Annotated in this window: 117 protein-coding genes and 2 pseudogenes (2 of these 119 cut by a window edge); 90 read left to right on the plus strand and 29 right to left on the minus strand. The window is 38.2% G+C overall.

What is annotated here, in order from left to right:
• Positions 1–423 carry the 5' portion of a cupin domain-containing protein gene (locus ACHUFV_RS21435; protein WP_394237699.1) on the minus strand. It extends 3 nt beyond the left edge of the window, so the window shows 423 of its 426 coding nt (coding positions 1–423); its start codon is at positions 421–423; its stop codon lies beyond the left edge, outside the window.
• 269 nt (positions 424–692) lie between these two features.
• Here ACHUFV_RS21435 and tkt point away from each other — a divergent pair, with 269 nt between their 5' ends.
• On the plus strand, positions 693–2705 hold the full coding sequence (tkt, locus tag ACHUFV_RS21440; RefSeq protein ID WP_394237701.1) for a transketolase: 2013 nt from the start codon (positions 693–695) through the stop codon (positions 2703–2705).
• A 34-nt stretch (positions 2706–2739) separates the two neighbouring features.
• Positions 2740–3009 (plus strand): phosphocarrier protein HPr, encoded by a 270-nt coding sequence (locus ACHUFV_RS21445; protein WP_394237702.1) that lies wholly within the window; start codon positions 2740–2742, stop codon positions 3007–3009.
• Between the two features lie 72 nt (positions 3010–3081).
• On the opposite strand, the gene ACHUFV_RS21450 is transcribed toward ACHUFV_RS21445, so the two are convergent.
• Positions 3082–4023 carry a sugar-binding transcriptional regulator gene (locus ACHUFV_RS21450; protein ID WP_394237704.1) on the minus strand — a complete coding sequence of 314 codons (942 nt, stop codon included), beginning with the start codon at positions 4021–4023 and terminating at the stop codon, positions 3082–3084.
• Positions 4024–4217: 194 nt separating this feature from the next.
• Here ACHUFV_RS21450 and ACHUFV_RS21455 point away from each other — a divergent pair, with 194 nt between their 5' ends.
• From ACHUFV_RS21455 to ACHUFV_RS21480, 6 genes and pseudogenes are all read left to right on the plus strand, one after another.
• Positions 4218–5495 carry an NAD(P)H-dependent oxidoreductase gene (locus ACHUFV_RS21455; RefSeq protein ID WP_394237706.1) on the plus strand — a complete coding sequence of 426 codons (1278 nt, stop codon included), beginning with the start codon at positions 4218–4220 and terminating at the stop codon, positions 5493–5495.
• A 283-nt stretch (positions 5496–5778) separates the two neighbouring features.
• Positions 5779–6138, plus strand: coding sequence for a PTS glucitol/sorbitol transporter subunit IIA (locus tag ACHUFV_RS21460; protein WP_394237708.1), 360 nt, complete (start codon positions 5779–5781; stop codon positions 6136–6138).
• Between the two features lie 53 nt (positions 6139–6191).
• A complete protein-coding gene (gene srlA / locus ACHUFV_RS21465; RefSeq protein ID WP_394237710.1) occupies positions 6192–6734 on the plus strand; it encodes a PTS glucitol/sorbitol transporter subunit IIC in 543 nt (180 codons plus the stop codon).
• Positions 6735–6753: 19 nt separating this feature from the next.
• Positions 6754–7167 (plus strand): annotated as a pseudogene (locus ACHUFV_RS21470) (PTS glucitol/sorbitol transporter subunit IIB); the annotation flags it as partial.
• Between the two features lie 15 nt (positions 7168–7182).
• A pseudogene (gene srlE, locus ACHUFV_RS21475) lies at positions 7183–8199 on the plus strand (PTS glucitol/sorbitol transporter subunit IIB); the annotation flags it as partial.
• Positions 8200–8371: 172 nt separating this feature from the next.
• Entirely contained in the window at positions 8372–8797 is a 426-nt protein-coding gene (locus tag ACHUFV_RS21480; RefSeq protein WP_394237712.1) for a transcriptional regulator GutM, read from the plus strand.
• Positions 8798–8917: 120 nt separating this feature from the next.
• Here ACHUFV_RS21480 and ACHUFV_RS21485 read toward each other — a convergent pair whose 3' ends face one another.
• Entirely contained in the window at positions 8918–9871 is a 954-nt protein-coding gene (locus ACHUFV_RS21485; protein ID WP_394237714.1) for a sugar-binding transcriptional regulator, read from the minus strand.
• A gap of 432 nt (positions 9872–10303) precedes the next feature.
• Here ACHUFV_RS21485 and srlA (ACHUFV_RS21490) point away from each other — a divergent pair, with 432 nt between their 5' ends.
• The 11 genes from srlA (ACHUFV_RS21490) to ACHUFV_RS21540 all read left to right on the plus strand — a co-directional run bounded on the left by srlA (ACHUFV_RS21490) (position 10304) and on the right by ACHUFV_RS21540 (position 21315).
• Positions 10304–10840, plus strand: a complete 537-nt coding sequence (gene srlA, locus ACHUFV_RS21490) for a PTS glucitol/sorbitol transporter subunit IIC (protein ID WP_394237716.1) — start codon at positions 10304–10306, stop codon at positions 10838–10840.
• 18 nt (positions 10841–10858) lie between these two features.
• Complete coding sequence (srlE, locus tag ACHUFV_RS21495) at positions 10859–11884, plus strand: PTS glucitol/sorbitol transporter subunit IIB (RefSeq protein ID WP_394237718.1); 1026 nt, start codon at positions 10859–10861, stop codon at positions 11882–11884.
• Between the two features lie 125 nt (positions 11885–12009).
• Positions 12010–13068, plus strand: coding sequence for a zinc-dependent alcohol dehydrogenase (locus ACHUFV_RS21500; RefSeq protein ID WP_394237720.1), 1059 nt, complete (start codon positions 12010–12012; stop codon positions 13066–13068).
• Positions 13069–13117: 49 nt separating this feature from the next.
• Complete coding sequence (locus ACHUFV_RS21505) at positions 13118–14113, plus strand: 2-hydroxyacid dehydrogenase (protein ID WP_394237721.1); 996 nt, start codon at positions 13118–13120, stop codon at positions 14111–14113.
• 243 nt (positions 14114–14356) lie between these two features.
• Entirely contained in the window at positions 14357–14719 is a 363-nt protein-coding gene (locus ACHUFV_RS21510) for a PTS glucitol/sorbitol transporter subunit IIA (RefSeq protein ID WP_394237723.1), read from the plus strand.
• A gap of 9 nt (positions 14720–14728) precedes the next feature.
• Entirely contained in the window at positions 14729–15271 is a 543-nt protein-coding gene (srlA, locus tag ACHUFV_RS21515) for a PTS glucitol/sorbitol transporter subunit IIC (protein WP_394237724.1), read from the plus strand.
• Between the two features lie 219 nt (positions 15272–15490).
• Complete coding sequence (locus ACHUFV_RS21520) at positions 15491–16477, plus strand: thiamine pyrophosphate-dependent dehydrogenase E1 component subunit alpha (protein WP_394237726.1); 987 nt, start codon at positions 15491–15493, stop codon at positions 16475–16477.
• 13 nt (positions 16478–16490) lie between these two features.
• Positions 16491–17471, plus strand: coding sequence for an alpha-ketoacid dehydrogenase subunit beta (locus tag ACHUFV_RS21525; protein WP_394237728.1), 981 nt, complete (start codon positions 16491–16493; stop codon positions 17469–17471).
• Between the two features lie 16 nt (positions 17472–17487).
• Positions 17488–18834 carry a dihydrolipoamide acetyltransferase family protein gene (locus ACHUFV_RS21530; protein WP_394237730.1) on the plus strand — a complete coding sequence of 449 codons (1347 nt, stop codon included), beginning with the start codon at positions 17488–17490 and terminating at the stop codon, positions 18832–18834.
• Positions 18835–18846: 12 nt separating this feature from the next.
• A complete protein-coding gene (gene lpdA / locus ACHUFV_RS21535; RefSeq protein ID WP_394237732.1) occupies positions 18847–20247 on the plus strand; it encodes a dihydrolipoyl dehydrogenase in 1401 nt (466 codons plus the stop codon).
• A gap of 114 nt (positions 20248–20361) precedes the next feature.
• Positions 20362–21315, plus strand: a complete 954-nt coding sequence (locus tag ACHUFV_RS21540; protein WP_394237734.1) for a sugar-binding transcriptional regulator — start codon at positions 20362–20364, stop codon at positions 21313–21315.
• A gap of 48 nt (positions 21316–21363) precedes the next feature.
• On the opposite strand, the gene ACHUFV_RS21545 is transcribed toward ACHUFV_RS21540, so the two are convergent.
• Positions 21364–21696 (minus strand): bh protein, encoded by a 333-nt coding sequence (locus ACHUFV_RS21545; protein ID WP_394237736.1) that lies wholly within the window; start codon positions 21694–21696, stop codon positions 21364–21366.
• Between the two features lie 407 nt (positions 21697–22103).
• Between ACHUFV_RS21545 and gnd the strand changes: the two genes are divergently transcribed.
• The 15 genes from gnd (at position 22104) to ACHUFV_RS21620 (ending at position 32940) form a co-directional block, all read left to right on the plus strand.
• Entirely contained in the window at positions 22104–23000 is an 897-nt protein-coding gene (gene gnd, locus ACHUFV_RS21550; protein ID WP_394237738.1) for a phosphogluconate dehydrogenase (NAD(+)-dependent, decarboxylating), read from the plus strand.
• A gap of 108 nt (positions 23001–23108) precedes the next feature.
• Positions 23109–23876 (plus strand): PTS mannose/fructose/sorbose/N-acetylgalactosamine transporter subunit IIC, encoded by a 768-nt coding sequence (locus ACHUFV_RS21555; protein WP_394237740.1) that lies wholly within the window; start codon positions 23109–23111, stop codon positions 23874–23876.
• Between the two features lie 24 nt (positions 23877–23900).
• Positions 23901–24779: a PTS system mannose/fructose/sorbose family transporter subunit IID gene (locus tag ACHUFV_RS21560; RefSeq protein WP_394237742.1), complete on the plus strand. Its 879-nt coding sequence runs from the start codon at positions 23901–23903 to the stop codon at positions 24777–24779.
• Positions 24780–24906: 127 nt separating this feature from the next.
• Positions 24907–25323, plus strand: a complete 417-nt coding sequence (locus ACHUFV_RS21565) for a PTS sugar transporter subunit IIA (RefSeq protein WP_394237744.1) — start codon at positions 24907–24909, stop codon at positions 25321–25323.
• Between the two features lie 37 nt (positions 25324–25360).
• Positions 25361–25855, plus strand: a complete 495-nt coding sequence (locus tag ACHUFV_RS21570; RefSeq protein ID WP_394237746.1) for a PTS sugar transporter subunit IIB — start codon at positions 25361–25363, stop codon at positions 25853–25855.
• Positions 25856–26211: 356 nt separating this feature from the next.
• Positions 26212–27204, plus strand: a complete 993-nt coding sequence (locus ACHUFV_RS21575) for a D-isomer specific 2-hydroxyacid dehydrogenase family protein (RefSeq protein WP_394237748.1) — start codon at positions 26212–26214, stop codon at positions 27202–27204.
• A gap of 32 nt (positions 27205–27236) precedes the next feature.
• A complete protein-coding gene (locus ACHUFV_RS21580; RefSeq protein WP_394237750.1) occupies positions 27237–27908 on the plus strand; it encodes an HAD family hydrolase in 672 nt (223 codons plus the stop codon).
• Positions 27909–27946: 38 nt separating this feature from the next.
• The gene (locus ACHUFV_RS21585) at positions 27947–28870 is read left to right on the plus strand and encodes a phosphoglycerate dehydrogenase (RefSeq protein ID WP_394237751.1); all 924 of its coding nucleotides are present in this window, start codon (positions 27947–27949) and stop codon (positions 28868–28870) included.
• Positions 28871–28912: 42 nt separating this feature from the next.
• Positions 28913–29560, plus strand: a complete 648-nt coding sequence (locus ACHUFV_RS21590) for a bifunctional 2-keto-4-hydroxyglutarate aldolase/2-keto-3-deoxy-6-phosphogluconate aldolase (RefSeq protein WP_394237753.1) — start codon at positions 28913–28915, stop codon at positions 29558–29560.
• A gap of 39 nt (positions 29561–29599) precedes the next feature.
• Positions 29600–29878, plus strand: coding sequence for a ribose-5-phosphate isomerase A (locus ACHUFV_RS21595; RefSeq protein ID WP_394237755.1), 279 nt, complete (start codon positions 29600–29602; stop codon positions 29876–29878).
• A gap of 35 nt (positions 29879–29913) precedes the next feature.
• Entirely contained in the window at positions 29914–30270 is a 357-nt protein-coding gene (locus tag ACHUFV_RS21600; RefSeq protein WP_394237757.1) for a ribose-5-phosphate isomerase A, read from the plus strand.
• Between the two features lie 17 nt (positions 30271–30287).
• Positions 30288–30875, plus strand: a complete 588-nt coding sequence (locus ACHUFV_RS21605) for an STM3941 family protein (protein WP_394237759.1) — start codon at positions 30288–30290, stop codon at positions 30873–30875.
• Between the two features lie 256 nt (positions 30876–31131).
• A complete protein-coding gene (locus ACHUFV_RS21610; protein ID WP_394237760.1) occupies positions 31132–31398 on the plus strand; it encodes a phosphocarrier protein HPr in 267 nt (88 codons plus the stop codon).
• A gap of 165 nt (positions 31399–31563) precedes the next feature.
• Positions 31564–32724, plus strand: coding sequence for a DEAD/DEAH box helicase (locus ACHUFV_RS21615; RefSeq protein WP_394237762.1), 1161 nt, complete (start codon positions 31564–31566; stop codon positions 32722–32724).
• An 81-nt stretch (positions 32725–32805) separates the two neighbouring features.
• The gene (locus ACHUFV_RS21620) at positions 32806–32940 is read left to right on the plus strand and encodes a hypothetical protein (protein WP_394237764.1); all 135 of its coding nucleotides are present in this window, start codon (positions 32806–32808) and stop codon (positions 32938–32940) included.
• 87 nt (positions 32941–33027) lie between these two features.
• On the opposite strand, the gene ACHUFV_RS21625 is transcribed toward ACHUFV_RS21620, so the two are convergent.
• On the minus strand, positions 33028–34557 hold the full coding sequence (locus tag ACHUFV_RS21625) for an FAD-dependent oxidoreductase (protein ID WP_394237766.1): 1530 nt from the start codon (positions 34555–34557) through the stop codon (positions 33028–33030).
• Positions 34558–34745: 188 nt separating this feature from the next.
• On the opposite strand from ACHUFV_RS21625, the gene ACHUFV_RS21630 reads away from it, so the two are divergent.
• The 20 genes from ACHUFV_RS21630 (at position 34746) to ACHUFV_RS21725 (ending at position 54782) form a co-directional block, all read left to right on the plus strand.
• Entirely contained in the window at positions 34746–34982 is a 237-nt protein-coding gene (locus ACHUFV_RS21630) for a hypothetical protein (protein ID WP_394237768.1), read from the plus strand.
• Positions 34983–35016: 34 nt separating this feature from the next.
• Entirely contained in the window at positions 35017–36135 is a 1119-nt protein-coding gene (locus ACHUFV_RS21635; protein ID WP_394237769.1) for a GerAB/ArcD/ProY family transporter, read from the plus strand.
• A gap of 29 nt (positions 36136–36164) precedes the next feature.
• Entirely contained in the window at positions 36165–37769 is a 1605-nt protein-coding gene (locus ACHUFV_RS21640) for a spore germination protein (RefSeq protein ID WP_394237771.1), read from the plus strand.
• Complete coding sequence (locus ACHUFV_RS21645) at positions 37766–38962, plus strand: Ger(x)C family spore germination protein (protein WP_394237773.1); 1197 nt, start codon at positions 37766–37768, stop codon at positions 38960–38962. Before ACHUFV_RS21640 ends, ACHUFV_RS21645 begins: the two co-directional genes overlap by 4 nt.
• Before the next feature lie 237 nt (positions 38963–39199).
• Positions 39200–39547 carry a lmo0954 family membrane protein gene (locus ACHUFV_RS21650; RefSeq protein ID WP_394237774.1) on the plus strand — a complete coding sequence of 116 codons (348 nt, stop codon included), beginning with the start codon at positions 39200–39202 and terminating at the stop codon, positions 39545–39547.
• Between the two features lie 147 nt (positions 39548–39694).
• The gene (locus ACHUFV_RS21655) at positions 39695–40357 is read left to right on the plus strand and encodes a PspA/IM30 family protein (RefSeq protein WP_394237776.1); all 663 of its coding nucleotides are present in this window, start codon (positions 39695–39697) and stop codon (positions 40355–40357) included.
• Positions 40358–40488: 131 nt separating this feature from the next.
• Positions 40489–41229, plus strand: coding sequence for a cell wall-active antibiotics response protein LiaF (gene liaF / locus ACHUFV_RS21660; protein ID WP_394237778.1), 741 nt, complete (start codon positions 40489–40491; stop codon positions 41227–41229).
• Positions 41226–42266, plus strand: a complete 1041-nt coding sequence (locus tag ACHUFV_RS21665) for a sensor histidine kinase (protein ID WP_394237780.1) — start codon at positions 41226–41228, stop codon at positions 42264–42266. The genes liaF and ACHUFV_RS21665 overlap by 4 nt, the downstream gene beginning before the upstream one ends.
• The gene (locus ACHUFV_RS21670) at positions 42259–42891 is read left to right on the plus strand and encodes a response regulator transcription factor (RefSeq protein ID WP_394237782.1); all 633 of its coding nucleotides are present in this window, start codon (positions 42259–42261) and stop codon (positions 42889–42891) included. The genes ACHUFV_RS21665 and ACHUFV_RS21670 overlap by 8 nt, the downstream gene beginning before the upstream one ends.
• Positions 42892–43112: 221 nt before the next feature.
• Positions 43113–45539 carry a nitrite reductase large subunit NirB gene (gene nirB, locus ACHUFV_RS21675; RefSeq protein ID WP_394237784.1) on the plus strand — a complete coding sequence of 809 codons (2427 nt, stop codon included), beginning with the start codon at positions 43113–43115 and terminating at the stop codon, positions 45537–45539.
• A 239-nt stretch (positions 45540–45778) separates the two neighbouring features.
• Positions 45779–46090 (plus strand): nitrite reductase small subunit NirD, encoded by a 312-nt coding sequence (nirD, locus tag ACHUFV_RS21680; RefSeq protein WP_394237785.1) that lies wholly within the window; start codon positions 45779–45781, stop codon positions 46088–46090.
• A gap of 83 nt (positions 46091–46173) precedes the next feature.
• Positions 46174–47625 (plus strand): uroporphyrinogen-III C-methyltransferase, encoded by a 1452-nt coding sequence (cobA, locus tag ACHUFV_RS21685; RefSeq protein WP_394237787.1) that lies wholly within the window; start codon positions 46174–46176, stop codon positions 47623–47625.
• Between the two features lie 18 nt (positions 47626–47643).
• A complete protein-coding gene (locus ACHUFV_RS21690) occupies positions 47644–48264 on the plus strand; it encodes an NAD(P)-binding protein (RefSeq protein ID WP_394237789.1) in 621 nt (206 codons plus the stop codon).
• Between the two features lie 220 nt (positions 48265–48484).
• Positions 48485–49765 (plus strand): right-handed parallel beta-helix repeat-containing protein, encoded by a 1281-nt coding sequence (locus tag ACHUFV_RS21695; RefSeq protein ID WP_394237790.1) that lies wholly within the window; start codon positions 48485–48487, stop codon positions 49763–49765.
• The gene (locus tag ACHUFV_RS21700; RefSeq protein WP_394237792.1) at positions 49744–50313 is read left to right on the plus strand and encodes a nitrous oxide reductase accessory protein NosL; all 570 of its coding nucleotides are present in this window, start codon (positions 49744–49746) and stop codon (positions 50311–50313) included. Before ACHUFV_RS21695 ends, ACHUFV_RS21700 begins: the two co-directional genes overlap by 22 nt.
• Positions 50314–50363: 50 nt before the next feature.
• The gene (locus ACHUFV_RS21705) at positions 50364–51176 is read left to right on the plus strand and encodes an ABC transporter permease (RefSeq protein WP_394237794.1); all 813 of its coding nucleotides are present in this window, start codon (positions 50364–50366) and stop codon (positions 51174–51176) included.
• Positions 51173–51868: an ABC transporter ATP-binding protein gene (locus ACHUFV_RS21710; RefSeq protein WP_394237796.1), complete on the plus strand. Its 696-nt coding sequence runs from the start codon at positions 51173–51175 to the stop codon at positions 51866–51868. The genes ACHUFV_RS21705 and ACHUFV_RS21710 overlap by 4 nt, the downstream gene beginning before the upstream one ends.
• A 216-nt stretch (positions 51869–52084) precedes the next feature.
• Entirely contained in the window at positions 52085–53422 is a 1338-nt protein-coding gene (locus ACHUFV_RS21715) for an oligosaccharide flippase family protein (protein WP_394237798.1), read from the plus strand.
• Between the two features lie 174 nt (positions 53423–53596).
• On the plus strand, positions 53597–54136 hold the full coding sequence (locus ACHUFV_RS21720) for an RNA polymerase sigma factor (RefSeq protein WP_394237800.1): 540 nt from the start codon (positions 53597–53599) through the stop codon (positions 54134–54136).
• Between the two features lie 118 nt (positions 54137–54254).
• Entirely contained in the window at positions 54255–54782 is a 528-nt protein-coding gene (locus tag ACHUFV_RS21725; protein WP_394237802.1) for an acyl-CoA thioesterase, read from the plus strand.
• A 57-nt stretch (positions 54783–54839) separates the two neighbouring features.
• Here ACHUFV_RS21725 and mscL read toward each other — a convergent pair whose 3' ends face one another.
• The 5 genes from mscL to ACHUFV_RS21750 all read right to left on the minus strand — a co-directional run bounded on the left by mscL (position 54840) and on the right by ACHUFV_RS21750 (position 59834).
• Positions 54840–55250 (minus strand): large conductance mechanosensitive channel protein MscL, encoded by a 411-nt coding sequence (gene mscL / locus ACHUFV_RS21730; protein ID WP_394237804.1) that lies wholly within the window; start codon positions 55248–55250, stop codon positions 54840–54842.
• Between the two features lie 143 nt (positions 55251–55393).
• Positions 55394–55666, minus strand: coding sequence for an acylphosphatase (locus ACHUFV_RS21735; RefSeq protein WP_394237806.1), 273 nt, complete (start codon positions 55664–55666; stop codon positions 55394–55396).
• A gap of 115 nt (positions 55667–55781) precedes the next feature.
• Positions 55782–57014, minus strand: a complete 1233-nt coding sequence (locus ACHUFV_RS21740) for an aminopeptidase (protein WP_394237808.1) — start codon at positions 57012–57014, stop codon at positions 55782–55784.
• Between the two features lie 132 nt (positions 57015–57146).
• Positions 57147–58343: a M20 family metallopeptidase gene (locus tag ACHUFV_RS21745; RefSeq protein ID WP_394237810.1), complete on the minus strand. Its 1197-nt coding sequence runs from the start codon at positions 58341–58343 to the stop codon at positions 57147–57149.
• A gap of 42 nt (positions 58344–58385) precedes the next feature.
• Positions 58386–59834: an MFS transporter gene (locus ACHUFV_RS21750; RefSeq protein WP_394237812.1), complete on the minus strand. Its 1449-nt coding sequence runs from the start codon at positions 59832–59834 to the stop codon at positions 58386–58388.
• 200 nt (positions 59835–60034) lie between these two features.
• Between ACHUFV_RS21750 and ACHUFV_RS21755 the strand changes: the two genes are divergently transcribed.
• Positions 60035–62224 carry a DNA topoisomerase III gene (locus ACHUFV_RS21755; protein ID WP_394237814.1) on the plus strand — a complete coding sequence of 730 codons (2190 nt, stop codon included), beginning with the start codon at positions 60035–60037 and terminating at the stop codon, positions 62222–62224.
• 85 nt (positions 62225–62309) lie between these two features.
• Here the strand turns inward: ACHUFV_RS21755 and ACHUFV_RS21760 are convergent, their stop codons facing one another.
• Positions 62310–62471 (minus strand): hypothetical protein, encoded by a 162-nt coding sequence (locus ACHUFV_RS21760; RefSeq protein ID WP_394237816.1) that lies wholly within the window; start codon positions 62469–62471, stop codon positions 62310–62312.
• 550 nt (positions 62472–63021) lie between these two features.
• Between ACHUFV_RS21760 and motA the strand changes: the two genes are divergently transcribed.
• On the plus strand, positions 63022–63819 hold the full coding sequence (gene motA / locus ACHUFV_RS21765) for a flagellar motor stator protein MotA (protein ID WP_394237817.1): 798 nt from the start codon (positions 63022–63024) through the stop codon (positions 63817–63819).
• Positions 63806–64612 carry a flagellar motor protein MotB gene (gene motB, locus ACHUFV_RS21770; RefSeq protein WP_394237819.1) on the plus strand — a complete coding sequence of 269 codons (807 nt, stop codon included), beginning with the start codon at positions 63806–63808 and terminating at the stop codon, positions 64610–64612. Before motA ends, motB begins: the two co-directional genes overlap by 14 nt.
• 33 nt (positions 64613–64645) lie before the next feature.
• Here motB and ACHUFV_RS21775 read toward each other — a convergent pair whose 3' ends face one another.
• Positions 64646–64975, minus strand: coding sequence for a helix-turn-helix domain-containing protein (locus tag ACHUFV_RS21775; RefSeq protein ID WP_394237821.1), 330 nt, complete (start codon positions 64973–64975; stop codon positions 64646–64648).
• Positions 64976–65331: 356 nt separating this feature from the next.
• Between ACHUFV_RS21775 and sinI the strand changes: the two genes are divergently transcribed.
• Positions 65332–65469: a DNA-binding anti-repressor SinI gene (gene sinI / locus ACHUFV_RS21780; RefSeq protein ID WP_394237823.1), complete on the plus strand. Its 138-nt coding sequence runs from the start codon at positions 65332–65334 to the stop codon at positions 65467–65469.
• Between the two features lie 211 nt (positions 65470–65680).
• Here sinI and ACHUFV_RS21785 read toward each other — a convergent pair whose 3' ends face one another.
• Positions 65681–66004 carry a helix-turn-helix domain-containing protein gene (locus ACHUFV_RS21785; RefSeq protein ID WP_394237825.1) on the minus strand — a complete coding sequence of 108 codons (324 nt, stop codon included), beginning with the start codon at positions 66002–66004 and terminating at the stop codon, positions 65681–65683.
• A 382-nt stretch (positions 66005–66386) separates the two neighbouring features.
• On the opposite strand from ACHUFV_RS21785, the gene map reads away from it, so the two are divergent.
• Complete coding sequence (gene map / locus ACHUFV_RS21790) at positions 66387–67142, plus strand: type I methionyl aminopeptidase (RefSeq protein WP_394237923.1); 756 nt, start codon at positions 66387–66389, stop codon at positions 67140–67142.
• A gap of 52 nt (positions 67143–67194) precedes the next feature.
• On the opposite strand, the gene ACHUFV_RS21795 is transcribed toward map, so the two are convergent.
• Positions 67195–67419: a DUF1128 domain-containing protein gene (locus tag ACHUFV_RS21795; RefSeq protein ID WP_394237827.1), complete on the minus strand. Its 225-nt coding sequence runs from the start codon at positions 67417–67419 to the stop codon at positions 67195–67197.
• A 245-nt stretch (positions 67420–67664) separates the two neighbouring features.
• On the opposite strand from ACHUFV_RS21795, the gene ACHUFV_RS21800 reads away from it, so the two are divergent.
• The 3 genes from ACHUFV_RS21800 (at position 67665) to ACHUFV_RS21810 (ending at position 69416) form a co-directional block, all read left to right on the plus strand.
• A complete protein-coding gene (locus ACHUFV_RS21800) occupies positions 67665–68147 on the plus strand; it encodes a low molecular weight protein-tyrosine-phosphatase (protein WP_394237829.1) in 483 nt (160 codons plus the stop codon).
• Positions 68144–68494 (plus strand): YtxH domain-containing protein, encoded by a 351-nt coding sequence (locus tag ACHUFV_RS21805; protein ID WP_394237831.1) that lies wholly within the window; start codon positions 68144–68146, stop codon positions 68492–68494. Before ACHUFV_RS21800 ends, ACHUFV_RS21805 begins: the two co-directional genes overlap by 4 nt.
• A 115-nt stretch (positions 68495–68609) precedes the next feature.
• Entirely contained in the window at positions 68610–69416 is an 807-nt protein-coding gene (locus tag ACHUFV_RS21810; protein WP_394237832.1) for a YihY/virulence factor BrkB family protein, read from the plus strand.
• Between the two features lie 247 nt (positions 69417–69663).
• Here the strand turns inward: ACHUFV_RS21810 and ACHUFV_RS21815 are convergent, their stop codons facing one another.
• Entirely contained in the window at positions 69664–71580 is a 1917-nt protein-coding gene (locus tag ACHUFV_RS21815) for a heavy metal translocating P-type ATPase (RefSeq protein WP_394237834.1), read from the minus strand.
• A 314-nt stretch (positions 71581–71894) separates the two neighbouring features.
• On the opposite strand from ACHUFV_RS21815, the gene cax reads away from it, so the two are divergent.
• Entirely contained in the window at positions 71895–72956 is a 1062-nt protein-coding gene (gene cax, locus ACHUFV_RS21820; RefSeq protein WP_394237836.1) for a calcium/proton exchanger, read from the plus strand.
• A gap of 147 nt (positions 72957–73103) precedes the next feature.
• The gene (locus tag ACHUFV_RS21825; protein WP_394237925.1) at positions 73104–73883 is read left to right on the plus strand and encodes a YfkD famly protein; all 780 of its coding nucleotides are present in this window, start codon (positions 73104–73106) and stop codon (positions 73881–73883) included.
• 80 nt (positions 73884–73963) lie between these two features.
• On the opposite strand, the gene yfkAB is transcribed toward ACHUFV_RS21825, so the two are convergent.
• Positions 73964–75079, minus strand: a complete 1116-nt coding sequence (yfkAB, locus tag ACHUFV_RS21830; protein WP_394237838.1) for a radical SAM/CxCxxxxC motif protein YfkAB — start codon at positions 75077–75079, stop codon at positions 73964–73966.
• A 262-nt stretch (positions 75080–75341) separates the two neighbouring features.
• Between yfkAB and ACHUFV_RS21835 the strand changes: the two genes are divergently transcribed.
• From ACHUFV_RS21835 to pdaA, 3 genes are all read left to right on the plus strand, one after another.
• Positions 75342–75527, plus strand: a complete 186-nt coding sequence (locus tag ACHUFV_RS21835; protein WP_394237840.1) for an SE1561 family protein — start codon at positions 75342–75344, stop codon at positions 75525–75527.
• A gap of 116 nt (positions 75528–75643) precedes the next feature.
• Positions 75644–77194, plus strand: a complete 1551-nt coding sequence (locus tag ACHUFV_RS21840; protein WP_394237841.1) for a fumarate hydratase — start codon at positions 75644–75646, stop codon at positions 77192–77194.
• 132 nt (positions 77195–77326) lie between these two features.
• The gene (pdaA, locus tag ACHUFV_RS21845; protein WP_394237843.1) at positions 77327–78151 is read left to right on the plus strand and encodes a delta-lactam-biosynthetic de-N-acetylase; all 825 of its coding nucleotides are present in this window, start codon (positions 77327–77329) and stop codon (positions 78149–78151) included.
• Between the two features lie 58 nt (positions 78152–78209).
• Here the strand turns inward: pdaA and ACHUFV_RS21850 are convergent, their stop codons facing one another.
• Entirely contained in the window at positions 78210–78404 is a 195-nt protein-coding gene (locus tag ACHUFV_RS21850; RefSeq protein WP_394237845.1) for a DUF2187 family protein, read from the minus strand.
• A gap of 92 nt (positions 78405–78496) precedes the next feature.
• On the opposite strand from ACHUFV_RS21850, the gene ACHUFV_RS21855 reads away from it, so the two are divergent.
• From ACHUFV_RS21855 to ACHUFV_RS21875, 5 genes are all read left to right on the plus strand, one after another.
• Positions 78497–79240, plus strand: a complete 744-nt coding sequence (locus tag ACHUFV_RS21855; RefSeq protein WP_394237847.1) for a TetR/AcrR family transcriptional regulator — start codon at positions 78497–78499, stop codon at positions 79238–79240.
• A gap of 46 nt (positions 79241–79286) precedes the next feature.
• Complete coding sequence (gene rlmD, locus ACHUFV_RS21860; protein ID WP_394237849.1) at positions 79287–80666, plus strand: 23S rRNA (uracil(1939)-C(5))-methyltransferase RlmD; 1380 nt, start codon at positions 79287–79289, stop codon at positions 80664–80666.
• A gap of 190 nt (positions 80667–80856) precedes the next feature.
• Positions 80857–81048, plus strand: a complete 192-nt coding sequence (locus tag ACHUFV_RS21865; RefSeq protein ID WP_394237851.1) for a hypothetical protein — start codon at positions 80857–80859, stop codon at positions 81046–81048.
• Between the two features lie 334 nt (positions 81049–81382).
• The gene (locus ACHUFV_RS21870) at positions 81383–81742 is read left to right on the plus strand and encodes a DUF3147 family protein (RefSeq protein ID WP_394237853.1); all 360 of its coding nucleotides are present in this window, start codon (positions 81383–81385) and stop codon (positions 81740–81742) included.
• A gap of 62 nt (positions 81743–81804) precedes the next feature.
• Entirely contained in the window at positions 81805–82224 is a 420-nt protein-coding gene (locus ACHUFV_RS21875) for a DUF3147 family protein (RefSeq protein WP_394237855.1), read from the plus strand.
• A gap of 42 nt (positions 82225–82266) precedes the next feature.
• On the opposite strand, the gene ACHUFV_RS21880 is transcribed toward ACHUFV_RS21875, so the two are convergent.
• A complete protein-coding gene (locus ACHUFV_RS21880) occupies positions 82267–83169 on the minus strand; it encodes a LysR family transcriptional regulator (protein ID WP_394237857.1) in 903 nt (300 codons plus the stop codon).
• Positions 83170–83984: 815 nt separating this feature from the next.
• On the opposite strand from ACHUFV_RS21880, the gene ACHUFV_RS21885 reads away from it, so the two are divergent.
• From ACHUFV_RS21885 to ACHUFV_RS21895, 3 genes are all read left to right on the plus strand, one after another.
• Entirely contained in the window at positions 83985–86585 is a 2601-nt protein-coding gene (locus tag ACHUFV_RS21885) for a cation-translocating P-type ATPase (RefSeq protein WP_394237859.1), read from the plus strand.
• A gap of 209 nt (positions 86586–86794) precedes the next feature.
• Complete coding sequence (locus tag ACHUFV_RS21890; protein ID WP_394237861.1) at positions 86795–88129, plus strand: hemolysin family protein; 1335 nt, start codon at positions 86795–86797, stop codon at positions 88127–88129.
• On the plus strand, positions 88129–89325 hold the full coding sequence (locus tag ACHUFV_RS21895) for a class I SAM-dependent rRNA methyltransferase (protein WP_394237927.1): 1197 nt from the start codon (positions 88129–88131) through the stop codon (positions 89323–89325). Before ACHUFV_RS21890 ends, ACHUFV_RS21895 begins: the two co-directional genes overlap by 1 nt.
• 65 nt (positions 89326–89390) lie before the next feature.
• On the opposite strand, the gene ACHUFV_RS21900 is transcribed toward ACHUFV_RS21895, so the two are convergent.
• The gene (locus tag ACHUFV_RS21900) at positions 89391–90263 is read right to left on the minus strand and encodes a LysR family transcriptional regulator (protein WP_394237862.1); all 873 of its coding nucleotides are present in this window, start codon (positions 90261–90263) and stop codon (positions 89391–89393) included.
• 325 nt (positions 90264–90588) lie between these two features.
• On the opposite strand from ACHUFV_RS21900, the gene aroD reads away from it, so the two are divergent.
• From aroD to ACHUFV_RS21915, 3 genes are all read left to right on the plus strand, one after another.
• Positions 90589–91350: a type I 3-dehydroquinate dehydratase gene (gene aroD / locus ACHUFV_RS21905; RefSeq protein WP_394237864.1), complete on the plus strand. Its 762-nt coding sequence runs from the start codon at positions 90589–90591 to the stop codon at positions 91348–91350.
• Between the two features lie 116 nt (positions 91351–91466).
• Positions 91467–92345 (plus strand): shikimate dehydrogenase, encoded by an 879-nt coding sequence (locus ACHUFV_RS21910; RefSeq protein ID WP_394237865.1) that lies wholly within the window; start codon positions 91467–91469, stop codon positions 92343–92345.
• Positions 92346–92747: 402 nt separating this feature from the next.
• Complete coding sequence (locus ACHUFV_RS21915) at positions 92748–94781, plus strand: oxidoreductase (protein ID WP_394237867.1); 2034 nt, start codon at positions 92748–92750, stop codon at positions 94779–94781.
• Between the two features lie 59 nt (positions 94782–94840).
• Here ACHUFV_RS21915 and ACHUFV_RS21920 read toward each other — a convergent pair whose 3' ends face one another.
• The 4 genes from ACHUFV_RS21920 to ACHUFV_RS21935 form a co-directional block, all read right to left on the minus strand.
• Complete coding sequence (locus ACHUFV_RS21920; protein WP_394237869.1) at positions 94841–96133, minus strand: protoglobin domain-containing protein; 1293 nt, start codon at positions 96131–96133, stop codon at positions 94841–94843.
• A 280-nt stretch (positions 96134–96413) separates the two neighbouring features.
• Positions 96414–97664, minus strand: coding sequence for a Ger(x)C family spore germination protein (locus ACHUFV_RS21925; protein WP_394237871.1), 1251 nt, complete (start codon positions 97662–97664; stop codon positions 96414–96416).
• Positions 97639–98745 (minus strand): GerAB/ArcD/ProY family transporter, encoded by a 1107-nt coding sequence (locus tag ACHUFV_RS21930; protein ID WP_394237873.1) that lies wholly within the window; start codon positions 98743–98745, stop codon positions 97639–97641. The genes ACHUFV_RS21925 and ACHUFV_RS21930 overlap by 26 nt, the downstream gene beginning before the upstream one ends.
• A 5-nt stretch (positions 98746–98750) precedes the next feature.
• Entirely contained in the window at positions 98751–100292 is a 1542-nt protein-coding gene (locus ACHUFV_RS21935; protein ID WP_394237875.1) for a spore germination protein, read from the minus strand.
• Positions 100293–100552: 260 nt separating this feature from the next.
• Here ACHUFV_RS21935 and ACHUFV_RS21940 point away from each other — a divergent pair, with 260 nt between their 5' ends.
• The 4 genes from ACHUFV_RS21940 to ACHUFV_RS21955 all read left to right on the plus strand — a co-directional run bounded on the left by ACHUFV_RS21940 (position 100553) and on the right by ACHUFV_RS21955 (position 105546).
• The gene (locus ACHUFV_RS21940; protein ID WP_394237876.1) at positions 100553–101065 is read left to right on the plus strand and encodes a M15 family metallopeptidase; all 513 of its coding nucleotides are present in this window, start codon (positions 100553–100555) and stop codon (positions 101063–101065) included.
• Between the two features lie 110 nt (positions 101066–101175).
• Positions 101176–101442 carry a YhdT family protein gene (locus ACHUFV_RS21945; protein WP_394237878.1) on the plus strand — a complete coding sequence of 89 codons (267 nt, stop codon included), beginning with the start codon at positions 101176–101178 and terminating at the stop codon, positions 101440–101442.
• Entirely contained in the window at positions 101439–102887 is a 1449-nt protein-coding gene (panF, locus tag ACHUFV_RS21950) for a sodium/pantothenate symporter (protein ID WP_394237880.1), read from the plus strand. The genes ACHUFV_RS21945 and panF overlap by 4 nt, the downstream gene beginning before the upstream one ends.
• 139 nt (positions 102888–103026) lie before the next feature.
• On the plus strand, positions 103027–105546 hold the full coding sequence (locus ACHUFV_RS21955; RefSeq protein ID WP_394237882.1) for a bifunctional diguanylate cyclase/phosphodiesterase: 2520 nt from the start codon (positions 103027–103029) through the stop codon (positions 105544–105546).
• A gap of 272 nt (positions 105547–105818) precedes the next feature.
• On the opposite strand, the gene ACHUFV_RS21960 is transcribed toward ACHUFV_RS21955, so the two are convergent.
• The 3 genes from ACHUFV_RS21960 to ACHUFV_RS21970 all read right to left on the minus strand — a co-directional run bounded on the left by ACHUFV_RS21960 (position 105819) and on the right by ACHUFV_RS21970 (position 106460).
• Positions 105819–105965: a YfhD family protein gene (locus ACHUFV_RS21960; protein ID WP_394237884.1), complete on the minus strand. Its 147-nt coding sequence runs from the start codon at positions 105963–105965 to the stop codon at positions 105819–105821.
• Positions 105966–106024: 59 nt separating this feature from the next.
• A complete protein-coding gene (locus tag ACHUFV_RS21965) occupies positions 106025–106210 on the minus strand; it encodes a YfhD family protein (RefSeq protein ID WP_150438213.1) in 186 nt (61 codons plus the stop codon).
• A 127-nt stretch (positions 106211–106337) separates the two neighbouring features.
• The gene (locus tag ACHUFV_RS21970; protein ID WP_394237885.1) at positions 106338–106460 is read right to left on the minus strand and encodes a YfhE family protein; all 123 of its coding nucleotides are present in this window, start codon (positions 106458–106460) and stop codon (positions 106338–106340) included.
• Between the two features lie 176 nt (positions 106461–106636).
• Here ACHUFV_RS21970 and recX point away from each other — a divergent pair, with 176 nt between their 5' ends.
• Both recX and ACHUFV_RS21980 read left to right on the plus strand, forming a co-directional pair.
• Positions 106637–107446, plus strand: coding sequence for a recombination regulator RecX (gene recX, locus ACHUFV_RS21975; RefSeq protein WP_394237887.1), 810 nt, complete (start codon positions 106637–106639; stop codon positions 107444–107446).
• An 87-nt stretch (positions 107447–107533) separates the two neighbouring features.
• Positions 107534–107860 (plus strand): YfhH family protein, encoded by a 327-nt coding sequence (locus ACHUFV_RS21980; protein ID WP_394237889.1) that lies wholly within the window; start codon positions 107534–107536, stop codon positions 107858–107860.
• Positions 107861–107970: 110 nt separating this feature from the next.
• Here ACHUFV_RS21980 and ACHUFV_RS21985 read toward each other — a convergent pair whose 3' ends face one another.
• Both ACHUFV_RS21985 and ACHUFV_RS21990 read right to left on the minus strand, forming a co-directional pair.
• Positions 107971–108144: a small, acid-soluble spore protein K gene (locus tag ACHUFV_RS21985; RefSeq protein WP_394237891.1), complete on the minus strand. Its 174-nt coding sequence runs from the start codon at positions 108142–108144 to the stop codon at positions 107971–107973.
• A 177-nt stretch (positions 108145–108321) separates the two neighbouring features.
• On the minus strand, positions 108322–109302 hold the full coding sequence (locus ACHUFV_RS21990) for a metal-dependent hydrolase (protein ID WP_394237893.1): 981 nt from the start codon (positions 109300–109302) through the stop codon (positions 108322–108324).
• Positions 109303–109579: 277 nt separating this feature from the next.
• Here ACHUFV_RS21990 and mutY point away from each other — a divergent pair, with 277 nt between their 5' ends.
• Positions 109580–110671, plus strand: coding sequence for an A/G-specific adenine glycosylase (gene mutY, locus ACHUFV_RS21995; RefSeq protein WP_394237894.1), 1092 nt, complete (start codon positions 109580–109582; stop codon positions 110669–110671).
• Between the two features lie 69 nt (positions 110672–110740).
• On the opposite strand, the gene ACHUFV_RS22000 is transcribed toward mutY, so the two are convergent.
• Positions 110741–110965 (minus strand): hypothetical protein, encoded by a 225-nt coding sequence (locus tag ACHUFV_RS22000; protein ID WP_394237929.1) that lies wholly within the window; start codon positions 110963–110965, stop codon positions 110741–110743.
• Between the two features lie 208 nt (positions 110966–111173).
• Between ACHUFV_RS22000 and fabL the strand changes: the two genes are divergently transcribed.
• From fabL to ACHUFV_RS22025, 5 genes are all read left to right on the plus strand, one after another.
• Positions 111174–111917 (plus strand): enoyl-[acyl-carrier-protein] reductase FabL, encoded by a 744-nt coding sequence (gene fabL, locus ACHUFV_RS22005; protein WP_394237896.1) that lies wholly within the window; start codon positions 111174–111176, stop codon positions 111915–111917.
• A gap of 89 nt (positions 111918–112006) precedes the next feature.
• Positions 112007–112210, plus strand: a complete 204-nt coding sequence (locus ACHUFV_RS22010) for a gamma-type small acid-soluble spore protein (RefSeq protein WP_394237897.1) — start codon at positions 112007–112009, stop codon at positions 112208–112210.
• A gap of 303 nt (positions 112211–112513) precedes the next feature.
• A complete protein-coding gene (locus ACHUFV_RS22015; RefSeq protein ID WP_394237898.1) occupies positions 112514–112768 on the plus strand; it encodes a YgaB family protein in 255 nt (84 codons plus the stop codon).
• A gap of 248 nt (positions 112769–113016) precedes the next feature.
• Positions 113017–113547 carry a nucleoside tri-diphosphate phosphatase gene (ntdP, locus tag ACHUFV_RS22020; RefSeq protein ID WP_394237900.1) on the plus strand — a complete coding sequence of 177 codons (531 nt, stop codon included), beginning with the start codon at positions 113017–113019 and terminating at the stop codon, positions 113545–113547.
• A 158-nt stretch (positions 113548–113705) separates the two neighbouring features.
• Positions 113706–115343: the 5' portion of an ABC transporter ATP-binding protein gene (locus tag ACHUFV_RS22025; RefSeq protein ID WP_394237902.1), read on the plus strand. It continues 117 nt past the right edge of the window; the window shows 1638 of its 1755 coding nt (coding positions 1–1638); the start codon lies at positions 113706–113708; the stop codon falls past the right edge of the window.

A 115343-nucleotide genomic window follows, 5' to 3' on the forward strand; every position in this document is an offset into this window, starting at 1 on the left:
TTTTGAGTTTTGTTCGAGCCAGGTCATTACCTCATCAGTAGCGTCTATATTAACTTTGTCATTACCAGGCGGTGTTTTAAAAAAGAAAATAGCAGTACCGGGCTGCGAACGTTGTGCATATTTAATACCGGGTGGTGTTACGTAGAAATCTCCCTTTGTAAAGGAATAGGTTTGACCTGTCTCTATATCCAGATATTCAGTCTCCCCGCTAATAATATATTGATATTCATATGCTTGCGTATGATAATGTGGAAATTCGCTATTGAATTCATCATAAGATGTTATTCCTACCTCTATTTTATCATCCGCAATGTGTTCTAATTCTTGAGGTCGAGACAAATTACCAACTAAATACTGCCTTGTTGTTGTTTGCAAAGCTCTTTCAATTTGCTCACTTCGAATAATTTTTATTGTTTTATCCATTTAGTTTCTCCTTCTGTAATTAAAGAATAAATTACATACGTATCTAATGAATTATATTATCTCTTATTCCTTAGCAGATTACTATTAATGGAAAACCTTACTTTATACTTTTTATATTGACACCCCTGTCATCTTACAATAAACTTGAAGTGTTGCACATTTGTCTTATCTTATATCATTTGTGCAGCAGAGGCTTTATAGTTAGAGAAGTTAAAATTAGGGTAAATCTCGTTGTTACTAAAATTAGTTAAATAAAGGAGTGAAACATTTTGACATCAATACAAACAAAACAAGACTTAGAGCAACTAGCGATTAACACAATCAGAACCTTATCGATAGATTCCATTGAACAAGCAAATTCCGGGCATCCTGGTATTACAATGGGTGCAGCCCCAATGGCTTATACATTATGGGCAAAAGAAATGAACATGAATCCGATCAATCCTAATTGGTTGAATAGAGACCGTTTTGTTTTATCCGCCGGTCATGGATCCGCATTACTATACAGCTTGCTGCATTTATTTGGCTATGAAGTATCAATCGATGACTTAAAGAACTTTCGTCAGTGGGGAAGCAAAACACCGGGACATCCTGAGTTTGGGCACACAGCTGGTGTTGATGCAACCACAGGACCACTAGGCCAAGGAATTGCCATGGCAGTTGGAATGGCAATGGCTGAACGTCACCTTGCTGAAACGTATAACAAAGATCAATTTAAGGTAATTGACCACTATACATATAGCTTATGTGGTGATGGAGATTTAATGGAAGGTGTAGCTGCAGAAGCAGCTTCATTAGCTGGTCACTTAAAGCTAGGTCGTCTTGTTGTATTATATGATTCAAATGATATTTCTTTAGATGGGGACTTAAATCTATCATTCTCTGAAAGTGTAGCTGATAGATTTGAATCTTACGGATGGCAGGTTCTTCGCGTAGAAGATGGGAATGATACAGCAGCCGTTCAAAAAGCCATTCAAGAAGCAAAGGCCGATAGTGTACGTCCAACATTAATTGAAGTAAAGACAACGATTGGTTTTGGATCCCCTAATAAAGCTGGTTCGGCAGCGGTTCATGGTGCGCCGCTAGGAGCTGAGGAAAGTAAGTTAACAAAGGAAGCGTACGGATGGGAATCAGAAGAACCATTTTATGTTCCGGAGGAAGTAAAAACTCATTTTAATCAATTTGTAGAAGCAGGGAAAGAAAAAGAGGAAGTTTGGAATGAGCTTTTTACTGCTTATAAAGCAGTTTATCCAGAATTAGCTTCACAGTTAGAAGGAGCTGTAAATGGTACTCTTCCGGAAAACTGGGAAGCAGCGCTTCCTGTATTTGAATCAAATTCAAAAATGGCAACAAGAGCATCATCTGGTAAAGTGTTAAATGCAGCAGCAGGTGTTATTCCTCAATTAATCGGGGGATCTGCAGACCTTGCTGGTTCTAATAAAACATTGATTGCTTCCGAAAAAAATTATGCAATTGATGGCTATGCAGCACGAAATATTTGGTTTGGCGTTCGTGAATTCGCTATGGGTGCAGCTATAAACGGTATGGCACTACACGGTGGAGTAAAAGTATTTGGAGCAACATTCTTTGTCTTCTCAGATTACTTACGTCCAGCAATCCGTCTTGCTGCCTTAATGAACCTGCCCGTAACATATGTATTTACACATGACAGTATTGCTGTTGGAGAAGATGGACCAACTCACCAACCTATTGAGCAGCTAGCAGCTCTACGTGCAATGCCAAATGTGGACGTAATCCGACCCGCGGATGCAAAAGAAACAGAAGCTGCCTGGAGATTAGCGCTTGAAAGCCAAGATCATCCAACAGCACTTGTTTTAACTCGCCAAGATCTACCAACGCTTGAAAATGATCAAGAACAGGTATATGAAGGTGTGAAGAAAGGTGCCTATGTCGTTTCTCCTGCAAAAGGCGAGGTGTCAGGACTTTTAATCGCAACAGGATCTGAAGTTGCATTAGCGCTTGAATCCCAAAAAAGTCTAGAAAAAGATGGTATTCATGTATCGGTTGTCAGCATGCCAAGTTGGAATCGCTTTGAACAACAATCTAAAGAATACAAGGAAAGTGTACTTCCGTCGAATATACAGGCTCGCGTAGCAATTGAATTGGGCTCTTCATTTGGGTGGAGAGAATATGTTGGTGCTTTTGGAGAAACGATTACAATCAATCATTTTGGGGCATCTGCGCCGGCAAATAAATTATTGCAAGAATATGGTTTTACCGTTGAAAATGTTGTATCGACATTTAAGGATTTATTAAAATAATTACTTACTTTTATATAGAAAAGGGGAATGTAAAATGGCAGAAAAGGTTTACAAAATTATTGATGAAGCTGGAATCCACGCTCGTCCAGCAACACTTTTAGTTAATACAGCGAATAAATTTGGTTCAGATGTAAGTTTAGAGTATAACGGAAAAGCAGTTAATTTAAAATCTATTATGGGTGTAATGTCCCTAGGTGTATCGAAGGGATCTGAGGTAAAAGTAACGGCTGCGGGTTCTGATGAGGATGCTGTAATTGAAGCGTTAACAGCAGTTATGAATGAAAATAAATTAATTAACGAATAATTGAACAAAAGTAAAGCAGAGAGTCTTTGTGTTCGAATGACTCTCTGCTTTTTACTATTATAACGAGGATATTTAATTTTTTAACATATACTCTCCAATATTGCTATCGATGATTAATGTATTTACGTATCCAGCTTTAACAGCTGCTAATACAGCCTCTCTTCTATCTAATCCACTTGCTATAACCACTTTATTTGGAATCAGCTTTATTTCATCTAAACTTATTCCGATAACATGGTTATTAATTCTACAATCAACCTCGACTCCGTCTTTATTGAAAAAACGAGAATTCATTTCACCTACAACATTCAAGTCTTCAAACTCCGCTAAATCTTTATTAGTTGCATAACCTATTTCTCTCATAAGGTTATTACCAAAAGGTGCTGCTACTGCAAAAATAGCCATATCAACGTTTTTACCTGCTTCTAGTGCATTGGAAATATATTGACTATCATAAAAGCTCTTTTTAATTGTTGTATCCTGTGCTAATGCAGGGGCGTATAAGTAGTTACATTCGCATTGTAATTTCTTCATCATATCATAGCAAATTTGATTTGAATGCTTTTCAATTTCTAAATGCCCCATTCCGCCAATTAATGGGACAAGTGTTAGATTTTTATGGACTTCAAAAGGGAATTCTCTTGCCAGACTTGCTAAGGTACGTCCCCAGGTAATGCCAACCTTATTCACACTTTTAAACTCTTCTTGTAAATAGCGGACAGCCTGCTTGATTACTAAATGGTGTATTTCTACTTCAGATAAATTATAGGTTGGTGCGACAACCACCTCTTTTAAACGAAATTTTTCTTCTAATTCGCTTTGCATATTAATAATAGGAAAACTATCATCCTTAATATAAAAATTAACGATATTTAAATCTTTTGCTTTTTGTAGACTTCTTGAAATAACAGAACGGGACACATTGAATTTACTAGCAATTTGTTCCTGTGTCATATTCTTGTAGTAATAATAAACCGCTATATTAACAATTTCCTTTTTTTCTTCCCAATCCATTAGAAACACCCCTGAACAATCGGTCGATATAAAGACAAATTTTTATATACTTAATTATACCACGGTAAATTTTATAAATATATACATAAATGGCTTGACCTGAAACGCTTACAGTGGTAAATTTATACCTGTAAGAGAAAATGTTCAGTTAAAGCTCAAATGTTCAACCACATATTAATTGGGAGGAAAAAATCATGACTTTATATGCGAAATTATTAGAGAGAGAAAAACAAGGCAATCCAATTCGTGTTGGTGTAATTGGAGCAGGGCAAATGGGATTCGGTATGATTTCACAAATCTCACAAATTCCTGGAATGGCTGTAAAAGGTATTAGTGATATTAGAATAGAAGCTGCACAACGTGCTGCAGATGCATATAACGCAACAGCGACGGTAAAGGAAAATATTTTAGTGTCTAATGATTTTAAAGAAGTGATCCACTCCGATGAGGTAGAAGTAATCGTAGATGCTACTGGTGTTCCGGAAGTAGGGGCTAAAATCTCTTTAGAAACGTTAATTGCAAAAAAACAAATTGTTTTATTAAATGTTGAAATCGATATCACAATCGGACCATTAATGAAAAAATTATATGATGCTGCAGGTTTAGTTTACACAGGTTCTGATGGTGATGAACCAGCTGCAACATTTGAATTATATGAATTTGCTAAAGCAATGGGTATGGAAGTGTTGGTTGCCGGTAAAGGGAAAAATAACAAATTAAATATTACAGCTAATCCAGATACAGCAAAAGATGAAGCAGCAAGAAACAAAATGGCTGCACATATGTTAGCGGCATTCCAAGATGGAACAAAAACAATGGCAGAAATGAACCTTTTATCAAATGCAATCGGATTTGTGCCTGACGTAACAGGAATGCACGGTATTGCAGGAAATGTTGATTCTGTAATTAAAGACCTAGATACAAAAGAACGCGGCGGAATTTTAAATAAATATGGTGTTGTTGAATACGTAGATGGACTGGCACCAGGTGTATTTGTTATCGTAAAAGGACAAAATGAAGGTGTTATTCATGAAATGAACTACCTAATGAAGAAAGGTAACCAAGAACACCATATTCTATATCGTCCATATCACTTAGCAAGCCTTGAAACACCACTTACAATTGCTAAAGCAGTATTAAATCATGAAGCGGCAATTGCTCCGTTAGGTGCTCCGATTTCTGAAACAGTGGCAGTAACGAAGAAAGATATTAAAGCTGGTGAAAGATTAGACGGTATCGGAGGATATTGTGTAAGAGGTGTGTTAGAAACTCATTCTGACATGAAGAAAGAAAACCATATTCCAATCGGTTTAATTTCTGGAAATGTTGTGGCGAAACGTGATATTAAAGCAGGCACATTCTTAACTACTGACGACGTTGAACTAGATCAAAGCACGACAGTATGGAAGCTTCGTAAATTACAAGATGAAACTTTTGCGAATGAAGATAATAAAACACCTATTTTAGTATAATTAACATTATAGTAAGAGACTAATAGACTAAAAGTATTGCACAGATTCTAGACGTAACTAAGTGTATTAAATCGGCAGCTAACTATAAGGATAGTGAGTATGTCCAATTGATTGGACAAGGTTTTAAATCAATTGGTAATTCACTATCCTTAAAGTATATTAAAGATATATAATAGATAAATATTTAGGTTTTGACTGGGTGCAGAATCGTATTTTTTAATTTGTTTGAAAAATAAAATATTTTAGTGTATTATTCTATGAAATATACGGGGAGGAAGTTTTCATGCTAGAGACGAAAATTGTTGAAATCGGAGAATTGGTTCCGGAATTTAAAGAAGAAGATTTACTTATACTATTTGGTACATCAGCACCACCAGAATTAAGAGATATTTCAGTGGTTCATGATTGGAACCAGCAACCGGATAATGCTCTTGTTGAAGGTGGAACACTTGAAATTGGCAATAATGTCTATAAAATTGAAAAGGTCGGAAATCTTGCGAATAAAAACTTCGAAGAATTAGGTCACCTTTCCATTTATTTTAAAGATGATACATCAGTTGAACTTTTACCAGGGGCTATTCTCGTAACGCCAGGAGTATATCCAACTTTAGAATTAAACAACCCAATTGTATTTAAAAAATAATAAGCGATAAACGTTATAAATGGCTTTCGTGTAGTGTTTGGAGAGATAAAAAAATGAACTTTCTTGTAAAAATAGCAGATGGTTTTATTGGTATGTTCCAGGCGGGAGCAGATGTTTTTATTGGTTTTCTTACTGGGATCATACCTTTACTTATTACACTCATCACTGCTATAAACGCGTTAATTAAGTTAATAGGTGAAGAGAGAATTTTTGGTTTCATGCAGAAGTTGTCTAAATATGCTGTTTTTCGATATACACTTATTCCATTCTTTGCATGTTTCTTTTTAACCAATCCAATGGCTTATACATTTGGTAAATTCATTCCTGAGAAACAAAAACCTGCATATTACGATGCTACTGTTTCCATGCTTCATCCTATTACAGGATTATTTCCACACGCAAATGCCTCTGAATTATTTATTTTCCTTGGGATTGCTACAGGATTTGCGACAGTAGGAAATCAAAGTCAGTTAGCTATTTTATATCTAATTGTTGGATTTATTGTATGTTTAATTCGTGGGGTACTGACAGAGAAGATAACTGGAATTCTTATTGCGCGAAATACATCATCTGATTCAGCAAATAAGGCTGCATAAGGTTTTGGGAGGATCAACAATGTCCGAATTTAAAAGTGTACATGTAGTAAAAGGAAGTAATGGCTGGGGCGGACCATTCTTATTGAAACCAGATAATCAAAAGAAATATGTTGTGAGTGTAACAGGTGGAGGTATTCATCCTGTTGCTCAGAAAATTGCTGATTTAACAGGAGCAACTGCTGTTGACTCCTTCAAAAATCCAGTAGATAAAGAAGAAATGTTGTGTGTTATTATTGATTGCGGAGGAACTGCGCGCTGCGGTACCTATCCGAGATTTGGTATTCCTACTATAAATGTAAAAGTGTTAAGTCCATCAGGACCGTTAGCGAAATTTATGACAGAGGATGTTTTTGTATCAGGTGTAACCGTTAATGATATTACAGTAGCGGGTGAAGCAAACTCAACTGACAGTCATACTCAAGAAGAACAAACACAAGATACGTCAGAATTTCAAGCTGTTAAAGTTGAAAAAGGAAGTAACGGTTGGGGTGGTCCGTTTCTACTAAAGCCGGATAATCAAAAGAAATATGTTGTAAGTGTAACAGGAGGAGGAATTCACCCGGTTGCTCAAAAGATTGCCGACCTAACCGGGGTGACAGCTGTAGATTCATTTAAAAATCCGGTTGATACAGCTGAAATGCTTTGTGTGATAATTGACTGTGGCGGGACTGCGCGTTGTGGTACCTATCCGAAGCTTGGAATCCCTACTATTAATGTAAAAGTATTGAGCCCATCAGGACCGTTAGCAAAATTTATGACAGAGGATGTCTTTGTATCAGGTGTAACGGTAGAGAATATTTCAACGTCCAACAAAGAAACAGTAGCTACAGAACCTGTGTTCAAAATGGATACATCGAATCAGCCAAAAACAAAAGCACAAGCAAAAGCAGAAGTCGCTGCGATGAATGCAAATGCTGCGGATACTCAGAAGATGAATCCATTTATGAAGCTGATTGATTCCGTCGGCCGTGGTGCGGGACATTTTATGAATGTCATGTATCAGGCAGGTAGAGATACGATTGAAACGGTTCTTAAAAATATCCTTCCTTTCATGGCATTTGTTGCGACCTTAATTGGTATCATTAATTACACTGGAATTGGAGATATTTTAGCACATGTATTGACTCCGCTTGCGGGCAGCGTAGTAGGATTGATCTTTTTAGGTTTGATTGGCGGCTTACCATTTCTTTCTCCTTTAATTGCACCTGGGGGTGTGATAGGGTCTGTAATCGGGGTATTAATCGGGAACCAAATTGCAAGCGGAACGATCCCTCCTTCATTTGCATTGCCAGCACTTTTTGCAATAAATGCACAGGTGGGTTGTGACTTTGCGCCTGTAGGTTTGACATTAGGAGAAGCGAAGGCTGAAACCATCACTGTAGGAGTTCCTGCGATTCTTTTCTCAAGGGTAATAACTGGACCACTTGCCGTTTTAATTGCATATGGATTTTCGTTCTTTTTATAAGAGGATAAAGACAAGTCCTGGAAATGGATTTGTCTTCATATTATCTATTAAAAAGTCCAATATAAGATAACGTTTGTTGTCAATTGTTATTGATAACAAACGTTATCGTGTATTACTGCAATCATTCATCTAGCTTAGAAAATTAACCTTCAAACCATAAGGGGTGGAAAATATGCAACAGCTTCTAATAGTCGTTGGGATTATTATGATTCTACAATTTTTTACAGGTATATTTCATATAAAGTACTATCAACGTGTTCTTAGGAAGATGAGCAAACGTTCGGAAGGATTTCTTGGCGTCGGTATGAACCAAAGAAAATTCAAGCTGGGACAGGTGTGTATAATTGTAACCGATCCAAAGGGAGTAATTGAGGAGTGTCGCTTGTTATCTGGGATGACAATCTTCTCAAGATTTCGCAAAGAAAAACGCTTTGAAGGACAAAGCATTTTCCAAATGGATTGGATTGGAATGGAAAAATGGAGAGAAGTAGCAGAAAATGCCATTGGTATGATTCAAAAGGAAATGGAGAAAAAAGAATCAGTAGAAATGGCAGAAGCAACAAAAACAAAAATTGGAATGGAATTAGTGGAGTTATAAGCGATTTTCTCTACTTGGAATTTTCATTTCCTATTAATAATGCTTAATAGCAGCAAAGAGATAGACTTGCTTTTGGGTATCTCCTTGCTGCTTTAGTGACTAATACTTATTTAGGCTGTGCTACATGACGTCATTTTGTAATAAATATTCGGCAATCCGATCATCAATTATTAATGTATTAACATAACCTGCTTTAACAGCTGATAAGACAGCTCTCTTTTTTTCGGATCCGCTAGCTATGACGACAGTGTTAGGAATGTTCTTAATCTCTTCTAAGCTTATCCCAATCACTTGGTTATTAATTCTACAATCAACCTCTTCTCCGTCTTTATTGAAAAAGCGTGAATTGATATCACCTACAACCTCTAACTCCTCAAGCTCTTTCAGGTCTTGATTCGTTATATAGCCTATTTTTCTCATCAAATTATTTTTAGCAAAAGGGTCTGCGATTCCTAATATCGCCATGTCTACATTTCGACCAGCTACCAAAGCATTTGATATGTATGGGCTTTCATAGAATTCCTTCCTGATGATATCATTTTCTGCTAATGCAGGTGCGTATAAGTAATTACATTGACATTGTAATTTCTTCATTAAATCATAGCATATTTGATTGGAGTGTTTTTCAATATCTAAGTTACTCATTCCACCTATTAATGGAACAAGAGTAAGATCCTTGTGTATTTCATATGGGAATTCTCTTGCTAGTAGACTTAACGAACGTCCCCACGAAATCCCTACTTTATTTACCGTTTTAAATTCCTCTTTTAAATAGTGAATGGCATGTTTAACAACAATATTATCAACTTCTGCTTCTGAAAGATTATAACTAGGTGCAACAATAACTTTATTTATGTGAAACTTTTCCTCTAATTCACTTTGCATATTAATAATCGGAAAGCTTTCATCTTTAATATAAAAGTTTACAATGCCTAAATCCTTTGCCTTTTGTAAATTTCTCGAAATGACTGATCGTGAAACACTTAATTTATTTGCGATCTGTTCTTGTGTCATGTCTTTATAGTAATAATAAATAGCAATTTTCACTATTTCTTTTCTTTCCTCGTAATCCATGCATTTCCTCTCCTTGAACAAAAATCCTACTGATGATAAAAATATCACAACTTATTATATCATGTAAATTTTTAAAAATATACTTCTGAAATCTATTGACCTAAAACGCTTTCAATGATATCTTCTATATACAGAAATTAATTTCTGTGTAAGAGAAAATGTTCAGATGAAAAAATCGGAGGTATAAAACCTATGGAATTAAGTAGTAAATTATATTAAACTATTATTTTCTGAAAAAACTTTATTTTTAAAAATGTAAACGCTTAAGGCGTTTCGGGATTTAATAGTAAGTGCTTAAAAGAAAATTAATATATTTGTAGAAAGTTAAATGAAAAAGCGGGAATTATCCCAGAGTTAGAACAAAATTTTGAAAGCTGGAAGTATAAGTTTTATAACTTATTAAAAATAAATAAATTTTAGGGGGGCAATAAAATGGATTTTCTTGTCATGATTGCTGATGGTTTTATTGGAATGTTCCAAGCCGGTGCAGATGTTTTTATGGGGTTTATCACAGGTATCATCCCGCTTCTTATTACGCTTATCACAGCTGTAAATGCCTTTATTAAGTTAGTCGGTGAAGAAAGAATATTTGGATTTATGAGAAAAATTTCTAAATATACAATCTTTCGTTACACGCTGATCCCTTTCTTTGCAGTATTCTTTTTAACAAACCCAATGGCCTATACCTTCGGAAGATTTTTACCTGAAAAGCAAAAGCCAGCATTCTATGATGCAGCCGTTTCATTTGTTCATCCGATTACTGGATTATTCCCACATGCAAACGCTGCTGAATTATTTATCTTTTTAGGGATTGCTCAAGGATTTGCCCAAGTTGGAAGTCAAAGTAAATTGGCAATTATGTATCTGATTGTTGGTCTAATCGTTTGTCTCATCCGCGGTATTGTTACTGAAAAAATTACAGATTTTCTAATGAAACGTAAAGAAGTTAATCAGCAAGAGGCTGCATAAGGACTGGGGGGGAAACTAATGACTCAATTTAAAACAGTAAAAATACAAAAAGGTGCAATTGGCTGGGGAGGGCCTTTAACATTAACTCCTGATAATCAACAGAAATATGTTGTCAGCGTTACAGGTGGAGGGATTCACCCGGTTGCACAACAAATTGCAGATATGACTGGGGCCATTGCTGTTGACTCTTTTAAAAACCCAGTAGATAAAGAAGAAACCTTATGTGCAGTCATTGATTGTGGCGGTACAGCCCGTTGTGGAACATATCCTAGATTAAGAATTCCTACTATTAATATAAAAGCAATGAGTCCTTCAGGACCGTTAGCAAAATTTATGACAGAAGATATCTTCGTATCCGGTGTAACAGTATCTGATGTCTTATCTTCTGAACCAGGAACTGCACCTGTTGCTGCTGCGCCAATTTCAGATGAGACAAATCGTCCAAAAACAAAGGCAGAAGCAAAAGCGGAAGTTGCCGCTGCCAAGGCGGTACAAGCAGAAGCGCAAAAAATGAATCCATTTATGAGCTTGATTGATAAAATTGGCCGAGGTGCCGGTCATTTTATGAATGTTATGTATCAGGCTGGAAGAGATACAATCGAAACTGTATTAAAAAATATCTTACCTTTCATGGCTTTCGTTGCCACTTTAATTGGTATTATCAATTTCACAGGTATTGGTGATATTCTAGCAAATGTATTTACTCCGCTTGCCGGCAGTATTATCGGGTTGGTTGTTTTAGGATTAATTGGTGGTCTTCCATTCCTTTCCCCTCTACTTGCACCAGGTGCTGTTATCGGAGCTATTATTGGGGTATTAATTGGTAACGAAATTGCAAATGGTACCATTCCTGCTGCTTATGCATTACCTGCGCTATTTGCCATTAATGCTCAAGTAGGTTGTGACTTTGCTCCAGTTGGATTAACTCTAGGGGAAGCAAAGGCAGAAACAATCAGCGTTGGTGTTCCGGCAATTCTGTTCTCAAGGGTTATTACAGGACCTATAGCAGTTGTTATTGCTTACGGATTCTCATTCTTCTTATAGGAATTAAGCGATTCAATCCTTTACTAACTCATTATTGAATTACACAGGTATAAGGGCAATCGTCGTTTTAGCGGTTGCCCTTCCTATTTGAACATACTTCAATACATAAATATAGGAGGAATTCCATGATCCCGACGAAAATTAGATTTGGAGTTTTAACTGAAAAAGGGCATGCTGAAGTTCGAGAAATAGAAATGCCTGAACTAAAGCCTGATGAACTTTTAGTAAAGCAGGAGGCCTGTAATATTTGTACGACTGATTATCAACAATGGCAGGGTCTGCGTGAACATCAAGGATATCCTATGGCAGGAGGGCATGAGGGATCCGGGATTGTTGTGGCGAAGGGTGATAAAGTTGGTGAGTCCTTTGAGCTAGGTGATCGAGTAAGTATTTTATATGACTACTGTGGAATTTGCGATAACTGTAAGGCAGGAATGATTACGATTTGTCAAAATAAAAAGCTGTTTGGCAAAAATTATTCTGACGAGTACTACGGAATTTTTGGTTTTTCTAATTACTTTATTCGGAATGCAAAAAGCTTTGTTAAGATGAATCGCGATTTACCTGCCTCAGAAGCGGCATTTGTAGAGCCATTGGGATCTGTTCTTCATGGAATGAGAAAAATCAGACTCCAGGGTGGATATGATACTGTTGTTGTGATTGGCGGAGGAACGATGGGCTTACTGAATGCAGCAGCAGCAAGGGCGATGGGTGCTAGAGTAATCGTTTCCGGTAGAGGAGAAAAGAAGCTTGCAGTAGGAAGGGAAATGGGCTTTGAAATGATCGATGCTGGAAGCACTGATCCTGTTGCAGAGGTGAAAAGATTAACAAATGGCCGCGGAGCAGACGCTGTGATTGTGTCAGCAGGAGCGACAGCAGCAAACCAGCAGGCGTTAGAAATGGTGAAGGATCAGCATGGCCGTGTGTTATTTTATGCAGCAGGATATCCAGTCCCTGGGTTAACAGTTGATTCTAATATTATCCACTACAAAAACCTGGAATTAATTGGGACCTTCGGATCTACGTTAGATGATTTTAATAACGCAGGCAGAATGCTAAGTGAAGGACGAATCAATGTTTCATATTTAATAGAAGAAAAAGTACCTTTAACGAATATTCAGGAAGCCTTTCAAAAGGCAAGTACAAAAGGGAACTTTAGGGTTTCTGTCATGTTGCAAGAATAATAGAAGGATTATCGATCATTCATTTCCAAGTAGGAAGGGGAAAACGCACATGAAATGTTTAGCTATTGCTGATTTATTTATCACAAAAGAAATGATGGAAAATGGTTTAGGTGAATTACGTGATCGGGGCGTTGATATTACTATCAAAGAGTGGCTGCACGAAGACTTAGAGGCGCTGCAAAAGGATAATATTACATTGGAGCAGCAAGGCAGTGAAGCCATTTCTTTACCTGCTGAAATAGAAGAAGGTATGGAAGAGTATGATATTATTATTACTCAATTTGCGCCAATTGGAAAAAAAGTGATTGATAAATGTAAGAACTTAAAAATATTGGGTGTATTACGTGCAGGTATTGAAAATGTAAATTATCATTATGCAGAAGAAAAAGGAATCAAAGTATTAAATACACCAGGAAGAAGTAATACAAGTGTATCTGAATTTACTGTCGGACTGATATTGTCTGAGATACGAAATATTTCGAGAGCCAACTATCAACTGAAGAACGGCAAATGGGAAAAATATTATCCAAATGGTATTTTGGCGCCAGAGTTAAAAGAATCTACTGTCGGACTTATTGGTTACGGAGCGATTGGTCAAAGAGTAGCAAATCTTCTTCGCCCATTTGGCGGAAAGATTATCTTCTTTGACGAATATTTTCAAGGTGAGACAGAAGATGTGAAAGTTGATTTAGATACGTTGGTAAGAGAAGCTGATATTGTTTCTATGCATTATCGACTAACAAGCGAAACAAAGCATATGCTAAATAAGACTCATTTTGAAAAAATGAAAAAATCTGCGGTCGTGATAAATAGTGCGCGTTCAGGGCTAATAAATGAACAGGATTTAATAGAGGCTTTAATAGAAAAAAGAATTGCTGGAGCAGCAGTAGATGTATTTGATCAGGAGCCATTACCGGAGGATCATCCGTATTTACAGCTTGATAATGTGACGATTACACCGCATATTGCAGGATCAACTATTGGTAATTTTGCTAACTCTCCAAAAATCCTAACAGGCAGAATGATTACTGAGGGGTTAATCTAACGAACTGGAAATAACAGGACTGGACTTTTTGAAAGAACTACTAGATAGCAAAAAATGATTTGAAAATAGTAAAATATAGCCTTCTTTAATTAGTTGAACCCATGCTGATTAAAGAGGGCTTTTTTGCTTAAAGGGAATGCTAAGAGTGTTAAACGACAAAACGTGATAGTAAAGCTGGAATATAATCATACTATTATTGATATTATTCTGTATTTCATTTTGTCCTTAAAGGAGGAACTTTAAATGTTTCAAACAAAAATAATTGAAATCGGACCATTAGTACAAGAATTTCAGGAAGAAGATTTAGTCATCCTTTTTGGAACCTCGGCACCACCAGAATTAAAGGAAATCTCCGTTATACATGAAATAGAGAAAGGAGAACCGAAGGAAATACTTGCAGAAGGTGGAACCCTTGAATTTGGAAATAAGGTATATAAGATAGAAAAGGTTGGAGATTTGGCTAATAAAAATTTTGAAGAACTAGGTCATCTTTCTATTTATTTTAAGGACGATACTTCAGCAGAACTCCTACCAGGGGCAATTTTAGTAACACCGGGTGAATATCCTGAGTTAAACGTTCATGATGTCATCAAGTTTATAAAATAGGGGGTAAAGGTGGATATATTAGTTTCTATAGCAGATGGTTTTATGGGAATGTTCCAAGCAGGTGCAGACGTTTTTATGGGATTTATAACGGGGATTATCCCTCTGCTCATAACATTAATTACCGCTGTAAATGCTTTGATAAAGCTATTAGGTGAAGAAAGGATCTTTGCCTTTATGAAGAAGGTCTCCAAATTTACCATTTTACGTTACACAGTCATTCCGTTTTTTGCTGTATTTATTTTAACAAATCCTATGGCTTATACGTTCGGAAGGTTTTTACCTGAAAAGAATAAGCCTGCATTCTATGATGCGGCCGTTTCCCTTGTTCACCCGATTACAGGATTATTTCCGCATGCAAATGCAGCTGAACTATTTATTTTTCTTGGAATCGCCCAAGGCTTTGCTAAAGTTGGAAGTCAAAGTAAGTTAGCATTACTCTATTTAGTCGTTGGGCTTATAGTATGCCTGCTGCGTGGAATTGTAACTGAAAAAATAACGGAATTTTTCATAAAGAGGAAAAATCTCCGGATGACAAAAAGCGGAATAGGTTAATGGTCGACTAAAGGGAAAATGTTCTCATAAAAGCTCTTTGTATTAGAAATGCAAATATTTCTAATCTACAAAGGGCTTTTTTGTGCTTTTTCACAGGTATATATAATGTAAAAAAACTTACTTGTACATTTGTTTTTGTGTTGACCAAATGTTCATAGCGTGATACTATAATTATACAAACGTAACATATAAGAACAAATGTAAAGGGAGGAAGAAAAAATGACTTTAACAACGACTAAATTACCACCCCATATTACGAATGAAAAATTAATTGATATGTATAAAGAAATGTGGTTAATCCGCTATTTTGATGAAAAGGTTGACCAATTTTTTGCTAAAGGTGCAATCCACGGAACAACTCACTTAGCTGTTGGACAGGAGCCATCGGCAACAGGACCTATTGCTGCTTTACAGCCGAAAGATAAGATTACAAGTACTCACCGTGGTCATGGACATTCTATTGCAAAAGGAACAGATGTCAATCGCATGATGGCAGAGCTATTTGGAAAAGTGGATGGTTATTGTAAAGGAAAAGGCGGCTCTATGCATATTGCGGATCTTGAGATTGGAAATTTAGGTGCTAACGGGATTGTAGCTGGAGGTATTTCAATCGCAGTTGGAGCAGCTTTGACATCGAAAATGAAAAATTCAGGATATGTTGTTCTTTGTTATTTTGGTGATGGCGCATCAAATGAAGGCGCTTTCCACGAGTCAGTAAACCTAGCATCTGTTTGGGGATTGCCAGTCGTATTCTTCTGTGAGAATAACCAATATGGTATGAGTGGTTCCGTTAAAGACATGACAAATGTTGAAAATATTGCGGATCGTGCAGCGGCTTATGGAATCCCAGGTAAAGTTGTGGATGGAACAGATGTTATTGAAATGTTGAATGTAACCTATGAAGCAGTTGAAAATGCTCGTAAAGGTAACGGACCTTCCATTATCGAAGCAAAGACATACCGCTGGAAAGGTCATTCAAAGAGTGATGCGAAATTATATCGTACACGTGAAGAAGAGAACGAGTGGAAATCAAGGGACGGAATTAAAAAATTCAAAGAATTATTAATTGCAGAAGGTCTTTTAACTGAAGAGAAGGCGAAAGAACTTCAACAAGAAGCGAAGAAGGAAATTGAAGACTCAGTAACATTTGCACAAAATAGTCCGGAACCAACAATCGATTCATTATTCGAAGATGTATACGCGTAAGGGGGAGACTGAAATGAGAGAACTTACTTATTTAGAAGCTGTAAGAGAAGCTATGAGTCAAGAAATGAGACAAAATGAAGATGTATTTGTTTTAGGTGAAGATATTGGATTATATGGCGGTGCTTTCGGTGTAACAAGAGGAATGCTTGATGAATTTGGTCCAGAACGTATACGTAATACGCCGATTTCTGAAGCTGCCATTTCGGGTGCAGCAGTTGGGGCAGCCTTAACTGGAATGAGACCGATTCTTGAATTGCAATTCTCCGATTTTATCACCATTGCAATGGATAATATTGTTAACCAGGCTGCTAAAACTCGTTATATGTTCGGCGGAAAAGGAAAAGTACCTATGGTTCTACGTACTCCTGCCGGCTCTGGTACGGGAGCCGCTGCACAGCACTCTCAAAGTCTTGAAGCTTGGACAGCGCATATTCCAGGTTTAATCGTAGTTCAACCTTCTACAGCATATGATGCGAAAGGTTTACTTAAAGCTGCTATAGATAATGATAATCCGGTTATTTTTTATGAACATAAGCTAGTCTATAAAACTTCTTCTGAAGTACCAGAAGAGCAATACTCTATTCCACTTGGTGTTGCTGATATTAAAAGAGAAGGTAAAGATGTAACGATTGTGGCAACTTCCTATATGGTTCATAAAGTACTGGAAGCAGCAAAAGAGCTTGAAAAAGAAGGCATTGACGTGGAAGTTGTTGATCCAAGAACAATTGTCCCATTAGATAAAGAAACAATTATTAAATCAGTGAAAAAGACCGGCCGTTTACTTATTGCGCATGAAGCAGTAAAACGAGGTGGTATTGGTGGAGAAATTGCAAGTATGATTGCTGAAAGTGAAGCATTTGACTACCTTGATGCTCCAATTAAGCGCCTTGGCGGAAAAGAAGTTCCAATTCCTTATAATCCAAATTTAGAAAAAGCGGCAACACCTCAGGTACCAGATATTATTGAAGCCGTAAAAGAACTAGTTCGTTATTAATAAGGAGGAGCTTTGAATGGCACATGGAATTTTTATGCCGAAGTTAAGTAGTACAATGGAAACAGGGACTATCCTTCAATGGTTTAAAGAAGAAGGAGAATCTGTTGAAATCGGCGAACCTATTTTTGAAATTATGACTGACAAAATTAATATAGAAGTGGAAGCGTATGAGGAAGGGGTCTTACTAAAGCGTTACTTTGATGTAGATGCTGTAGTCCCTGTTAATACCATAATCGGTTATATTGGTGAAGAAGGCGAAAATGTACCTGATGAATCTCCAGGTATCCAATCAGATGAAGACGATGCTGAAGCTGTAACATCTGCACAAGCTTCAGAAGCAGAAGTAGAAGAGGTTGTGGCAGTTGCTGCTGCAGCTGAAACGAGAGCAGCTTCGAACGAAAAATTACGTGCAACTCCTGCTGCTAAAAGAATCGCTAGAGAGAATCAAGTTGAAATTTCGCTTGTAGCTGGAACAGGTCCGGAAGGCAGAATTCAGGAACGAGATGTAATAGATTTTATTAAAAATGCTCCAAAGGCTACACCGCTGGCAAGAAAGCTAGCTCAATCAGAGCAAGTTGATTTAGCGAGTGTAACGGGTACAGGTGTTAACGGCAAGATCCTTAAACAGGATATCGCAGGTGCTCTTGCTCCTGCACCTGTTGCTGAAGTAAAACCAGCTCAGCGTAAGAAATTAGCTGGTATGAGAAAAGTAATTGCTGATCGTATGATCACAAGTGTAACAACTGCACCACATGTTACTCTAACAAGTGATTTTGATATGACAAAGGTAAAAGAAATTCGTGCACAGCTTCTACCTACGATCGAAAAACAAACAGGTTATCGTCTATCATTTACTGAAATCATTATTAAAGCAACAAGCCTTGCTTTATCACGTTTTCCATCGGTGAATGCAGCGTTAATTGGGGACGAAATTATTTATAACGAACAAGTGAACATTGGTTTAGCCGTTGCTGTACCAGATGGATTGATGGTTCCTGTATTAAGAGATACAAATCTAAAAGGCTTAGCTGCTATCACAGCTGAAGCAAAGGAAATAGGTAAAAAAGCTCGTGATATGAAACTTAGTCCGGCGGAAATGCAGGGTTCTACATTTACAATTAGTAACCTTGGAATGTACGCAATTGATGGATTTACGCCAATTATTAATCAACCAGAAACAGCAATCTTAGGTATTGGACGTATTCAAGATAAACCAGTCGTGGTAAATGGTGCTATTGAAGTTCGTCCTATGATGGTAGCAAGTCTTTCCTTTGACCACCGCGTGATTGATGGTGCACCAGCAGCAGAATTCTTAACAGAATTAAAACGAATTCTTGAAAATCCATATGAATTATTAGTTTAGGGGATGAAATGAATGTCGAAAAAATATGACCTAGTCATTGTTGGTGGAGGACCTGGTGGTTATGTAGCAGCCTTACACGCAGCCAAAAATGGACAGAAAGTAGCCTTAATTGAAGCAGACCACTTAGGTGGAACGTGTTTAAACAGAGGATGTATCCCGTCCAAAACTCTTCTCAGACATACGGAAATAATTGAATCCATACAAGAAGCAAAGGAATGGGGGATTGAAACAGGGGAACTTCGTCTTTCATTAGATAAAATGAGAAAACGTAAGGACGATGTTATCAACAAATTACGTTCCGGAATTGCCTTCTTAATGAAACAAGATAAGGTGGATGTATTTAATGGTTTAGGGATCATTGAGTCATCTAATGCAGTTAAAGTAGTTGGACAAGATTCAGAAGAACTCCTTGAAGCTGGAAAAATTATCATTGCAACAGGATCCACTCCAGTGGTACCGCCTATTCCTGGATTAGATTCGGTTTCCTTTGAGACAAGTGACTCTATTTTCGATATTAAGGAGATTCCAGAGTCAATTGCCATCATTGGTGGAGGGGTAATTGGTGTTGAATTTGCTACAATCTTTGCAAGTTTAAATTCGAGAGTGACTATTATTGAAATGGCTGATCGCCTTGCACCGCTTGAAGATGTAGAAGCTTCCAAGCTTTTAGAAAAAACATTAAAGAAAAAAGGGATCAAAATTTTAACTAGCACAAAAGTTGAACGTTTTGAAAAGGCTGGTGAAAAGGTCGCTACTGTATGTACTGATAAAAAAGGAAAAGAAGTTGTCGTTGAATCTTCTACTTTAATTGTCAGTGTTGGTAGAAAACCGAATCTTTCTGCAACTAGTAAACTAAATCTTGAAATGGCCGGACCTTTTATTAAAGTAAATAATAAAATGGAAACAAGTATTCCGAATGTATATGCAGTGGGTGATGTCGTTGGCGGATTCCAATTAGCTCATGTTGCAAGTGCAGAAGGGATTGTAGCAGCTAATAATGCTTCCGGAGAACTGGATAAAATTGATTATCATGTTGTACCGCGTTGTATCTACACTCTACCGGAAATTGCTTCTGTTGGATTGTCTGAAGCAGATGCAAAAGCAAAAGGACTCAATGTTCGCACGGAGAAATTTGATCATGCAGGAAACGGGAAGTCTTTAGCTGCCGGAGATACGACTGGTTTTACTAAAATTGTATATGATGAAAAATTAGGTGAAATCATTGGCGTTACAATGGTAGGTCAGCATGTCACAGAAATGATCTCAGAAGCTTCAGCGTTTATGTATCTTGAAGGTACCGTGGAAGAAGCAGCTAAGATGATTCATCCACATCCATCCGTTGTAGAAAGCTTTTATGAAGCCGCCCAAAATATTGTTCATAAGCTTAAAAAAGAGAAAAAACTTGTTCGTTAATCAACAGTAACTATCATCTTCTTGTTAAAAAATTTAGGGTCTGGCACCTTCCTTGGTACAGGCTCCTTTTTTTATTATATATATGAAAAGTCTAAAACAAAGTGAGGTGTGAACATGCTTAGCTGGGAAGAGAGAAGACAACTAGTAAAAACTGCTAGTTTATATTATATAGATGGATTGACCCAAGAGCAAATTGCTAAAAAAATAGGGGTTTCAAGACCTGTCATTTCAAAAAATCTTCAAAAAGCGAAAGATTATGGGATAGTTGAGGTCTTTATAAAGGATGAAAGTCTTCATACGGTTGAATTAGAAAAAAAGCTTGAAGAGGCATTTAAATTAGACAATGCGATTGTTGTTCCTACTATGGGATATTCGTCTGAAATGAGGAAGAAAACAGTAGGACAGGCTGCAGCAAACTTTGTTACTAAAAATTTAAAAAGGAGGAAAACAATTGGAATTAGCTGGGGAACAACATTAGCTGCATTAGTAAGAGAATTCCCCTTTATTAGGGATGAGCAAATTCGCGTTGTTCCTTTAGTTGGAGGAATGGGAGGGGAACAGGTTGATATACATGCGAATCAATTGGCTTATGAATTAGCAAAAAAATTTAATGGAACTTGTTCATATCTTTATGTTCCGGCGATTATTGAAACAAATGAGTTGAAAGAATTATTAGTCAATATGTATGATGTAAATTCGGTACTTGAAGCGGGTCAAAAGGTCGATATGGCATTGGTTGGCATCGGGAACCCCTATCAACATTCTATATTGAGAGAAGTAGGCTATATAAGTGATGAAGATATAGAAGAATTTAGAAAGGCTGGAGCAGTGGGGGATATATCCAGCCGTTTTGTTAATATAGATGGGAAGCCGGTTGATCATAGTATAAATGAAAAAGTGATTGGAATTACCCTTGAACAGCTTAAAGAAATCCCTATTGTTATCGGTGTTGCCGAGGGAGTAAACAAAGTGGAAAGCATTCTAGGTGCATTAAATGGAGAATATCTTAATGTATTAGTTATTGATGAGGAAACAGCTGCTGCTGTTTTAGAAAAGAAAGGTGCCTAACTAGAAGAAGCAGTGTAAAGAATACTTTATACACTGCTTTTTATATTGTCATTTTTTTTTGTAGTTTTTAATTATTTTTCGTGATGAATTTATGTATTTTACTGCTGAATAGGGTTTTCTAATTACACGTTTTGGAATACTTAATATAAAATGATTTAAGTCCTGCTTATACTCTTGCGTAATTCTGGATGGTTTTGTTGAAATTCGATTATAAAGCTCCTTATAGAATTCCTTTATGATATTTAGTTCAATCTCTTGTTTTTGCTGGCATGTTTCACATTCAACACTTTTAATTTCATTATTTATATAGATAATGATATGAGGAGTTTCTTCTTTACACTTGGTACAGTGCAAATAAGATTCAACTTTTGACTCTTTCACGTAGAATCTCTCCTTTCAATAATGGAGCTTTACAGTATATGAAGTAATAGTGTATTTTGCATTCTTTTATTTATTCCTATCATACCATTTTTCATACCTTTCTAACAAAATTATGTGTCACATCCAAAAGGAATTTTCTGAATTTAAAAAATAAATGCATTGAATATTTAGATAAAAAAGGCGCATGAAAAAAGTGCGCCTTTTTGCTTTTGATTCTTTGGAATAAAAAGCAGTCTTTCGAGAAAACTACAAAGGACAATGCTTATTTTAGTAATGTTTTTGTAAAAAAATAAACACGATTGAATTTTTTTTAGTATAAAAGAAAAATTTATTAAATTTTTTTTAATAAAAGTATTGAACCGATGTTATTATCGTAGTAAAATAACTTTTGTCAAGGGAGTGATTAAATGAATATTGGAATGATTGGTTTAGGTAAGATGGGTTACAATCTTGCGCTGAATTTAAAGAATAACGGACATACTGTCCAAAGTTTTGATCTATCCGAGGATGCTAGAAAAAGAGCAGCAGAAGATGGAATCAATACTGTAGATAGTATTGATGAATTACTCAGTAAATTGGAAGCGCCTCACATTGTCTGGGTTATGGTTCCGTCTGGAAAGCCTACTGAAGCGGTTGTGTCTGAGTTGATCGAGAAAATGAAAGCGGATGACATTATCATTGAAGGCGGTAACTCTAACTTTAATGATTCCGTTAAGCGAGCTCAACAGGCAGCGGAAAAAGGAATTCATTTTCTGGATGTCGGTACTTCCGGTGGAACATCTGGTGCGAACCAAGGGGCTTGCTTGATGATTGGTGGAAACAAGGAAGCATTTGAAAGAGTTGAACAGGCCTTTAAAGATGTTTCCGTTGAAAACGGTTACTTATATGCCGGCGAATCAGGAAGCGGTCATTTTCTTAAAATGGTTCACAACGGAATTGAATACGGCATGATGCAGGCGATTGGTGAAGGGTTTCAAATCGTTGAGAAGAGCCAATTTAATTTCGATTTAGCTGCAGTTGCAAAGGTGTGGAATAATGGTTCAGTTATCCGTAGCTGGCTAATGGAATTAACTGAAAGCGCATTTAATAAGGATGCCAAACTAGAAGGAATCAAGGGTGTGGTCGATGCATCAGGTGAAGCGAAATGGACGCTCGAAACAGCTTTAGATTTAGAAGTTCCGGCACCAGTAATAGCGTTATCACTTATGATGCGTAACCGTTCTAAGGAAGAGGATAGTTTCTCGGCCAAGGTTGTCGCCGCTTTAAGAAACGAATTCGGCGGTCACAGCGTTGTTAAGAATTGATTTATGAGCATTATCTGTTTCAACAAATGAAACCGTTTTAGGAGGTGATCTTGTATCACTTGCTAACATCGTCAATTGAAAAATTAAGAAAAAAGGAGAGAGTAATTAATGGAACATCTTACAGTTGCACAAGCACTTTTGATTGCTATTTGGGTAGCACTTGTAGAATCCCGTATTTTAGGTTATGCAACATTAACATTGCGTTTTAGCCCGTTGATGACTGGTTTGATGGTCGGGGTTATTACAGGTCAGGTAGCAGAAGCGATGATCATTACAGCTGCTATTCAATTAATTTATATGGGAGCGGTTGCACCAGGTGGAGCACTTCCAAGTGAACCGGCGATTGCCGCTGCTATTGCCGTACCAGTTGCATTATTGGGAGATTTATCTCCGCAGGAAGCGGTAGCCATTGCCGTACCAGTAGGTCTATTAGGAAGTTACTTATATCAATTCCGTTTCTTCTTAAATACGTTTGTAACACGATTGATGGATAAATATGCAGCAGAAGCCAATGACAAAGGACTTGTTATTTCTATTATGGTAATTCCAGCAATAATCAGTTTCTGCTTATTTATTCCACTAGTATTTATTGCACTATACTTTGGTGCACCAGTTATCGCAGATTTTGTAAACGCAATTTCCGGTGGTCGTGTTCTACATGTACTTGAAATTGTCGGCGGCGGTCTTGCTGCATTAGGTATCGCGGTAATTATGCACGTAATCGGTAAGAAGAGCTTACTTATCTTCTTCTTCCTTGCTTACTTCATGAGCGTTAACTTCGCTACATTAAAAATTAATACTGTAACATATGCGATTTTTGGATGTATCTTAGCAGGTATGTACGTGCTATTTACAAGCAAAAATACCAATCAATAATTTGATAAGGGAGGAGCTAACGATATGAGTACAGAACAAAACACAGTTGATGTAACAAAATCAGCTAATTATCCTGATCCAATCACAAATAAAGACTTAATGAAATCTTGGGTTAGATGGTGGTGGGCAAACGAAGTACCACATACGTATGACCGGATGGTTGCGCCATCGTTCCTATTTGGATTAATGCCAACATTAAGGAAATTATATAAAAATGAAGATGATTTAAAAGAAGCTTACCAAAGACATATGCTATTCTTTAACACTCAAGCTATTTGGGGCGGCGGTACACTGACTGGTATTGCTACTTCATTAGAAGAAAGCCGCGCGAAAGCGATTGCTGAGGGAAGAGAAGAGGAAGCTCCAAGTGTTGATATGATTAATAACACGAAGGTTGGTTTAATGGGTGCTTTGGCTGGTATCGGAGATGCGATTGACTCTGGAACAGTTCAATATATCTTTATCGCAATTGCGTTGCCATGGGCAACACAAGGTAGTGCTTGGGGCGCATTGTTCCCATTCATCTGCTTTGGTCTTGCAACATTTATTTACGGATACTTTTTCACAAAAATGGGTTATGGCTTAGGACGTAATGCTGCTAAGGAGCTTTTAGCAGGAAGCAAGGTAAAAACTGCCATTGATGCGTTATCAGTACTTGGTTTGTTCATGATGGGTATTCTGGCCGGTTCGTACGTTAAAGTGTATACAGGCTTGAAATTCACGATTTCTGAAAAAGAGTTCGTTATTCAAGATATCCTAAATTCCATCCTGCCAGGTCTATTACCGTTACTTACAGTATTAGCTGTATACCTATACTTTGATAAAAAAGGATTTAACATTACAAAGGGAATGGTTTATTTAACTGTAACATTGGTTATTCTTTCAGCAATCGGTATCCTGTAATCAACTAGTTTAAGATAACGAAGCGACTATAACATAATGAAATGAACATAATATTTAAATGACCTGTCTGTGCTGCTACAAAGAATCTGCACCATAGACAGGTCCTACATAAGGAAGGAGATTCAGCATGGCAAATAGGGCGGTACTTGTTATTACACATGGTGAGTTTGGTATTGAATTGGTTAAAAGCGCAGAAATGATCATGGGTCCCCAGGAGGATGTAGATGCATTAGCATTAAGACCAGGAGATTCAGTTGATGATCTTCGCAGTCAAGCGTATGAAGTGGTTGATAGAAACGCGGAAAAAGGTCTGGAAACAATTGTGCTGGTTGATTTATTAGGTGGAAGTCCTTCCAATGTATCACTAACATTATTGGCCAAGCATGATTTGAAAATTTTAACGGGTGTAAGCATGCCAATGTTAATTGAAACATTATCTCAATATAAGTTTGAAGAAGATACTGATAAATTAATTGAAGCTGCAAAGCAAACTGCTGCAGATGGCGTTAAGATGTTAGACAGAGCATTTATAGGAAGAAAATAATTTAAAAAACAATTTAAGCGATGAAAGGAAGATTTTGATGGGAAAAATTAATATTGTAAGAATTGACGACAGACTAATACACGGACAAGTAATGACGAAGTGGTCTAAGGGGTTAGGTACAAACGCTATTTATGTAATTGATAATGAAACTGCATCAGATGATTTCATGAAGGATATCTACATTAATACAAACTCTTCATCTGGTTTGAAAATTGATGTATTAAGTACTGATGAAGTGGTAGAAAAATGGCAGAAAGATCAATTCGGTAATGATAACGTAATTCTTTTATTCAAGAATATTCCAGCTGTTAAAAGCGTTCTAGATAAAGATGTTCTTCCTGTTGAAAAATTAAATGTAGGGGGAATTTCTAAAAAGCCTGATGCTACATTCGTAATTCCTTCAGTTGGCTTAAACCAAGCAGATGCTGAAAAATTAAAAGAAATTGAAGCGAAGGGAATTGAAGTTTATTTCCAAACAGTTCCAGATAGCAAAAAAGTTTCTTTAGATGATGCCATCAAAGCGATTAAATAAGGTAAGCATTAGGAATAATTAAACATGATTTGACACTTTGAAATGGTATTACATTCACTCTCAATTAGTTGCAAAACTATAGGTGTTTGTAACACCATTTCGCTTTTTATTAGCACATTTAAAATATGGCTTAGTTAAAGAATAATGTGTTGAATTTTTATTAGCAGGTTGATTGCAGTGGAAGGCACGAAGACTCCTGCGGGAGAAGCGAGACAGTCGAGACCCCGCAGACACGAAGTGTCGAGGAGGCTCGGCGGTCGCCCTAAGGTGCGCGAAGTGCCTGGAACGGAAATCAACAACTATGTTTAACAGTGCTATTGATTTACTAACCACGTACAAAAGAGAGGAAGAGTCTAATGACACATAAAATAGCAATTGTGAATTCAAGCAGCTTTGGAAGAAGATTTCCTGACCAAATGGAAAGATTAGAGAAAATCGGGGAAATTGAACGTTTTACCTTCGCAATCGACACCCCAGGAAAAGAATTAGCTGAGAAATTAATGGGATACGACATCATTATCTCAAGCGTAACACCATTCTTTACAAGAGAATTCTTTGACCATAAAGACAAAACCATTCTGATTTCAAGACATGGTATCGGTTATAACAATATTGATATGGAAGCAGCAACGGAAAAAGGAACAGTCGTTACCATTGTTTCAGCACTAGTAGAAAGAGATGCAGTTGCAGAAAATGCAGTTGCTAACCTGATGGCTGTTGTTAGACAAACCATTCCTGCATATAAGGCTGCAAAAGAGGGCAGATGGGCTGACCGTGCACAATTTATTGGGCATCAATTAACAGGTAAAACGGTTGGAGTTATCGGTCTAGGAAATATCGGAAGCAGAGTTGGCGAAATCCTTAAATATGGTTTTAATGCAAGACTTCTTGCGTATGATCCACATCAGAGTAAAGAAGAGCTTGAAAAAAGAGGTGCAGAAGCTGTTACACTGGATGAATTATTGAAGGAATCAGACTTCATTTCATTAAATGCTTTTATTGATCCTGAAAGCTTCCACATGATTTCAGATCGAGAATTTGGTCTAATGAAAAAAGGCGTATATATCACAAACGCAGCACGTGGTGAATTGATGGACCAAGATGCGATTTTGAGAGCGTTAGATAATGGGATTATTGCAGGTCTTGCTGTTGACGTTGTTGAAGGTGAGCCGATTGATGAAACACACCCATTCTTCAAATATGACAATGTCATCGTTACACCACATACCTCAGCATACACATTTGAATGCTTAAGAGGTATGGGAGAAAAAGTCGTTTCCGATGTAGAGAAAATGGTGAATAATGAGCAGCCTGAAAATGTAGTCAATGCAGAGCTATTTAAAAAGTAGAATTTTTTAGCTGTTTACTGGAGGGGATAACCTTGCGTTTTCCATCATTAGTTATTTTTGATATGGATGGCTTAATGTTTGATACAGAAAAGCTTGCATCCGAGGGATGGCTGAAGTCTGCTGAACATCACGGCTTTCAAATTGACAGCACGATTATTCAGCAGTTTGTCGGCATGACAAATGAAGACATATTAAATAAGATGTCTGAAATATACGGAGAAGATGCGCCAATTCATGATTGGCGCAGTTATATGCGTAATGCAAAAGCTTTATTATTAGAAGAACATATGTATCTTCCCAGCTTTAAGAAAAAGGGCCTTGAATCACTACTAACCTATCTTAAGTCGATTGGAGTAAAAACGGCTGTCGCTTCTTCAAGCGAAATGGAGGTTATCAATAAGTATTTGAAGGTTACAAATACAAGTGAGTATATTGATTATCGTGTTTCAGGGGACGAAGTGGTGAATGGGAAACCTAATCCAGAAGTATTTTTAAGGGCGTGTGAGAAAGCGGCTGTTCAGCCATCTAATGCTCTCGTACTCGAGGACTCTCCTGCTGGGTTAAAGGCAGCCAGCAGTGCCGGAATATCTTCCATCTTTGTTCCGGATACGGTGATAGAAACAGAAGAATTAAGAGGATTGGCAACGGATGTCATGTCTGATTTAACAGAGGTAGAAAGATTTCTGCGATCGTTAACAAACTAAGTCAGGACATGTATTAAACCAAAATTAGGAGTGGTTACATGGTAAAGGTGTTAGTAACCCCAAGGTCTTTTGGGAAACACAGTGATGAAGCTAGGGACCTGCTTTTATCAAAAGGGATTGAAGTAGTCATCAATCCATACGGTAGAATTTTAACAGAAGAAGAAATGAAAAAAGAAATAGAAGATGTCGATGGAATTATTGTAGGAGTCGATCCGCTGAATGCAGATGTTCTGTCGCATGCAAAAAATTTAAAGGCCATCTCCAAATATGGTGTAGGAACCGATAATATCGATTTGAATTATTGTAAAGAACATAATATAGAAGTATCCATTACGAGAAATGCTAATTCAGATTCTGTTGCAGATTTTGCGTTTACGTTAATGCTGTCAGTTGCCAGAAGAGTTGTCGAGGTCGATAAGGCTTGCCGTCAACTGGACTGGGGTAAGAAAACCAGCATTGAGATGTTCCGAAAAACCCTTGGGGTTGTTGGTACTGGTGCAATCGGTAAAGGCGTTATCAAAAGAGCAAAAGGATTCGAGATGGATATTCTTGCTTATGATCTTTATAAAGATGAAGAGTTTGCGAAAGAATATGGTGTTAAATATGTAGAGCTTGACGATCTGATTAAGCAGAGTGATTTCATCAGTCTTCATCTTCCTGCAACTGAAGAAACTCACGATATGATTAGTGCAAGAGAGTTTGACATGATGAAGGAAACAGCTGTGCTTGTCAATACAGCCCGCGGCGAGTTAGTCGATGAAGATGCTCTTTATGATGCTTTGAAAAATAAAAAAATCTGGGGTGCAGGCTTGGATGTTTTCAAAAAGGAACCACCTGAAAACAAGGAACTACTTGAATTAGATAATATCATTATAGGCGCACACTCAGGTGCTTCAACCTTTGAAGCCGTAAACAATATGAGCAGATTAGCGGCTGAGAATATTTTGAAAAACTTATTATAGAAGTATTACATAAAAAATCTGACTAAAAAGGGATGAATGATGATGGACAAAATTGATATTTTATCAAAACTACGAGATGAAGCAATTGTAGCAGTTATTCGTGCGGAAGATAAAGAACAGGGTTTAAAGGTAAGTGAAGCGATTCGTCAAGGCGGCATCAAATTCCTAGAATTAACGATGACTGTGCCAGGGGCACTAGATATTATCAAAGAATTATCTGAACGCTATAAGGGTGAAGATGTGGTAATTGGTGCAGGGACTGTGTTGGACCCTGAAACTGCTCGTCTTGCGATTTTAGCAGGAGCAGAGTATGTAGTAAGTCCAAATTTGGCACCCGAAATGGTTAAATTATGTAATCGGTATAGAGTCCCTGTGATGACTGGAGTAATGACAGCAACAGAAGTTGTACAGGCGATGGAGCTTGGGGTTGATGTCATCAAAATCTTCCCTGGAGGCGCATTTGGTCCAAGTATCATAAAAGACCTTAAAGGACCGCTTCCACATGGAAACTATATGCCAAGCGGCGGTGTATCTTTAGAAAATGCGGCCCAGTGGCTTAAAAATGGAGCCTTTGCTATTGGTACAGGGAGCAGCTTAACTGCAGGAGCTAAAACAGGGGATTATGAAGCTGTCACGAAAACTGCTGCTGAGTTTGTATCGATTGTAAGGGAAGCAAAAGGGAATAAATAAAGCTTGTTCATCTAACTTTACATGATTTGAGGATGGTCAATGGATATCAAGAAACTGCTTGGTGATGAAGCTGCCAAATATGTTGAAAATAACATGATAGTGGGATTGGGATCCGGCACAACGGTGAACTATCTGGTTCGCGCTTTAGGAGACAGGGTTCAAGAGGGACTGCAAATAAAAGCAGTTTCCTCTTCTGAAAAGACACGCAGGCTAGCGGAGGAAGTCGGAATTTCACTAGTTGATCTCAATATGATTGAGCAGATAGATTTAACAATTGATGGTGCAAATGAAATCGAAAGAGATCGCTTTTTGCGATAAAGGGCGGTGGGGGTTCATTACTTTATGAAAAAATAGTGACCGCTCATTCAAAAAAGGTTATCTGGATTATCGATGAAGATAAGCTTGTAAGCCAGCTTGGTAAATTTCGTCTGCCTGTTGAGGTCATCCCTTATGGCTGTCAGAGGCTGTTCAGAATGTTCTATGAAAAACAGTTTAATCCTGTCTTACGAATAGGGCATGATGATGAGTTATTTGTGACCGATGGGGGTCATTGGATTATTGATCTGTATTTGGAAAGCATCAATCATCCAACAGAATTGGCTGATTGGTTAAAAAGCTTAACCGGAGTTGTTGAACATGGCTTGTTTCTTCATTGTGTGGATACCGTTCTAGTTGGAAATAATAATCAAATCAGAGTAATTGAAAAATAGTTTTGAGGTGCCAGATCGTGGATGAATCAAATCAGTATATCGTGTATCCAGATAAAGTAAGAAATATCATTTCCATTGCAGTCTATTTAGCATTTGTCTTCTTAGAAGCTTATATACTTTTTACTAGTAATTTAACTTTAATATGGAATATTCTATTAGTTATTTTAATGGCCTTTTTATTATGGCAGGTCTTTCAAAATTACAAGACCATGTCAAAGGGCGAACCTTTATTAGAGATTTCCGACAAAGGAATCAGGGAATACAGTTCAGGGGTTGACCTTGGTCTCATTCCTTGGAAGGTCGTCGAGAAAATAGAAACCTATCCTGGGCAGTCCAGCCTTCAAATTGGTATTTTAGTTTCTAAGCCTTATTCATTTCAAAATAGCAGCAGCAAAAATGCTAAAAAGATTGCTGATCGAAACCGTCAAAGAACAGGATATACGCTTTCAATTGATGGCTTCTCCTTTCGTAACAAGAAGTTTAAGGAAATTTTTAATCAGTTTAAAGAATTTGCACACAATAATAATCCAGCCATTATTATCAAAGAATATGAGGATCCACTTTTAAAGATGGCCAAGGCCAATAGAAATAAAAAGAAGAAATAATTTTTAAATTATGATTAAAAAAGAAGAAATAAACTTTTAGTTGTGGTAATATGGACTGCGGTGGTATTTGCACAGTAATTTCTTTTCCTTAGAATGCATGGAATAGCCATGCGGAACGAGGGAGAAAATAGGTATTGACCATTATCCTTTTTACTTGATGAGGAAATGTGCAATAAGCAAATTGCTGCACTATAAGAAATGGTTAAAAAAGTGAATTGATTTTAACCTAATTAAATTAGAAAAGGGGTTATAAACCATGGCAGAAAAAACTTTTACAATCATTGATGAAGCGGGTATTCATGCACGTCCTGCAACTTTATTAGTAAATACAGCGAATAAATTCAGCTCAGATGTAAGCCTGGTATACAACGGAAAAAGCGTTAACTTAAAATCCATCATGGGTGTTATGTCACTAGGTGTTTCAAAAGGAGCAGAGGTGACAGTAACTGCGTCAGGTGCAGACGAAGAAGATGTGATTAATGCACTTACTGAAACAATGAAAGAAAATAAACTTATTGGTTAAGCTATGGATGTCAAAAACAGTGTAATAGGTTCACCCTATTATGCTGTTTTTTTGTATGATGACGGAACATCAGACTATTTGCCTGTGCTTTTATCTTGGATGTAGTAATAGTATAATGAAGCAAACAGTTTCTTCACTATTATCTATTTCTTGAAGGAGATTAGAATGACAGAAAATCAACAACTACTAAACAAGTTAAAGGATTCCATTCAACAGGTATGGGAAAAGGCTGGTTTTTCACAGCCAACCTCCATTCAGTCTTATGCAATACCGCAAATTCTTGAAAAAAAAGATGTAATCGCACAATCACCGACTGGTACTGGAAAGACATTAGCTTATTTGCTTCCAGTATTGAATAGGATCGATGCTGATAAAAAGGCAGTTCAGGCCGTCATTCTGGCGTCATCACAAGAGCTGGTTATGCAAATCTTAAATGAAATTCAAAAGTGGGCAGAAGGCAGCGGAATCAGAGGTGCCTCTTTTATTGGCGGCGCGAATGTAAAGCGGCAACTGGAAAAATTAAAAAAACACCCGCATATCGCGGTTGGAACCCCGGGCCGTGTGCTTGAATTAATTAAACAAAAAAAGCTAAAAATGCATGAAGTGAAAATGGTTGTCCTTGATGAAGGTGATCAGCTGCTCGTACCGGAGCATACCGATACTGTCCAGCAGATTGTGAAATCTACCTTAAGTGATCGGCAGGTTGTCCTTTTTTCGGCAACATTACCGGATTCAATCGTAAAGCTAGCAAAGGAGCTTACGAATGAGGCAGAGATAATCACTGTGAAAAAGGATGAAACCATTGATGCGGCAAAGGTGAATCATATTTACTTTATGACTGAACAACGAGATAAGATTCGATTGCTTGAAAAGATTTCTCGTTTGAAGGCGCTAAAGGCTCTCGTATTTGTCAAGGATATCGGTAATCTAACTGTTCTGGCAGAGAAGCTTCAATTTAAAAAAATTAACGTCAGTATTCTTCATAGTGATCTAAATAAAATGGAACGTCAAAAGGCGTTACAAAATTTTCGAGATGGTAAAACATCGATGCTGATTGCAACAGATGTTGCTGCAAGGGGTCTCGATATTGAAGGCATTACACATGTTGTTCATTACGATTTTCCAAAGGACTTGAATCAGTATGTACATCGGTCAGGAAGAACAGGAAGATTTGGTGCAGCTGGGACGGTTGTGTCTCTTGTGACGGAACGAGAAGAGCGTGATTTGAAAAAGTTTGCACGAGAAATGGGCGTACAAGCAGTCATTAAACGATTCTATGGTGAAAATATTGTTGAGGGTAAGTCACCCTCTCCAGTTAAACGGTAATAGCCTTCTTATACGGAATAAAGTTATTAAAACGAGCAATACTACCACTGTAAGCTGATTTTTAAAAGGAGTGGTAGGATAATGGGAAGAACGAAACGTGGAAATGCAAACGCACAGCGTAATAAAAATAAAAAAGAAGCGAACCGTACAAGTGAAGAATTAGTTGAATTTCAAACTGGAACAAAAGAACGTGGAGCAACACCTACCCTAGATTAATATGGTTAAAAACAAAACAAGGCTTCCTATGTGGAGGCCTTGTTTTGTTTTGTATTTATGCGTTTTGAAGGGATGTCATTACAGCTGCTATTCAATTCGCCTCAGCGGTTTATTCGTTGGCCCTTCAATGACTTCTCCATCATAGGAGTAGCGGGAGCCGTGGCATGGGCAATCCCATGTTCGATCCCCATGGTTCCATTCACATTCACAGCCAAGATGTGTGCAGGTAGTATCGACAATATGAAGCTTGCCATCTTGATCGCGATAGGCTCCGGCCCGCTCACCATTATACATAATAGGGGCACCTTCATCATTACTTAGATCGTTTGGATTTGTCGGTAAATATTGCAGCTTTCCTTTTAACAAATGGCCTGCTACATCTGCATTAATGCTGATAAACTTTTTAATGCTTGGATCCGCCTTTTTGAACCGGGTTGGCGAGAATAAGTCCTTATACGGGTTATCCCTATCTAGAATAATATCTGTCAAAAGAGTAGCTGCTGTCGTTCCATTTGTCATTCCCCATTTGCGGTAGCCGGTTGCCACGAGGATGTTTGGCTTTTGGGCTGTGATCGAGCCGATATAAGGAAGCTTATCAAGGGTAATTAAGTCCTGAGTACTCCAACGATAAGCATACTCTTTAATCCCTAATGTTTTTTCAGCAAACGCCTCGAGTGCCTGATAATGCTTTAGTGTATCTGGACCCTGACCTGTCTGGTGATTATCTCCTCCTATTAGAACTAGATGTTCACCGTTGACAGGTGTATAACGCAACGAGCGAACAGGGTCGTCAACACTTACATACATGCCCCCAGGGTAAGGCTTATTTGTTTTAACAGCAATTACATAGGAATGATCTGCGTACATTCTGGCAAAATACATTCCTTCTTTATCAAAGAAAGGGAAATGGGAGGCGATAATCACCTGCTTGCATGATACCTTGTATCCATCCCTTGTGATGATTTTTGGGATATCATTCTCTTCCTCAATATCTGTAGCAGTTGTTTCTTCAAAAATAAGCCCCCCTGCCTCAAGAAAATCAAGGGTTAGCTGCTTCAAATATTTTAATGGATGAAATTGAGCCTGTCCTTTCATAGAAAGTGCGTTCTTGATTCTAATATCAAACGGAATGGAATCATGAAGCTCACCGTTAATCCCTAACTTCTTATATGCTTCTGCCTCTTTTCGAATCTTATTGGCATACTCGTCTGTTGTGGCATAGATATAGGCATCTTCCTCGCTGAAATCACAATCAATATTTTTCTCTTGAATTAGATCCTTAATAAATTTCAACGAGCTGTCGGCAGATTGATAATAGAGCTTGGCATTTTCTTCACCAAAGTGGGCAATTAGCTCATCGTAAATCAGACCATGCTGGGCCGTAACCTTTGCAGTCGTATGCCCGGTTGTTCCGTTTAGAATGTTTCCTGCTTCTAGGATAGCCACATGTAAGCCTTCCTTTTTTAATAGATAGGCTGCTGTAATTCCCGTAATTCCTCCGCCAACAATGGCTACGTCAACTGAGATATCTTCTGTTAGTTTTTTTGCAGTCGGCAGTGATACTTCCCGCCAATAGGGCTCTGGAAATTGCGGCATTGAATGGGATGAATCTGTCATTGGAAATTCCTCCTGTAATAGCATATATAGGTAATTTTTCCAACCAACAACAGAAGTATGCAAATGACTACATCTAAATATAAATTACCGCGTTAAAGTGTTAAGTTTTTGGTTTTTTGGATAAAATTTCTCGTGATTGACATGATAAGGGGTAATGAAAGTTTGAACCGGAAAGCAAGGAGAGGAAAATGGTAACTTTTTCATTCTTGGCTGTTTTTATGTTGTTAGGCAGTTTAGTGATTTTTATTGATACATTATTATTCCACTATTCATTTATGGAAACAGCAATGAACATGTTTTATTTTCAACTTACCGAAGACAAATTGATTCTTGCCTTAATGGGGATATGCGGCATGATTTGGGCAATTGTAGTAGATGTTCGAAGAAAAAGGAAAAAGGGAAATCCAGAACAGCCTCATTCTTAAATAAGTAGTTTTTCATTAGGGGACGTGTATTTGAATGGAGAAGGAAAATTTATCTCTTACCCAATTGTTGGCATTGGAATTTATCTTTTTATTGGGCAGTTCAATTATCATGGGAGTTGGTACAGAGCTAAGGCAAAATTCTTGGATTGCCATCGCCATTGCGACTGTGTTGGGGACGGGTATCATGTATTTATTTTATACTTTGAACGAGCTGCTTCCAAATCATAATCTGTTTGAAATCATGGAGTATGGTTTTACGCGGCCTGTCGCCATTTTTATCTCCGTCTTCTATATTATTTATTTTCTCTATATCTCTTCGCGATTAAACCGTGATTTTGTGGAATTAATTGCCACAGCCATTCTGCCGCTAACTCCAATTGAAGTAATTTCTTTAACCGTCATGCTCGTCATTATCTATATTGTGTACCTAGGGGTCGAAGTACTTGCACGAGTATCTGAAATCTTTTTTCCCTATTTGTTAGGATTTATCTTTTTGCTTATTGTCTTTTTATTTGCCAGCGGCAGAATTAAACTTCAAAATGCACAGCCGATGCTTGGGGATGGCTTTATGCCGGTTATTAAGGGAATATTCCCCGGGCTAATTACCTTTCCATTCGGTGAATTAATTGTTTTTACTGTGATTCTCTCAAGTGTGACCCACCTTAAAAAAGCTAAAAAAGTAGTCTTACTCGGTGTGGTAATGGCAGGTTTTTCTCTGACCTTTTCAACGGCTATTATGCTGATGTCCTTAGGCGCAGACACAATGGAGTTTTCAATCTTTCCATTGCTGTCGGCGGCAAGAAAAATTTCAATCGCCAATTTTATTGAACGAACGGATGCACTTGTCGTCTTTATTATGCTGTTAGGTATTCTGGTCAAAAGCTCGCTTTTCTTTTATGCAGGATTAAAAGGACTTGAATATATTTTTCGCATTCCATATCGGGATTTTACCTTTCCAATTGGGATGACTGTTGCATGCTTTACTGTTTGGGTGTCAGCTAATTTTGCTGAACATGTGGAGGAAGGCTTAGTGTTTGTTACGCGTTATCTCCACCCGCCCATGCAGTTTGGCATACCATTCCTTCTGTTAGGCATTATTCTTTGGAAAACTAAAAAGCGGCAAAAGGCAAATAAAAAGTCAACAGCGGTCTAATTTAATAAAGAAGATGGAAATGGGGTGAGATGTTGACTTCAGAAAGACCATTTGTCCGGGTTAGGCGAAAACTAAGAGAAGCAAAGAATACTATTTCCAGCGAAGATAAACAATTGTCGATACTAGAGAATGAAATGATTTCTCTGCATGAACTGAAAGAATCTATTCTCTCTGCATTTGGCCAAACAGCTGACCTAATAATGGAGCAGGTGAGGATAGCTGAAGAAGAGGGAATATTATTTTATCTGAACAGTACGATTGATAAAAGCCAGTTACAGCAAACCCTAATGAACAAACATACGAACCAGCCAAATTCCTCCCTAGATTTAAAGACTGTAGAGGGGATACAGGATTTTTGTGAGCAAATGTTTGGCGGCTCAGGTTATAAACTTACTCAAACTGCAGAAGAGGCTATTAATGAATTATTAGATGGCAGCTTCGTCATTGCTTCTAAGAATTTTCCTCTAATAATTAGTATTGGTATGCCAAATACAAACCTGAGGCAAGTGGCTGAGCCAACCTCACAGACCGTTATTAGAGGACCGAAGGATAGTTTTGTGGAAGCCTCCTCCATAAATCTATCTCTTATTCGCAGAAGAATTAGAAATAGTAATCTTCGTTTTGAGGAATTTAGCATTGGCAGCGAAACAAAAACAAAGGTTTATATTGGTTATATGAATGAAATAGCCAATGAAAAAATTGTGGAGGAAGTACGAAAGCGACTGAACAAAATAAACGTTTCGGCGATTTTTGAATCAGGAAATATTGAGGAGCTTTTGGTAGATAAAACATTAACGGTATTTCCATTGGCTTTTAATACAGAACGCCCTGATACAGTGGCCGGGGAATTGATGGAGGGGAAAATCTGTATTGTTGTTGACGGTACCCCTTTTGCGTTACTAGTACCTGTCGTTTTTACTGATTTTTTTATTTCCTCAGAGGATTATTATCATCATTATATGATCTCGAGCTTTCTTCGAGTGATCAGATACATTTCCTTTATGATTGTCTTGATTGTACCGTCTGCATATGTGGGTATTTTAACCTACCACCCGGAATTAGTGCCTACCTATTTGTTAATTAATATTATGGCCCAACGTGAGGGTGTACCATTTCCGGCTGTTGTTGAAGTGTTGATTATGGAATTTACTTTTGAAATATTAAGGGAAGCAGGAATCAGAATGCCTAGAGCTGTCGGGCAGACGGTTTCCATTGTCGGAGCGCTTGTGATAGGGCAGGCAGCCGCAGAAGCAGGACTAATTTCCAATATCATGGTCATCATTGTGGCCATTACTGCTACCGCAAATTTCGTAGCTCCTGTCTATAGTCTATCGGCAGCGACTAGAATTCTAAGGCTAATCCTAATCCCAATAGCTGGTTTTTTAGGACTGTATGGGGTTTTGCTTGGCTTAGTCGTGATGGTCGCCCATCTAGCTTCATTACGATCCTTTGGTGTGCCATATTTGGCGCCAATTGCCCCACTTAACATGAAGGATCAAAAGGATGTATTTATTCGCTTTCCCTACTGGGGGTTGAGAAGGAGGCCGAGTTATTTACGTACAGCTGAGCCTATTAAGCAAGAGAAGTCAGACCTCAATACTCCTCCGGACATGCAAGGGAGGAATGGCGGATGAAAAAGAAGGTGTTATGTTTTCTATTATCATTGCAACTGCTGTTTTTAACTGGCTGCTGGGACCAAAGAGAGCTTGCGGCTGTATCAATGGCAATTGGAATGGCGGTTGATGTAGGGGAAAATGGTCTATATAAAATCACTGTTGAGGCGATTAACCCGGCCGAGCTTAATGATCAAACAGCAAGCGGGAATGCTCCCTCTGTTGTTTTCACCTTAGAAGGAAATACTATGTCAGAGATTGCACATAAAATGAATATTGGTTTTTCGAAATCCTTGATTTTCTCCCATATGAAGACGGTTATCATCAGTAAAGAGATCGCAGAAAAAGGAATGCTGCAATTTATCGATTTTCTTGAAAGAAATAGGGAAATAAGAGATGACTTTAATTTTATTATGGTGGATGAAGGTAAAGCAGCCGATGTATTAAAGGTTCTTTATACGATTCAGAAATCCTCTTCATTAAAATTAACAAGACAGATGAGTACCGGATCAAAGCTATGGGGATCCGACCCTGATATACGCTTAACGGATTTTGTTAATGCCCTTACAGCAACCGGACGCGAGCCGGTCATGGCCACTGTTCATATCAGTGGAAATCCTAAAAAAGGCGCGAGTATGGACAATCTGAAGAAATCCGAACTTGATGCTATCGTTGAAATTGATTCATTGGCCATGTTTCGGGACGAGAAGTTTGTCGGGACTCTTCCAATCGAACAAACGAGAGATTACTTATGGACACAAAATAAGATAAAAATGACCATTGTTAGCGTACCATGTGGAAATGAGAACTATATGGCGCTAAGGATTATTCATTCACGAACAAAAGTAAAAGGGGATATTCAAAATGGAAAGCCGCATATTAAACTATCGATACGAGCCGAAGGCTATATCAATGGAAACTTTTGCGGTCCATATCCGTTAAATGAATCAAGTAGTTACTTAATGTATGAAAAGAAAGTCGAAGACTATTTGAAAGAACAAATAGGCAAGATGATTCATAAGGTGCAAAAGGAATATGGGGTTGATATTTTCGGCTTTGGTGAAACCGTAGAACAGCAAAACCCAAAAAAGTATAAAAAGTATAAAGAAAATTGGGATGAAGCCTTTCAACAGGCCCAAATCGATATTGAAACAGATATAAAAATAAGAAGAGCAGGCTTAACCTCAAAAGGAGCTTTACTTAGAAAGAAATAATGTGGAGATAGCCAGAAGTTAAATGTTTAATTTTTATGAAAAATAAAGAATCAATAGAACTATTTACGCATGCATTGGAAAATGCTTAAAAACTAAGGAGAAATCCTTGGTTTTTTTATGCTCGAAAAAGGTCTGAATTCGTCTCAGCCTCAAGTCCTACTAGAAAATACATTTCGGGTTCGTTATAGGAAATCATTGAAAAAGGTAAGATGTAATCAAGAAAGGAGGCAACAAAACATGAAAAAATTTGGGTTGCTTTTAGCTGGAGGAATCGCTGCAATTGTGTTACTGCATAATCTTGGACCGATGGTAGGGCTGGTGATCAGTCTCGCGATTCTCTACTTTGTCGTCAAACAATTTATCAAGACTGATTCAATTTTAATGAAGATTGGCTGGGGTATTCTTGGCTTCGTCGCTTTAATGTCCTCTGCCTCTAATGTCCCCGCTATTCTAGGTATCGCTGCTGCATACGTGCTATATGTTGTTTATAAAAATTGGAATAAACCGAAGAACACTATCATTGAAGAAAGTGACGACCCATTCGTCAACTTCGAAAAGCAATGGTCTCAGCTAAATAAATATTAATAATTTAATTAACATTGTTGATATTTTTAAGCAGATTGAATGTAGTGGAAGGCACGCAGACTCCTGCGGTCGCCCTAAGGTGCGCGAAGTGCCTGGAACGGAATCCAATACCAGTATATTAGAACTAATTAAAAGGAGAGTATAAAAATGGCAAATTTATTTACCCGTATTAAAAATACTGTAATGGCAGATTTACATGAAGCAATTGATCATAAGGAGCAAAAAAATCCAATCGCATTACTGAATCATTATTTACGCCAATGTGAGCTGGAGACTGAAAAGGTACGTAAGCTTTTGGAAAGACAGTATCGCTTGAAGGATGAATTTACACGTGAATATCAGCAGGCTGTTGAGATGGCAGCTAAACGCAAATCTCAAGCAGAGGTTGCTTCGGGGGCAGCTGAAATCGAGCTTTACCAGTTTGCGGCAAATGAACAGCAGCATTTCGAGGAAAGAGCAGCACGTATCAACGATCTGATGGTTCAAGCAAACGCACAGCTTTCAGACCTGGAACAAAAATATGAATTAATGAAGCACAAGCTTAAGGATATGAATATCCGCCGCTTAGAATTAATGGGTAGAGAAAATGTAACACGTGCCCAGCATAAAATGAATCAGGTTCTTGATAACCAAACATATTCCACTAGCTCTTACTCACGTTTTCAAGAAATCGAAACATACCTTGACCGTCTAGAGGAAAATGTGAATCGTTCCTACTATCAAAACACAATTGATGAAAGAATTGCCCAATTAGAAAAACAAAATCAAACATTAAAGCAGGATAAAGAAGAAACAAGTTCAATTTCATAATAGAAACTGTTATTCTAAAAAGGCGTAGATATCTACGCCTTTTTAGAAACAATTGAGTTAATTCAAAGATTTTATGAAAAGCGTTCTTCGCTTTCAAATTTCCTATCATAACAAGAGGGGAGGAATACGGTTTGCTGAAAAAATTAAAAAGTGACTATCTCAGCTGGATTGTCTTACTAGGTGCCTTTTTTGTCCTATTAGATGTATTTTTCTTTAACCGCGGCTTAATCTTCTCCCTTATTGTTGCGATAGGAATGGTGTATTTAGGGAGAAAAAAGATGCCGAAAAAAACAGGGAAATTTCTTTTTTGGGCAGGACTTTTTCTACTCTTTGTTAATGTAATCAATATGATTGCCGTTAAGTTCTTTCTGATGGCTCTCTTATGTTTTCTTATTTATCAATATGCAAACAGGAAAAAGCTGCAGTATACGATCATCCCGATCATTAATGAACCGCATGCTGATGCCGGTCTTTACAGTGAAACCATCATTAAGGAACAGCCTCTTTTTCAAAACCGATTATTTGGCCATCAACAAACGCCGGATCATGTGTATGAATGGGATGATGTAAATATACAATGTGGTGTTGGTGATAGTCTAATTGATTTAAGCAATACCGTTTTACCAAAAGGAGAGTCGATTATCTTTATCCGAAACATCATGGGGAAAGTAACTGTCCATATTCCATATGATGTAGAAGTGAGCATCCATCATTCTGTCCTTTTCGGTTCGGCAAGAATTTTAGACTTTTACGAAACGTCCTTAATCAATCGGATCATAAATGTAGAGACAGCTAACTATGAACAAACAGACCAAAAGGTGAAGATATTCACTTCAATGATGGTTGGTGATATTGAGGTGAAACGCGTATGAGCATCATTTTACGTCATGTTCTAATTGGTACGTCTCTGTCCCTTATTATTCTCATTTTTGTTGCGGGTGAAATATTTTCCGTATTTCCGCTTTACCACTGGAGTGCATTATGGGAAAGCGATGTCTTGGATATTCCCTTTATTCTTTTTGTTCCAAGTGTCAGTATTGTCATTGGTATTGTATTTGGTTCTTTTTCAGGCCTTTATTGGCGTAAACAACTGCAGTCTATTGATGAAAAGCTCCATCAGATTGAGGAAGGTAGACCCTTTGAAAAGGATCGTTCCGCTTCTTCGGCTGAATTAGAATCCATAACGAAACGAATGAACAAAATTCAAAGACAAATTGCGGAGCAGGCAAAGGTATCACAGAGGCTAGCAACCGAGGCGGCTGAAGAACAGGAAAGCCGGATTCAGGAAATTATTTCACAGGAACGAAACCGTCTAGCACGTGAATTGCATGATTCGGTCAGTCAGCAGCTGTTTGCTGCTTCCATGCTGATGTCCGCCATCAACGAAGGAAAGCCTAACGAGGATGACCGCGAAACAAAACAGCTGAAACTAGTGGAAGAAATGATACACCAATCACAGCTCGAGATGCGGGCCTTGCTTCTTCATTTACGTCCTGTCGCATTAAAAGGAAAATCTCTGCAGGAAGGGATTGAAGAATTGCTTATTGAACTAACTCAAAAGGTTACGATGAACATAAAATGGAAAATAGAGGACTTTATTGTAGAAAAAGGGGTCGAGGATCACTTATTTCGTATTTTGCAAGAATCTGTTTCAAATACGCTTCGTCATGCGAAGGCAAGCCATTTGGAGGTACTGCTGATTAAACGAGACGGGTTTATTATTTTAAGGGTGTTTGATGATGGAATTGGGTTCGATATTGATGAAAACAAAGCCGGTTCCTACGGCTTGCAGAATATGCATGACCGGGCAATTGAAATTGGAGGCAATTTAAAAATCGTCTCGTTAAAAAATAAAGGCACCCGGCTGGAAGTAAAAATTCCTGTAATTGAAGGTGAGGATAATGATTAGAGTTATATTTGTTGATGATCATGAGATGGTAAGAATTGGAGTTTCCTCCTATTTGGCGGCCCAGCCGGATATAGAGGTGGTCGGGGAAGCCGATAATGGAAAAACGGCAATTGAGTTAGCGCTTTCGCTAAGACCAGATATTATTTTAATGGATCTAGTGATGAAGGAAATGGATGGGATTGAAGCAACTAGGCAGATTATTGACAAATGGCCTGAAGCAAAAATCATTATTGTCACAAGCTTCCTTGATGATGAAAAGGTCTATCCAGCACTTGAAGCCGGTGCCACAAGCTATATGCTGAAAACATCGAAAGCAAGTGAGATTGCTGATGCCGTCCGCTCTACATACAGTGGTCAATCGATTCTAGAACCTGAAGTAACCGGGAAAATGATGATGAAAATGCGGCAGAAAAATCACTATGAGCTCCATGAGGATTTAACAACCAGGGAAATGGAAATTCTTCTTCTCATGGCTGAAGGAAAAAGTAATCAAGACATCGCTGATGAGCTTTTTATTGCTTTAAAAACAGTCAAGACACATGTAAGTAATATTCTCAGCAAACTTCAGGTACAGGATCGAACTCAAGCTGTAATCTATGCATTTAAACATTCACTTGTAAAATAAAGGGCTGCTATTTGATAGCAGTCTTTTTTTTATGTAAATCTATCGATACTTTCTATAGGTTTGTCTTTTTTATGAATACAATTTGGCATATTTGTGAACTGGTTAACAAGTCTATAAAAGTGTGACGAACTTCACAAATTTTTTAGTGCCAAAAGAATTAATATATAAGCATAAAGAAGAGATTGTGATTAAATGAACAAATAATATGGGAGGTTGTAACAATGAATAACAAAAAATTAGTGATGATCGGTAATGGAATGGCTGGAATTAGAACAATAGAGGAGCTATTGAAAGTATCTCCAACTACGTATGACATAACCGTATTCGGAAAAGAACCACATCCCAATTATAACCGGATTCAATTATCAACAGTTCTTCAGGGTGATACAACCATTAATGATATCATCATGAATGATTGGAACTGGTATAGTGAAAACGGAATTACGCTTTACACCGGTGAAGAGATTGTAAAAATAGATATAGATAATAAACAAGTGGTATCTGATCAAGGGCGGGTAACGGAGTATGATGAACTAATTATTGCCACTGGATCAAGTTCATTCATCCTGCCAATTCCTGGTGCTGACAAGCAAGGCGTTACCGGTTTCCGCGATATCAAGGATTGTGAAACGATGATTGAAACAGCTAAATCACACAAGAAAGCAGTAGTGATTGGCGGAGGATTATTAGGACTTGAGGCCGCACGCGGGCTATTAAATCTAGGTATGGATGTGGATGTTGTTCATTTAATGCCTTATTTAATGGAAAGACAGCTTGATCCTGTTGCATCGAAAATGCTGGAAAAAGAGCTGCAATCACAAGGCATGAACTTCCTGATGGAAAAAGCAACAGCTGAGATTCTTGGTGATGACAGAGTAACAGGACTTAGCTTTAAAGATGGCACAACCGTATCTGCTGACCTAGTTGTCATGGCAGTAGGAATTAAGCCGAATGTTAGTCTAGCAAAGGAAAGTGGCATTCAGGTTAACCGGGGAATCGTTGTCAATGACTTTATGGAAACCAATATCCCAAATGTCTATGCAGTGGGAGAATGTGCTGAGCATCGCGAAATCGTCTACGGTTTAGTCGCACCATTATATGAGCAAGGAAAAGTACTTGCTGAATTCCTTGCCGGAAGAATGCCGGAACCATATCAAGGATCTGTTGTTGGTACACAATTAAAGGTTTCAGGTGTTGATTTATTTTCAGCCGGTGAAATCATGGATGATGACTCAACAAAAGCGATTAAAGTTCACAATGAATTTGACGGTGTCTATAAAAAAGTATTAATTCGCGACAATCATGTTGCAGGAGTTGTCCTATACGGCGATACAAAGGACAGCAATCGATTATTCCGGATGCTGACGAAGAAAGAAGATATCAGCGGCTTGACAAGTGTATCCATCCTTTCTTCAGGCTGTGAAGGCCATGGATCTAACGATGTTGCTGCGATGGCCGATGATGAGCTTGTCTGTGGCTGTAATGGGGTATCAAAAGGAACAATCGTAAACGCTATTCAAGAAAATGGACTTACAACTGTAGAAGAAGTGGGAAGCTGTACAAATGCAGGCCGTTCATGCGGTCGCTGTAAATCGCTCATTTCCGACATTTTAGCACTTACACTTGGTGATGAATATGATAAATCTGCGAAAAAGGCAGGCATCTGTGGTTGTACACATTTAAGCCGTGACGAAATCGTGGCTGAAATTAAAGAAAAAGGCTTAACAAGTGTAAAAGAGGTCATGAATGTTTTAGGCTGGAGAAATGAAGAGGGCTGCTCAAAATGTCGCCCGGCGATTAACTATTATCTTGGAATGATCAATATTGAAAATCATCAGGATGATCGTGATTCACGTCTGGTTAACGAAAAAATGCATGCTAATATCCAGAAGGACGGTACCTATACGGTTGTTCCTAGAATGTACGGCGGTGTAACTAGCGCAAAGGATTTGAAAACAATCGCTGAAGCAGCAGAGAAATATGATGTGCCGCTAGTTAAACTAACAGGTGGTCAGCGGATTGGTCTATTTGGAGTAAAGAAAGAAGATCTTCCAAGCATTTGGGAAGACCTAGGCATGGCATCAGGATATGCATATGGTAAAACACTTAGAACAGTAAAAACCTGTGTGGGAGCCAAGTTCTGCCGCTACGGCACACAGGATTCGATGGGATTAGGTATTGAATTAGAGAAGAAATTCGAACGTCTTGACACACCGCATAAAGTAAAAATGGGTGTATCGGGTTGTCCACGTAACTGTGCGGAAGCAGGAATTAAAGATATCGGCTTTGTTGGCGTAGACGGAGGCTGGGAAATTTATGTTGGAGGTAATGGCGGAACGGACCTTCGTGCTGGAGATTTACTAGGCAAGGTTGAAACAGAAGCGGAAGTAATGGAGCTAACGGGTGCTTATCTCCAATACTATCGTGAAACAGCAGAGTACTTGGAGCGTACATCGAAATGGCTTGAGCGTGTAGGACTAGAGCATATAAAAGAAGTACTGGCTGATGAAGAAACAAGAAAAGCATTAAATGAGCGTATGGATAAAACTCTAGAACGCTATATAGAGCCTTGGCAGGAAGCCATTGAAAGTAATGAAATTAAAGATAAGTATTACTCAAAGCATGAAATTGCTGTTCCGGTAAGATAATTTTTCGTAAAAGTCTATGATAAGATTTAATGTTGATTTTTGTTCGCTTGTTGACTGAAGTGGAAGGCACGAAGACTCCTGCGGGAGAAGCGAGACAGTCGAGACCCCACAGACACGAAGTGTCGAGGAGGCTCGGCGGTCGCCCGCGGAAAGCGAAGTGCCTGGAACGGAAATCAACAACCAAGGTTTAACACCCTAGTGAAAAGACAAAATATATGTGATAAGGTGGACAGAAAAATATGTCAAAAAAAGTAGAGCTAGCAAACTATTCCACTCTTCCGGAAAGAACGGGTCAGGTATTCGAAATGGAAGGACAAGAAATTGCTTTATTCCGATTAACTAATGGTGATGTCCATGCTATTGAAAACCGCAGCCCGCATCCAAAGGGCGGCACACTGGCAGACGGACTTGTCAGTGGAGAATATGTGTTTTGCCCTGTATATGACTGGAAAATCTCGCTTGTAAACGGGCAGGTTCAAGCACCTGATACAGGACTGGTAAAAGTTTATCCTTTAGAAGTATCTAATGACAAAGTCTATATTATTGTATAATGTAAAAAGAGTAAAAGAGTAGAGGGTGTCATCATCATGGACACCCTCCTTTGTATATTTGTATTCTGGAAGGATGACCGTATGTGAGCAAAGGAAAAGTGTTTTTAGTCGGCGCAGGACCGGGAGATATTGGGTTAATAACTGTAAAGGGGCTGGAGGCAATCAAGCAGGCTGAGGTCATTTTATATGACCGTTTGGCAAATCCGAAATTGCTGGATTTTGCACCTTTTGGCTGTGAATTGATCTATTGCGGGAAACTGCCTGACCGCCATACATTAAGGCAGGAAGGGATTAACAGCCTGTTAGTGGATAAGGCATTAGAAGGGAAACGAGTTGTTCGTTTAAAGGGAGGAGACCCCGGCGTTTTTGGAAGAGTAGGTGAGGAGGCCGAAGCATTAGCGAGTGCAGGAGTTGAATTTGAAATGGTACCGGGAATATCCTCGGGAATGGCCGCTCCTCTCTATGCTGGTATTCCAGTAACACATAGACAATTTGGAGAAACGTTTGCAGTGGTAACAGCACACGACCAATCAAAAGATGGAAAGCCTGTTCTTGATTGGAAGGCACTCGCAAGTGGAATTGATACAATCGCCTTTTATATGGGGGTCAAAAACCTTCCTTATATCTGCCAAAGCTTGATGGAGAATGGAAAATCACCGGAAACCCCGGTTATTCTTATACAATGGGGTACCTTTTCAAGACAAAAAACGTTAGAAGGAACACTTGCTACAATTGCCGAATTAGTCGCAGAGCAGAAGTTTAGTAACCCTGCGATTACGCTTGTCGGAGAGATTGTGTCGATACGTAAAAAAATTAACTGGTTCGAGAAAAAAATATTATTTGGACGACAGATTCTACTCGCAAGAACAGGCTTCAAATCGAGCGGCTTGGCACAGGCTTTGACAGAGCAAGGGGCAGATGTAATTGAATTTCCTAGATGGAAAAATGCAGAAGTGCCGGTTAATTACGATATTTTAGACAAGCTTGCCCATTATGAAGAGATCCTATTTACTTCTGTTGAAAGTGTTGAAGAGTTTTTTCAGTTATTAATGAAAGAACAAATTGATATTCGCAGTCTTTCAGCTAATCTATATGGATTATCAAAGAAAACGGTCACCGCATTGCAGGAACGAGGCCTGCTGGCAGATATCACCGATCATCTTTTTCAAAATGAGGCCCTGCTGGTTGTTGGGGATAGCCGTGTAGCACATAAATATAGAAATTGTGATTTACTAATTACAAGTGAGAAAGTAGTGGACGACACATTTTTACCGATTCTAAAAAGAATACTTCACGAAGCAAAGCCAGATAGTATTGTATTTCCAAGTGCACAATCTGTCAAAATGTTTTTCGAGGAGGAAGCTGTTGTTGGGCTATTCCCACCAGAATTCCTCGAGGGAGTGAAAGTTATCTGTATGGGAAACAAATCAGAAATGGCTGCGCAATTTTACGGAGTTCAGTCTGATGGAATTGCAGAAACACCAACACGTGAAGCCCTAATCGAAACCATTAAAAAGTGTTCGTTAGATGAGTAAAAATGGAAGGTGATGGGGATGGGTTTCTACCCGATTTCTCTCAATTTAATCGGTAAAAAAGCCGTCGTTGTCGGTGGAGGAAAGGTAGCAGAGCGCAAGGTAAAAGGACTACTGGAGGCACAGGCTGCGATTACCGTTGTTAGTCCTGAGCTGACAGAGGAGCTGCACCATTTCCATCAGCAGGGAACTATCACTTGGAAGAAAAAGACCTTTTCCGCCGACGACATGACAGACGCTTTTTTAATCATAGCTGCTGCAAGTGATCCAGAGGTCAGCCTTGCCGTGAAAAAAACGGCTGCACCGAACCAATTAGTGAATCTTGCCGATGACCCTGAGGAATCGAACTTCATTCTTCCAGCTGTGTATAATCAAGGAAGGCTGAATATTACCGTTTCTACTTCTGGTGCAAGTCCGATACTGGCTAAAAAGATAAAGCAGCAGCTTTCTAATCAATATGGACCCGAATACAAGGAATATATGGATTTTTTGTATGACTGCAGAAAATGGATCCTTCAGGAAATACACGATCCTAAATTGAAGAAGTCTTTATTAACAGCCATTACAGAGCAGGAATTTGTAACGGGTCCAGATAGAGAAAAGGACTTCGAAGAATTGCTTAACAGGTTGAAAAATTCATAAAACGGTGCCTGACACCCTAAAAGGACCATTGTCTTTTTCCGGTGTCAGGCACTGTTTTTTTGTATTAGTCTGGCACCAGCGCCTTCGCTTTCTATTTTTTGATAAATCTGCATACATATTTCACAATTTTCACACAAGTGGTTGATACATTTATCATGGTTAACAGTTTAATGGAAATTCGATGGAACGAATTTGATCACTACTTAAGGGGATGGCGCTAGTGACGAGATGGAACCTCTTGTTTTTTGGAATGCTTGTGTTTGCTGCCCTTTCTGTACCATTGTCTGCGGAAGCTGCGGAAAGCCTGCAGAAGCAAATTGATGAATTACCCAGCGGTGGAAAGCTTGTGCTGGATTCCGGTGTTTACAAAGAATCACTGTTGATAACAAAGCCGATAACAATAGAAGGTTCAGATGGTACCATTATCACACAATGCTCGGATGAACCCGTTATGACTATTATAGGGGCAAAGGTTACGATTAAAAATTTGCAAGTGGTTAGCTGCAGTAAAGCTGAAGGTACGGCGGCCATTTCTGTTAAAGGGGTGAATCACACTCTAGAAAATATTATGATAACAGCTAGTCAATTTGGAATTAAATTAAATGAAGCACATTCTACTACTATTTCTAATCTGGAAATTAGTGGGGAGGGCAAGGAAAATGGGATTGATCTTTGGAAATCCTCGGATAATCTCATCACCAATACTGTTATTGATCATGTCTATGATGGAATTTATCTTGAAGACAGTCATGACAACAGGTTGATTGATAATAAGGTTACACATGCCCGTTATGGGTACCATCTTATGTTCTCAAACGGGACAGAATTGAAGGGGAATCATTCTAGTGAGAATACCACCGGCGCTATGATTATGAGTACAAGGGATACAGTGGTAGAAAATAATCAGCTGCTAGAAAATAATGAAAACGTTAACGCTCAGGGACTCCTATTATACGATACGTACAAGGCAAAAATTAGCCATAACATTATAAGTAATAATCGGGTTGGCTTATTCCTAGATACCTCTAATCAAAATCTGATTGAAAATAATGTAGTCACACAAAATTTTATCGGAATGCAATTACGGGAGTTCCATGAAAATGTGATAAGGGATAACAGCATGATTGGAAATGTATATGATTCACAGGCGATTAACAGTCAGGATAACCAGATACAAGGGAATTACTGGGACTCCTCCCTAAAGCTTGATACAGCAGGAAATGGAACAAGCATCATTCCCTACACATCAGACCCATATTTCTTAACCATAACGAATTCTACACCTGAATTTCAATTATTCTTTCATGCACCTGGAATGCTTGTGCTGCAAAAATTGCTGAAAAGTCACGAAGAGGCACTATTAAGAGATGATACGCCAAGAATGACAGCTGCTAAAGAAATTGAAAGAGTGTCTCATTCGCCATATCCATTGTGGCTGGTAAGTTTAGCAATGATATTTGGTAGTTTAGTTTATTTCGTATGGGGGAGGAAGGCATTGTGAAGAAATTTTTATTTTTTAGTATTGCAAGTTTACTCTTACTCTTCATCACAGGCTGTGGGTTAAAGGAAATCAAACCTAGAGCGATTGATGAAAAAAACGATAAATGTGTACAGTGCCATATGTCTGTTGTAGACGATCAATTTGCCACTCAATTAACGCTTGAGAATGGAAAGACCTATACGTTTGATGATATCGGCTGCATGGTCAAATGGACAAGAGAAAACAAGGCAGAAAATGTTGCGGCTCAATTTGTCCGTGATTATGAATCAAAGGAATGGATCCTTCTAGAAAATGCAATATATGTCTATGATCAGGAGATCAAAACACCAATGGCTTATAATGTCATTTCCTTCTCAGATGAACAAAAAGCAAAGGATTTTGCTGCCAGGATGGATGCAGATGTAATCGCAAGCTCGAAGCTCTATGATCATCAATGGGAAGTGAATAATAGCATGATGATGAAAATAAAAGAGGAAATGGGCTCTGGAGCCAGGGAGCATTCGCATGAAGAGGGGGCAATGGATTCCACCCATAATAAGGATGAATAGATAACGATGAAAAAGGTTTTGGACTCTGCTTGTGAAATGAGGGTTATGATATGTGGACAATAGGGAGATTTGAATGGAGAATAACGCTGCGTCAAAAGACTTCATATGTATTTCTCTTACTTTGGACATTTGTGCTGCTGTTAATCTTTATGCTTGTCAAAAGCTCTCCGGCAATAACCAGCTATACGAATATTACAGGTGCAGCAGTTAATTTACTGCTCTATTTGCTGCCGCTCTTTATGCTGATAATTGGTTCATTCGCGGTTGCTGCCGAAAGGGAAAATGGTCAGTGGAGGCTGTTAACGACCTATCCTATCTCCTCATTGTCCTTTCTTACCGGCAAGCTGTTTGGTCAGTTATTCGCACAGTCAATACTATTTACATTAAGCTTCGGTATTAGTCTATCACTGGCGCTTATTTTTCAAATTAACATTGAGCTGAAATGGATAATGGCAGTCTATGTATTTGCACTTCTTTTACTTGCTGTATTTTTAGTGATTGGTATTGTTCTAGGCTCTTTTTCAAAAGGCAGATGGCAGGCACTTGCGGGTGCAGTGGCTATTTGGTTTGTCATGATTATGATTTGGCCAACAGCGTTGATTAGCGTGCTGAATCTTGTGCCATATCCGATGATTTCACCACTTTTACAAGGGTTATTATGGGTGAACCCAGCTGAATTGCTTCGTGTTGTTTTTGTTGTTCAAATGGATGGCGGCTCCGTATTCGGACAAGCCTACGATAAGCTTGTCACCTTTTTGAGAAAGGATATGGCTGTTCTTATTCTTGCTATTTACCTAGTATTATTCTCGGGCGTTCTGCTTTTCCTTTCATCATGGCGTCTGGAAAGGAGTAAAGGATCATGAATCAGCTTGAGTTACAGAATATATCGAAAAAGTATAAAACAAAACAGGTTCTAGAGCCGTTATCCCTGGTAATTGAAGAGGGTGAATGTCTTGTGTTATGCGGTGGAAACGGTGCTGGAAAAAGTACGCTGCTTTCAATCATTGCAGGGGTATTGCGGCCATCAAGCGGGTCTGTTTTGTTAAATGATTGCTGTCTGCAGCATAACCGTAAGCCATATGTTGAACAAATCGGCTATATGCCGGATGACTTTCAGGCTGACCCTTCAATGACTGTTAAGGAATTTCTTTTGTTCTATGCTTCGCTCCGAAAAATCGATTTGTCGCGAGTAGAGGAAATGCTTGTGTTAATTGGATTACAGGAGCAGCGTAATGTTCGAATTACGAGACTATCAAAAGGGATGCGGCAGCGCCTGCTGTTTGGTCAGGCCTGGCTTGCAAAGCCTGCATTAATACTCTTGGATGAGCCGACAAACGGCCTTGATCCTTATTGGGTAAACGTTTTTGTCCAGCAGATTAAAGAAATTAAAAACAGTGGTTCCATCGTTATTTTCTCGACACATATGATGGATGTTGCAGTAGAGACAGCTGATCGAATCCTGCTTATGAAGGCTGGTAATGTGATGGATCAGTTGACGGAGCTTTCGTCTAAAGAAGAAGTAGTCATGGAGCTGATCAAGCTTCAGCGTATATGAAAGAAGAACACTAGGTTGACTCGTGTAGAGGTTCCATTTCTCTATAAGGGTCATCTTTTTATGTGATAAATAATTTTTCCTCACCAAGGTTTTTCTGATTAATATCCTGACAACTTGTCTCATATGCTGTAAGGAATAGTCGTTTGAACTTAGGAGTCACGATGAACCAGATATAGGATACTCCATATATTGGATTCGGAATAAAGGAGAGGCGAAATGAATTCATTTTTTAAAGGAACCCTTTTACTAATTGCTGCAGCCTGTGTCGGGGAAGTTGTGGAATTTATTATTAATATGGTATTGGCTAGGGAGCTTGGAGAAAAAGGGCTCGGTATGTATATGGCTATCCTGCCAACCGTATTTTTAATTGTTCTTCTCGCAAGCTTTGAAATGCCTGTCTCGATTTCAAAGTTTATTGCTGAACGAGATAATAGAATACATCATAGTATGTTAAGCCATGTCCTAAGATGGACCATCATCATGACCGCTGTCCTAATGGTAGTGGTGTCAATCGTTCTTCCATTCATTCCTGCATTTGACCAATATCACCCCATTTTTAGATGGCTGGTTCTAATCCTCATTCCAATTGTGTCGTTCACCTCCATTGCTAGGGGATATTTTATGGGAAAGTCAGATATGGCTAAGATTGCTGTTGCGAACTTTCTACGGAAATTAGTTCAGCTTCTCCTGCTGGTTTATTTATTCTATTTATTTGATTTTGAAATCAGTGCCGCGGTACTTATTGCCTTTTGTACCCTTGTCGGCAGTGATCTTGTTGTCTTTTTATATCTGTTCCATGTGTTCATGATTCAGTATAATTATATGAAAAAGCAGCCCTCAAAAAGGCTGCATAGTAAAGTAGTAATGAAAAATCTAATGGAAGTATCCGTTCCGACAACGGCGTTAAGGGTTTTTCATGCCTTTACCTCTGCGTTGGAGCCTTTCTTAATAACAGGGGCGCTCTTTTATGCCGGTGTCAGCAAGGACTTGGCTACAGAGCAGTTTGGGATGGTTGCAGGGATTGCGATGGTCATTGGTTCCTTTCCTACCTTTATCTCGCATTCTTTAATGATTATGCTGATTCCAACGATTTCAAAAGCGAACGCTGAAAGAAATACCGTCTATTTGCAAAGGCTGTTAAAGCAGGTCATGATGTGGACCTTTGCCTATGGAATACCTGCAGTCCTCGTATGCTATTTTCTAGCTGAGCCATTAACAAGTACATTTTTCCACTCTACTGGTGCAGCGCGCTATTTGCAGCTGTTGTGGCCATGCTTTCTTTTTCGTTTTTTTATTATGCCGCTTCAGGCTTACTTAATAGGTCTCGGATTAATGAAGGAAGCTTTCCTGCATGCGGTTTGGGCAACCATAACAGCATTTACGGTTATTTATTTTCTTGGTTCAAAGCCAGGCTTCCAAATGGATGGTGTCATCATTGGCATCAATGCTGAGGCTATCCTGTTAATGCTGCTGCATTATGTTGCTGTCTGTAAAAAAATCGGTGTGTCCATTTTTATGCTTCCACTTAATCGAATAAAATCCTCTCGAAGCTAATTTCAGTTGGAGGAAAAATTTATTTTTTCTAGAGGGAGGAAACATGATTATTTCGTCTAATTAGTGAGGATAGGATTAATTCAATATATCTTGCCTTCAGTGCAAGCACCTATGTACGCAAAGTAAGATATAAAGATGAATGAAATTCTAATTAGGAGGCGAAATGTAAATCCAATGCTTACACAACCTGCTGTCAATTCTGTTAGAGAATTTGATTTTGAGGAAATGGTTCGAGACTATGGATTAAGTATTTTTAAATATCTTTACTCAATAGTTGGACATAGGGAGTTAGCAGAGGATCTTTATCAAGAGGTATTGCTTGCGGCATATCTTGGTCTTTCATCATTACAGGACAAAGCCAAGGTAAAGAGCTGGTTATGGAAAATTGCCATGAATAAATGCCGTGATTACTGGAGGAAGGAATCGACGGCTAGAGCCTTTTGGGAGAACAAGGTTCATTTGTATTGGAAGCATGAGTTTCAAGAGTCTCCTGTTCCTGAAGAAAAACTACTCCGTAAAAACACAAAAGACGAGCTTGTAAAAGCGATTCGTGAGCTGCCTGAGCGATATCGTGAGCCGTTGCTTTTGTTTTACTTCAGAGGGCAGTCACTTGCTGAGATAAGTGACTATACAAGACTGCCTATTGCAACTGTGAAGACTAGAATGAAACGTGCAAAAGAGCAGCTGCGCAGTAAAGTTATTACATTAATTTAATACCATCTATCCTCTGTGATAGGTGGTATTTTTTATAGGTAAATCCCCATATTTTGTAAAGCGCTAAAGTTTGGTATGATTGATAGTAAATATATACGAACCATAAAGGAGTACGAATATGGAAAATAGTAAATTTTGTCGGGAATCGTTAGCAGTAAAGACAAGTCTGGTATCTCCTCCTGATACAAACATCCATGGAACAATGTTCGGTGGAAAACTGATGGCCTATATTGATGATATCGCAGCGATAGCTGCTATGCGACATGCCCGAAAGCCTGCGGTAACCGCATCGAGTGATTCAGTTGACTTTCTTCATCCCATACATGAAGGAAATTCAGTTTGCTTAGAAGCGTTTGTTACTTACACAGGCCGTAGTTCGATGGAGGTATTTGTAAAGGTTGTGTCTGAAAATATCGTCACCGGTGAACGACATGTATGCGCCGTTTCATTTTTAACGTTTGTTGCGTTGGATGAGGATGGGAGACCAACAGCGATACCGCAAGTCATTCCACAGTCGGAAGAAGAAAAACATTTACATGAAACAGCGAAGGAAAGGCTTGAAATCCGTAAGAAACGCAGAAAAGACAGTGAAGAACGGGCAAAAAAATTCGGTACAAGCTTTCCATGGACAAGCAGCTTAAGCTGAATATAGCAAAAAGACCACTAAGGGAGGAAATGTTAGAGCCTCCTTTATGGTCTTTTTTTAATCGTTGTTCCCCTCAGACTTACGAGAAATGACAGCTTGATTTTCTTTTAACAAATCACGAATTTCAGCCAAAAGCACTTCTGTTTTGTCAACAACAGGAGCAGCTTCAGCAATCTCTTCCTTCTTCTTAAAGCGGCTCAAAAAGCGGATAAATAAGAAAATTGAAAGTGCAATAATGAAAAAGTCAACCACTGTCTGTAAAAATGCACCATATTTAATAGTAGCATCAAAGAAGGTATATTCTTGCTTCGAGAAATCTATTCCGCCTAGCAAAATACCAACAAGCGGCATAATTAAATCGTTGACAAGGGAGGAGACAATTTTTCCGAAGGCACCACCGATGATAACCCCAACTGCTAAATCTAGTACATTCCCCTTTAAAGCAAATTTTTTAAATTCAGACCACATTCGTTTGCATCTCCTTATTCTAAGCTTTTCTTATCATTAATTAAAAAGGCCTGTGATATGTATGAAAAATTCCAATAGATATCACAGGCATCCTATAAATCTTCTATTACTCTGGATCGTTTATAAAATCTGTATATTTCCAGTTAGTATTTAATTGTAAAGGAATTGAATTGTTCGGTTACTTCACTTTCTGTAATTTCCATGTCACTGATTTTCGAGAAGGGGTTGCCAATACGAAGTTCCTCTACAAAAGGATCTAGCTGGTCTTTACTCCCTACAGCCACAATCTCAACTGAATTGTCTGCTAAGTTTTTTGCCCAACCTGTTACCCCATATTGGACAGCTTTCATTTGTGAAAAGTAACGATAGCCTACGCCCTGTACTTTCCCAGATACAATAATATGCAACTGGATCATTCTTACCCCTCCGGTTAACTTTTACACTCTTACTCATATCCTCCCATAAATCGACATGTGATGCAATATACAAACTGTTTTTTTACTATTGATAAGGGTAATTTCGTAAGAATCATTAAAAAGCCCAGTTACCGTTTCTAAATACAGGTTCAGCTTCCCCGTTAGCTGTAATGCCATCGATGTTCATCTGTTCTGATCCAATCATAAAATCAACATGTGTGATGCTATGATTTAACCCATTCTCTTGAAGCTCCGCCTGCGACATAGTTTTTCCGCCTTCAATACAAAAAGCATAAGCACTGCCGATAGCAAGATGGTTAGAAGCATTTTCATCAAATAATGTATTGAAAAAGAGAATATTCGATTGTGAAATAGGTGAGTGATATGGCACGAGCGCCACTTCCCCTAAATAATGGGAGCCTTCATCAGTTGCGACAAGCTGCTTTAATATATCCTCGCCTTCTTTTGCTTTTACATCAATAATTTTCCCGTTCTCGAAGGTCAGCTGAAATTCATCAATAATATTTCCACCGTAGCTTAATGGTTTTGTACTTGAAACAGTACCATTGACACCGGTTTTGAATGGAACAGTAAATACTTCTTCCGTCGGCATATTTGCCATAAATTCATAGCCTTTTTCATTTATGCTTCCGGCACCGCACCAGATATGCTTTTCAGGAAGCTCAATCGTTAGATCTGTACCAGGAGCTGTATAGTGCAGCTTTTTGTATTTTTTGGCATTTAAATAGTCTACCTTTGTATGTAATGTTTCATCATGTAGCTTCCAGGCAGCAACAGGATCTTCAGCATCAACCCGAACCGTACGAAAGATTGTATCCCACAGCTTTTCCACTCGAGTTTTCTCTGGTTCATCCGGGAATACCATATCAGCCCAGCCTTGAGAAGGTGCAGCAATGACTGTCCAGCTGATCTTATCTGATTGGACATATTTGCGGTATTGCTGAAGAGCCGTTCCGGCTGCTTTTTGGTAATTTGCAATTCTTTCCGGATTTACTCCCTTTAATAATGCAGGACTGGAAGATAGGATCGACATGAAGGCTGCCCCGCTCTCAGCAAGTGCTGTCTGCTCTTTTGCTCGAAACTCCGGATATTCGATGAAGGCTTCATCAGGTGCCATGTCATATTTTAATCTCGATACAACATCATCGCTCCAATTGACAATGACATCTTTTGCCCCGATTTCATAGGCCGTTTTAACAATTAATCGAACAAACTCTCTCGAATCTAAATTTGCATTAACCACAAGTGTCTGCCCTTTTTGGATATTGACCCCAACCTTAACAGCCAGCTCTGCATACTTTTCTAATTTTCGTTGGAATTCACTCATATCATTCAGCTCCTTTATTAAAAAATACGAATTACCTTCATTGTAGCTTTTCTAATTGATAAAATAAAATAAGAAGGCTGATAATTAGCAAAAATAGACTGAGCGGTGAAACCGATCAGTCTATATAGTCTCTTAGGCTTCTTTGTCATCAGAGTAAGAAGCTACTACAGCTGCCATTGCTTTCGCACTAATGATAAGGCTTTTCTCGTTGATATCAAATTTTGGATGATGATGAGGGTACGCTTCACCTGATTCAGGAATGGCACCGACATAGAAGAAACATCCAGGTACCTTTTGAAGATAGTAAGCAAAATCTTCAGAAGGAGGCTGCGGCGGTGTTTCTAGTACAGCCTCGACTTCAGGTATGGCCGCTTGTTCGAGTGCTTGTCGTACATGTTCCGTTACGTCAGGATCATTATAGAGGACAGGATAGTCATTGTGGTATTCAAATATAGATTTTACACCATATGATTTTTCTAATCCTTCCGAAAACGCACGGACTTCCTTTTCTACGATTTCACGAGTCTCGGGAGACATCGTTCGAACATCTCCTTCAATGGTAACGGAATCCTTGATTACATTGAAGGAACCTCTTCCGTCAAAATTTCCAATTGTAATCGATGCTGTATCAAATGGGTTAATACGCCGGCTGACGATGGTTTGTAAATTCATGACAAAGGAGCTGGCAGCCACAATAGCATCATTTGCAAGATGGGGCGATGAGCCATGCCCGCCTTTACCTTGAACAACTAATTTAAAATAGGATCTTCCTGTTTGCGTGTTTCCACTTCTGTAATAAATATGACCTGTTTTCATATTGCTCATGACATGAATCCCAATGATAGCATCAACGCCATCGAGGACACCTGCTTTAATCATCCCGATTGCCCCGCCTGGAGGGGTTTCCTCTGCTGGCTGATGTATCACGCGAACCGTCCCTTTTAATTGATCCTTACACTCTGCTAATGTCTCAGCTAAAACCAGCATGTAGGCGGTATGGCCATCATGACCACAAGCATGCATAACGCCTTCATTTTTAGAGGCAAAAGGAAGTCCGGTTTCTTCTTTAATTGGTAATGCGTCAAAATCAGCACGTATCGCAATTGTTTTTCCAGGTTTTGAGCCTTTTATGGTTACAACGATGCCACGCTCTCCGCCGAAATTTGTCTCTACAGAATCTACTGGGACCTCTTTATAGAAATCGGCAATATACTTTGCCGTTTGTTCTTCATGAAAGGATAGCTCAGGATGTTCATGAAGATAGCGGCGAATTTCAATGATGCGATCCTTTTTTTTATCAATTTTTTTCATTAATTCTTCCAATAACATCAATTGGCACCCCTTTTTTATATTACAGATTACAGACTATTTCTAATGACTTGGTTCAGGCTCTCGTTGACTGGTCGGGGTAGTACGTCGTTGTATTGGTGCTTCTTTTGTTTTTGTTTTCCCTGCATCGTTTGGAACCATCATAATAATGGAAAGTATAGAGAGAATACCAAATATTACATTCGTAATTATCCCTGCTGTTGCAGCCGTTTCGAGGCTTCCAACGGCAGAAATTGAACTATAAACCGTAGCTGAAATGGCAACCCCGAATGCACCGCCGAGTGAACTCGCCATTTTGTATATGCCAGCTGCTTCCCCAACTTTATTTGAAGGTGCATTTGATACGGAAGTATCTGTAGATGGGGTTGCATAAATTCCAAGTCCAAGACCAAATAAGGCAAAGCCAATAAAAACCACAACTGTATAGGAAAAGTCTGGTAAGAAGGTTAATCCCATAAGGGCCACACCAACTGTTGTGATAAGTGCTCCCCAAATCATTGGCTTTTTCGCGCCTGCTCTTTGTAAAATTTTCTCTCCGACACGAATCATTGCTAACACGGCAACTAAGTAACCTAACGATAACATCCCGGATTGAAAGGCATTAAATCCTCTGCCAACTTGAACATACGTGTTTGCGACAACTAGAGTACCTGCAATTGCATTTAATAAAAAGTTAGAGAAAGTGGCACCAGAATAAGGTTTATTTTTAAATAAAGAAAAGTCGATAAGAACAATTTCTTTACTTTTTTCCACTTTGAAGAAAACAATTGCTCCAATAATTGTCACAACCGCCAGGACAATTGTAATCAGGCTTGTCCAGCCCAAATCTGCACCATAATTGATAAAAATATTTAATGCGAGCATCGTGATGATAAATATAACTAAACCCGCGTAATCGAATCTAAAAGCACCAGAAGATTCGCCCTTACTTTCCGGAGTATCTTTAATCAACCACATACCAAGTAAGGAGAAGATAATGGAAAAGATGAAAATCCACTTCCATCCCATATAAGTAGCGATTGCACCGCCTGCGAAAGAGGCAACACCTGATCCACCCCATGAGCCAATGGACCAGAAACTAAGTGCACGCTGCCGTTCAGCACCTTCAAAATAAGCCTTCATTAGGGCAATAGTTGCTGGCATAATACATGCTGCTGAAAGTCCTTGAATAACGCGGCCGATGATCAAGAGCACTGCTCCCTGTGTCAATACAAGGCATAGTGAACCGATAACGCTTAGGATTAACCCGATATAGGTCATTTTTTTTCTCCCAATTTTATCGGCTAACCCTCCAGCAGCAACGATAAACATTCCTGAGAATAAGGCGGTTAAACTAATGGCAATGTTTAAGGTGCCAAGTGAAATGCCTAAATCTTTCTGAACTGCAGGAACAACGTTTACCATCGCTTGGGCGAAGAGCCAAAACGTGATAACTCCAAATACAATTCCGGTAATCATTTTATTTGTGCCTTTATAACCTGTTGTTTCCATCGTTAGCCTCCATGTATTGGATAATTATTTAAAAGTGTGTAAATATCGATGCTACTAGTAGATAATGCGTATCAACAGCCTAGTGAAAGTGTTTGAATAAACCTAACCGGTTATTCCTTGTAATCATTGGAGTAACTGAATCTATTACTGACGTATGTTATACTGTAAGTTATGGAAAATCGAAAGGATGATTAATATAAATGGCAAAAAGTGTTGTAATTGCTGAAAAACCTTCTGTCGCACGAGATATTGCACGTGTGCTGAATTGTAATAAAAAAGGAAATGGATACCTCGAAGGTAATAAATATATCGTTACGTGGGCGCTGGGACATTTAGTCACACTTGCTGACCCGGAAAGCTATGATGTGAAATATAAAACATGGAATTTAGAAGATCTGCCGATGCTGCCTGAACGCATGAAGTTGACCGTTATTAAGCAGACTGGAAAACAATTCAATGCAGTGAAAAGTCAGCTAATTCGAAAGGATGTCAGTGAAATTGTCGTGGCAACTGATGCCGGCAGGGAAGGAGAACTTGTCGCTCGGTGGATTATTGATAAGGTAAAAGTCAATAAACCAATGAAACGTCTATGGATATCTTCTGTTACGGATAAGGCGATTAAAGACGGTTTTGCTCATTTGAAGCCGGGGAAAGCATATGACAATTTATATGCTTCAGCTGTCGCACGTTCTGAAGCAGACTGGTATATTGGGCTTAATGCCACACGGGCCTTAACAACAAGGTTCAATGCGCAGCTGAACTGCGGGCGTGTACAAACTCCAACTGTTGCAATGATTGCAGCACGAGAGGATGAGATCAAAAACTTCAAGGCACAAACCTATTATGGAATTGAAGCCCAAACCATAGACACCTTAAAGCTAACGTGGCAGGATGCAAAAGGGAACAGCCGCAGCTTTGATAAAGACAAGCTAGATGGTATTGTGAACAGGTTGGGTAAAAAAAATGCCATGGTCACGGAGGTAGAGAAAAAGCCGAAGAAGACGTTTGCGCCGGGTCTTTATGATTTAACAGAATTACAGCGTGATGCCAATAAACTATTTGGCTACTCTGCTAAAGAGACGCTCAATATAATGCAGAAGCTGTATGAACATCATAAAGTACTAACCTATCCACGAACAGACTCACGCTATCTTTCGTCAGATATTGTTCCAACGCTTCCAGAGCGTTTGAAAGCATGTGGAATTGGAGAATATCGTTCATTAACAAGTAAAATCTTAAAAAAGCCAATCAAAGCGGCAAAATCGTTTGTTGATGACAGCAAGGTATCGGATCACCATGCGATCATTCCTACTGAGGAATACGTGAACTACGGAGCTTTCACTGATAAGGAACGTAAAATTTATGACCTAGTAATTAAACGCTTTTTAGCAGTGTTATTCCCGGCTTTTGAATACGAGCAACTAACGCTGCGTGCAAAAATAGGCGATGAAAATTTTGTTGCTAAAGGAAAAACGATTTTATCGATCGGCTGGAAAGAGGTATATGAAAATCGCTTTGAAGATGAAGATGCAGCAGATGATTTGAAGGAGCAGATTTTACCCCAGATAGAAAAAGGGGATGAATTAAAGATAAAAATGATCGTGCAAACATCAGGGCAGACAAAGCCGCCGGCACGCTTTAATGAAGCTACACTACTTTCAGCAATGGAAAACCCTGTAAAGTATATGGAGACGAAAAGCAAGCAGCTTGCCGACACATTAAAATCCACAGGTGGACTTGGAACTGTTGCGACACGTGCAGATATTATCGAAAAGCTGTTCAATTCGTTTTTAATTGAAAAGCGTGGCAAAGACATTCATCTTACATCTAAAGGACGTCAATTATTGGATTTAGTACCAGAGGAACTGAAATCACCCGCTTTAACAGCTGAATGGGAACAAAAGCTTGATCAAATTTCACATGGCAAGTTGAAAAAAGATGTCTTTATCGGTGAAATGAAAAAATATACGAAAGAAATCGTTGCTGAAATTAAAGCAAGCAGCAAAAAATATAAGCACGACAATATCTCAACGAAAAGCTGTCCGGATTGTGGAAAACCAATGCTTGAGGTAAACGGTAAAAAGGGAAAAATGCTTGTCTGTCAAGACCGTGAATGCGGGCATCGGAAAAATGTCTCCCGTGTTACAAACGCACGCTGTCCACAATGCCATAAAAAACTAGAGCTGCGTGGTGAAGGGGAAGGTCAAATCTTTGCATGTAAATGCGGATATCGTGAAAAACTATCTGCTTTCGAAGCACGACGAAAAAAGGAATCCCGTGGTAAAGTAGATAAACGGACTGTACAAAAGTATTTGAAAAACCAAAATAAGGATGAAGAACCTTTAAATAATGCTCTAGCTGAGGCATTAAAAGGGTTGAAATTTGATTAAGTCATAAAAAAGGAGAGTCTCGCATTGCTATGCAGCAGTACAGGACTCTCCCTCTTTTTTTAATGTATGATTTCAAGTAATTTTGTTATTCCATTTCTTCGGGATCTACTCGGTTTTTAAAGGCTTCCTGAGTAACAATAAGCTCTTCATCCTCCTGAGCTTCAGTTGTATGTCTTTCTACCAAATGTTCTGGGAATTTTCCAGGATGATTTTTCTTTTTGTGATCAAAACTTTTGCCACGACCCATTCTTGCACACCCCTTTCTAGTTCTTGAATAGTTTTTGTTGGTGTAACAATATTTATTCCAATGAAAAGCGAGGAAAAAAGATTACAGAAAACGTGTGAAATCATTCACAAAATATCCATAGATTTTTATGGAAAAGAGTCATATAATAAACTTGTTCAAACATTCACATGATCTATGTTTGACCCCTCCCCTAATTAATAGTTAAATAGAGGACACCCTAAGATGATGCTCTTCCCCAGGGAGCATTTCTTTTTTTTGTCTTGATTTATATGTAATAAAAGGGCAGCCTGTGAGGGTTTTTCCTGTGAAATCATTCACAAAATATCCATAGATTTTTATAAAAAAGAGTCATATAATAAAATTGTTCAAACATTCACATGACAAATGTTTGAGCCCCTCCCCTAATTAATAGTTGAATAGAAAACAACCCTAAGATGATGCTCTTACCCCAGGAGCATTATTTTTTTTGCATTGTATGTAAAAGACTAAAGAAAGTCTAAATAATGTCGAAATAAATAATAACGAGAATTGAATAAGATAGGTGATATAGATGGATTTAGCTACATTAATTGGAATTCTATTGGGGATTATTGCAATCGGGGTTGGGATGGTTATGAAGGGGGTAGCTATATCTGCCTTAGCCAATCCAGCTGCATTCCTGATTATCATTGCAGGTACCATTGCATCTGTTACAGTGGCATTTCCAATGTCAGAGCTAAAAAGAGTCCCGAAGTTATTTGGAATTCTATTTACAGAGAAAAAGTCAGTCAATTACACTGATTTAATTAAATCATTCTCTGATTTAGCCCAGCTGGCAAGAAAGGAAGGGCTGCTCGCACTTGAGGTAAAGATAAGTGAAGTGGAGGATCCCTTTCTGAAGAATGGATTATCGCTGGCTGTTGATGGTCAATCAGCTGATTATATTCGTGATGTGCTGACAGAAGAAATAGAAGCGATGGAGGAAAGACATGAGTCTGGCGCTTTAATTTTCTCGCAGGCAGGTACTTACGCTCCGACACTAGGGGTGTTAGGAGCCGTAATTGGATTGATTGCAGCACTTGGGAATATGGATGATACTGAAGCGCTTGGTCATGCCATTGCTGCAGCTTTTATTGCTACCATGCTCGGGATTTTTACCGGTTATGTATTGTGGCATCCATTTTCAAATAAATTGAGACGAAAATCTAAAATAGAGTCACAGCAAAAGTATATGATGATTGAAGGGATATTATCGATTCTAGAGGGAGAAGCACCAAGAATTATAGAACAAAAGCTAGCCTCCTATCTTCCTGCAGGTGAAAGAAAAAAATTTCTTGAAGGCAGTGTGACAAATAATGAGCAAGCGTAGAAAAAAGAAAAAAGGTGAAGAGCATATTAATGAATCATGGCTGCTGCCATATTCGGATTTGTTAACCTTGCTTGTAGCCCTATTCATTGTTCTTTTTGCAGGCAGCTCAGTAGATATGCAAAAGTTTTACTCCTTATCAAACGCATTTAGTAATGAACTAATGTCAGGTGGAACAGGCTTTTTCCAATATCCTAATCCTGTTCCAGGGGGAACTAGCAGTTCATCGAACAAAAAAGACAAAGAACAAAATGAGGGAGATGAACAAGGCCAGATTAAGGAAGAAGTACCACCTGAACAAACAGAAGAGCAAAAGGCCGAACATGAGAGGCTGGAAGAAATACAAGGTCGAGTCAATTCTTATATTGAAGAAAATGGATTAGGTGAGCAATTAGATACTTCACTAACTGTTGAAGGATTATCCGTGAGAATCAGGGATAATGTACTGTTCGACTCTGGAGTTGCAGAGGTTCGATCAGAAAATATCGATATCGCCAATGAAATTTCAAAGCTATTGGAAATGGACGTGCCAAGAAGCGTTATAGTTAGCGGGCATACAGACAATGTTCCAATCAAAAATGCACGCTTTGATTCCAATTGGGAGCTAAGTGTCATGAGGGCTGTTAACTTTATGAAGCTTATGCTGCAAAATGTAAATTTGAACCCAGAGTTATTTAGTGCAAAAGGGTATGGAGAGTTTCAGCCCATTGCCGCAAATGATACTGCTGAAGGCAGAGCCCAAAATAGGCGGGTTGAAATCTTAATTCTGCCAAGAAGCGATGATACGTTTCAATAAATGCAAGAGAGGGGACTTTTCCTCTCTTTTTTTCTAATGAAGTTTTGTAAATTTGATGAATTCTAAGTAAAGCGAGAAATCCTTTTTTGTTATGCCATGATTGATGGCTTCTGTAAACAGTTTAATCCATTCATCATCCAAATGATTCACACCTATTTCTGGATGTGGATTCTCTTCAAGCAAATCCTCCACCGTTGTGCCTAATGTGCTAGCTAGTTTAGAGATAATATGCAGAGAAGGGTTTTTTTGAATTCCTCTTTCGATATAGCTTAAGTATGATTTTGAAATACCGGCTTTATTTGAAAGTTCATTAATAGAATATCCTCTTAATTTTCTTAATTGCTTAATTCTATTTTGCATCATGTATTTTTTTCTCCTAAATCAATAAAAAAATGAAAGAGCATTCAAATACATTATAAAGAACAAGTAGTTCAATAAAAAGCACATTTTGAAAAATCATACATAGGGACTATGCTTCATAATATGAAACTTGAGTAGGAGTAAAGAAGTAAGTAACATTTGAATATATTGATTTTTTGTAAAATTAGGAATAAAATTGGCTGTGAGTGACAAAATGCGACAGTATTCAATGCAGTAATAGGTTAAAATATAAAAATCATAAGCAAATTAGGAGAGAAATCCAGTTAAAAGAGTAGATAGTAATAGGTCTAACATATTGAAGGAATCATGCTATTACAGTGATTTGGGAGGATATTAATGTGAGTGAGGGGAAGGAACGGAGCATAGATTACGACATCGAGTGGATTAAACTAATAGAAGAGGCAAAAAAACTAGGCATTGAAGTTGAAGAAATTAGAAAATTTTTACATGATCAAGTTCGTAGTAAACAGCTATAGTTTAATAGTACTCCGTCGTCCGTAGGATTACATTATACAATTTAAGTGTTTCTCGACAGAGAAATGCTTTTTTTGTCGTTTATTCCATCAAGTGAATTAAACTCCTTCATGTTCTTAAAGGCAAAAAATGGAAGAACAATGCAGGAGTTTCTACTTAATATCCAAGGTCCTTCTATATTTAATATTTACTTAAAGTAAAGTCAATCCAAGTTTATTTCTTTTGTGTTTCTCTCCATTTGCTGAATTCAAGAAAATCACGGAACTGTTCCTTTGATACACCTGATTCCATCGCCTCCTGAACAAGCTTCATCCATTCTGAGTCCAATTCATCTTTGTTAGGGCTCTCAAGGATTAGACTGTCTACAGGAACTCCCAGCACAGCTGAAATCTTTTCTAAAAATTGGATAGATGGATTCGTTTGTAGATTCCTTTCAAGCGAACTTAAGTAGGACTTTGCTACTCCTGCTTTGAGAGCGAGTTCCGATAATGATATTTTTTTTTCCTGACGAAGTTTTTTTACACGATCACCAATCATTCAATTCACTCACTTTAGTTTATTATCAAGCATCAACGCATTTTACATGTTAATAAAGCGCTTTAATACGAAGGGTAAGTATATTTTAGGATAATAACATAAATTGAAAAGAGGTTCCATATTAAGAACATGATATACAATTTAATGATTTGTTTTTTATCTATTTATTCACATTTTGCCACATTTTAAAGCGAATTAGTAGTCCAAATTTAGAAGTTTTTTTACTTGGATAGAATAATGTATTGTGAATATTGGTTTTCTAACTATTTGGATCGTTAACCTATTTTGTAAGAATACTTTAGATTTTGCAAGACACCTTGAAAATTACTACAATGAATGTAGAATAATGAGTAGTTTATCGAATGGAAGAGAGGCTGTACAAATGATTATTTTAAAATCAGAGAGGGAAATTGAAAAAATGAAAAAGGCTGGTGAAATTCTTGCCTCTGTACATAAGCAGTTGGCAAAAATGATTAAGCCAGGAATTACAACATGGGAAATTGAGGAATTTGTAGATAAATATTTAAAAAAACAGGGTGCAACGCCTGAACAAAAAGGGTATCGGGGATACCAATATGCTACATGCGCCAGTATAAATGATGAAATTTGCCATGGGTTTCCTAGAAAAGAGCCTTTAAAAACAGGAGATATTGTGACAATCGATATGGTTGTGAACTACAATGGTGCTTTGGCGGATTCAGCATGGTCCTATGCGGTTGGTCAGGTATCTGATGAGGATCAAAGACTGTTAGATGTAACGAAAAAAGCACTTTATATCGGGATTGAACAAGCAAAGGTTGGAAATCGAATCGGGGATATTGGACATGCCATTCAAACATATGTAGAAGGAGAAGGTTTTTCTGTCGTTCGTGATTTTATCGGTCATGGAATTGGGAATGCCATTCATGAGAAACCAGATGTTCCTCATTATGGGCTGCCGGGAAAAGGTCCTCGAATTAAAGAAGGAATGGTATTTACGATTGAGCCTATGGTCAATGTTGGAACCTTTAGAATGAAAATGGATAATAACGGATGGACATCAAGAACAGAGGATGGTAAGAATTCTGCACAGTATGAGCATACAATTGCCATTACAAAAAATGGTCCAATCATTATAACAGATCAGGACGAAGCTTGAGGTAAGATGCTCATCCATAAGTTAAAAGCTTATGGATGAGTACTTTATATAGTTATTGCTTTCTTAAGCTGCCAAGTTCCTCAACAATCGCTTGCATTTCATTTGGACTAAAGGAGTTTTTCTTCATGACTAATTCATAGATTTCCTTTAGCTCCTCATACATATTCTCATCAAAATGAGATGGTTTAATCGCGCCAAAATTTAATACATTTAATTTTTCTTTTATCTTCTCGATCATATACTCTACATTTTTAACAGATTTTTCAGCTAAGTTCATGGTTTTCATCCTCTCATTTTATCTTTGCTGTACAGAATCTATGAGTGCAGACACTGCGTGCTGCCGGTAGACAGGGAATGCAACAACAATGATAATCTTTCTTTTCATCTTTCCATGTTCATTTTAAAATGTCAATAAGATAATAATGTTGGAAATACATAATTCAATTCCAAAATATGTTCACCATGTCTATTATGGTAAAGTAAAGAATAAAAGCCCATAAGGAAAATGGAGGAAATGATAATATGATACGTGTTATATTTGTTTGTCTTGGAAATATCTGCAGATCTCCGATGGCAGAAGCGATATTCCGTGATCTTGTTAAAAAGGAAGGACTGGAGGATAAAATCAAAATTGACTCTGCCGGAACAGGTAATTGGCATATTGGTAACCCTCCGCATCAAGGTACGAGAGAGATTCTTAAGAAATATCAAATATCTGACGAAGGATTAAAAGCAAGGCAAATAACCAATGCTGATTTGAGCTTTGATTATATTATTGGGATGGATTCAGAGAATATAAAGAATATTAAAAAGCTAGGCAGCCTGCCGTCACATGTCAAAGTAAAACGTCTTCTTGATTTTGTAGAAGGCAGACAAGAGTTGGACGTTCCTGATCCATATTACAGCGGTAATTTCGAGGAAGTATATGAACTTGTAAAAGAAGGCGCAGAGAATCTCTTACTGGAAATGAAAAAAGACTTACAGGAAAAGGGGGTAATCAAATGAGCAGCTCGAAGTTTTGGAAAGGTATCATCATTGGTGCAGTTGCTGGCGGAGTAATAAGTCTATTTGATCGCACAACAAGAATTTCGGTGCTTGAGGGCTGTCAAAAGGTGACAGGAAAAGTGAATCATTATGTGAAGCACCCCGGAGAAGTAGTTGAATATGTAAAAGAATCTACCGGGAAAATACGGTCAACCATTGAGGAGGTTGGGGAAGAAGTAACCTTTATAGCTGAGAAAATTGAAGAGCTTAGAGAGATAACTCCGCAGGTGGTTGATGTAGTAATGGACACGAAAGAGGCGTTTGTGGATCAAGAGCAGCATGTTTCAGAAAGGGAAAGAGAGGTATAATACCATCTTTCCCTTTGATTTTTGATTAACAATAAATATTTTTCATCAAAGATTAGCAGTCTAATGAAAGATAATGATTTTACACTTATACGGGAAGGGGGCATGTGAAAGAAAAATGGCATTGGTAAAGCATTTATGGAGAAACCTTTTTGATGATGATGTTTTTGACATTGCGGCACAACTATCGTATTTTTTTCTGCTTTCCTTATTTCCGCTTCTTATTTTTTTAATGACCCTATTTCCTTACTTACCCATTACCCAAGAAGACCTGCTCAATCTGTTTCGAGATTTTGCACCAAGTGGGACGATGGAATTAATCGAAACCAATCTAGATCAAGTGTCACAAAAAAACGGTGCCTTATTATCTTTTGGGGTGATTGGAACGATATGGTCTGCATCTAATGGAATTAACGCCATTGTCAAGTCATTTAACAGGGCCTATGGAGTTAAGGAAGGGCGGTCCTTCCTCAGGACGAGGCTAATGTCGATTATATTAACCTTTGCCATGATTTTAGTTATCGTCGTGGCACTTATTCTTCCGGTGTTTGGGAAGCATATAGGGTCGTTTCTTTTCGCGCAGTTTGAGTTGTCAGCTCAATTTATTACTGTCTGGAATGCATTGCGCTGGCTCGTTAGCTCTCTGATTATTTTTGTCATCTTTATTGGCCTCTATTGGCTTGCGCCAAGTAAGAAGTTTGCTTGCCGAAGCGCAATTCCCGGGGCTGCGTTTGCTACAATCGGCTGGATTATCACATCATTTGCCTTTTCGTTTTATGTTAGTAACTTCGGTAATTACTCAGCTACCTATGGCAGTATTGGAGCTATTATTGTGTTAATGGTTTGGTTTTATATCTCGGGAATTATTATTATTGTCGGTGGGGAGGTAAATGCCTTTTTCAGCAATCGTATAAAGGATTGTTAACTTCCTCTAATTACCTACGTTAATTCCTCTATTGCTGTTAAAAATATAACAGGGACGTCTTATTACCCATTAAATTTCAGGAGGAATAACCATGACTAAACATACAAAAAAAGATGGCGGTACTAAGCAGCAAAAAAGTAAAAATCCATCAAGTAAAAAATCATCCAGCTCAGCTAATGGTTCAAACGGATACCATTAACAACAAAAAAAGGTCTGGAGCTTCCAGACCTTTTCAAGTTCCATTTTCCTATGACCTTAATAATCGTAAACCGTTTAAGATAACTAAGATAGTACTACCCTCATGACCAATCACACCTAGCGGTAAATCGACAGCCTGTAAGAAATTAGATGAAATTAACAGCATGATGACACTGATTGAGAAAATCACATTTTGTTTTACAATTTTGTTCATTCTTTGCGAAAGGCTGATTGCTTCCGAAATTCGCGGTAAATCATTTTTCATAAGCACAATGTCAGCTGTTTCAAGAGCAACATCGGTTCCGCCGCCCATCGCAATACCAACATTTGCTGTAGCAAGGGCTGGAGCGTCATTTATTCCATCGCCAACCATAGCGACATTGCCGTATTTCTCTTTTAATGCTTTGACATGCTCGACTTTATTTTCCGGCAGACATTCTGCAATGTATTCATCGACATGGCATTCTGCAGAAATGGCCTGAGCAGTACTTGAACTGTCACCGGTTAACATAATCGTATAAATCCCTTGAGCCTTTAAACGTTTTAATGCTTCCTTTGTTTCTTCACGGACAATATCCTTTAATGCAATCATGGCTGCAAGCTGGTTACCTCTTTGGACAAAGACAATGGTTTTTCCTTCTGATTCCAATTTTTTCTTCGTTTGCTCAGCGGATTGACCAATATCTTCAACAAATCCTGCTCGGCCGATTCTCCACTCCTCATCGTGAATGACGGCCTTAACTCCCCAGCCTGGTACATCCTCAATCCCGTTAGGGTGAATAAGTTCTTCTGTCAGTGACTCCTTTGCATATTTCACAATGGAGCTTGCAAGGGGATGATTGGAATGACTTTCAATGGAAGCCGCAATCAATAATACCTCTTTTTCATCCAGTCCATCATTGACTACCACGTCTGTTACTTCTGGTTTGCCTTTTGTCAGCGTTCCCGTTTTATCAAAGGCAATTGCCTTAATATGATTTAAATTTTCTAAATGGATTCCTCCCTTAAAAAGGATTCCATGTCTGGCCCCGTTTGATATCGCTGATAACGTTGCTGGCATAATAGAGGAAACAAGCGCACACGGTGAAGCGACTACAAGCAATACCATTGCACGATAAAAGGTTTCATTCCAGCTCCAGCCGAGCAAGAAATGAGGAAGAAACATCATCACTACTACTGTCGCAAGAACGATTTTTACGTAATTCCCTTCAAAGCGCTCAATAAAAAGCTGGGAAGGAGATTTTTCACTTTGTGCTGATTGTACTAGATCGATGATTTTTTGGAATAAGGTATCATTTGCTGGTTTTGTAATTTCTACCGTAATAGAGCCGTTTAAGTTTACTGTTCCGGCAAATACATGATCCTGACTTTGTTTTGAAACTGGAATTGATTCACCTGTAATAGCCGCTTCATCGATTGTCGTAAATCCCATCAATATTTTTCCGTCAGAGGGGACCCGTTCTCCTGGCTTGATTAAAATGTGATCCCCTATTACTAATTCAGCTACATTGACCCGTTCTTCCACTCCATTTGTTACCCGCAATGCTTCCTCGGGCTGGAGCTCCATTAAAGAAGATATTTCCTTATGGCTTTTGTTCATTGTGTAAGTCTCTAATGCACCGCTTAAGGCAAAAATAAAAATTAAAATAGCACCTTCAGTCCAATAGCCGATAACAGCAGATCCAATTGCCGCCAAAATCATCAGCATCTCTACATTGAGCTCCTTATTCTCAATAGTAGCTTCTATTCCTTCCTTTGCCTTTGCAAACCCCCCGATGATAAAAGCAACGATATATAATACTACTGGAAGTGTTTCATATCCATTTCTATCAAGAATCCAGCCAAGTAATATGAAAAATCCACATACAATGGCTGCAATCAATTCCCAATTAATTTTTGCCTTCTCCCAAAGACTTTCATGTGAAATATTCTCTTGTCTTTCTAGGACCTGGGCCTTCGTTTCCATTTTATTTCCCCCTTTTTTCTTTTTACCTATTTACATACTAAAAACTTTTTAATTGAGAAGAAGAATCAGAATCAATACCCCTAAAAAACACGAAAGCTGCCACCAAGCCGGTGACAGCAAAAAAGAACCTTTTTTTATTATTTCAACTTTACCATACAAAGGCTGTTTAAGAAAAGAAAGATGCCTTATAATGAGAAATGGAAAATTTTTATATATTATATGATGCGGCATTTTTTTGTTACTTCTTTTTTAAATTAATAAGGTATTAATTTAATGCAGGGGAACAGAATGATAAAAGGAAAGGAATGAAAGTGATGGTAAACAAAGTCTTTATGCTTCTAACTTTCATTGGTGTGCCATTATCCGTTATTGGCTCATTGATGCATTGGCCCAGTATTCTTTTATTTGTGATTTACTGTTTAACTATTATTGCTCTAGCAAGCTATATGGGGAGAGCAACTGAAAGTCTGGCAGTTGTTGCCGGTCCTCGTATCGGAGGGCTTTTAAATGCAACGTTTGGAAATGCAGTTGAGCTAATCATTTCCATATTTTCATTAAAGGCTGGTCTCGTCGGAGTTGTTCTTGCTTCGTTAACAGGCTCTGTTTTAGGAAACCTTTTATTAGTTGCCGGGTTATCCTTTTTCATTGGCGGCGTAAAGTTTAAACGGCAGAAGTTTAATGTATATGATGCCAGACATAATTCAGGGCTCTTGATGTTTGCTGTTATTGTTGCTTTTGTCATTCCTGAAGTATTTTCGATGACGATGAATGAAGGGGACACAATCGCGCTAAGTGTAGGAATTTCTATCATATTAATTGTCCTTTATGTTGCTGCCTTGCTTTTCAAGCTTGTCACTCACCGAGGGGTATACCAGCCTAAAGAGGACAAGGGTGTGGTACATCATGAAGAAGAGCCTGAATGGGGGAAAGGAAAGGCAATGGCTATTCTGGCTGTTGCAACAGTAGCGGTTGCATATGTTTCAGAGAATCTTGTTCATACATTCGAAGCCGTTGCGGAATCATTTGGCTGGACTGAGCTATTTATTGGGGTCATCATTGTAGCAATTGTCGGAAATGCTGCGGAACATGCTTCAGCGGTATTGATGGCTTTAAAAAATAAAATGGATATTGCTGTGGAAATTGCAATTGGTTCAACACTACAGGTAGCTATGTTCGTTGCACCTGTTCTCGTTTTAATCTCGCTCCTATTTCCAGTTAATATGCCGCTTGTTTTTACACTGCCTGAGCTTATATCCATGGCCTCGGCGGTTTTGTTAATGGTTGTCATATCAAATGATGGAGAATCAAACTGGTTTGAAGGTGCCACATTGCTTGCTGCCTATTTTATTATGGGCATTGGATTTTATCTTTTATAGATAAAATCTGTAAAATAATCTTCTTCACATGGATAATCTCGTATCACTCCGAAAACAATATACTATGTGAAATTCAGCCTGCTATATTGAAAGGAGTTCTTTATCGTGAAGAAGAAACTGATTTATTCGATTATCGGATTTGTCGTCATGCTTTCCTTCCTGCCCTTTGCCAAAGCAGAGAAGCAGCAGGAAAAAATAGACCAGCATCCAAGACAAACGATTTCGGTTCCAAGTTCAGTTATGAATATCGCAAAAGACAATACTTATCCAAACCCTACAGTCGATATGCCGAAATTAGAGCCTAGTGACTTGACTAAAGAACTTATTGAATCATCTAAAGTAAAAATTGAAAATCCTGACCTCATTCGTATGCTGAACGAAACAACGGTAAACAGTACGCCATTTGCCTTAGGATATCGGGCGATTGTCTACCTTGGTCAATGGCCGTTAAATTATGAATCTGTGGAAACAGCTCCCAATTGGGAATATCAAAAGATTAATACAAACTATTTTGATAATCGCGGTGGAAATACTCCATATCAAATTCATTACGTACAGGAAGCACAAAAAATTGTCCGTGGTGGCTTAACGGCAAAGGTTGGCAATACAGAAGAAGTAAAAAATATGATGATGATTAAAGCCATGCAAAAGTCGGGGCTGCCATTATCATTTGAAACCGTGATTGGCGGGGGAACGAAAAAAGATCAAATCTACAATGTTCCGCCGAAAATGCTCGGATATTTACATGCCTTTGCACCTGCGGTAAATGAAAAAGGGAAAATAACCTACGGTGAAGTGTACCTGATGCTAAAAGGCGGCAAGAAAATGATTGTCATTAAAAATGTAACATCGCAGGGAATAAGCGCTTGGATCCCAATCCAAGACCACGTTTCTTTTGGATTCATCGCCAGCGAACAACCACGTTAACGGTGTCCACTAACGGTGTCAGGCACCACAAAAAGACAAAATGTATTATTTTGTCCATCTGTGGTGCCTGACACCATTTTTTAGATTAACGATTTTCGTTTTTGAAAGTTAGTATCCTTATAGTAACTGTTTTTTACTAATACATTTGGACCAAGGCACTGAACTTCCGGGCAATGACAATTTAGTGAAGCTGCTAGCTTTGTATGTAGCCACTTATCGAACACATCAATAAGCATATCGTCCTGAATATTACCAAGCGGCGGGGTATCGCCGAAATCCGTTACAATGACATCGCCGGTGAAAATATTAATATTTAGGCGGGAACGGCCGTCAGGGTCGTTTCGAACGGACACATTTTTTTCCGATGACAATCTTTTTAACAGCTGCAAATCCTCTTCTTTACCCATGCAGGAATAGAACGGAAGCGTTCCAAACAGCATCCATATATCTTTATTGCGAATATCTAAAAGCTTATGAATGCTGGCACGAACTTCATCTAAACTAAGGGTTTCCAATGAAGAAGCAAAATCTGACGGATACATCGGATGAATTTCATGTCTCTGACACTTCATTTCATCGACAATTTGCCTATGGATATGCTCTAAGTGCGGAAGTGTTCTCTTGTTTAACATGGTTTCAGCTGAAACCATCACGCCGTTCTCAGCTAATGTTCGGCTGTTTTGAATCATTCTTTGAAACAGCTGTTTTCTTTGTTCTATCGTTGGCTTTCGTTCCATTCTGGCAAAACCGCCCTCAATGAAATCCTCCTCCGTACCCCAATTATGTGAAATATGAAGTACATCTAAATACGGAATTATGGGAGCGTATCGTTCTATATCAAGAGTTAAATTAGAATTAATCTGTGTTCGAACTCCACGCTCAGAAGCGTATTTCAATAATGGTACAACGTAGTGTTCGACAGATTTGCTTGAAAGTATCGGCTCTCCTCCGGTAATACTCAGCGAACGTAAATGAGGAATTTCTTCAAGTCGTCTCAATAATAATTCAAGTGGAAGACCTTCATCATCCTTAGCCTTTAATGTGTATCCAACAGCGCAATGCTCACAGCGCATATTGCATAAATTTGTGGTAGTGAACTCGATATTTGAGAGAGTTAATTTTCCATGCTCTGTTATATCCATATACGCTTCCCAAGGATCATAATTTGGTGTTAATGTTTGTTTTTCAGAGAGCATTATATTCTCCTTCCCTATATTTACATATTTTATATCTATATCTGGCCATCTTTACCATTGTCATTATTCATTTTTATCTAAACAGTGTCAATACAGATTAATATGAAATAAAAGAGATTTCATGAATTTATTATCAGGATAGGTAAATGATTTTTTGATGGATATACTAATACTAGTTTTTCTAGCAGCATGTTTCTTTTTGGTATTGCTTATATGAGGAATTTTCGGTAGGATGGTTACGATAGTGAAAGGAGAGAGTTTTTTGGGTAGCCCGATACAAGATAAAAATATGCAGGTTTCGTTTTTAAAGCAACGCTTAAATATGTTTATGGATGTTTTAGATGCTATTGATCCAGAGGATACGGATCTTGAAGATATTGATCGATTAATTGCCATGATCGATGACCTTGAATCAAAATGCCGAGAATTTAAAAACAGGGAATTGTAAAAGAGTCATATTTTATTGACTCTTTTTTCTTTTTTATTCCTGTGTATACGAGTATAATTGAAGGTGTCGAAATTATCGAAAAATAGAGTTTTGTTTATGGGGAGGAGAAATCATTCATGAATATTGAAAAATTTCAGGAGAGTATGTACAAGCTGATTGTTGAAACATCAACCCAGCTTCCAAATGATGTCCGACGCGCTATTATGGCGGCAAAGGAGCAGGAAAATGCGGGTACAAGATCAGCCATGGCTCTTGGAACCATTTCGAATAATATTAAAATGGCTGACGATAATATCTCGCCGATTTGTCAGGATACAGGTCTTCCAACTTTTAAAATTAAAACACCTGTTGGAGCAAACCAAATCGAAATGAAAAAGGCAATTTATCATGCGATTGCCGAAGCAACAAAGAATGGAAAGCTTCGTCCAAATTCAGTTGATTCTTTAACTGGTGCAAACAGCGGCGACAACCTGGGCGGAGGAACACCTGTTATCAAATTTGAACAATGGGAAAAGGATTATATTGATGTTCGTCTTATCTTAAAAGGCGGCGGCTGTGAGAATAAAAATATTCAATACAGTCTTCCTTGCGAGCTAGAAGGACTAGGCCGTGCAGGACGTGATCTTGATGGCATTCGTAAGTGTGTCCTTCATTCCGTTTATCAAGCACAAGGACAAGGCTGTAGCGCAGGATTTATCGGTGTGGGCATCGGTGGAGACCGTTCAAGCGGCTACGATTTAGCAAAAGAACAGCTTTTTCGTTCAAATGATGATGTGAATCCTATCGAAGAATTACGCGAGCTTGAAGAGTATATCATGGAAAACGCTAATAAACTTGGAATCGGTACCATGGGTTTTGGCGGCGAAACAACTCTTTTAGGCTGTAAAGTTGGTGTTATGAACCGTATTCCGGCAAGCTTCTTTGTATCTGTTGCGTATAACTGTTGGGCATTCCGCCGTTTAGGTGTAACCGTTAATCCTGAAACAGGCGAAATCAAGGACTGGAGCTACCAGGAAGGCGAGAAAATTGACTTCGGTGCTGCAGAAGCTGAAAAAGAAACAGCTGCCGCTTCAGAAACATCTGTGAATGTTGTTGAATTACAAGCACCTATTACTGAAGAACAAATTCGCCAATTAAAAGTGGGTGACGTCGTTCGCATTAATGGAAGAATGTACACAGGCCGTGACGCCATTCATAAGTACCTTTCCGACAATGATTCACCAGTTGACCTAAATGGACAAATTATCTACCACTGTGGTCCAGTTATGCTAAAGGATGAAGATGGAAACTGGCATGTAAAAGCAGCTGGTCCTACTACAAGTATTCGTGAGGAGCCGTACCAAGGGGATATCATGAAACGCTTTGGTATTCGTGCAGTTATTGGTAAAGGTGGAATGGGTCCAAAAACATTGGCTGCATTACAAGAGCATGGCGGCGTATACCTAAATGCAATTGGCGGAGCAGCACAATATTACGCAGACTGCATTAAATCTGTTGACGGTGTTGATCTAACACAATTCGGTATTCCTGAAGCCATGTGGCATCTGCAGGTTGAAGGCTTTACTGCCGTAGTTACAATGGATTCCCATGGTAACAGTCTTCACAAGGACGTTGACCAATCTTCACTTGAGAAATTAGCTCAATTTAAAGAGCCGGTATTTAAATAATACGATTTCCCAAAAAAGGATGAACATATTTGTTCATCCTTTTTTGCTTTTTTTGGAAATAGATTAACCGCATGAATCTGCCACACTCACAAACAATAAAAACAAAAGATAACCTGATAAGGAGAAGTGTTCATGAAGAAAATAATGAAACAGCTGATCATGATCTCTGTAATACTTTTTGTTTTTGGATCGAGTGTATCGGCAGAAACCTATCCAAACCAGCCTATTCATTGGGGCTTTAAAAAGGCATCAGATGGCAGACCTGCAGAAGCCGGACAAGAATGGGATGAATTGATTGAAAAACACGGAGCCTATTATAAAGGCGATCCAAATAAAATGGATATTTACTTAACCTTTGATAATGGGTATGAAAACGGATATACAGAGAAAATACTAGATGTTCTAAAAAAAGAAAAAGTACCAGCTGCATTTTTTGTAACAGGACACTATTTAGAATCTGCACCAAAGCTGGTTAAGAGAATGGTTAAGGAAGGTCATATAGTAGGAAACCATTCATGGCATCATCCTGATTTAACGCAGGTAAGTGACGAACGATTAAAGGAAGAGCTTGAAAAGGTAAAAGTGAAAACAGAGGAGCTTACAGGCGTAAAAACGATGGATTATATCCGCCCGCCGCGTGGAATATTTAGTGAAAGGACAATGGCATTAGCGAATGACCAAGGCTATAAACATATTTTTTGGTCATTGGCTTTTATAGACTGGAAAACAGATCAGCAAAAAGGAGCTCAATATTCCTACGCTAATATTATGAAACAGATTCATCCAGGAGCCATTCTTCTTCTGCATACCGTTTCAAAGGACAATGCAGATGCACTGGAAAGCGTAATAAAAGACCTAAAAAAGCAAGGGTATAAATTTAAAAGTCTAGATGACCTGACAAATAAAACAAAACAGGAAAAGAAACCGAAGAAAACAAAGAAACAAAAGAAAAACTAAATCAACGCGGTGAAGTGCTGGGGGCCTGTCCCCCAGTGGTTTAACGCGATAAAGTACCTTAATGAAGAATTTGATAGTGCTTATGTGCTACTACGGTTACAGGTGTTTCAATTTGTATCAATTCAGCATCCTGCTGGCTGATGGATACCAATACACTTGCATCTTTTACCTTTAGTACTTCCCCGCTAATTTGATATCCATTTCTTGTAAAGGTAATTCTATTTCCCTCGCATGCAATGATTTGTCCTGTCATAAAGATATCTCTCCTGTTATAAGTCCTGCAAAAAAAACGATTCATGGCTTATTCAATTTAGTCAAAGGGGTGAAATGATAATTGAATAAAACATGAACCGTAGTTCAAGTATTGCACCGAATCAAAATAGTGTCAATCATAATGAACTTTGGTTCATCTTTTGTTCTATGGTACTATTAAGCAGAGGTGATTGTATGGCAGAGCATGGAGATCGAGAGCTCGTTGGTGTATTTCCTTATGTGCCTAAGCAGGAAAGGGCCCAGCAAAAAAGGAATTCATTACTTGAAAGCGGCCGTGAGTTATTTATTAAGAATGGATATGAGCCAACAACAGCTAAAGAGATTGCTGCACATGCAGGGGTTGCAATTGGAACCTTTTACCGATACTTTTCTGATAAACGTCAGTTATTATTGTCCTTATTACAAAATCAATTAGATAAAATGCTTCCCCCAGAACCTAATTGGATTAAGACAAATCCGGAGGAATTCATGGCGGGAATACTTGAAAACCATTATAAACAGCTTGAACAAATAGGACTGCATCAAGTACTGCCTGAATTATTAATTAGGGACCCTGAATTAGCAGAAGTATTAATTCAATCCAGAAAAAATTGGCATACTAGAATTCTTACTGGATTGCAGCATGCAAAAGAAAAGGGGTTAACATGGCCTGATTTGGAGCTGGAAATGGTAGCCTGGTCCATTTTAATCATACTTGAAAATATACCAAAGAAAGATAAAGAGAGCGGAATGAAGACTGACTATGTTGAATTAGCTAAATTAATATGCCGTATGGTTTTCCCACCAGAATGGATGATATCGCCAAATCAGAAATAGAACATACATAGTACATGATATTGAGAATAATGGAGTGAAGATACACATGCAGAAAGAACAAGAGGTCAAAATAGAGTTAAAACAAACTTTTCCTTTAACGATTAAACGACTTGGAATTAATGGAGAAGGAGTAGGTTATTTTAAAAGAAAAGTGGTCTTTGTCCCAGGAGCTCTTCCAGGAGAAGAGGTTGTAGTGGAAGCAACAAAGGTTCATCCGAAGTTTACGGAAGCAAGGATTAAAAGCATCCGTAAGCAATCTGAGTTTCGCGTTCAGCCTCAATGTCCTGTTTATGAAGAGTGTGGCGGCTGTCAGCTGCAGCACCTTCAATATGATCAGCAGCTAAAAGAAAAACGGGATATCGTTATTCAATCGTTAGAGCGTCATACAAAGCTTCAGATTGAACAATTAGAAATTCGAGAGACAATGGGGATGGAGAATCCATGGAACTATCGTAATAAAAGTCAGTTTCAAGTCGGAAGCAAAGACGGAAAGGTCCTCGCTGGTTTATATGGTATGAATTCTCATAGTCTAATTCATATCGAACAATGTGCGGTGCAGCATCCTAAAACAAATAAGGCAATTGGAACAGTAAGAAAGGTCCTGCAAAAACTAGAGATACCAATTTATAATGAAAGATCTGGTAAAGGGATTGTCAGAACAATTGTCGCCAGGGCAGGGCTTCAATCGGGTGAACTTCAAATCGTCTTGATTACAGCAAAAGAAGAGCTGCCAAAGAAGGATCTATTGATTGAAGAAATTAAAAAAAGACTCCCAAATGTCAAATCAATCATGCAAAATATTAATGGGCAAAAGACTTCCCTTATTTTTGGTGAAAAGACTGTTAATCTGGAAGGGAAGGATTTTATTCAAGAGACATTGGGTGAGTTAAATTTCGAACTGTCGGCAAGAACGTTTTTTCAGCTTAATCCAGAACAAACGGTACATCTTTACAATGAAGTGAAAAAGGCAGCTGAGCTTACCGGAAGCGAAAAGGTAGTAGATGCCTATTGCGGAGTCGGAACTATTGGCCTTTGGCTTGCGGATCAAGCGGCAGAGATTCGTGGTATGGATGTGATTCCCGAATCTATTGAGGATGCAAAGAAGAACGCTTCCCGGCACGGAATTAAACATGCAAAGTATGTAACGGGAAAGGCAGAAGTGATGATGCCTAAATGGGTAAAGGAAGGCTGGAAACCGGATGTCATTATCGTAGATCCGCCAAGAACAGGTCTTGATCAGCAGTTATTACAGACCATCTTGAAAATAAAGCCCAAAAAAGTGATCTATGTTTCCTGTAATCCATCAACTTTAGCAAAGGACATTAGCGTACTTGCCGTCAACTACAAGCTTGAATACATCCAGCCGGTTGATATGTTCCCACAGACTTCACATGTAGAATGTGTCTCGAAGCTGGTATTGAAATAATAATGAAAATATGAGAACGAATAGTAGGTAAGAGGGTGTTGCTGACAGCCTCTTTCTTTCTAATGAATAATCTGATCTATTATAAAAATTAATTTTTCTGAAAACATTTCATCCTTAACAAAAAAACAATTGAATTTTACTATTTTCTTGTTATAATTCATGTATATCATTCCTTGTTAAGGAGAACGTTATGGGAGAGACATGTAGATTTGTTGTAAATGCGGTTGGAAAAGGTGGGGAAACCTACTATACTCATTTTAGTAGTAAACAGGATTTGGATAAGTGGGTATCTGATAACCAGGAAAAATTATCAATGGATGAGTTAAAGATCGTTGATAAGAACAAGAAGAGGAATCCAATCTTGAGATTGTTTAACCTATAAAAAACATCAAATGAAACGCCATTCTCTAGGGAATGGCGTTATTATTTTTTTCAAGTATGTAACAATTAGTAAGGGATATTCCAGTTATTGTTTAGGGTACTTTAGAGAACTCTAATATTAAATTATTTAAGATATCTATCAATTAGTTGAAAACGCTTCATAAACGTTTAAGAAATGTTCACAGGGAAATGGACAAAAATAAGATACAATGAAGGTGTTAGTTATTGTGAAATATCATACAAAAAATTATTTTAATCATATTATTAGGTTTAACTTTTTAACATCTCAAGTATGTGCTGTTGAAGTTAGGATCTAATCAGGAAAGGTGAATATTATGGCTGGACTTTCTATTAGTGCATTACTCATTCGATTCACATTGGGAGGATTAGCAGTAGTAGTATCCACACTAGTAGCCAGAAAGCTCGGTGAAAAGGCTGGAGGTATTTTTGCGGCATTCCCTGCCGTTTATTTAGCAGCGTTACTCACTGCAAGTCTGGATTTCGGTGGGACTGAATTGATTTCCTATTCGATTTTATTATCGAAGGGTGCGATTGTCGGCATGGCAATCAACATCGTCATTGCTATTATTGCAGGATATCTTTTACCGAGAAAAGGATGGAAAAGTGGATTAGTCCAAGCTGTTGGTTGCTGGTTTATCATTTCAATAATTGTAGTAGTGTTTACCTCCTACTAATAAGATTAAAAGCAGCTTTTGAAAATGATTGCATTCGATTATAAAGGAAAAGGTGTGTAGTTATGAAAAGTAAAGACTTACTTATTCGTTTCTTATTAGGCGGGGCAGCTGTTATGTTAAGCTATTTGGTAACTGTTATTTCCCCTTGGAAAATTCTTGCCGGTATGTTTGCAGCATTTCCGGCCGTTATGATCACTGCTGTATTAATGATGGGAATTGCCTCTGGTTCAAAAAATGCCGCAAAAGTAGCAAATGGTTCTGTTTACGGTATGATTGGCGGCGTTGTTTGTGTTGCAACTGTTTGGACCACACTTACAATAAGCAATAATTGGCTGTTCAGTATCTTTCTAGGATTGGTGTTATGGCTTGTCAGTTCTATTGCCGTTTCTACACTTAGAGAGCGAATGATGGGCTTTAACATTAAACATGCCAAACATGCGATGGGAAGCATGAGGGAGCCGCAGGTTCGTCAAAATAAATGAAAAATTCCAAAAAGGGTGCCTGTAAATAGGCACCCTTTTCCATTAATGTACTTGTAATAATGATTCTTTACTATAGTTGAGTGAAAACTGTTGAAATGCTTCTGTAGCTGGACATAGATAACGATTTTTAACGCATGCCATATGAATATCGAGGCTTGCCAATGGATGGTTAATCGATAATACCTTGACGTTATAGCTGCTAAGGGCAAGTGTTCGCGGCATGATGGCCATCCCAAAATTGACGGAAACCAGGCCGGCAATGACATCTGTTTCATCCATTTCACAAGCAATTTGAGGGACTACTCCCACACTTTCAAATAGTCTGTCTATAATAGGTCGAACATCGCTAGTAGGATGAAATAAAACAAATGGATATGGTGCAGTATCTTTTAAATCAATACGGTCATAGCGTGCAAGTGGATGATTGTAGGATACGACAGCAACCATTTCTTGTTCAAATAATGGTGTAAATTCAATCTCCTGTTCATCTTCATCCCTTAATGTATATGCAATGTCAACTTTTCCCGCCTTTAGGTCCTGAAAAATCTTTTTGTTTGAACCTTGAGTTAGCGTAAATCTAACATTTTTATATTCATCCTTATGTGAGAAGGTCTGAATCATATTTGGAACAAACTGAGGACCTAATTGATACATGAAGGCTACATCGATTACTCCTCTTGAAGGACATGTGATGTCATGCAGCTTCTTTTCCCCTTTTTCCAGTTCATCCAGAGAACGCTCCACATATTGCAGGAAAAAACGACCATACTTTGTTAGACGAATATTTCTTCCGTGTTTTTCAAATAAATAGGTACCCAACTCCTTTTCTAACTCTGAGATTGCATGACTTAAGCTTGGCTGAGTAATGGATAATTGTTCAGCAGCCTTTGTAAAATGTTCATATCCTGCAAGTACCCGAAAATAATGAAGCTGTTTCAAATTCATTCTAACCACGTCCTTTCAATTTTAGAAAAAAGTATGACGATTAACCGTTTGAATGATGAATGAAGAATAGATAAAGACAAAACTCAAAAATAGTTATCGGCTATTAATTGCAGATATGATGGATGTAAATAACTATACTATATAACTAAATATTACCATTTCTTGTACAATAATAGAGTGTCTAAAAATAAAAAATTTTGATATATATGTGAAGAAGGTAACAATTAGTTGCAAATTTCTATATAAATTAGTAAAAAAGTCTCGTAAATTCAATATGTGCAAAGAAGGAGGACAATAAATAATTGAGTATTTGAAAAATTTGCCTGTGCATGTTAAAATGAACACAAGCAAACATATGGAAAATAGAGGGAGTAACTGCCTGTCATTTCAGGATTCAAAGCCGTCAAACCGGATATCATCCCGGCTTTGAAAACTATATTTAGTTAAGTGAGACTCTATAGCTAGGAAGTTTCCTAGCTATAGAGTCTTTTTTTATAGGATTGCTATGATGATCATTGTAGACCCTTGTAAGCAGGTTGATTGCAGTGGAAGGCACGAAGACTCCTCGAAAATTCTATCGAATTTTCTCGTGCGTGGGCGTATTCAAGGAAGTAATTCAATGTCCTGCAGGAGAAGCGAGACAGGTGAGACCCCACAGACACGAAGTGTCGAGGAGGCTCGGCGGTCGCCTGCGGAAAGCGAAGTGCCTTGAACGGAAATCAACAACCAAATTATAAGTTAATATTGTTATATTCTATGAAAATAAGAATGGAAGTACTGATTTAACTCTAGTATCTAACGGAAGGGAGAAAACAATGAGTAATTACTTTCGGAAACCAGCTGATGAAGTAATAAAAGCCTTAGGTGTATCCGATAAAGGCCTAACCTCAACTGAAGTGGATAAGAGAAGAGAGCAGTATGGTTTTAATGAGCTGCAGGAAGGAAAAAGAAAAAGTACACTTCAAGTTTTTCTTGAACAATTTAAAGATTTTCTTGTCATCATTCTACTTGTAGCCGCGATTATTTCTGCTTTTTTAGGTGAATTAGAAAGTACGATTGTTATTATGGTCGTTGTCATCTTAAATGCCATCCTTGGAACCGTTCAGCATGTGAAGGCAGAACAGTCGCTCAATAGTTTAAAGGCCTTGTCCTCTCCTACGGCAAAAGTAGTAAGAGATGGAATGATGGTTGAAATTTCCTCACGTGAAGTGATGGTAGGTGACATCCTCACATTAGATGCGGGTGATTTTGTGCCGGCAGACGGCAGAATCCTTGAGAATCATAGTCTTCAGGTAAATGAAAGCTCTTTGACAGGTGAGTCCCTTGCTGTTGTAAAAGAGACTGTTGCGATTGACAGAGAAGATGTGTCAATTGGGGATAAAAAAAATATGGTGTTTTCCGGCAGTTTTATTACTAACGGCCGCGGAATTGCTGTCATTACAGATATTGGAATGAAAACAGAAATTGGGAAAATTGCGAATCTATTAGGATCTGCTCAAGAGAAAAAAACTCCGTTACAGGTTACGCTCGATCACTTTGGTAAAAAATTAGCCATTATCATTATCATAATTGCCCTTATGATATTTGGAATTGATATTTTCAGAGGACGGGAGATTGGCGATTCCTTCATGTTTGCTGTGTCTCTCGCTGTGGCGGCCATTCCAGAGGCTTTGAGCTCCATTGTGACAATCGTTCTTGCCTTTGGTACGCAAAAGATGGCCAAAGAAAATGCGATTATGCGTAAGCTTCACGCAGTAGAAAGTCTGGGCAGTATTTCTGTTATCTGCTCCGATAAAACAGGGACGCTTACGCAAAACAAAATGACTGTACAGCAGCTGTATGTAGATCAAAAGGTTATTCCTCATGACCAGTTAAATAAAGAAAACGCATTAGAAAAAAATCTCTTGCTAATGGCCTTATTATGTAATGACTCTGTCACGATGGACAAAAAGGAAATCGGTGACCCGACGGAAGTTGCCTTAACAAATTTAGGTGAAGAATATGGTCTCGATGAGCTTGTAATCAGAGAACAATACGGAAGGATAGGAGAAATTCCGTTTGACTCTGATCGAAAGCTGATGAGTACAGTAAATAGGATAGATGATAAGTGTATGATGATTACAAAAGGGGCACTGGATGTTCTGTTATCCCGCGTGAAGAAAATTGAAACATCTGAAGGCGTTCTTGATTTTACTGAAAAACATCGGAAAGAAATTGTAGCTATTAATAAAAAATTTTCAGTTCAAGGGCTGCGTGTCCTTGGTTTTGCCTACAAGGAAGTATCTGAAGGACAATCGGTCGATGTGGAAGATGAGTATGATTTAATATTTGTTGGCTTAACAGCCATGATGGACCCGCCAAGGGCTGAATCAAAGACAGCTGTGGAGAATTGTATATCAGCCGGAATTAAGCCGGTAATGATAACTGGAGATCATAAAATTACAGCTTCAGAGATAGCTAAACAGATAGGAATTTTAAAGGATGAAACAGAAGCGATTGAAGGCGTTGAAATTGAAAAGCTGTCTGATGCGGAGTTAAAAGATAAGGTGGCAGACATCTCTGTTTACGCCAGAGTTTCACCTGAGCATAAGATCCGTATTGTAAGAGCATGGCAGGAAAAGGGCAATATCGTAGCCATGACTGGTGATGGGGTTAATGATGGCCCTGCCTTAAAGCAAGCCGATATTGGAATTGCAATGGGGATAACAGGTACCGAGGTTGCTAAGGATGCATCGGCAATGATCTTAACAGATGATAACTTCTCAACTATCGTCAAGGCAGTCTCAAATGGAAGAAGCATTTACGCGAATATCAACAACTCAATCCGGTTTTTACTTGCAGGCAATACAGCTGGTATTTTATCCGTCCTGTATGCCTCCATACTGGCTCTGCCTGTGCCGTTTGCACCTGTTCATCTTTTATTTATTAATTTATTAACTGACAGTCTGCCTGCTATTGCACTAGGCCTTGAACCGCACAATAAAAATATCATGAACGAAAAACCGAGGAATATTCAGGAACCATTGTTAAATAAGAAATTTGCCGCTTTAGTTGGGATTGGCGGTTTGTTAATTGCTATTTCTACCTTACTGGCTTTCCATATTGGCCTGAAGACCGGTGATGAGGTTGTCGCAAGTACCATGGCGTTTGCTACATTATGTTTAGCCAGATTATTTCATGGCTTTAATGTAAGAGCGAAGCAGTCGATTCTTCAAATCGGGGTATTTTCGAATAAATATCTTTGGTTTTCAGTTATAGGAGGCATCATTTTATTACAGATTGTCTTACTGGTGCCGTCACTTATGGGTATATTTGAAGTAACGCCTTTAACGTTAACCCAATTTGGCTGGATTTATGGACTGGCCTTAATGCCTTTACTGGTCAGTCAAATATACAAATTACTTTTTATAAAATAATCAATAAAAGCTTTTCGAGGGGCTGAACGAGGCTTGTGGATGCATTCGTTCAGTCCTTTCGTTATTTAGGAATGAATTAGTAGGCTAATTGGGAATTCTAGAGAAACAGGTATCATTTGATTGAAAGGAAAAGAGTGGTAAGATATACTGGGGAAATTTTCATATAAAAGTATTCATTACTTATTTACTTACTTGGAGGTTGGTCCTCGTTGCTAACGGAAATAGTGGTACTTATTGTTTTAATTCTATTAAATGCGTTTTTTGCTGCATCTGAAATAGCGTTAATTTCATTAAATGATAATAAAGTGAAAATGATGGCTGATTCAGGTGATAAAAAATCCGTTATGCTTCATAAATTAATTTCTGAACCAAGTCGTTTTTTGGCAACCATTCAAATTGGTATTACATTAGCTGGCTTTTTGGCGAGTGCTTTTGCAGCAGAAAGCTTTGCCGGCAGACTCGCTCATGTTCTCTTTGAATTGGGTGTACCTATTTCAAGGGACCTGCTTGGAACCATTTCTGTTGTTTTCATTACACTGTTATTATCCTATTTTACGTTAGTTTTTGGTGAGCTAGTCCCGAAGCAGCTTGCGATGACAAAGGCGGAACCCATCTCGATGTTTGCTGTAACCCCGCTGACACTTTTGTCAAAGCTAACCGCTCCTTTTGTCAAATTATTAACGCTATCCATGAATGTTACCGTGAAGATGTTTGGCGTGGATCCCAATGCTGAGGATGATAACGTAACAGAAGAAGAAATACGGATGATGGTTGATGTTGGGGAGGAACGAGGGACGATTCAGTTAACAGAAAAAGAAATGATTAATAATATCTTTGATTTCGATAATAAAACAGTCTCAGATATTATGACACATCGGACAAATATTAGTGCGATTCCGCTTGATTCCAGCCTGAAGGATACTGTCCATTTGGTTAATGTGGTAAAGTACACAAGATATCCTGTTTATTCAGAAGACATTGATCATATCGTCGGTATTTTTAATTCGAAGGACTTGCTTGAGTTTTTAGAGGAAACAGATTCAGAGCCAAAGGAATATAACCTAAAAGAGATGATTCGGGATCCGTATTTTGTCTTAGAGTCAACCAAAATAGATCATTTATTTAATGATATGCAGATGAATAATGTACATATGGCCATCGTGATAGATGAATATGGCGGAACAGATGGAATTGTGACCATCGAGGATTTAATTGAAGAGATAGTTGGGAATATCTTTGATGAATATGATGAGCCTGATGAAGGTGAACCCGTTATTACAAAGCTTGATGACCATACATACCAAATGGATGGAACGGTAAGTCTGGACGATGTTGAGGGGATTCTACAGAAGGACTTACCAACAGAAGAGTATGACACATTAAGCGGCTTTGTTATTAGCCTGCTTGGGTATATTCCAATTGGCGAGGATAAACCGAGTGTAGAATTTGAGGATGTAAAATTCACCTCCCTTGAGACGAATGACCGACGAATTGTGAAAGTACTAGTGGATGTTAAAGAAGCTGTAAAGACTGAAGAGGTGTAATCGTGACAGAGACGTTTGTAAAAATTAAAGCGAAATACAGTGACAAAATGAAAAAGGGAAATCCCATTGTTTTGAAGGAAGCAATCGTTGACACAGACCACTTAGAGTCTGAAGGGATGATTATCAGACTTGTGGATGAGCATGATCATTTTATTGGAAAAGGGTACTATGGTAAACAGAATAAAGGGTATGGGTGGATACTGACAAGAAAAGAAAATGAACAGATAAACAATGAATTTTTTTATAACAAAATCATGAATGCAATCCAATTCCGAAAGCCCTTTTTCGAGGATAAGGAGACAACGGCCTTTCGGGTATTTAATGGCGAAGGCGATGGAATCGGCGGCTTGATTATTGATTATTATGATGGCTATTATGTGATCAGCTGGTACAGTCTTGGGATTTACCAATTTAAGGATAGCATAATAGAGGCCCTGAAGGATCTTGTCATCTATAAGGGGATTTATCAGAAAAAGCGGTTTGCTGAAGATGGAAAGTATTTGGAAGAGGATGATTTTGTTACAGGTGAGCGTGGAGAGTTCCCGCTTATTGTAAAGGAAAATGGGGCAAGCTTTGCTGTTTACCTAAATGATGGCGCCATGGTAGGTGTGTTTTTGGATCAGCGTGAAGTAAGGAAGGCTATTCGTGACCGCTATGCGAACGGAAAGCATGTACTAAATACCTTCTCATATACCGGTGCATTTTCTGTTTTTGCTGCATTGGGCGGTGCTGCTAAGACGACGAGCGTAGACCTTGCTAATCGGAGCCGTAGTAAAACGATTGAACAATTCAGTATTAACGGAATTGATTACGAGGCACAGGACATCATTGTTGAAGATGTGTTTCATTATTTTAAGTACGCTGTGAAAAAGCAGCTAACATTTGATCTAGTGATACTAGATCCGCCGAGCTTTGCACGATCCAAAAAGGTAACCTTTAGTGCTGCAAAGGATTATACCAATTTGTTGAAGCAGGCTATTTCCATAACAGAGGATGACGGGGTGATCGTTGCCTCTACAAACAGCGCATCCTTTGATATGAAAAAGTTCAAAGGCTTTATTGATAAAGCATTTCACGACAGCGGCGGAAAATATAAAACTCTCGAAGAGCACACTCTCCCAGCCGATTTCAAAACAATAAAAGAATATGAAGAAGGAAACTACCTAAAGGTTGTTTTTGTGAAAAAAATAAAATAATGGTGTCAGGCACCACAAAAAGACAAATGCTAAGCATTTGTCTTTTTGCGGTGCCTGACACGCTACTAGTTATTTATGATAAAGTCTTTAAATTTTGTTACAGGCGGTGACATATATTTATGTGTGCAGTAGCTTAAATAAATGTACCGTTCGTAATGCGGATTGATGATTTTAATAGCTTTGACAGGGAAGCGGTCAAGTCCAAATATATTAGGAACAATGGCAATCCCTAGATTTGCAGCAACGAAGCCACACACGGTTCCATCATCTGCTAATTCATAGGCAATAGTAGGCTTCACATCGATACTTTTAAAAAGTGAATCAAGTATCGGACGTAATCCGCTGTTTTGTTCGTAAAAAATAAAAGGATATTTCGCTGCTTCCGCTAGATCAATTTCCTGCTTATCTGCTAATGGATGATCTATAGGAGTAATCAATAAAAGCTCCTGTTGCATAATTGGAATGGATGTAATCCCTTCACCTTCAATGTTAGATGTAAAGGCAATATCAATTTTATTGGCCTGAAAATCCTCTTTAATTTCCTTCGTTGTCCCTTGATGTAAGTTAAAGTTAATTTGACTATTTTCCTCAATTTGTAAAAAATCATGAATCAATCTTGGAATGAAATATTGTGATAAGGAGTGTAAAAAGGAAAGGTTAATGGTCCCTTTTCTAGGATCAATTAAGAGCTGTAATTCACTTTTGGTATTTTCTAAACTAGTTAGAATGGGACGAACCTGTTGATAAAGAAAATAACCATATTGATTTATTTTTACATTACGGCCTTGTTTATTGAACAAGCACACGCCCAATTCTTTTTCTAATTCTTTTATCGAATGTGTTAGGCTTGGCTGGGTGATTGCTAATAGTTGGGCTGCCTTTGTATAGTGCTCGGTTTCAGCTAAAACACAAAAGTACTGGAGCTGATTAATATTCACAGTAACCACCGCTTTCAAAAATATCTGGATTAAATGTTTAACGTAAGGTCGATATAATCAAAATTTACTTCATTCTAATAGAGGTTGTCTATAACTTGTTCAATTGTTCACAAATAGTTCGGACGTTAGTAAAAAAATTGTGAAAAAGTCGCCATAATTTAAAGCGGTACATAGAAACGATAGGAATATCCTATTAATTTCATTAAAAAGTCCGATTAGACAATCTGCATTCCGCATAGCATAATGTGGTTGTTAAGAGATTCACATTAGCGTATTGAAATAGATAGTGCATCATTTAAAAATAAGCAAAGTGAGGGCCGCTTATATGAGTACATTAAAAATAAAGAATGTTACTGTCGGTGAAGGGATTCCAAAAATCATTGTTCCGCTTGTCGGCACAACAGAGGAGCAGATTATTTCTGAGGCTGCTCTTGTGAAAGAACTTGCACCAGATGTTGTTGAATGGCGTGTCGATTTGTATGAATATGTGGAAAATACCGAGGCTGTAAATAACTTGCTGCAAAAGCTTAGAAGCATTTTTACTGAGGAGCTTATACTTTTCACTTTCCGCAGTCATAAAGAGGGCGGAAATAAAGAAATCAGTGATGCCTATTATGTGGAATTAAATCAAAAGGCAATTCAAACGCAATATATTGATCTTGTTGATATTGAGCTTTTTAACGAAGAAAGCAATGTTAGGGCTATCCTTACAACTGCTAAGGAAAACGATGTATTCGTTATCATGTCCAATCATGACTTCTATAAAACACCGGCTAAAGACGAAATTGTATCTCGCCTTCAAAAAATGAAAGAATATGGTGCTGATATACCTAAGATTGCAGTAATGCCTGCTTCAGTGGATGATGTCATTACATTAATCGATGCAACCAATACTATGAAGACACAGTATCCAGAAACTCCTATCATTACAATGTCAATGGGTGGAAAAGGTGTGATCAGTCGTTTAGCAGGTGAAGTATTCGGGTCGGCATTCACTTTTGGCGCTGGGAAGGAAGCTTCTGCTCCAGGTCAGATCCCTGTAGCACAGCTAAGACTGGTTTTAGAAATATTGCATAAAAGCATGTAACGAAAGTGAACTAACAAAATTTTTTTGAACAAAATGTGAAAATATTCACATTTTTATCATAGCTTGTCATAAAACAAATAAAAAATAACTAAGGAAAGCAACAGGAGGAATTTACAATGGCAGACCAAGGACGTATTGATGGAAGAACACAGCTTATCGGATTAATTGCTACACCAATTGGACATTCTCTATCACCAGCAATGCACAATATGTCATTTCGTAAATTAGGACTAAATTATGTATACCTTGCATTTGAAGTAGGCAATCAACAATTGGAAGATGTTTTGACGGGATTTCGTGCATTAAATATTCGCGGCTGCAATGTGTCCATGCCGAATAAAACCAAAATTCTCCCTTATTTAGATGAAATTTCACCAGCAGCAAGATTTGCCGGTGCTGTAAACACGGTTGTGAATGAAAATGGTAAATTAGTTGGACATATTACGGACGGTATTGGCTATGTACTTGGCTTAAAGGAATCTGGTGTTGATATTAAAGGCAAGAAACTTACGTTAATGGGTGCAGGCGGTGCAGCAACTGCGGTTGCTATTCAGTGTGCGATTGATGGTGCTGCTGAAATCTCTATTTTTAACCGTGACGATGAATATTATGATCGTGCTGTGAAAAATGTAGATATTATTAATAATGAAATTGAAGGTATTAACTGTAAAGCGAATGTATTCCGTCTTGAAGATTTGGATCAATTAAAAGCAGAAATAGCTACAAGTGATATTTTAACAAATGGAACAGGAGTTGGCATGAAGCCGCTTGAGGACCAATGTTTAATTCCAGATGCATCCTATTTACGTCCAGACTTAATCGTATCTGACGTCGTGTACATCCCGCGTAAAACTAAATTGCTTGAGCTTGCAGAATCTGTCGGCTGTAAAGCAATTAACGGGCTAGGCATGATGCTGTGGCAGGGAGCAGCTGCATTTGAAAAGTTCACTGGGCATGAAATGCCTGTTGAATATGTAAAAGAACAAATGTTTTAAGATATATAGTGTAGGATAACTGGGTAAAAGAGAATCCACCCTGCTCGATACACATGGCACTTTTTGTTTATAAAAATGGAACAAAAAGTGTCCTTTTTTATGACTTCATTAATTGTGAACGAAAGATTCACAAGTATTTTCAAGGCTGTTTTTGCAGAAGATTGATCATTTGATTACAAAGCCCTGATCTAAGAGGGGCGGAATATAGCTTTGTTGGATTAATAGAATTTCCGAATTGATTTCATAAAAAAAGGCAATTAGACTTTATCGATTGAATCTTAGATAATATGCTTGTAAGTTATTTCACAAACAGTTAAATAAGCAGCTGCTAGCAAAAAAAAGTAATCTGAAAGATAAGTAGATTGATAAATAAAGCAAGAATTACTTTAGGGGGTAAATAAAATGGCTAGTTATGAAAACCTTTTCAAACCATTAACAGTAAATAGAATGACTATAAAAAACCGTATCGTTATGCCGCCAATGGGAACAAACTTTGCCGATCCCAGCGGTGCAATTAATGAAAAGCATATTCAATATTATGAGCAAAGAGCAAAAGGCGGAACAGGATTAATTATTCTAGAAAATGCCTGTGTAGCGTTCCCATTAGGCTCAAATGGATCAACACAACTTCGCATTGACCACGATATGTTCATACCAGGACTCTACAAATTGACAGAAAGATTGCATAATCATGGTACAAAAGTGGCGATTCAAGTCAATCATGCAGGCGCATCAGCAGTGCCTGAAAGAATCGGTTGTCAGCCAGTTTCCTCATCAACTATTCCTTCAAAGGATGGCGGAGCCGTTCCAAGACCTTTAGAAAAAGAGGAAATCCTAGAGATTGTTGATCAATATGGTAAAGTGGCAAGAAGAGTTGTACAGGCAGGCTTTGATGCAATTGAAATTCATGCAGGACACTCTTATCTCCTTTGCCAGTTCCTATCACCTGTCTATAACAAACGAACAGATGAATTTGGCGGAAGCAATGAAAATAGAGCAAGACTAACAAGAATGGTGATTGACCGAATTAGAGCAGAAGTTGGACCATTCTTCCCAATCATGCTTCGTATTAGTGCAGATGATTTTGTAAAAGGCGGCAACACACTAGAAGATACTTTAGAGATTTTAGAGTATTTAAATGAAGGAATAGATATCTTTAACGTATCAGCTGGATTAAATGATTCATTACAATATCAAATTGACCAAATGAGCCTTCCGGATGGCTGGCGTTCCTATATGGCTAAAGCAGTAAAAGATAAATTTAATAAACCAACCATCACAACAGGCAATATTCGTAACCCACAAGTAGCAGAATCTATACTAGCAGAAGGCGAAGCCGATTTAATCGGTATGGGACGCGGTTTAATTGCGGAACCTTTCTGGGTAACAAAAGTACAAAATGGGCAGGAAGAGGATCTAAGAAAATGTGTTTCCTGTAATATCGGCTGTGCTGGTAATCGGATTGGCCTAAATCGACCATTAAGATGTACAATCAATCCGGATTTATTTCATAACGATGAATACAGAGAAAGAAACGTGATGAAGGAAACAACAGTGGTTGTGAATGGCGGAGGAACAGCAGGTCTTGAAGCTGCCTGTACAGCCGCAGAGGTTGGCTGTAAAACGGTCCTAATTGAGCAAAACCTTGAATTAGGCGGACTTGCAAAATTTATTGCAAAATTACCTGAAAAGAAGAGAATTGCCGATTTTCCACATTATCTTGTGAAGCGTGCTGAAAGACTAGAAAATCTAAGTATCCTAACAAATACAAAGGCAGATATCGGTTTAATTGAAAGTTACCATCCTGATGTCGTGATCAATGCAACAGGCTCAAAACCACTATTGCCGCCTATCAATGGATTAATGGATTATATCGATAAAGAAGATGGCACGGTCTATTCAATCTTTGGTCTATTAGGTAGAGTTGAACAATTTGAGAACGTACAAGGTAAAAAGATCGCGGTTATAGGTGGCGGGGCAGTAGGCTTAGACGTCGTTGAGTTCTTTGCTGAAAGAGGAAACGATGTCACCATTGTTGAAATGATGCCGATAGTGGGAAAAGATCTGGATGTCATTACAAAATTATCAATGATGTCGATGATTAAGGAACATAACGTAGACGTACGTACAAGTACCGCCCTTACAGCTGTTTCAGGAGACCATTTCAACGTGAAGTTTGATGGAGTTGATTCTGCTATCGAGTTCGATTATGGCTTTGTCTGCTTAGGGATGAGACCTGAAAATAGTGGATTCGGAGAATTAGAGACTTATTTCACTGCACAAGGTGTTGAGGTTGTTAATATTGGCGACAGCTGGGGAGCAAGAAAAATCATGGACGGTGTTCGTGAAGGCAGAAATATCCTTACAACATTAACAAAAATCGGTGCGTTGAAAGAAGGTAGCGGAGTGAAGCCTAGAGAGGCTGTACTAGTTTAAGTCGAATTGTTTTTACAAAAAGGATGTAATCCCCCTATATTATAGGGGGATTTTTATTATTAATGAATATCCTGTGATATCATCGTTAAATCAGTCGCAGAAACTGCTACTTCCTTAAAGGCAGAGCCTAATTCATTGGTTCTGTTGACAAAGGACAGAAGCTCCTGTTCAATCTTTTGATTTTGGATTTTTGTTTCATCCAAAGTGACTAATATTTGCTGGAAGTAATGTTCGGTTTCTTGCATTGTGTAATTCTCATCATTGACGGCTGTTTTGATCATTTCTAGTGATTGCTTTAGTTTTTCAATTTGCGTATTGGTGTTTAAGGTTAGAGAGGATACATTTGTAACGGATTTTTTCGTTTCTTCAGATAGTTTACGTACTTCATCTGCAACAATAGAGAAGCCCCGTCCGTGTTCCCCGGCTCTAGCTGCTTCAATAGCGGCATTTAATGAAAGTAAATTGGTTTGATCTGCAATACCTGTAACGATTTCAACTATTTCCTGTGTTTGTTTTGAGATATCTAAGAGAACCTGGACATCACTTGAAATATCATTCACAGAACGCTGGATATTTGATAAATTAAGCGTTTGTTTATGCAATTGTTCCTTTCCTTTAAGTGCTCTTTCCTCTGCCAAGGTGGATAATTCCGAGCCCTTGTTAGCGATGGAGACAATTTCATTTGATTGCGTGCATAAATGCTGAAAAGATGCATCCGTTTCTTGAGAGATGGCTGCGAGATTGAGCGATGCATTTGCGACGGATTCCCGGATATTTCTCTTTTCCTCCTCTGTTTCAATATTGATTCGATTAACCTCCATCTCATATGCTTCCAATACGATTTGTTGTTCAAAGTTTAAGATTTTTGTGACTGCGATAATAGCGGTATGACAGTCCTCTTTATTTGGAAGCTTTTCAACAAGAATAGAAATAATGGAAAGAATCAAATTTTGGAATGCAACCATATACCACTTTGTCGGCAGATCTATCTTGACATGCATAAAGGCTATTCTTTTTCGTTTTTCTATAAATTCTTCATCAATGACACCAGTAAACATTTCAAGGAGATGCTGCTTCAGTGTGACCTTCAATCGATCTGTTGAACTGTAGGCTTTAATAATCTTAACTAGTGATGGCTCCTGTTCAAGGGTCCAATAATATTGATCCGCTATCATATCCAGCTTTTCTTTAATAAACGGCTGCAAAGCATGGATAACGTCCAAATCATCCGTTGTCATACCAATCATTTCCAATTGTTTTTTTACATCGGTACCATCCGAAATGTCTATTTTGCCGATTCCTTTTGCTAGATCCCATGCCTGCTGCTCTTGCTTTTGTTTGATAAAAAACATTTTAACCCCTCCCACCTAGCAATCTGTTATGAATAAATAATACCATATTATAGGAGGTATTTCTTTTTTTATTAGGTTAAATTACTTGTTTTTATGTTCATAATTAGTGCTAATGACTTATTTGTAAATAGAAAAGAAAGGAAGCACGATAATCAGTATACAAAGACAAATGGTGGCTAGTGCACCAAATTTTTGCTTATCCTTCCACAAAGTGATGGCAAAGCCAAGGGTGTAGAGTGTTATAACAAATAAGATAGCGGCAATAAAGTAATTCAATTAGTTAATCCTCCTTGTTATTCAGTACCTTTTTTTGAATGCCAAAGTCCTCAATTACAATATCCGGCTTTATGGTAACATCCGCTTTAGGATATGCCTTTGCCCAATTAAACCGCTCGAATTCCTTGTTGGTTTTAAAATGTTTTCTTGCATATAAAGATAAAGGGTACGGGGATCCTTTTAATTCGGTTTGTGTTTTTTCCTGAATCTTTTCAAATAATGCTGTCGTATCTTTTACTATAAATTCTTTCAAGAAATTTTTTTTCTCTGGGTCCTTTGCATAGTTGACCATGGATGGATTTGACATGATTGTCAAGGTCAATGGGATTGTGATCTCAATCTTTGGCCTAACTCCATTCAGATTCATCGTGATTTTATTATTATTCGTTTTTGTAACTCGAGCTGCTAGCTGGTTATCGCTTTCCGAAAAAGGATCTGGTACATTGACTAAAACATCTTGTATATCAGTTGTATCGTCAAGAATATTGATGAGACGTGTATCTAATCCATCCAATTTATCAACCATGACACCGTTTTTGAAGACGGCTGATCCGGAAAATTGTGTTTTATCCAGTTCCCCTGTTACATTTAATTGTCCTGCCGCGTAATGATCCTCCCCTTTAAAGTTAGAACTCTTTTCTATTTCTGTAGTGGTATACATGGCCATAAAGAGGTCCGTTCCTCTGTCTAAAGCAGAGAAATAACGAAAAAGTGTAGAGTCAGGAATTAACCCGTTATTTATTCCATTATCAATCATGAATTGAAAATACTTATGCGGTCTTGTTTCCATCCTTGGGTGGTTTTTCAGAAAATACTCGGAAGCCTTTTCTTTACATACTGCTAAATAACTATCTAGACGAATTTCCTTGTCTTTTAGTGTAGACGTAATGATAGGGAGAAAATTTGGATCTTTCGCAAATTCCTCCGAAACAATGATTACTTTTAATAATTCATAGCTGATATCACGAGAGATGACGGAATTAGCAGTTGCTTTTGCGGCAATGAAGTCATTTGCATCAAATGAGATAATTTCTCGTGGTTTTTCCGTTGATCCACCGCCTCCTTGTACACTCCCAACCTCAGGGTTAGCGATTAACATGGTTACTTTAATTTTCCCTTTGAGTTTCGAATGGTCAATCCCCAGTCCAATGACATATGCGTTCTCCTCCAGTTCTTCGCGGTCCCAACAGCCTGTTAATGAACAAATGATGCTTATAATAATCAACAGTTTACATACCCTTTTTATGTTTTGCATAGTTGAATTCTCCTTTTAACAAAGCAACTGTCCATAATAGTAGGGAAATGGCAGCAAATGTCGGACCGGCTATTAATCGAATCTTAGCTTTGAATACAAGAGCTACGTCAAGAGGTGTTTCCGGAATCATACCGGTCAGCAAATAAATAGTAGCAAGTGCTGGAATCAAGTAACCAGCCTCTTTAATGTGAAAGATATGAGCGAATAGCTTCGTACATATGTACAATAAAGCAGCAAAACGGATAAAGGCGGCCATTAACCAAATTGGGAAAAATAAGGTTTCTACATTTGTTAGGAAATTCCCAAATGAGAAATAGCGAATCGCTGTATGGAATGGATACCCAAGGCCCCCTAAGGATCGATCAAACAGGCAAATAAAAATGAAAGCAGCGGCACTTATATGAATAGCCGTTAGTATAAAAGCAATCCATGTTCCTTTTGCAAAATCTTTAAAAGATGACATGCTCGATAGTAAGACTGTTAAGAGAACCAAGTCCGCAAAAAGGGTTGTTCCAGGTATACTTGATTTAATTATATCGGGTATTCCGGATCCCAAAATTGGATAGATAGATCGTATATTGCTATCCATGATGCTTAGTATCATAGCAAGTACAAATGAAAAAATGATATACCAAACCATAATATAGGAAACTGATCCAATATGTTGAATGCCCTTTTTCGCCCCATAGACACAAACAAGTAGGAAAATGATATATACGACTACCAGTGGTGTTCTTCGAAAATAGAATGAGTGAATGATGTCTGAATACATTCTCGTATCGAAGGAAACTGCAAGGGAACTGATGATAAATAAATAAAGAAGTACAAAAAATCCGATATACTTACCAAGTAACTTCTTAACGACGACAAACAGGTCTTTGCCCTGAAACACAGAGAATGTTTTTAATAATAGGAACAGCGGAATAAGAAAGAATCCTGCTGAGATGAGCGGAATCATCCATGCTGCGCTTTGAACATCATTGTAAAATGCGGAGGGAGTATTTTCTGTTGCTTTCGTACCCATCATTAAAATCACGATTGATGTATAGTCGCGAATTCCAACTTTTTCATGTTGTTTCATATGGATTATCCCTTTCCTTGTTTGCCCATATCCTTTGGCTTTAAATACCCCGGACGGAATCTTTCTTTTATTGGGATATGACGAATAATCATGTCCTTTGATGAGGGAAATCTCGGTGTCATAGGCGCAAAGTATGGTGTACCGAATGATTCTAGTGATACTAAATAAAATAGTCCGACAACCAATAAAGCGGAGGCTCCGTAGATGCCAATGAATCCGGCAGAAAAAATAAATAAGAAACGGGTAATCCGAACGGCAAAATTCATGCTTGTATCACTGATGATAAACGAGCTTAATCCACTCAAGGCGATGACAATAATGACAATCGGACTAATAATATTTGCTTGTACGGCTGCTTGTCCCAGAATTAACGCACCGACAATCCCAATCGTTGGTCCAATTGGGGATGGTACACGTAGTCCTGCTTCCCGAATAAGTTCAAAGGCTATTTCCATCATAAGCACTTCAAACAGAGCAGGAAATGGGACACGTTCCCTTGTCCCGGCAATCGCCATTAATAAATCAGGCGGGAGCATTCCAACGTGAAAGTTTGTTACGGCAATATAAAAGGAAGATGTAAACATCGCGATAAATACAGCAAGAAGCCGTAATATTCTGATGAAATTGCCATATGGTGTCCGTAAATAATGATCTTCCGGAGAATGAATCAATGCCCAAAAATTCGTTGGTAGTATCAGACTGCTTGGTGAATTCTCCATTAACAGGATGATATGGCCTTCCTCAATGAAGGAGGCAGCTCGATCAGGCCGCTCTGTATATAACGTTGTAGGATATAATGACCGCGGCCGTTCCTCTATGTACTGCTCAAGAATACTTAAATCGACGATTGATTCGACATCAAGGGAATGCAATTTAGCTTTCACGTTTTGGAGCAATTCTTCATTGACAAGATCCTTTTGATACACAAGGAATACGTCGTTTTTGGATCGTTTTGAGATAATCATTGACTCTACAATGAGGTTTTCATTTTTTAATTTTTTTCGGATTAAGGAGATGTTTGTCACGACTTTTTCGTTAAAGGATTCTTTTGGTCCTTTGACAATGACTTCAACGTCGGGCTTGCCGATAGCCCTTCCTTGAATATTTGCTGTATCAAATAGATAGCATTGTTCGTCCCCATCAACGAAAAGCGCCGTATTCCCGCTGTTTATAGATTCAAGGATTTTTCCAATAATGGTTTCAGTCGAAAAAAAGGTTCCCGTACAAAGATCAGGAATACTTTTATTCGGAATATCGTTTACGATTAACTTTTCCGTAATTCCTGCCTGGATGACACGTTGATCTGAAATAGAACTTAAAAAGATAATAAAGGCATGACGATTCGTTGAGCGAACCGTAAACTCTCGTATTTTCACATCTATATTTGCAGGGACACTATAAATGGCTTTGAATGTCGATAAGTTTTGTTCGTAATGAACGCTGATCGCTTGTTTTTTCAACTCAATGTCCTGTGCATTGGATTGTTCATGAAATTGTGGATCTTTAAGAGATTTATTTAATAACATTTCGCTCAGCTTTTTTCTCATCACGGGATTCCTCGTCATTTTTTTTTAGTAGTTTTCCACAGGTGGCAAATAATATGTAAAAAAATGGTTTGCTGCATTAAAGCACCGGGGGACTGTCCCCCAGTGCTTTAATGTGATAAAATCTTCTATCCAAATGAATGATTATGAAACTATTATTTTGTGCTTTTCGTTTATAATAGGGGTAGTTCAATACGAAAGGATAAAGTATTTTGAAAAGGAAATGGATAGGAAATTCTTTCATTACATTTGTTCTTGTGTTTATGGCTATTATTTTATATCTTCAATACTTGATGCAGCAGAACGGGGATCCTGAGGGAAATGTAAATACCCCGATGCCAATGGGACTTCATCCGGTTGTTGAGGAAAAGACAAATCAATTGATTCAGCAGGCGTCGGAAAAGGGAATATCAATGGTCATCACTGATGATTTCCGAAGTGCAGAGGATCAAGATAAATTATATGAAAAAGGCCGTTCAACAGAAGGGACCATTGTCACTTATGCAAGGGGAGGCGAATCCTATCATAATTTTGGTCTTGCTGTTGATTTTGCAATCAAGGTTCCATCAGGCGATGTCATATGGGATATGACGTATGATGGAAATGGAAACAAGGTTGCTGATTGGACGGAAATAGTATCCCTATCCAAAGATCTTGGTTTTGAGTGGGGCGGTGATTGGGTACGCTTTAAGGATTACCCACATCTGCAAATGGACTTTGGTCTTTCGATAGCTGCACTTCAAAGAGGGGAGAGGCCTGAAGAGACTGACAGCTGATTCGAGCTCTGGACAGAAATAACTGTCTGGAGCTTTTTGTCATAGTAAAAAACATTGAGTTGTAAACAGACTTTTCGGGTAACCTATCCTGTAAAAGAGAGGTGGTTTTATTGAAGGACAAGAGATTTCAAATTGCTCATAAGGAGGCAATTGTTGGAGTTATTTTAGTCATTATTAATTTTCTTTGGTGGTATGGCTTTGCCTATGGATTGGGGTCAGGTGATCCGCGGAAGTATTCATATATTTTAGGGATGCCTGCATGGTTTTTTTATAGCTGTGTTGCTGGAACAGTCGTTATGAATGTGATTGTTTACTTGTGTATTAAATTCATTTTCAAAGAGGTTTCATTTGATGAGGAAGAGGGGGATGGACTATGAAGACAGCTGTTATTATTCCATTACTTCTTTTTCTGGTTTTATATTTTTTGATAGGTGTATGGGCCAACCGATTTGTGAAATCCTCAAATAACTTTTTACAGGAATATTTTCTTGGAAGCAGGGAGCTTGGCGGCTTTGTTCTGGCCATGACATTGATTGCTACTTACGGAAGTGCCAGCAGCTTTATCGGAGGGCCAGGTGTTGCGTATACGACAGGTTTAGGCTGGGTATTGCTCTCAATGGCGCAACTTCCTACTGGTTATTTTGTTTTAATGGTGCTTGGAAAGAAATTTGCCATAATTGCAAGAAAAAAGAATTACATAACCATTATTGATTATTTAAAGGACCGATATAAAAGTAATAGTATTGTTTTAATCTCAGCTTTAAGCATCATTATTTTTCTTTTCTCATCAATGATTGCCCAATGGGTTGGCGGAGGAAGGTTAATTGAGTCTTTAACAGGATTGTCGTATCGTACGTCTTTATTGATTTTTGCGATCACTGTCTTAGTGTACGTTCTAATCGGAGGGTTCAGAGCAGTTGTTCTAACTGATACGGCACAAGGTATTGTTATGTTAGTAGGGACGATTGTCTTGCTTGCAGCAACGATTGCTGCGGGTGGAGGGTTACAGGCAATCATGTCCAAACTAACGGCAGAAAATCCTAACTTTGTCTCACCCTATGGTGCAGAGCGGCAATTAACCTCACTTTACGTATCGACGTTTTGGATTTTGGTGGGCGTAGGAGTTATCGGACTTCCACAGATGGCCGTAAGAGCGATGTCCTACAAGGATTCCAAGTCCATGCACCGGGCCATCATAATTGGTACGATTGTTATCGGGACCATTATGTTTGGGATGCATTTAATTGGTGTATTAGCCCGCGCAATCCTGCCGGGTATAGAGATTGGTGATAAGGTAATGCCGATGCTTACATTGGAGGTATTGTCACCCATTTTGGCAGGCTTAGTTCTTTCAGCGCCGATGGCTGCTATTATGTCTACCATATCTTCCTTGTTAATCCTTGTCAGTTCCACTATTGTTAAGGATATTTATTTGAATTTTATTCAGCCGAATGCGACCGAAAAGCAAATAAAACAAACCAGTTTTTGGGTAACGACATTAATTGGTGCAGCAGTCATTCTTTTTGCCCTAAATCCACCTGATCTATTAGTATGGTTGAATCTCTTTTCATTCGGGGGACTTGAGTCCGTCTTTATCTGGCCGATTATTTTAGGGCTGTACTGGGGAAGGGGGAATAAATACGGCGCCATATCCTCTATGATTATCGGAATGGGTTCCTATATTCTGTTTGATCGGTTATATCCTAATGCACTTGGAATGCATACTGTTGTTTTACCAATTTTCTTTTCATTCATCACCTTTATTCTCGTCAGCCTGGCAACTGCCTCTGTCGAGTTTCAAGGTGAGACGTGGGCTGAATAAAACACCTATAGTATGTTAAACTGGTACGAATTAGATTCAATATCGTTCATTTTCTGTCCATTGACAAACTAATTATTCTATACTACTTTTAAAATAAATTCTAGCATTTTCCAAGCCAGTCAAACGTAGGAGTATATCAATGGACAGAAAAAAGGAGATCAAAACATATATAATTCTGGCAGCAGGGCTAATGGCTCTCGGCCTCACTCATTACTTCTCTGCCTTTTTTTCACAGTTCTATAATCCGAAAAATCATTTATCCTTACATATATTAATGGAGCTGATTTCAGTTTCGGTGGCATTTGCTATTGCGTTGCAAGGCTGGATGATTTTCACCCACACATTATCAAGACACCGATTGTTCATTGGTGCTCTTTTCTTTTGTATTGCTTTCCTTGATATATTGCATGTGTTGTCATTTAATGGCATGCCGTTTTTTATCGTGGAAAACTCCGTTTTAAGGCCAACTTGGTTTTGGATTGTTTCCCGCTTTATTCTGTCGATTGGTCTTTTTATGATCCTCACTCAAAAAGATCGTGCCATTGCGCCAAAATACCGGTCATATATTTTCTTGTTAAGCTTTGTATGCGTAATTATTATTGCATCCATTATTTATTTCCTGCCGCGATCTTTGCCGGTTCTTGTCGTTGAAGGTGTTGGCGTTACACCTTTAAAGCGTGCCCTTGAATATATTCTCAGTTTTATTTTTTTTAGTCTTATGATTGTCATGGTTTATCAATATCGCAAGAGTAAAAATCCTGCACAGCTGGTGTTGATTGCTGCTGTTGGATTTTGCTTTTTCTCAGAAATTATCTTTACTTTATATAAAAGTGTTCACGACTTTGATAACTTTATGGGTCATATTTATAAGGTCATTAGCTATTATTTTTTAATGCAGGGTCTTTATGCATCAACAATTGAGGAGCCGTTTTTTAAGCAGCGAGAGGCACAATTGGCATTAAAAAAGAGCGAAGGCCGCTTACATACAATTGTCAGCACAGTTCCAAGCGGTATCATTATTACTGATTCAAATGGGTTTATACAATATGTAAATAAGAAGGTCGAGAGGATTTCCGGTTATACCTCCGATGAATTGCTTAATAAGCATATGAATGATCCCTTATGGCACAAGCATCCGATTGATGTTAGAGCATTCCCATCATTAGGGTCTCAGAATCAAAGGGATTTATCCGAAACAAATGAATCGCTGTACATGTCCACCAAAAAAGGCGGGGAAAAGGTTTTTCTTTCTGTAAATTCTACTGATATGTTTGATGAAAAGGGTGAACGAAATAGTATTATTTTCTCATTAAGTGACATTACTGAATTGATGAATGCACAAGAAAAATTGAATTATTTGGCATATTATGATGAACTTACAGGTCTGCCAAACCGTTATTATTTTAAAGAGCAATTAGAAAAGGTATTAATAGATAATTCTCCAGCACACAGAGCAGCATTACTTTTTATTAATTTAAATCGTTTCCGTACCGTTAACGAATCGTTAGGCACAGATACAGGTGATGTCTTTCTAGCTGTCATTGCAAAAAGGCTAAAAGGCTATTGTGAACCGAGAAAACGATTGGTTTCAAGAGTAGGCGGAGATGAATTTGCTATATTAATCACAGACCCGAAGGATTCCAGTTTAATTGAAGATATGGCAAAAACCATTCACTTACTTTTGCAAAGCCCGTTAAAGGCTAAGGGTTTTACATTTCATATTGATCCGGTAATCGGGATTTCTATTGTTAATGAAGAGATCGAAAATGGGGAGCAGCTATTGAAAAACGCCAGGATTGCTATGCATGAGGCACAGAAAAATAACCTTCCCTATATGTTTTATTCTCATGATTCTGATAAGAAATTATATGAAGAAATTGTACTTGAAAATGATCTGCGGAAAGCAGTTGAAAGAAATGAGCTACTTTTATATTATCAGCCGCAAATAAACCTAGATACCGGGAAATTAATTGGTGTAGAGGCTCTCATCCGTTGGCAGCATCCGGTAAGAGGAATGATTCCACCGAATAAATTTATTCCATTAGCAGAAGAATCTGGGCTAATTGTTCAAATCGGTAAATGGGTAATTGAAGAGGCATGTAGGCAAATGAAGGATTGGCTTGCATCTGGCTTCAGCTGTTCAAGGATTTCAGTTAACTTATCGAGGAGACAATTTTTCCAGGACGATTTAGTAGAGTTAGTTGCGGAGGCATTGAAAAAAGCAGACTTAGAACCGCATTTCTTAGAATTGGAAATAACTGAAAGTATGACAATGGATGTGGAGCGGGCTATTACTATGCTACAGGATTTGAAAACATTAGGTGTCCGTATTGCAATTGATGACTTTGGAACGGGTTACAGCTCATTTAGTAATTTGCATTTGCTTCCAGTGGATCAGTTGAAAATAGATCAATCCTTTATTCGTAATTTATCCAAGGATAAGACAAATGAAGCGATTGTCGGTACCATTATTTCTCTTGCCCATCATCTTCAATTGGAGTTGATTGCTGAAGGAGTTGAGACAACCGAGCAGGCTGAATTTCTTTCACGTAATCAATGCTATGGAATACAAGGGTACCTAATCAGTAAACCATTACCGGCCACTGGGGTGGTAGATTTTTTTCAAGATGAAGTGCTATATAGCAGGGTTACAAGTTAAATAATAGATAGTGAAAAGCCGGGGGATCTAAACCCGGCTTTTTCTGTTTTGTAAAGTAAAAGGTAAACATACCTATATTAAGGTTATCAACAGAAGAAAACTATATATAGTCACATTTCCACAGATTTATCCACATTATCCACAGAAAATAACTCAAATTCAAGGGGTTTTATTCACAAGCATTATCCCTATTGAGGATTGTTTTAATCATATCCTTTAAAGTTATTAACAGTATTAACAGTTATGTGGATAACTTTATACACATATCTAACTTATTTGTTTTTTTGTTTTACGCGTTGATTTGCTGCTTCAGCTCTAGCTTGCGCTTCCAAATCGTCCTGGTCGGCAAGCTCTCTTGAAAACTCTTCATCCACACCATCTGATTTGAAGTTGTTTTTAAATTGATTCTCTTTAGTCATGACAACTATTCCTCCTATCCATCAGGTAGGTCTTCGAATCGAGACCCTGTTTAATCCTATTATCCGTTATTTCCTTGATTTCTCTGATTAGCTGCATTTGCTAATGCTTGTTCTTCTCTGCTGATTTGATTATTTAATTCCTGAGCATATTCTTCGCTCATACGATCATATTTCATATTTTTCGGCACTTGAGGAAGTGAGCTTTTATTTCTGTCACGTGTTTTATGCCCTTGAGCTCGACCCATGTACAAAAACCCCTTTCAATAAATAAAGTATGAAGCATCGCTCCATACTTTATTATGCTCTAGCACCAACTGACTATGAAAGGTAAGTTGTTACAAGATAAAACTGAAGTTGTCTCAGCTGTTGTTTTTACTTTCTTCCTTTTCGGTCCATAAAACCGCCGGCACGATCTGCCATTTTGAAATCACGCTGATAGGTAACAGCCTGCATACTTGTTAACGTGCTTTTTTCCTTGTCTGTTTTTTTCGGCATTGGAATCCTTCCTTTCATGAAAGTATCTTCCACATTTTTCCCTAATAAAAATGATTCATACTTAAATGGAAATAGTAAAAAAATAAAAAATATTTCACAAGGGATATTTCTTTCTTTTTTCAGCTCTATTCAAATTTTGAAGTAGATTATGCTACAGTTAATGAGAGGTGAAGTTGATGCCGATTATCACAAAGATTACGACCCAGAAAAAAAATAAAGAACGCTATAATATTTTTCTCAATGAAGGAAAAGGGGAACAATATGCATTTAGCGTGGACGAAGCAGTATTAGTAAAGTTTCAGTTGAAAAAAGGCATGGAATTGGATGAGTTTTCAATTACCGAAATTCATTACGAGGATGATATCCGAAAAGCCTATAACCTAGCTCTTCATTATTTAACGCGAAGAATCAGATCAGAGTCAGAGGTTCGCGCTTATTTAGGAGAAAAGGAAATTGATGAGCCGATTATTCAAGAGGCTATCATTAAGCTTTATGAGTACCAGTTTCTAAATGATGAACAGTACGCCATTGCTTATGTGAGAACACAAATGAATACGACTGATAAAGGAACTGTTTTAATCAGAAGCGAACTAAAGGAAAGAGGAATTAGTGAAAATTATATCGCTCTAGCCCTCAAAGAATATCCGTATGATTTACAATTAGAGAAGGCAAAAATTCTTTGTGAAAAAGCCGCGCAGAAAAATAAAAAGGATTCTGAGCGGGTGCTAAAAACAAAGCTTGAACAAAAATTGATCCGAAAAGGCTTTAGCTTTGACATTATAACCAATGCTATCGAAAGTACAAATTTAGAAAGAACTGAAGATGGGATGGAGGCATTGCGTTATCAAGCTGAAAAATTACAGCGTAAATATGTTAATGAAACGGGATATGCATACGAGCAGAAAATGAAAAGTGCACTATATCGAAAAGGTTTTTCACTGGAGCAAATTGAAGCATATTTAAAAAATCTTGATTGGAATGAATAGGAAAAACGCTTTTGTTTCTTATTCCATACTTTTTTATTATACTAAAATATAGGTTATATAGGTTCGCAAAGAAAAGGGGATGGTTTCATGCAATCACAAGAGAAGAGATACAGCCAGTTATCGCCATATGAACTGCATCAGGAGATTGCTCAGTTACATGAAAAGGCAAGGAAGGCAGAGCAAATGGGTATGGTAAATGAGTTTGCTGTATTGGAAAGAAAGGCAGCTATGGCCAAGGCCTATTTATTAGACCCAAATGATTTTATTCCTGGGGAGATTTATCAGATTGAAGGAGCGCCAGGTGCTTATTTTAAAATAAGCTATTTAAATGGTGTGTTTGCTTGGGGGCATCGCTTGAGAAATGGGGAGGAAGAAGAAGCATTGCCAATCTCCATGCTGGTAAAGCTCCAGTAAGGGAGTTAGTCCTTACTGAAGCATTATGCTGGTGGAATTCATTGTATATTTTTTTTAGCCCCAAAGCCAGTGGAGAAAAGATGAAACGGGCGTCTTCCGCATCTTTGTTTTTAAAATAAATTTGATGTATCGATGTCTCTATTGGAAGATGCTCGCATTCTTTCCTGCGGATGTGTATTAATGGTTCCGTCAGCTCGTTTAGAGGCATACTCTGCTTTTGCACGAGGTTCCCCCTCTAATTTATTATTACTTAGATTAGGAAAACCCTTTTGTTTATTACGCATGTAAAAACCTCCTGAATGCGGGATAAGAACCGTGATCAAGAAGAATCATTCTTAATCACTTACGATTAGTATGTTCAGCCAATGGATAGCTATTACTCGTTTTACTGCTTAATTTATGGAAAAGTCGAAAGTCGCGTAATCAGGAATCAAAAAAGCGATGTCTTTAACGACATCGCTTTAACTTGGAATAATATCCAGTTTTTTACGGAGTTTTTCCTCGCTGAAAATCCAGCCGGTATATGAAGTGGTAATGTTCAATTCTAAATCAAGATGGACAACCGCTACGAACGGATAATAATCCTTGCTTCGATAGCGTAAGTCAATAAAACGAACTTCATAATGGTCATCGTATTCATCAACCTCCCAACGATATACAGGCGAGAAGGATAGAAATGCTGCTAAATTTTCATCCTTTTTTGCAGCCTCTATAACAGGTGTTTCAGGGACCTCAATACGATTGAACTGATCTAATATTTGTACTTGTCTATTTACGGACCGTCCGACAAAAAATTGATGTTTATTCATCACTGCAATTTTCCATTGATTATGCTTCATCGTTGGAGCTATGATAATTTCAGTGGCATCAGGAATCCTTTGCAGAACCTTCTTATAAACATTTTGTCTTGCGATGAAGCGGACAATATAATAGACCACCAATATTGCGTATATGACGGCAAAGGTATATCCGGGATCTGTACCAAATCCCCATAAAATTAAACCGAGTACATGTATCGCGAAAATGAACGGATCAAAGGTGTTGATTACACCAAGCGCCACCCATTTTGCGGAGAAAGGCCGTAATGCTTGTGTACCATAAGCGTTAAAAATATCGACAAAGACATGCAGGAAAACAGCTAGAAATGTCCAAAGCCATAGATGAAATAAATCAGCTGCTGGAAAAAATGGATAAACGACTGCAATTATACCTATTGGCCAGATAAGAACTGCTGGAATTGAATGTGTGATTCCACGGTGATTGCGGATATAGATGGCATTGTTTCTTAGTTTCAATACTGTATCAATATCAGGTGCCTGCGAGCCAACTATTACTGAAATTAATACACTTGTGGCTGTAGCCGAGCTCCCAGCTACAACGGGATCAAGAGTTGCCAGACCGCCAAGGGCTAGTCCCATAACGACATGTGTACCTGTATCCAAGGAAGAAACCTCCTTAATTCGGTATTTACAGTGGGGACAAACTATAGATACATATATCAGCTTTACCCCACACCACTATTTATAGCAGCTTAATAATGGAAAACAACATTCAATATTTTCTATATATTAAGTGTATCAGAATATCTTTGCTTTGACTGAGAAAAATATGTATTTTTAACGATAAAAATTTAACTATTACGTTTAATCATTTACCTTAATGAATCCACATTAATAATATTACCCAATTTTATATGTTTAACATCCTGGAGGAACAAAAGTGACGAAAAATTACTTGGAAAATTTAGATAAGGTTGATAGACAAGAGTTTCGTCAGGATTTGATCGGCTGGTTTGTGAAAGAAATGCGAGATCTTCCATGGCGAAAGGATCAAGACCCTTATAAAATTTGGGTCTCTGAGATTATGCTGCAGCAGACAAGAGTGGATACGGTGATTCCTTATTTTAACCGCTTTATGGAGCAGTTTCCGACAATTGAAGCATTGTCAAAGGCTGAAGAGGAGAAAGTATTAAAGGCATGGGAAGGTCTTGGTTATTATTCAAGAGCCCGGAACTTACATTCTGCCGTCAAAGAGGTTCATGAAAAATATGATGGGAGAGTCCCTGACGATCCAAAAGAAATAGCAGCTTTAAAAGGAGTCGGTCCGTATACAGCAGGTGCTATTTTAAGTCAGGCATACGGAATACCAGAGCCTGCCGTAGATGGTAATGTGATGCGAGTCCTATCCCGTATATTGTTGATAGAGGATGATATCGCTAAAGCATCATCACGAAAAATATTTGAAAAAGCAGTTAGAGAGCTAATTTCCCATGAAAATCCATCTTATTTTAATCAGGCTCTAATGGAGCTTGGAGCAATTGTTTGTACGCCAACATCGCCATCCTGTCTGCTATGTCCTGTTCGCGAGCATTGTGTAGCATTTCATGAAGGGGTACAACATGAATTACCTGTAAAAACAAAAAATAAAAAGCTTCGTGAAGTACACTTGGCAGCAGCTGTCTTAAAAGATGATGAAGGACGGACGTTGATCCATAAAAGAGACGAAAAGGGTTTACTCGCGAATTTATGGGAATTCCCAAATATTGAAATCCATTTACCGTTTAAAACGGAAAAAGAGCAACTAAAGGAAGTATTGAAATCAGAATACGGAGCCGAGATTGATTTGGGAGAAATGGTGGGGACAATAGATCATGTTTTTTCCCACTTAACATGGACTATACATGTATATGAAGGCAGAATTAACCTTTTAAAAGAAGAAAAGCCCGATTTAAAAATGGTTACAGCTGAGCAGATAGAAAGTTATCCATTTCCTGTCTCCCATCAAAAAATGATCAAGCAGTTCTATAAATAAATATACGGTGTCAGGCACCACGAAAGGACATTTGCATGGCATTTGTCTTTTTGTGGTGCCTGACACCCATTAATCAAAGGTCACACTTGTTCCATGTGTGTAATCAGCTTCATTTCGTTTAAAGCTGTTCCGATTATGCATTTCTTCAATGATTTCCCGGTAGATGGATTGCCCTTCTACATTTAGATAAGGCAAGATTTGCTGAAACGATTGATGGAAAAAGGCAAGCTCACTGTCTTGCCAATCTGACTTTGACATCATGGAAAGCTCGGTCATATCCCTGCCAACATACATACCATTTCTTCCTTTCAATAATTAATTTGAACCTACCCCTATTGTCCTTAACCTCATTGCCATCTATACATGAAAAAGTTAAAATAATAGGAAAAGTAGAGGCCTCCTGTTCATTGGCGCATGACTTGATTTGATAGCGCCTGAGCTGGAACATCAGTTCTATAACTGAAATAAATACATAGGTCTTTTATTAAGAAGGGAAAAAGAGATGACACAAAAAGTAGCGCTTGTAACCGGCAGTAGTCGAGGAATTGGAAAAGCAACAGCCATAAGGCTTGCAAAGGAAGGCTATGATCTTGTAATTAATTATGCCCGCAGTAAAAAGGGCGCCCTTGAAACGGCTGCAGAAATTGAGGCTTTAGGGAGAAAAGCATTGATAGTAAAAGCAAACGTTGGGGATGTAGAAAAAATAAAACTGCTTTTTGAAACGATTAAAAATGAATATGGACGGCTTGATGTTTTCGTCAATAATGCAGCTTCAGGCGTACAGCGGCCTTTAATGGAGCTTGAAGAATCACACTGGGATTGGACGATGAACATAAACAGTAAAGCATTATTATTTTGTGCACAAGAGGCAGCCAAGCTCATGGATCAGGGTGGAAAGATTGTCAGTATCAGCTCGCTAGGCTCCATACGTTATTTAAAGAACTACACAGTGGTAGGAGTCTCAAAAGCTGCCCTAGAAGCACTGACACGTTATTTGGCTGTTGAGCTTGCTGACAGAAATATTATTGTGAACGCTGTTTCCGGCGGAGCTGTTGACACTGAAGCTCTAAAATCTTTTCCAAATCGTGAAGAGCTTCTTAATGAAGCGAAGGAAAAAACGCCTGCAGGCAGAATGGTTGAAATTGATGATATGGTTAATACCATTATGTTTTTATTGTCTGAACAATCGAGTATGATCCGTGGTCAAACCATTATCGTGGATGGTGGTATTTCGCTCTTAGTTTAAGTTTCTTTTCGCATTGATAAAAATTATAAAATTTTTACGGATAGTTTCCTCCATGCTTGGTTAAATTAATGAGCGTGGAGGTGATTTCAATGGCAAACAGACCAAATCAAACTCAATCTGGAACTAACATCCAGCAAGTGAGACAACAAAATGCACAGTCTGCTTCTGGACAAGGCCAATTCGGCACTGAATTTGCAAGTGAAACAGATGTTCAAGAAGTAAGACAACGCAATGCTCAATCTGAAGCAAATAAAGCTCAAAACTCCGGCCAATTTGGCGGACAAAACAGCTAATACTTATCTTAAAGTGAAAAGACACTCTTGAATCGGAAAGAGTGTCTTTTCATGTTCAAATAATTGCTAGAAGTCATATACCCATTTGCTGGATATTACGTATATAATAAATGTATAGTATTTTCATTTGTTAAAATTTATTTCTTTTCATTTTATTATGGGATGCTTTTTTTCGACAAAAATTCTTTACATTCAGCACAACTAGTCAAAGGAATGAAGAAAAAGAGAACGAATACATAAGGAAGAAGAAAAGACCCACAGAATCTTTCGTTCTAGTGGAAATTAAATAGGCGGGTGGTAAGTGTGAAAGAATTCAACCGTTTAGTAACAGAGCAGATGAAAACAATGGACCGGCTATTATATTTACAGAGTGAGCTGGAACGATGTCAAGAAATTGAGGAGCAATTAAAGGAAATACAGCAGGGAACAAAGCTTGAATGTGTTCAAGGTGAAATCAAAAAGATGAATGAAGAACTTAAGGAAATTCAACGAATCTTTGAACAGCAAACAGAGGAAGTTATTCGTTCCTATCAGGAAATAAATGTAACTGCAGGGTAGATAGAGCGGAAAATGATAATTAAAATAGTACAGGAATTAAAAAAATAAACAGTCATTGATGAAAATCAATGGCTGTTTTGTTTTAAATTCTTTTGGAAACCGTTATAATAGTAGAAAATAGGAATTGTTCTTTGTTGCCTGTATATTTAATTAAATAGTATAACTGACAGTCTTTTTTTAACAAAGTTATATACGTAAAAAACAATTGAAAGGTTACAAAGTGTCCGGTAACGAAAGTAGGGGAAATAATGGGCGTACCCATCGAAGGTGAACCAGTACAAATTCATAGCTTTAAGCATAATGGGCACATCCATCGCATATGGGACGAAACGACTGTGTTAAAGGGTTCGCAAAACATGGTAATTGGCGGAAACGATCGTACGATTGTAACGGAGTCTGATGGAAGAACCTGGGTAACAAGAGAACCCGCTATTACATATTTTCATTCACAGCATTGGTTTAATATCATTGGAATGTTACGGGAAGACGGAATTTACTACTATTGTAATTTAAGTTCTCCTTTTATCTATGATGGAGAGGCTATAAAGTATATCGATTACGATTTAGACATTAAAGTATTCCCTGATATGACCTTTCATTTACTTGATGAAGATGAGTATGAGCGGCATCGAAAAGAAATGAATTACCCAGATGTAATCGATCAAATTTTAAAAGCCAATGTTGATACATTAATCCAGTGGATTCGTCAGCGAAAAGGACCATTTGCTGCAGATTTTATTGATACATGGTATGAGCGATATTTAACGTACAGAAGATAATACAAGCTGCAAAACCACCTGTTGATTTGATTCAGCAGGTTTTTATGTGAAAGTCTTTGCTAACTATGTTGATGGAAAGCTACTGTATACATTTGCAGCAGATATGTAATACCGTATTTGAAACATCACAACAGAGAACATATAAGGTGGGGGGAAACTTGGGCAGTATACGACGTTATCTACATTTTGTAAAACCTTACAGCCTCCAAATAATCTGGACGATCATCATTGGAATCGTCAAATTCGCCATTCCATTAATGATACCGTTACTTATTAAGTATGTCTTGGACGAAATTGTCGCCAACGATGCGATGTCAAAGTCGGACAAAATTGATCATTTATTAATCATTATGGCTGTTATGATTGTTATATTTGTCTTTTTACGTCCGCCGATTGAGTATTATCGGCAATATTTTGCTCAATGGACATCAAGTAAAATCCTCTATGATATCCGTGACCGTCTTTTTACTCATATTCAGAAGCTCAGCTTTAAATATTACTCTAATACAAGAACAGGCGAAGTCATTTCAAGAGTCATTAATGACGTAGAGCAAACGAAAACCTTTGTCGTGACAGGTCTGATGAATTTATGGCTCGATTTAGCTACCATTGTTATTGCAATTGCAATTATGTTTACGATGGATGTTACTTTAACGCTTGTATCGATTATCCTGTTCCCTTTTTATGCTTTTTCTGTTAAATACTTCTTTGGGAATTTGCGTGCCTTAACAAGAAAGCGCTCGCAGGCGCTTGCAGAGGTTCAAAGCTATTTACATGAGCGCGTACAAGGGATGCCTGTTATCAAAAGCTTTGCCATCGAGGACTTTGAACAAAAAAAGTTTGATGAACAGAACAGTAACTTTTTAGATAAGGCAATTGATCATACACGTTGGAATGCCAAAGCTTTTGCGGTTGTTAATACGATTACTGATATTGCTCCGCTGCTTGTTATTGGTGTGTCAGGCTACCAGGTAATCAATGGTGACTTAACGGTTGGTTCAATGGTGGCATTCATTGCTTATATTGACAGGCTGTATAACCCATTACGCCGTCTTGTTAATTCCTCAACTACACTGACGCAGTCATTTGCCTCAATGGATCGAGTTTTTGAATTAATGGATGAAAAATATGATATCGAAGACCTGCCGGATTCAATTGAATGTAAAGATGTAAAGGGACATATTGTATTCGATCATGTTGACTTTTCCTATAATGACAATCAACTAGAAGATGCTGTTCTAAAGGATATCACCTTAGATGTACAAAAGGGTGAAACCATTGCTTTTGTTGGGATGAGCGGCGGAGGGAAGTCGTCCTTAGTTAGTTTAATTCCCCGGTTTTATGATGTAACGAGCGGGAGGATTCTTTTGGATGACAAGGATATTCGTTCATTTAAAGTACGGTCTCTAAGGGATAAAATAGGGATGGTGCACCAGGATAATATTCTTTTTAGTGAATCAGTTAAAGAAAATATTCTGTTGGGTAATCCGCTTGCAACGGATGAAGCTGTGATCGAAGCAGCCAAAGCAGCAAATGCTCATGAATTTATTATGAATCTACCTGAAGGCTATGATACGAAGGTAGGAGAACGTGGTGTTAAATTATCCGGCGGGCAAAAACAGAGGGTTGCCATTGCACGCGTATTTTTGAAAAATCCACCTATTCTAGTGCTGGATGAAGCGACCTCTGCGCTAGACCTGGAAAGTGAGCATCAGATTCAAGAAACACTTGATAAATTAGCTAAGGACCGGACAACATTTGTTGTCGCACATCGTCTTTCAACGATCACACATGCG

The organism is Niallia oryzisoli (assembly GCF_043641075.1).
Lineage (GTDB): Bacteria > Bacillota > Bacilli > Bacillales > Cytobacillaceae > Bacillus_BD > Bacillus_BD oryzisoli_A.

What these genes read in the sequence shown, in the direction of transcription:
- srlA (WP_394237710.1), top strand. Translation starts at nt 6,192, where the DNA reads ATGAACTTTCTTGTAAAAATAGCAGATGGTTTTATTGGTATGTTCCAG.
- srlA (WP_394237716.1), top strand. Translation starts at nt 10,304, where the DNA reads ATGGATTTTCTTGTCATGATTGCTGATGGTTTTATTGGAATGTTCCAA.
- ACHUFV_RS21655 (WP_394237776.1), top strand. Translation starts at nt 39,695, where the DNA reads ATGGCAAATTTATTTACCCGTATTAAAAATACTGTAATGGCAGATTTA.
- ACHUFV_RS21795 (WP_394237827.1), bottom strand. Translation starts at nt 67,419, where the DNA reads ATGAACTTAGCTGAAAAATCTGTTAAAAATGTAGAGTATATGATCGAG.
- nirB (WP_394237784.1), top strand. Translation starts at nt 43,113, where the DNA reads ATGAATAACAAAAAATTAGTGATGATCGGTAATGGAATGGCTGGAATT.
- recX (WP_394237887.1), top strand. Translation starts at nt 106,637, where the DNA reads ATGCCGATTATCACAAAGATTACGACCCAGAAAAAAAATAAAGAACGC.
- ACHUFV_RS21810 (WP_394237832.1), top strand. Translation starts at nt 68,610, where the DNA reads ATGGCATTGGTAAAGCATTTATGGAGAAACCTTTTTGATGATGATGTT.
- lpdA (WP_394237732.1), top strand. Translation starts at nt 18,847, where the DNA reads ATGTCGAAAAAATATGACCTAGTCATTGTTGGTGGAGGACCTGGTGGT.
- ACHUFV_RS21480 (WP_394237712.1), top strand. Translation starts at nt 8,372, where the DNA reads ATGCAACAGCTTCTAATAGTCGTTGGGATTATTATGATTCTACAATTT.
- ACHUFV_RS22000 (WP_394237929.1), bottom strand. Translation starts at nt 110,965, where the DNA reads ATGTATGTTGGCAGGGATATGACCGAGCTTTCCATGATGTCAAAGTCA.
- ACHUFV_RS21460 (WP_394237708.1), top strand. Translation starts at nt 5,779, where the DNA reads ATGCTAGAGACGAAAATTGTTGAAATCGGAGAATTGGTTCCGGAATTT.
- ACHUFV_RS21910 (WP_394237865.1), top strand. Translation starts at nt 91,467, where the DNA reads ATGGCAGACCAAGGACGTATTGATGGAAGAACACAGCTTATCGGATTA.
- ACHUFV_RS21825 (WP_394237925.1), top strand. Translation starts at nt 73,104, where the DNA reads ATGCTTTCCTTCCTGCCCTTTGCCAAAGCAGAGAAGCAGCAGGAAAAA.
- yfkAB (WP_394237838.1), bottom strand. Translation starts at nt 75,079, where the DNA reads ATGCTCTCTGAAAAACAAACATTAACACCAAATTATGATCCTTGGGAA.
- ACHUFV_RS21935 (WP_394237875.1), bottom strand. Translation starts at nt 100,292, where the DNA reads ATGAGAAAAAAGCTGAGCGAAATGTTATTAAATAAATCTCTTAAAGAT.
- ACHUFV_RS21735 (WP_394237806.1), bottom strand. Translation starts at nt 55,666, where the DNA reads ATGATCCAGTTGCATATTATTGTATCTGGGAAAGTACAGGGCGTAGGC.
- ACHUFV_RS21650 (WP_394237774.1), top strand. Translation starts at nt 39,200, where the DNA reads ATGAAAAAATTTGGGTTGCTTTTAGCTGGAGGAATCGCTGCAATTGTG.
- ACHUFV_RS21615 (WP_394237762.1), top strand. Translation starts at nt 31,564, where the DNA reads ATGACAGAAAATCAACAACTACTAAACAAGTTAAAGGATTCCATTCAA.
- ACHUFV_RS21520 (WP_394237726.1), top strand. Translation starts at nt 15,491, where the DNA reads ATGACTTTAACAACGACTAAATTACCACCCCATATTACGAATGAAAAA.
- ACHUFV_RS21755 (WP_394237814.1), top strand. Translation starts at nt 60,035, where the DNA reads ATGGCAAAAAGTGTTGTAATTGCTGAAAAACCTTCTGTCGCACGAGAT.
- ACHUFV_RS21630 (WP_394237768.1), top strand. Translation starts at nt 34,746, where the DNA reads ATGGTAACTTTTTCATTCTTGGCTGTTTTTATGTTGTTAGGCAGTTTA.
- ACHUFV_RS21450 (WP_394237704.1), bottom strand. Translation starts at nt 4,023, where the DNA reads ATGGATTGGGAAGAAAAAAAGGAAATTGTTAATATAGCGGTTTATTAT.
- ACHUFV_RS21505 (WP_394237721.1), top strand. Translation starts at nt 13,118, where the DNA reads ATGAAATGTTTAGCTATTGCTGATTTATTTATCACAAAAGAAATGATG.
- ACHUFV_RS21610 (WP_394237760.1), top strand. Translation starts at nt 31,132, where the DNA reads ATGGCAGAAAAAACTTTTACAATCATTGATGAAGCGGGTATTCATGCA.
- ntdP (WP_394237900.1), top strand. Translation starts at nt 113,017, where the DNA reads ATGGGCGTACCCATCGAAGGTGAACCAGTACAAATTCATAGCTTTAAG.
- ACHUFV_RS21840 (WP_394237841.1), top strand. Translation starts at nt 75,644, where the DNA reads ATGAATATTGAAAAATTTCAGGAGAGTATGTACAAGCTGATTGTTGAA.
- ACHUFV_RS21960 (WP_394237884.1), bottom strand. Translation starts at nt 105,965, where the DNA reads ATGACTAAAGAGAATCAATTTAAAAACAACTTCAAATCAGATGGTGTG.
- srlE (WP_394237718.1), top strand. Translation starts at nt 10,859, where the DNA reads ATGACTCAATTTAAAACAGTAAAAATACAAAAAGGTGCAATTGGCTGG.
- ACHUFV_RS21540 (WP_394237734.1), top strand. Translation starts at nt 20,362, where the DNA reads ATGCTTAGCTGGGAAGAGAGAAGACAACTAGTAAAAACTGCTAGTTTA.
- motA (WP_394237817.1), top strand. Translation starts at nt 63,022, where the DNA reads ATGGATTTAGCTACATTAATTGGAATTCTATTGGGGATTATTGCAATC.
- ACHUFV_RS21690 (WP_394237789.1), top strand. Translation starts at nt 47,644, where the DNA reads ATGGGTTTCTACCCGATTTCTCTCAATTTAATCGGTAAAAAAGCCGTC.
- ACHUFV_RS21525 (WP_394237728.1), top strand. Translation starts at nt 16,491, where the DNA reads ATGAGAGAACTTACTTATTTAGAAGCTGTAAGAGAAGCTATGAGTCAA.
- ACHUFV_RS21800 (WP_394237829.1), top strand. Translation starts at nt 67,665, where the DNA reads ATGATACGTGTTATATTTGTTTGTCTTGGAAATATCTGCAGATCTCCG.
- ACHUFV_RS21925 (WP_394237871.1), bottom strand. Translation starts at nt 97,664, where the DNA reads ATGCAAAACATAAAAAGGGTATGTAAACTGTTGATTATTATAAGCATC.
- ACHUFV_RS21620 (WP_394237764.1), top strand. Translation starts at nt 32,806, where the DNA reads ATGGGAAGAACGAAACGTGGAAATGCAAACGCACAGCGTAATAAAAAT.
- ACHUFV_RS21985 (WP_394237891.1), bottom strand. Translation starts at nt 108,144, where the DNA reads ATGCGTAATAAACAAAAGGGTTTTCCTAATCTAAGTAATAATAAATTA.
- ACHUFV_RS21940 (WP_394237876.1), top strand. Translation starts at nt 100,553, where the DNA reads ATGGCTATTATTTTATATCTTCAATACTTGATGCAGCAGAACGGGGAT.
- ACHUFV_RS21555 (WP_394237740.1), top strand. Translation starts at nt 23,109, where the DNA reads ATGGAACATCTTACAGTTGCACAAGCACTTTTGATTGCTATTTGGGTA.
- ACHUFV_RS21775 (WP_394237821.1), bottom strand. Translation starts at nt 64,975, where the DNA reads ATGATGCAAAATAGAATTAAGCAATTAAGAAAATTAAGAGGATATTCT.
- ACHUFV_RS21875 (WP_394237855.1), top strand. Translation starts at nt 81,805, where the DNA reads ATGAAAAGTAAAGACTTACTTATTCGTTTCTTATTAGGCGGGGCAGCT.
- ACHUFV_RS21805 (WP_394237831.1), top strand. Translation starts at nt 68,144, where the DNA reads ATGAGCAGCTCGAAGTTTTGGAAAGGTATCATCATTGGTGCAGTTGCT.
- ACHUFV_RS21955 (WP_394237882.1), top strand. Translation starts at nt 103,027, where the DNA reads ATGGACAGAAAAAAGGAGATCAAAACATATATAATTCTGGCAGCAGGG.
- ACHUFV_RS21530 (WP_394237730.1), top strand. Translation starts at nt 17,488, where the DNA reads ATGGCACATGGAATTTTTATGCCGAAGTTAAGTAGTACAATGGAAACA.
- ACHUFV_RS21760 (WP_394237816.1), bottom strand. Translation starts at nt 62,471, where the DNA reads ATGGGTCGTGGCAAAAGTTTTGATCACAAAAAGAAAAATCATCCTGGA.
- ACHUFV_RS21705 (WP_394237794.1), top strand. Translation starts at nt 50,364, where the DNA reads ATGTGGACAATAGGGAGATTTGAATGGAGAATAACGCTGCGTCAAAAG.
- ACHUFV_RS21915 (WP_394237867.1), top strand. Translation starts at nt 92,748, where the DNA reads ATGGCTAGTTATGAAAACCTTTTCAAACCATTAACAGTAAATAGAATG.
- aroD (WP_394237864.1), top strand. Translation starts at nt 90,589, where the DNA reads ATGAGTACATTAAAAATAAAGAATGTTACTGTCGGTGAAGGGATTCCA.
- ACHUFV_RS21970 (WP_394237885.1), bottom strand. Translation starts at nt 106,460, where the DNA reads ATGCCGAAAAAAACAGACAAGGAAAAAAGCACGTTAACAAGTATGCAG.
- nirD (WP_394237785.1), top strand. Translation starts at nt 45,779, where the DNA reads ATGTCAAAAAAAGTAGAGCTAGCAAACTATTCCACTCTTCCGGAAAGA.
- pdaA (WP_394237843.1), top strand. Translation starts at nt 77,327, where the DNA reads ATGAAGAAAATAATGAAACAGCTGATCATGATCTCTGTAATACTTTTT.
- ACHUFV_RS21710 (WP_394237796.1), top strand. Translation starts at nt 51,173, where the DNA reads ATGAATCAGCTTGAGTTACAGAATATATCGAAAAAGTATAAAACAAAA.
- ACHUFV_RS21740 (WP_394237808.1), bottom strand. Translation starts at nt 57,014, where the DNA reads ATGAGTGAATTCCAACGAAAATTAGAAAAGTATGCAGAGCTGGCTGTT.
- ACHUFV_RS21455 (WP_394237706.1), top strand. Translation starts at nt 4,218, where the DNA reads ATGACTTTATATGCGAAATTATTAGAGAGAGAAAAACAAGGCAATCCA.
- ACHUFV_RS21485 (WP_394237714.1), bottom strand. Translation starts at nt 9,871, where the DNA reads ATGGATTACGAGGAAAGAAAAGAAATAGTGAAAATTGCTATTTATTAT.
- ACHUFV_RS21720 (WP_394237800.1), top strand. Translation starts at nt 53,597, where the DNA reads ATGCTTACACAACCTGCTGTCAATTCTGTTAGAGAATTTGATTTTGAG.
- fabL (WP_394237896.1), top strand. Translation starts at nt 111,174, where the DNA reads ATGACACAAAAAGTAGCGCTTGTAACCGGCAGTAGTCGAGGAATTGGA.
- ACHUFV_RS21640 (WP_394237771.1), top strand. Translation starts at nt 36,165, where the DNA reads ATGTTGACTTCAGAAAGACCATTTGTCCGGGTTAGGCGAAAACTAAGA.
- ACHUFV_RS21585 (WP_394237751.1), top strand. Translation starts at nt 27,947, where the DNA reads ATGGTAAAGGTGTTAGTAACCCCAAGGTCTTTTGGGAAACACAGTGAT.
- ACHUFV_RS21750 (WP_394237812.1), bottom strand. Translation starts at nt 59,834, where the DNA reads ATGGAAACAACAGGTTATAAAGGCACAAATAAAATGATTACCGGAATT.
- ACHUFV_RS21865 (WP_394237851.1), top strand. Translation starts at nt 80,857, where the DNA reads ATGGGAGAGACATGTAGATTTGTTGTAAATGCGGTTGGAAAAGGTGGG.
- ACHUFV_RS22010 (WP_394237897.1), top strand. Translation starts at nt 112,007, where the DNA reads ATGGCAAACAGACCAAATCAAACTCAATCTGGAACTAACATCCAGCAA.
- mscL (WP_394237804.1), bottom strand. Translation starts at nt 55,250, where the DNA reads ATGTGGTCTGAATTTAAAAAATTTGCTTTAAAGGGGAATGTACTAGAT.
- ACHUFV_RS21930 (WP_394237873.1), bottom strand. Translation starts at nt 98,745, where the DNA reads ATGAAACAACATGAAAAAGTTGGAATTCGCGACTATACATCAATCGTG.
- ACHUFV_RS21700 (WP_394237792.1), top strand. Translation starts at nt 49,744, where the DNA reads ATGGGGGAGGAAGGCATTGTGAAGAAATTTTTATTTTTTAGTATTGCA.
- ACHUFV_RS21510 (WP_394237723.1), top strand. Translation starts at nt 14,357, where the DNA reads ATGTTTCAAACAAAAATAATTGAAATCGGACCATTAGTACAAGAATTT.
- map (WP_394237923.1), top strand. Translation starts at nt 66,387, where the DNA reads ATGATTATTTTAAAATCAGAGAGGGAAATTGAAAAAATGAAAAAGGCT.
- motB (WP_394237819.1), top strand. Translation starts at nt 63,806, where the DNA reads ATGAGCAAGCGTAGAAAAAAGAAAAAAGGTGAAGAGCATATTAATGAA.
- gnd (WP_394237738.1), top strand. Translation starts at nt 22,104, where the DNA reads ATGAATATTGGAATGATTGGTTTAGGTAAGATGGGTTACAATCTTGCG.
- panF (WP_394237880.1), top strand. Translation starts at nt 101,439, where the DNA reads ATGAAGACAGCTGTTATTATTCCATTACTTCTTTTTCTGGTTTTATAT.
- ACHUFV_RS21815 (WP_394237834.1), bottom strand. Translation starts at nt 71,580, where the DNA reads ATGGAAACGAAGGCCCAGGTCCTAGAAAGACAAGAGAATATTTCACAT.
- ACHUFV_RS21785 (WP_394237825.1), bottom strand. Translation starts at nt 66,004, where the DNA reads ATGATTGGTGATCGTGTAAAAAAACTTCGTCAGGAAAAAAAAATATCA.
- ACHUFV_RS21965 (WP_150438213.1), bottom strand. Translation starts at nt 106,210, where the DNA reads ATGGGTCGAGCTCAAGGGCATAAAACACGTGACAGAAATAAAAGCTCA.
- ACHUFV_RS21625 (WP_394237766.1), bottom strand. Translation starts at nt 34,557, where the DNA reads ATGACAGATTCATCCCATTCAATGCCGCAATTTCCAGAGCCCTATTGG.
- ACHUFV_RS21665 (WP_394237780.1), top strand. Translation starts at nt 41,226, where the DNA reads ATGAGCATCATTTTACGTCATGTTCTAATTGGTACGTCTCTGTCCCTT.
- ACHUFV_RS21590 (WP_394237753.1), top strand. Translation starts at nt 28,913, where the DNA reads ATGGACAAAATTGATATTTTATCAAAACTACGAGATGAAGCAATTGTA.
- ACHUFV_RS21880 (WP_394237857.1), bottom strand. Translation starts at nt 83,169, where the DNA reads ATGAATTTGAAACAGCTTCATTATTTTCGGGTACTTGCAGGATATGAA.
- ACHUFV_RS21885 (WP_394237859.1), top strand. Translation starts at nt 83,985, where the DNA reads ATGAGTAATTACTTTCGGAAACCAGCTGATGAAGTAATAAAAGCCTTA.
- ACHUFV_RS21570 (WP_394237746.1), top strand. Translation starts at nt 25,361, where the DNA reads ATGGGAAAAATTAATATTGTAAGAATTGACGACAGACTAATACACGGA.
- ACHUFV_RS21870 (WP_394237853.1), top strand. Translation starts at nt 81,383, where the DNA reads ATGGCTGGACTTTCTATTAGTGCATTACTCATTCGATTCACATTGGGA.
- ACHUFV_RS21560 (WP_394237742.1), top strand. Translation starts at nt 23,901, where the DNA reads ATGAGTACAGAACAAAACACAGTTGATGTAACAAAATCAGCTAATTAT.
- ACHUFV_RS21645 (WP_394237773.1), top strand. Translation starts at nt 37,766, where the DNA reads ATGAAAAAGAAGGTGTTATGTTTTCTATTATCATTGCAACTGCTGTTT.
- ACHUFV_RS21670 (WP_394237782.1), top strand. Translation starts at nt 42,259, where the DNA reads ATGATTAGAGTTATATTTGTTGATGATCATGAGATGGTAAGAATTGGA.
- rlmD (WP_394237849.1), top strand. Translation starts at nt 79,287, where the DNA reads ATGCAGAAAGAACAAGAGGTCAAAATAGAGTTAAAACAAACTTTTCCT.
- ACHUFV_RS21850 (WP_394237845.1), bottom strand. Translation starts at nt 78,404, where the DNA reads ATGACAGGACAAATCATTGCATGCGAGGGAAATAGAATTACCTTTACA.
- ACHUFV_RS21500 (WP_394237720.1), top strand. Translation starts at nt 12,010, where the DNA reads ATGATCCCGACGAAAATTAGATTTGGAGTTTTAACTGAAAAAGGGCAT.
- ACHUFV_RS21715 (WP_394237798.1), top strand. Translation starts at nt 52,085, where the DNA reads ATGAATTCATTTTTTAAAGGAACCCTTTTACTAATTGCTGCAGCCTGT.
- cax (WP_394237836.1), top strand. Translation starts at nt 71,895, where the DNA reads ATGGTAAACAAAGTCTTTATGCTTCTAACTTTCATTGGTGTGCCATTA.
- ACHUFV_RS21920 (WP_394237869.1), bottom strand. Translation starts at nt 96,133, where the DNA reads ATGTTTTTTATCAAACAAAAGCAAGAGCAGCAGGCATGGGATCTAGCA.
- ACHUFV_RS21595 (WP_394237755.1), top strand. Translation starts at nt 29,600, where the DNA reads ATGGATATCAAGAAACTGCTTGGTGATGAAGCTGCCAAATATGTTGAA.
- ACHUFV_RS21745 (WP_394237810.1), bottom strand. Translation starts at nt 58,343, where the DNA reads ATGTTATTGGAAGAATTAATGAAAAAAATTGATAAAAAAAAGGATCGC.
- ACHUFV_RS21855 (WP_394237847.1), top strand. Translation starts at nt 78,497, where the DNA reads ATGAACCGTAGTTCAAGTATTGCACCGAATCAAAATAGTGTCAATCAT.
- ACHUFV_RS21565 (WP_394237744.1), top strand. Translation starts at nt 24,907, where the DNA reads ATGGCAAATAGGGCGGTACTTGTTATTACACATGGTGAGTTTGGTATT.
- ACHUFV_RS21635 (WP_394237769.1), top strand. Translation starts at nt 35,017, where the DNA reads ATGGAGAAGGAAAATTTATCTCTTACCCAATTGTTGGCATTGGAATTT.
- ACHUFV_RS21575 (WP_394237748.1), top strand. Translation starts at nt 26,212, where the DNA reads ATGACACATAAAATAGCAATTGTGAATTCAAGCAGCTTTGGAAGAAGA.
- ACHUFV_RS21725 (WP_394237802.1), top strand. Translation starts at nt 54,255, where the DNA reads ATGGAAAATAGTAAATTTTGTCGGGAATCGTTAGCAGTAAAGACAAGT.
- ACHUFV_RS21445 (WP_394237702.1), top strand. Translation starts at nt 2,740, where the DNA reads ATGGCAGAAAAGGTTTACAAAATTATTGATGAAGCTGGAATCCACGCT.
- ACHUFV_RS21980 (WP_394237889.1), top strand. Translation starts at nt 107,534, where the DNA reads ATGCAATCACAAGAGAAGAGATACAGCCAGTTATCGCCATATGAACTG.